This is a genomic window from Jiella soli, from assembly GCF_020615385.1.
GTDB lineage: Bacteria > Pseudomonadota > Alphaproteobacteria > Rhizobiales > Rhizobiaceae > VKMB-3413.
Map to the genome: position 1 here is coordinate 114,132 of NZ_JAJAVB010000027.1, position 113,088 is coordinate 227,219.

The 113,088-nt window shown below is 66.6% G+C and carries 102 protein-coding genes and 5 pseudogenes (1 of these 107 cut by a window edge); 58 read left to right on the forward strand and 49 right to left on the reverse strand.

What is annotated here, in order from left to right; genetic code table 11:
• Positions 1-248: 248 nt before the first annotated feature.
• Positions 249-1,250: a 2-hydroxyacid dehydrogenase gene (locus tag LH400_RS19020; protein WP_229154746.1), complete on the reverse strand. Its 1,002-nt coding sequence runs from the start codon at positions 1,248-1,250 to the stop codon at positions 249-251.
• A 203-nt stretch (positions 1,251-1,453) separates the two neighbouring features.
• Here LH400_RS19020 and LH400_RS19025 point away from each other — a divergent pair, with 203 nt between their 5' ends.
• From LH400_RS19025 to LH400_RS19070, 10 genes are all read left to right on the forward strand, one after another.
• On the forward strand, positions 1,454-2,002 hold the full coding sequence (locus LH400_RS19025; RefSeq protein WP_229154747.1) for an SH3 domain-containing protein: 549 nt from the start codon (positions 1,454-1,456) through the stop codon (positions 2,000-2,002).
• A 347-nt stretch (positions 2,003-2,349) separates the two neighbouring features.
• A complete protein-coding gene (gene egtB / locus LH400_RS19030) occupies positions 2,350-3,630 on the forward strand; it encodes an ergothioneine biosynthesis protein EgtB (RefSeq protein WP_229154748.1) in 1,281 nt (426 codons plus the stop codon).
• Positions 3,630-4,589 carry an L-histidine N(alpha)-methyltransferase gene (egtD, locus tag LH400_RS19035; protein ID WP_229154749.1) on the forward strand — a complete coding sequence of 320 codons (960 nt, stop codon included), beginning with the start codon at positions 3,630-3,632 and terminating at the stop codon, positions 4,587-4,589. The genes egtB and egtD overlap by 1 nt, the downstream gene beginning before the upstream one ends.
• 308 nt (positions 4,590-4,897) lie before the next feature.
• Positions 4,898-6,559: a hypothetical protein gene (locus LH400_RS19040; protein WP_229154750.1), complete on the forward strand. Its 1,662-nt coding sequence runs from the start codon at positions 4,898-4,900 to the stop codon at positions 6,557-6,559.
• Positions 6,560-6,601: 42 nt separating this feature from the next.
• The gene (locus LH400_RS19045; RefSeq protein ID WP_229154751.1) at positions 6,602-9,409 is read left to right on the forward strand and encodes a caspase family protein; all 2,808 of its coding nucleotides are present in this window, start codon (positions 6,602-6,604) and stop codon (positions 9,407-9,409) included.
• Positions 9,379-11,121, forward strand: coding sequence for a polysaccharide deacetylase family protein (locus LH400_RS26185; RefSeq protein WP_304502370.1), 1,743 nt, complete (start codon positions 9,379-9,381; stop codon positions 11,119-11,121). Before LH400_RS19045 ends, LH400_RS26185 begins: the two co-directional genes overlap by 31 nt.
• The gene (locus LH400_RS19055) at positions 11,118-11,645 is read left to right on the forward strand and encodes a GNAT family N-acetyltransferase (RefSeq protein ID WP_229154752.1); all 528 of its coding nucleotides are present in this window, start codon (positions 11,118-11,120) and stop codon (positions 11,643-11,645) included. The genes LH400_RS26185 and LH400_RS19055 overlap by 4 nt, the downstream gene beginning before the upstream one ends.
• A gap of 272 nt (positions 11,646-11,917) precedes the next feature.
• Complete coding sequence (gene exbB / locus LH400_RS19060) at positions 11,918-13,072, forward strand: tonB-system energizer ExbB (RefSeq protein ID WP_229154753.1); 1,155 nt, start codon at positions 11,918-11,920, stop codon at positions 13,070-13,072.
• 4 nt (positions 13,073-13,076) lie between these two features.
• On the forward strand, positions 13,077-13,550 hold the full coding sequence (gene exbD, locus LH400_RS19065; RefSeq protein ID WP_229154754.1) for a TonB system transport protein ExbD: 474 nt from the start codon (positions 13,077-13,079) through the stop codon (positions 13,548-13,550).
• Between the two features lie 29 nt (positions 13,551-13,579).
• A complete protein-coding gene (locus tag LH400_RS19070; protein WP_229154755.1) occupies positions 13,580-14,605 on the forward strand; it encodes an energy transducer TonB family protein in 1,026 nt (341 codons plus the stop codon).
• A 108-nt stretch (positions 14,606-14,713) separates the two neighbouring features.
• Here the strand turns inward: LH400_RS19070 and LH400_RS19075 are convergent, their stop codons facing one another.
• Both LH400_RS19075 and LH400_RS19080 read right to left on the reverse strand, forming a co-directional pair.
• Positions 14,714-15,769, reverse strand: coding sequence for a tetratricopeptide repeat protein (locus tag LH400_RS19075; protein WP_229154756.1), 1,056 nt, complete (start codon positions 15,767-15,769; stop codon positions 14,714-14,716).
• Complete coding sequence (locus LH400_RS19080) at positions 15,766-16,419, reverse strand: thiamine phosphate synthase (RefSeq protein ID WP_255617930.1); 654 nt, start codon at positions 16,417-16,419, stop codon at positions 15,766-15,768. Before LH400_RS19080 ends, LH400_RS19075 begins: the two co-directional genes overlap by 4 nt.
• A gap of 241 nt (positions 16,420-16,660) precedes the next feature.
• On the opposite strand from LH400_RS19080, the gene LH400_RS19085 reads away from it, so the two are divergent.
• Both LH400_RS19085 and LH400_RS19090 read left to right on the forward strand, forming a co-directional pair.
• The gene (locus LH400_RS19085; protein WP_229154758.1) at positions 16,661-17,419 is read left to right on the forward strand and encodes a sulfite exporter TauE/SafE family protein; all 759 of its coding nucleotides are present in this window, start codon (positions 16,661-16,663) and stop codon (positions 17,417-17,419) included.
• A 58-nt stretch (positions 17,420-17,477) separates the two neighbouring features.
• Positions 17,478-19,109 (forward strand): acyl-CoA synthetase, encoded by a 1,632-nt coding sequence (locus LH400_RS19090; RefSeq protein WP_229154759.1) that lies wholly within the window; start codon positions 17,478-17,480, stop codon positions 19,107-19,109.
• A 74-nt stretch (positions 19,110-19,183) separates the two neighbouring features.
• Here LH400_RS19090 and LH400_RS19095 read toward each other — a convergent pair whose 3' ends face one another.
• Entirely contained in the window at positions 19,184-19,360 is a 177-nt protein-coding gene (locus LH400_RS19095; RefSeq protein WP_229154760.1) for a DUF465 domain-containing protein, read from the reverse strand.
• A 209-nt stretch (positions 19,361-19,569) separates the two neighbouring features.
• Here LH400_RS19095 and LH400_RS19100 point away from each other — a divergent pair, with 209 nt between their 5' ends.
• The 6 genes from LH400_RS19100 to LH400_RS19125 all read left to right on the forward strand — a co-directional run bounded on the left by LH400_RS19100 (position 19,570) and on the right by LH400_RS19125 (position 23,504).
• Positions 19,570-19,773 (forward strand): YdcH family protein, encoded by a 204-nt coding sequence (locus LH400_RS19100; protein ID WP_229154761.1) that lies wholly within the window; start codon positions 19,570-19,572, stop codon positions 19,771-19,773.
• A gap of 17 nt (positions 19,774-19,790) precedes the next feature.
• Complete coding sequence (gene purE / locus LH400_RS19105; RefSeq protein ID WP_229154870.1) at positions 19,791-20,273, forward strand: 5-(carboxyamino)imidazole ribonucleotide mutase; 483 nt, start codon at positions 19,791-19,793, stop codon at positions 20,271-20,273.
• Positions 20,270-21,352 (forward strand): 5-(carboxyamino)imidazole ribonucleotide synthase, encoded by a 1,083-nt coding sequence (locus LH400_RS19110; protein WP_229154762.1) that lies wholly within the window; start codon positions 20,270-20,272, stop codon positions 21,350-21,352. Before purE ends, LH400_RS19110 begins: the two co-directional genes overlap by 4 nt.
• Before the next feature lie 183 nt (positions 21,353-21,535).
• Positions 21,536-21,661 carry a type B 50S ribosomal protein L36 gene (gene ykgO / locus LH400_RS19115; protein WP_229154763.1) on the forward strand — a complete coding sequence of 42 codons (126 nt, stop codon included), beginning with the start codon at positions 21,536-21,538 and terminating at the stop codon, positions 21,659-21,661.
• A gap of 265 nt (positions 21,662-21,926) precedes the next feature.
• A complete protein-coding gene (locus LH400_RS19120) occupies positions 21,927-22,721 on the forward strand; it encodes a tetratricopeptide repeat protein (protein ID WP_229154764.1) in 795 nt (264 codons plus the stop codon).
• Positions 22,722-22,862: 141 nt separating this feature from the next.
• The gene (locus LH400_RS19125; protein WP_229154765.1) at positions 22,863-23,504 is read left to right on the forward strand and encodes a DUF1007 family protein; all 642 of its coding nucleotides are present in this window, start codon (positions 22,863-22,865) and stop codon (positions 23,502-23,504) included.
• 33 nt (positions 23,505-23,537) lie between these two features.
• Here the strand turns inward: LH400_RS19125 and pyk are convergent, their stop codons facing one another.
• From pyk to LH400_RS19140, 3 genes are all read right to left on the reverse strand, one after another.
• On the reverse strand, positions 23,538-24,974 hold the full coding sequence (gene pyk / locus LH400_RS19130; RefSeq protein ID WP_229154766.1) for a pyruvate kinase: 1,437 nt from the start codon (positions 24,972-24,974) through the stop codon (positions 23,538-23,540).
• Positions 24,971-25,405, reverse strand: coding sequence for a DUF1036 domain-containing protein (locus tag LH400_RS19135; RefSeq protein WP_229154871.1), 435 nt, complete (start codon positions 25,403-25,405; stop codon positions 24,971-24,973). Before LH400_RS19135 ends, pyk begins: the two co-directional genes overlap by 4 nt.
• A gap of 98 nt (positions 25,406-25,503) precedes the next feature.
• Complete coding sequence (locus LH400_RS19140; protein WP_229154767.1) at positions 25,504-26,412, reverse strand: DMT family transporter; 909 nt, start codon at positions 26,410-26,412, stop codon at positions 25,504-25,506.
• A gap of 285 nt (positions 26,413-26,697) precedes the next feature.
• Here LH400_RS19140 and LH400_RS19145 point away from each other — a divergent pair, with 285 nt between their 5' ends.
• Positions 26,698-27,003 carry a DUF1244 domain-containing protein gene (locus tag LH400_RS19145; RefSeq protein ID WP_229154768.1) on the forward strand — a complete coding sequence of 102 codons (306 nt, stop codon included), beginning with the start codon at positions 26,698-26,700 and terminating at the stop codon, positions 27,001-27,003.
• Positions 27,004-27,178: 175 nt separating this feature from the next.
• Positions 27,179-27,442 (forward strand): DUF2312 domain-containing protein, encoded by a 264-nt coding sequence (locus LH400_RS19150; protein ID WP_229154769.1) that lies wholly within the window; start codon positions 27,179-27,181, stop codon positions 27,440-27,442.
• A 185-nt stretch (positions 27,443-27,627) separates the two neighbouring features.
• On the opposite strand, the gene LH400_RS19155 is transcribed toward LH400_RS19150, so the two are convergent.
• The 3 genes from LH400_RS19155 to LH400_RS19165 all read right to left on the reverse strand — a co-directional run bounded on the left by LH400_RS19155 (position 27,628) and on the right by LH400_RS19165 (position 32,793).
• On the reverse strand, positions 27,628-28,056 hold the full coding sequence (locus LH400_RS19155; protein WP_229154770.1) for a Ros/MucR family transcriptional regulator: 429 nt from the start codon (positions 28,054-28,056) through the stop codon (positions 27,628-27,630).
• 1,076 nt (positions 28,057-29,132) lie between these two features.
• Positions 29,133-30,887 carry a peptidoglycan L,D-endopeptidase MepK gene (gene mepK, locus LH400_RS19160; protein ID WP_229154771.1) on the reverse strand — a complete coding sequence of 585 codons (1,755 nt, stop codon included), beginning with the start codon at positions 30,885-30,887 and terminating at the stop codon, positions 29,133-29,135.
• 433 nt (positions 30,888-31,320) lie between these two features.
• The gene (locus LH400_RS19165; protein WP_229154772.1) at positions 31,321-32,793 is read right to left on the reverse strand and encodes a sigma-54-dependent transcriptional regulator; all 1,473 of its coding nucleotides are present in this window, start codon (positions 32,791-32,793) and stop codon (positions 31,321-31,323) included.
• 169 nt (positions 32,794-32,962) lie between these two features.
• Between LH400_RS19165 and LH400_RS19170 the strand changes: the two genes are divergently transcribed.
• Positions 32,963-34,789 (forward strand): M3 family oligoendopeptidase, encoded by a 1,827-nt coding sequence (locus LH400_RS19170; RefSeq protein WP_229154773.1) that lies wholly within the window; start codon positions 32,963-32,965, stop codon positions 34,787-34,789.
• A 91-nt stretch (positions 34,790-34,880) separates the two neighbouring features.
• On the opposite strand, the pseudogene LH400_RS19175 reads toward LH400_RS19170, so the two are convergent.
• Both LH400_RS19175 and LH400_RS19180 read right to left on the reverse strand, forming a co-directional pair.
• Positions 34,881-35,087: pseudogene (locus LH400_RS19175) on the reverse strand (type II toxin-antitoxin system RelE/ParE family toxin); the annotation flags it as partial.
• A gap of 82 nt (positions 35,088-35,169) precedes the next feature.
• Positions 35,170-35,414: pseudogene (locus LH400_RS19180) on the reverse strand (type II toxin-antitoxin system ParD family antitoxin).
• A 230-nt stretch (positions 35,415-35,644) separates the two neighbouring features.
• Here LH400_RS19180 and LH400_RS19185 point away from each other — a divergent pair.
• From LH400_RS19185 to LH400_RS19215, 7 genes are all read left to right on the forward strand, one after another.
• Positions 35,645-37,090 carry a homospermidine synthase gene (locus LH400_RS19185; protein ID WP_229154774.1) on the forward strand — a complete coding sequence of 482 codons (1,446 nt, stop codon included), beginning with the start codon at positions 35,645-35,647 and terminating at the stop codon, positions 37,088-37,090.
• A 208-nt stretch (positions 37,091-37,298) separates the two neighbouring features.
• On the forward strand, positions 37,299-37,688 hold the full coding sequence (locus LH400_RS19190; protein ID WP_229154775.1) for a nuclear transport factor 2 family protein: 390 nt from the start codon (positions 37,299-37,301) through the stop codon (positions 37,686-37,688).
• Positions 37,689-37,828: 140 nt separating this feature from the next.
• The gene (locus LH400_RS19195; RefSeq protein ID WP_229154776.1) at positions 37,829-38,224 is read left to right on the forward strand and encodes an Omp10 family outer membrane lipoprotein; all 396 of its coding nucleotides are present in this window, start codon (positions 37,829-37,831) and stop codon (positions 38,222-38,224) included.
• A gap of 178 nt (positions 38,225-38,402) precedes the next feature.
• Positions 38,403-39,464, forward strand: a complete 1,062-nt coding sequence (gene hemH / locus LH400_RS19200) for a ferrochelatase (protein ID WP_229154777.1) — start codon at positions 38,403-38,405, stop codon at positions 39,462-39,464.
• Positions 39,465-39,601: 137 nt separating this feature from the next.
• Positions 39,602-40,612: an SPFH domain-containing protein gene (locus LH400_RS19205; protein WP_229154778.1), complete on the forward strand. Its 1,011-nt coding sequence runs from the start codon at positions 39,602-39,604 to the stop codon at positions 40,610-40,612.
• On the forward strand, positions 40,609-41,088 hold the full coding sequence (locus LH400_RS19210) for an NfeD family protein (protein ID WP_229154779.1): 480 nt from the start codon (positions 40,609-40,611) through the stop codon (positions 41,086-41,088). The genes LH400_RS19205 and LH400_RS19210 overlap by 4 nt, the downstream gene beginning before the upstream one ends.
• Before the next feature lie 179 nt (positions 41,089-41,267).
• The gene (locus LH400_RS19215; RefSeq protein ID WP_229154780.1) at positions 41,268-43,091 is read left to right on the forward strand and encodes an outer membrane beta-barrel protein; all 1,824 of its coding nucleotides are present in this window, start codon (positions 41,268-41,270) and stop codon (positions 43,089-43,091) included.
• Positions 43,092-43,121: 30 nt separating this feature from the next.
• Here the strand turns inward: LH400_RS19215 and galU are convergent, their stop codons facing one another.
• Complete coding sequence (gene galU, locus LH400_RS19220; RefSeq protein WP_229154781.1) at positions 43,122-44,015, reverse strand: UTP--glucose-1-phosphate uridylyltransferase GalU; 894 nt, start codon at positions 44,013-44,015, stop codon at positions 43,122-43,124.
• Between the two features lie 235 nt (positions 44,016-44,250).
• On the opposite strand from galU, the gene LH400_RS19225 reads away from it, so the two are divergent.
• Positions 44,251-45,483 carry a lytic murein transglycosylase gene (locus tag LH400_RS19225; protein ID WP_370638432.1) on the forward strand — a complete coding sequence of 411 codons (1,233 nt, stop codon included), beginning with the start codon at positions 44,251-44,253 and terminating at the stop codon, positions 45,481-45,483.
• Positions 45,484-45,546: 63 nt separating this feature from the next.
• Positions 45,547-46,929: an SGNH/GDSL hydrolase family protein gene (locus LH400_RS19230; protein ID WP_229154783.1), complete on the forward strand. Its 1,383-nt coding sequence runs from the start codon at positions 45,547-45,549 to the stop codon at positions 46,927-46,929.
• A gap of 24 nt (positions 46,930-46,953) precedes the next feature.
• On the opposite strand, the gene LH400_RS19235 is transcribed toward LH400_RS19230, so the two are convergent.
• The 4 genes from LH400_RS19235 to gltB all read right to left on the reverse strand — a co-directional run bounded on the left by LH400_RS19235 (position 46,954) and on the right by gltB (position 54,010).
• Positions 46,954-48,408 (reverse strand): glutamate synthase subunit beta, encoded by a 1,455-nt coding sequence (locus tag LH400_RS19235; RefSeq protein WP_229154784.1) that lies wholly within the window; start codon positions 48,406-48,408, stop codon positions 46,954-46,956.
• Positions 48,409-48,551: 143 nt separating this feature from the next.
• Positions 48,552-48,848, reverse strand: a complete 297-nt coding sequence (locus LH400_RS19240) for a DUF5615 family PIN-like protein (protein WP_229154785.1) — start codon at positions 48,846-48,848, stop codon at positions 48,552-48,554.
• Positions 48,793-49,038: a DUF433 domain-containing protein gene (locus LH400_RS19245; protein ID WP_255617933.1), complete on the reverse strand. Its 246-nt coding sequence runs from the start codon at positions 49,036-49,038 to the stop codon at positions 48,793-48,795. Before LH400_RS19245 ends, LH400_RS19240 begins: the two co-directional genes overlap by 56 nt.
• A gap of 250 nt (positions 49,039-49,288) precedes the next feature.
• Positions 49,289-54,010 carry a glutamate synthase large subunit gene (gene gltB / locus LH400_RS19250; protein ID WP_229154786.1) on the reverse strand — a complete coding sequence of 1,574 codons (4,722 nt, stop codon included), beginning with the start codon at positions 54,008-54,010 and terminating at the stop codon, positions 49,289-49,291.
• 47 nt (positions 54,011-54,057) lie between these two features.
• On the opposite strand from gltB, the gene LH400_RS19255 reads away from it, so the two are divergent.
• Positions 54,058-54,840, forward strand: coding sequence for a hypothetical protein (locus LH400_RS19255; protein ID WP_229154787.1), 783 nt, complete (start codon positions 54,058-54,060; stop codon positions 54,838-54,840).
• Between the two features lie 151 nt (positions 54,841-54,991).
• Positions 54,992-56,041, forward strand: coding sequence for a threonine aldolase family protein (locus tag LH400_RS19260; RefSeq protein WP_229154788.1), 1,050 nt, complete (start codon positions 54,992-54,994; stop codon positions 56,039-56,041).
• 49 nt (positions 56,042-56,090) lie between these two features.
• On the opposite strand, the gene LH400_RS19265 is transcribed toward LH400_RS19260, so the two are convergent.
• The 3 genes from LH400_RS19265 to LH400_RS19275 form a co-directional block, all read right to left on the reverse strand.
• On the reverse strand, positions 56,091-57,593 hold the full coding sequence (locus LH400_RS19265) for a sensor histidine kinase (RefSeq protein WP_229154789.1): 1,503 nt from the start codon (positions 57,591-57,593) through the stop codon (positions 56,091-56,093).
• Between the two features lie 67 nt (positions 57,594-57,660).
• On the reverse strand, positions 57,661-59,088 hold the full coding sequence (locus tag LH400_RS19270) for a dihydrolipoyl dehydrogenase family protein (protein WP_229154790.1): 1,428 nt from the start codon (positions 59,086-59,088) through the stop codon (positions 57,661-57,663).
• Positions 59,089-59,090: 2 nt separating this feature from the next.
• Positions 59,091-59,810, reverse strand: coding sequence for a TVP38/TMEM64 family protein (locus LH400_RS19275; protein WP_229154791.1), 720 nt, complete (start codon positions 59,808-59,810; stop codon positions 59,091-59,093).
• Positions 59,811-60,312: 502 nt separating this feature from the next.
• Here LH400_RS19275 and rpmH point away from each other — a divergent pair.
• From rpmH to yihA, 5 genes are all read left to right on the forward strand, one after another.
• Complete coding sequence (gene rpmH / locus LH400_RS19280) at positions 60,313-60,447, forward strand: 50S ribosomal protein L34 (protein ID WP_229154792.1); 135 nt, start codon at positions 60,313-60,315, stop codon at positions 60,445-60,447.
• Positions 60,448-60,476: 29 nt separating this feature from the next.
• Positions 60,477-60,866, forward strand: a complete 390-nt coding sequence (gene rnpA / locus LH400_RS19285) for a ribonuclease P protein component (protein WP_229154793.1) — start codon at positions 60,477-60,479, stop codon at positions 60,864-60,866.
• Positions 60,866-62,695 (forward strand): membrane protein insertase YidC, encoded by a 1,830-nt coding sequence (gene yidC / locus LH400_RS19290; RefSeq protein WP_229154794.1) that lies wholly within the window; start codon positions 60,866-60,868, stop codon positions 62,693-62,695. Before rnpA ends, yidC begins: the two co-directional genes overlap by 1 nt.
• A 69-nt stretch (positions 62,696-62,764) precedes the next feature.
• A complete protein-coding gene (locus LH400_RS19295; RefSeq protein ID WP_229154795.1) occupies positions 62,765-63,403 on the forward strand; it encodes a CatB-related O-acetyltransferase in 639 nt (212 codons plus the stop codon).
• Entirely contained in the window at positions 63,400-64,068 is a 669-nt protein-coding gene (yihA, locus tag LH400_RS19300; protein WP_255617937.1) for a ribosome biogenesis GTP-binding protein YihA/YsxC, read from the forward strand. The genes LH400_RS19295 and yihA overlap by 4 nt, the downstream gene beginning before the upstream one ends.
• On the opposite strand, the gene LH400_RS19305 is transcribed toward yihA, so the two are convergent.
• The 4 genes from LH400_RS19305 to LH400_RS19320 form a co-directional block, all read right to left on the reverse strand.
• Positions 64,052-64,537: an arsenate-mycothiol transferase ArsC gene (locus tag LH400_RS19305; RefSeq protein ID WP_229154796.1), complete on the reverse strand. Its 486-nt coding sequence runs from the start codon at positions 64,535-64,537 to the stop codon at positions 64,052-64,054. The two genes, yihA and LH400_RS19305, sit on opposite strands and share 17 nt — an antisense overlap.
• Positions 64,538-64,629: 92 nt before the next feature.
• Positions 64,630-65,118: a UPF0262 family protein gene (locus LH400_RS19310; RefSeq protein WP_229154797.1), complete on the reverse strand. Its 489-nt coding sequence runs from the start codon at positions 65,116-65,118 to the stop codon at positions 64,630-64,632.
• 14 nt (positions 65,119-65,132) lie between these two features.
• On the reverse strand, positions 65,133-66,425 hold the full coding sequence (hisD, locus tag LH400_RS19315) for a histidinol dehydrogenase (RefSeq protein ID WP_229154798.1): 1,293 nt from the start codon (positions 66,423-66,425) through the stop codon (positions 65,133-65,135).
• A gap of 79 nt (positions 66,426-66,504) precedes the next feature.
• The gene (locus LH400_RS19320) at positions 66,505-66,966 is read right to left on the reverse strand and encodes a DUF2948 family protein (RefSeq protein ID WP_229154799.1); all 462 of its coding nucleotides are present in this window, start codon (positions 66,964-66,966) and stop codon (positions 66,505-66,507) included.
• Positions 66,967-67,197: 231 nt separating this feature from the next.
• On the opposite strand from LH400_RS19320, the gene LH400_RS19325 reads away from it, so the two are divergent.
• Entirely contained in the window at positions 67,198-68,388 is a 1,191-nt protein-coding gene (locus LH400_RS19325) for an acyltransferase family protein (protein ID WP_229154800.1), read from the forward strand.
• A 238-nt stretch (positions 68,389-68,626) separates the two neighbouring features.
• Here the strand turns inward: LH400_RS19325 and LH400_RS19330 are convergent, their stop codons facing one another.
• Entirely contained in the window at positions 68,627-69,943 is a 1,317-nt protein-coding gene (locus LH400_RS19330; RefSeq protein WP_229154801.1) for an O-antigen ligase family protein, read from the reverse strand.
• Positions 69,912-70,892: a glycosyltransferase family 2 protein gene (locus LH400_RS19335; protein ID WP_229154802.1), complete on the reverse strand. Its 981-nt coding sequence runs from the start codon at positions 70,890-70,892 to the stop codon at positions 69,912-69,914. The genes LH400_RS19330 and LH400_RS19335 overlap by 32 nt, the downstream gene beginning before the upstream one ends.
• A gap of 257 nt (positions 70,893-71,149) precedes the next feature.
• Between LH400_RS19335 and LH400_RS19340 the strand changes: the two genes are divergently transcribed.
• From LH400_RS19340 to LH400_RS19350, 3 genes are all read left to right on the forward strand, one after another.
• On the forward strand, positions 71,150-72,403 hold the full coding sequence (locus tag LH400_RS19340; RefSeq protein WP_229154803.1) for a glycosyltransferase family 4 protein: 1,254 nt from the start codon (positions 71,150-71,152) through the stop codon (positions 72,401-72,403).
• Entirely contained in the window at positions 72,403-73,203 is an 801-nt protein-coding gene (locus tag LH400_RS19345; protein ID WP_229154804.1) for a WecB/TagA/CpsF family glycosyltransferase, read from the forward strand. The genes LH400_RS19340 and LH400_RS19345 overlap by 1 nt, the downstream gene beginning before the upstream one ends.
• Positions 73,204-73,324: 121 nt before the next feature.
• Positions 73,325-74,194 (forward strand): DUF6492 family protein, encoded by an 870-nt coding sequence (locus LH400_RS19350; RefSeq protein WP_229154805.1) that lies wholly within the window; start codon positions 73,325-73,327, stop codon positions 74,192-74,194.
• Here the strand turns inward: LH400_RS19350 and LH400_RS19355 are convergent.
• Positions 74,166-75,485, reverse strand: coding sequence for a lipopolysaccharide biosynthesis protein (locus LH400_RS19355; protein WP_229154806.1), 1,320 nt, complete (start codon positions 75,483-75,485; stop codon positions 74,166-74,168). The two genes, LH400_RS19350 and LH400_RS19355, sit on opposite strands and share 29 nt — an antisense overlap.
• 158 nt (positions 75,486-75,643) lie before the next feature.
• Between LH400_RS19355 and LH400_RS19360 the strand changes: the two genes are divergently transcribed.
• Complete coding sequence (locus tag LH400_RS19360; RefSeq protein WP_229154807.1) at positions 75,644-76,681, forward strand: endo-1,4-beta-xylanase; 1,038 nt, start codon at positions 75,644-75,646, stop codon at positions 76,679-76,681.
• Between the two features lie 167 nt (positions 76,682-76,848).
• On the opposite strand, the gene olsB is transcribed toward LH400_RS19360, so the two are convergent.
• The 5 genes and pseudogenes from olsB to LH400_RS19385 all read right to left on the reverse strand — a co-directional run bounded on the left by olsB (position 76,849) and on the right by LH400_RS19385 (position 81,562).
• On the reverse strand, positions 76,849-77,736 hold the full coding sequence (olsB, locus tag LH400_RS19365) for a l-ornithine N(alpha)-acyltransferase (protein ID WP_229154808.1): 888 nt from the start codon (positions 77,734-77,736) through the stop codon (positions 76,849-76,851).
• A 184-nt stretch (positions 77,737-77,920) separates the two neighbouring features.
• The gene (acuI, locus tag LH400_RS19370) at positions 77,921-78,913 is read right to left on the reverse strand and encodes an acrylyl-CoA reductase (NADPH) (RefSeq protein WP_229154809.1); all 993 of its coding nucleotides are present in this window, start codon (positions 78,911-78,913) and stop codon (positions 77,921-77,923) included.
• A 182-nt stretch (positions 78,914-79,095) separates the two neighbouring features.
• Positions 79,096-79,564: pseudogene (gene lspA / locus LH400_RS19375) on the reverse strand (signal peptidase II); the annotation flags it as partial.
• Entirely contained in the window at positions 79,561-80,445 is an 885-nt protein-coding gene (locus LH400_RS19380; protein ID WP_229154811.1) for a TrmH family RNA methyltransferase, read from the reverse strand. The gene LH400_RS19380 and the pseudogene lspA, both read right to left, overlap by 4 nt.
• Positions 80,438-81,562 carry an RsmD family RNA methyltransferase gene (locus LH400_RS19385; protein WP_370638433.1) on the reverse strand — a complete coding sequence of 375 codons (1,125 nt, stop codon included), beginning with the start codon at positions 81,560-81,562 and terminating at the stop codon, positions 80,438-80,440. Before LH400_RS19385 ends, LH400_RS19380 begins: the two co-directional genes overlap by 8 nt.
• A gap of 104 nt (positions 81,563-81,666) precedes the next feature.
• On the opposite strand from LH400_RS19385, the gene LH400_RS19390 reads away from it, so the two are divergent.
• The gene (locus tag LH400_RS19390) at positions 81,667-82,143 is read left to right on the forward strand and encodes an SRPBCC family protein (protein WP_229154813.1); all 477 of its coding nucleotides are present in this window, start codon (positions 81,667-81,669) and stop codon (positions 82,141-82,143) included.
• A 133-nt stretch (positions 82,144-82,276) separates the two neighbouring features.
• On the opposite strand, the gene LH400_RS19395 is transcribed toward LH400_RS19390, so the two are convergent.
• From LH400_RS19395 to sppA, 3 genes and pseudogenes are all read right to left on the reverse strand, one after another.
• Positions 82,277-82,663, reverse strand: a complete 387-nt coding sequence (locus LH400_RS19395) for a lipopolysaccharide assembly protein LapA domain-containing protein (protein ID WP_229154814.1) — start codon at positions 82,661-82,663, stop codon at positions 82,277-82,279.
• Between the two features lie 116 nt (positions 82,664-82,779).
• A pseudogene (locus tag LH400_RS19400) lies at positions 82,780-83,073 on the reverse strand (integration host factor subunit beta); the annotation flags it as partial.
• 89 nt (positions 83,074-83,162) lie between these two features.
• The gene (gene sppA / locus LH400_RS19405; RefSeq protein WP_229154816.1) at positions 83,163-84,149 is read right to left on the reverse strand and encodes a signal peptide peptidase SppA; all 987 of its coding nucleotides are present in this window, start codon (positions 84,147-84,149) and stop codon (positions 83,163-83,165) included.
• Positions 84,150-84,307: 158 nt separating this feature from the next.
• On the opposite strand from sppA, the gene lptC reads away from it, so the two are divergent.
• From lptC to LH400_RS19445, 8 genes are all read left to right on the forward strand, one after another.
• Positions 84,308-85,117, forward strand: a complete 810-nt coding sequence (gene lptC / locus LH400_RS19410) for an LPS export ABC transporter periplasmic protein LptC (protein ID WP_229154817.1) — start codon at positions 84,308-84,310, stop codon at positions 85,115-85,117.
• Complete coding sequence (locus LH400_RS19415; RefSeq protein WP_229154818.1) at positions 85,107-85,751, forward strand: LptA/OstA family protein; 645 nt, start codon at positions 85,107-85,109, stop codon at positions 85,749-85,751. The genes lptC and LH400_RS19415 overlap by 11 nt, the downstream gene beginning before the upstream one ends.
• Positions 85,752-85,864: 113 nt before the next feature.
• A complete protein-coding gene (gene lptB / locus LH400_RS19420) occupies positions 85,865-86,635 on the forward strand; it encodes an LPS export ABC transporter ATP-binding protein (RefSeq protein ID WP_229154879.1) in 771 nt (256 codons plus the stop codon).
• Positions 86,636-86,910: 275 nt separating this feature from the next.
• Complete coding sequence (rpoN, locus tag LH400_RS19425; RefSeq protein ID WP_229154819.1) at positions 86,911-88,383, forward strand: RNA polymerase factor sigma-54; 1,473 nt, start codon at positions 86,911-86,913, stop codon at positions 88,381-88,383.
• Positions 88,384-88,639: 256 nt separating this feature from the next.
• Positions 88,640-89,209 (forward strand): ribosome hibernation-promoting factor, HPF/YfiA family, encoded by a 570-nt coding sequence (gene hpf / locus LH400_RS19430; protein ID WP_229154820.1) that lies wholly within the window; start codon positions 88,640-88,642, stop codon positions 89,207-89,209.
• A gap of 59 nt (positions 89,210-89,268) precedes the next feature.
• Positions 89,269-89,733, forward strand: coding sequence for a PTS IIA-like nitrogen regulatory protein PtsN (ptsN, locus tag LH400_RS19435; protein WP_229154821.1), 465 nt, complete (start codon positions 89,269-89,271; stop codon positions 89,731-89,733).
• 208 nt (positions 89,734-89,941) lie between these two features.
• Positions 89,942-90,232 carry a contractile injection system protein, VgrG/Pvc8 family gene (locus tag LH400_RS19440; protein ID WP_229154822.1) on the forward strand — a complete coding sequence of 97 codons (291 nt, stop codon included), beginning with the start codon at positions 89,942-89,944 and terminating at the stop codon, positions 90,230-90,232.
• Between the two features lie 5 nt (positions 90,233-90,237).
• On the forward strand, positions 90,238-90,447 hold the full coding sequence (locus LH400_RS19445; RefSeq protein WP_370638434.1) for a ClpB D2-like domain containing protein: 210 nt from the start codon (positions 90,238-90,240) through the stop codon (positions 90,445-90,447).
• 21 nt (positions 90,448-90,468) lie between these two features.
• On the opposite strand, the gene trmD is transcribed toward LH400_RS19445, so the two are convergent.
• The 6 genes from trmD to ffh all read right to left on the reverse strand — a co-directional run bounded on the left by trmD (position 90,469) and on the right by ffh (position 96,600).
• Complete coding sequence (trmD, locus tag LH400_RS19450) at positions 90,469-91,152, reverse strand: tRNA (guanosine(37)-N1)-methyltransferase TrmD (protein ID WP_229154823.1); 684 nt, start codon at positions 91,150-91,152, stop codon at positions 90,469-90,471.
• A 7-nt stretch (positions 91,153-91,159) separates the two neighbouring features.
• Positions 91,160-91,462, reverse strand: a complete 303-nt coding sequence (locus LH400_RS19455) for a putative quinol monooxygenase (RefSeq protein WP_229154824.1) — start codon at positions 91,460-91,462, stop codon at positions 91,160-91,162.
• Between the two features lie 135 nt (positions 91,463-91,597).
• The gene (gene rimM / locus LH400_RS19460) at positions 91,598-92,170 is read right to left on the reverse strand and encodes a ribosome maturation factor RimM (protein WP_229154825.1); all 573 of its coding nucleotides are present in this window, start codon (positions 92,168-92,170) and stop codon (positions 91,598-91,600) included.
• A 253-nt stretch (positions 92,171-92,423) separates the two neighbouring features.
• On the reverse strand, positions 92,424-93,857 hold the full coding sequence (locus LH400_RS19465) for a sensor domain-containing diguanylate cyclase (protein ID WP_229154881.1): 1,434 nt from the start codon (positions 93,855-93,857) through the stop codon (positions 92,424-92,426).
• Positions 93,858-94,531: 674 nt separating this feature from the next.
• A complete protein-coding gene (gene rpsP, locus LH400_RS19470; RefSeq protein ID WP_229154826.1) occupies positions 94,532-94,939 on the reverse strand; it encodes a 30S ribosomal protein S16 in 408 nt (135 codons plus the stop codon).
• Positions 94,940-95,037: 98 nt separating this feature from the next.
• Entirely contained in the window at positions 95,038-96,600 is a 1,563-nt protein-coding gene (gene ffh, locus LH400_RS19475; protein WP_229154827.1) for a signal recognition particle protein, read from the reverse strand.
• 640 nt (positions 96,601-97,240) lie between these two features.
• Between ffh and LH400_RS19480 the strand changes: the two are divergent.
• Positions 97,241-98,517: pseudogene (locus LH400_RS19480) on the forward strand (IS3 family transposase).
• A 147-nt stretch (positions 98,518-98,664) separates the two neighbouring features.
• Here LH400_RS19480 and LH400_RS19485 read toward each other — a convergent pair.
• Complete coding sequence (locus tag LH400_RS19485; protein ID WP_229154828.1) at positions 98,665-99,144, reverse strand: DUF4411 family protein; 480 nt, start codon at positions 99,142-99,144, stop codon at positions 98,665-98,667.
• Positions 99,145-99,153: 9 nt separating this feature from the next.
• A complete protein-coding gene (locus LH400_RS19490) occupies positions 99,154-100,401 on the reverse strand; it encodes an ImmA/IrrE family metallo-endopeptidase (RefSeq protein ID WP_229154829.1) in 1,248 nt (415 codons plus the stop codon).
• Between the two features lie 346 nt (positions 100,402-100,747).
• Between LH400_RS19490 and LH400_RS19495 the strand changes: the two genes are divergently transcribed.
• Positions 100,748-101,800: an MBL fold metallo-hydrolase gene (locus LH400_RS19495; protein WP_229154830.1), complete on the forward strand. Its 1,053-nt coding sequence runs from the start codon at positions 100,748-100,750 to the stop codon at positions 101,798-101,800.
• 9 nt (positions 101,801-101,809) lie between these two features.
• Here the strand turns inward: LH400_RS19495 and LH400_RS19500 are convergent, their stop codons facing one another.
• Entirely contained in the window at positions 101,810-103,612 is a 1,803-nt protein-coding gene (locus LH400_RS19500; protein WP_229154831.1) for a chloride channel protein, read from the reverse strand.
• A gap of 242 nt (positions 103,613-103,854) precedes the next feature.
• Between LH400_RS19500 and LH400_RS19505 the strand changes: the two genes are divergently transcribed.
• On the forward strand, positions 103,855-104,961 hold the full coding sequence (locus LH400_RS19505) for a helix-turn-helix transcriptional regulator (RefSeq protein ID WP_229154832.1): 1,107 nt from the start codon (positions 103,855-103,857) through the stop codon (positions 104,959-104,961).
• A 479-nt stretch (positions 104,962-105,440) separates the two neighbouring features.
• Positions 105,441-107,342, forward strand: coding sequence for a GumC family protein (locus LH400_RS19510; protein WP_229154833.1), 1,902 nt, complete (start codon positions 105,441-105,443; stop codon positions 107,340-107,342).
• A 95-nt stretch (positions 107,343-107,437) separates the two neighbouring features.
• Here the strand turns inward: LH400_RS19510 and LH400_RS19515 are convergent, their stop codons facing one another.
• Positions 107,438-108,931: a UdgX family uracil-DNA binding protein gene (locus LH400_RS19515; RefSeq protein WP_229154834.1), complete on the reverse strand. Its 1,494-nt coding sequence runs from the start codon at positions 108,929-108,931 to the stop codon at positions 107,438-107,440.
• Between the two features lie 111 nt (positions 108,932-109,042).
• On the opposite strand from LH400_RS19515, the gene LH400_RS19520 reads away from it, so the two are divergent.
• Complete coding sequence (locus tag LH400_RS19520; RefSeq protein WP_229154835.1) at positions 109,043-109,312, forward strand: hypothetical protein; 270 nt, start codon at positions 109,043-109,045, stop codon at positions 109,310-109,312.
• Positions 109,309-109,725 carry a type II toxin-antitoxin system VapC family toxin gene (locus LH400_RS19525; protein ID WP_229154836.1) on the forward strand — a complete coding sequence of 139 codons (417 nt, stop codon included), beginning with the start codon at positions 109,309-109,311 and terminating at the stop codon, positions 109,723-109,725. The genes LH400_RS19520 and LH400_RS19525 overlap by 4 nt, the downstream gene beginning before the upstream one ends.
• Before the next feature lie 15 nt (positions 109,726-109,740).
• Here LH400_RS19525 and LH400_RS19530 read toward each other — a convergent pair whose 3' ends face one another.
• The 4 genes from LH400_RS19530 to LH400_RS19545 all read right to left on the reverse strand — a co-directional run bounded on the left by LH400_RS19530 (position 109,741) and on the right by LH400_RS19545 (position 112,397).
• Positions 109,741-110,232 carry a nucleoside deaminase gene (locus LH400_RS19530; RefSeq protein WP_229154837.1) on the reverse strand — a complete coding sequence of 164 codons (492 nt, stop codon included), beginning with the start codon at positions 110,230-110,232 and terminating at the stop codon, positions 109,741-109,743.
• A 120-nt stretch (positions 110,233-110,352) separates the two neighbouring features.
• Positions 110,353-110,751 carry a type II toxin-antitoxin system VapC family toxin gene (locus tag LH400_RS19535; RefSeq protein ID WP_229154838.1) on the reverse strand — a complete coding sequence of 133 codons (399 nt, stop codon included), beginning with the start codon at positions 110,749-110,751 and terminating at the stop codon, positions 110,353-110,355.
• On the reverse strand, positions 110,751-111,008 hold the full coding sequence (locus LH400_RS19540) for a type II toxin-antitoxin system VapB family antitoxin (protein WP_229154839.1): 258 nt from the start codon (positions 111,006-111,008) through the stop codon (positions 110,751-110,753). Before LH400_RS19540 ends, LH400_RS19535 begins: the two co-directional genes overlap by 1 nt.
• A gap of 144 nt (positions 111,009-111,152) precedes the next feature.
• Positions 111,153-112,397 carry a putative DNA modification/repair radical SAM protein gene (locus LH400_RS19545; RefSeq protein WP_229154840.1) on the reverse strand — a complete coding sequence of 415 codons (1,245 nt, stop codon included), beginning with the start codon at positions 112,395-112,397 and terminating at the stop codon, positions 111,153-111,155.
• 289 nt (positions 112,398-112,686) lie between these two features.
• Here LH400_RS19545 and LH400_RS19550 point away from each other — a divergent pair, with 289 nt between their 5' ends.
• A protein-coding gene (locus tag LH400_RS19550; protein ID WP_229154841.1) for a BA14K family protein crosses the window boundary here: on the forward strand, positions 112,687-113,088 show its 5' portion. The gene runs 72 nt beyond the window's last position; only the first 402 of its 474 coding nucleotides appear in the window; it begins with the start codon at positions 112,687-112,689; its stop codon lies beyond the right edge, outside the window.

Here is a 113,088-nt window from a genome sequence, read left to right on the forward strand (position 1 = left end):
CCTATCTCAAATGTCGACTTGCGCCGACTTGTTGAAGGCTAAAGGCGCGAAGGCTGTGAGGAGTTCCCGATCGTTCTGATTTTAAAGGAAGAAGGTTCGGGGAGAGTGGCTCGCCGGTGGGTGCGGTACGAACGTCAGGAAGATCGTTCTGGCTGCGTCAACATGCGGCCGGTCGCAAGGCGCGCGAGAGCCACCGCGGCCGTGTGCAGCCGCGGGAAACGGACCCACTGGCGCCGTTGTTCGCGGCGTCAGTTCATGCCGGGCAGGATGCGGTCCGGCGGGCGGTGGCCGTCCATCAGCGTGCGGATATTGATGATGACCTTCTCGCCCATGTCGAGCCGCGCCTCGATCGTCGCCGAGCCCATGTGCGGCAGAAGGACCACGCGGTTCTCCTCGGCGAGGCGCAGGAGCTTGCGGTCGATCGCCGGCTCCTCCTCGAAGACGTCGAGCCCCGCGCCGGCGATGCGGCCCGCCTCGATCGCGGCTACCAGCGCCTTTTCGTCGATCACCTCGCCGCGCGCGGTGTTGACGATGAAGGCGTGCGGCTGAACCAGCGCCAGCCGCCGCGCGGACAGAAGGTGGAAGGTCGCCGGGGTGTAGGGACAGTTGACCGAGATGATGTCCATACGGGCGAGCATCTGGTCGAGGCTCTCCCAATAGGCCGCGCCGAGTTCGGCCTCGGTCTTCGGGCTCACGCGCCGGCGGTTGTGATAGTGGATCTCCAGTCCGAAGGCCTTGGCCCGCCGCGCCACGGCGGTGCCGATCCGGCCCATGCCGAGAATGCCGAGCTTCTTGCCCCAGATCCTGCGGCCGAGCATCCAGGTCGGCGACCAGCCCGGCCAGCCACCGCCCTCGACGAGACGCGTGCCGCCCTCGACGAGGCGCCGAGGCACTGCGAGGATCAGCGCCATGGTCATGTCGGCGGTGTCCTCGTTGAGGACGTTGGGCGTGTTGGTCACGAACAGATTGCGGGCGAAGGCGGCCTCGACGTCGATGTTGTCGGTGCCATTGCCGTAATTGGCGATCAGCTTCAGCCGTTCGCCCGCCTGCTCGATCACCGCCCGGTCGATCCGGTCGGTCACGGTCGGCACGAGGACGTCGGCTTCGCGAACGGCGGCCACGAGTTCCGGCTGGCCCATCGGCCGGTCGTCCGCATTGACCCGGGTCTCGAAGAGCTCGCGCATGCGCGCCTCGACCGGCTCCGGCAGCTTGCGCGTCAGGATCACGAGCGGCTTCTCGCGCTTCGTCATCGACCGCTTCCCCTTGCAACTCAAGACGTTGTTAACCGAGATCGACGATCATGCGTCATCGAGGGCCGGCCCACTCTCCTAACAAGCGGACGCGGTGAAAACAAAGGTTTTCCCGAGTGCCCGCGGGCGCCGGCGGCCGTTGCCGCCGTGCAGGGGTGAGACGGGCAGCCGGCCTGAAGCGATATGTACGGAGTACGCCGACCATGAGTTTCGCTGCCTTCGCTCGCCGATTTGCCGCCGCCGCCGCAATGGTGCTGTGCCCCACTGTCCTGTCGTTCTCGGTCATGCCGACGGCCGGTGCCGTTGAGGTCGGCCCGGTCTCGAAGCTGCCGCTTCCGCGCTATGTGAGCCTGAAGGCCGCGCGGGTGAACGCCCGGATCGGACCGGGGCGCGACTATCCCGTCACCTGGCTCTATCTGAAGCCGGGCCTGCCGGTGGAAGTGGTTCAGGAATACGAGCTCTGGCGACGCATCCGCGACTCGGAGGGCTCCGAGGGCTGGGTCTATCACTCGCTCCTGTCCGGCGACCGCACGGCCATCGCAGCGCCCTGGCTGAAGGGCAAGGCAACGATGATCGACGTTCACGCAAGCCCGGCGGTCGACGCGCCGCTGGTCGCCCGGCTGGAGCCCGGCGTCGTCTCGATGGTCCGGGAATGCGGCTCGCAATGGTGCGAGATCAAGATCTCGGACCGCCAGGGCTATGTCCGCCAGCAGGACATCTGGGGCGTCTATCCGGACGAGAAATTCGACTGATCGGCAAAACGGTGTCGAAGCGGCACCGGCATCCGCGATAGTCGACGGCCGATCCTCCACGGTCCGTCGCAGCCATGGCGGCTGTGACGGGCCGGCTTTTTGTGGACCCGGCTAAGAGTCGATCAGGGGCCGCAGGCTCGTCGCACCGCCCCATTCTCCGGGGTCTGAGCCTACCCCACGCAGCGAGGACGAACCGGGAACGTCGCGCGATCGTGATGCGGCGCATTTCTCACACCGTTGAAAGCTAAGTCCGCCGGTCCAGCTTGGCTTCGGCCGGACCATTGCGCCGGCCTTCGCCCGCCGGCTTGAGGCCGGCACAGAACGTTTCGTGCTGCGAACGGTGACCCATGCCCGCCCTGCCCCTTTCCGATTCTCGCCCGTCCCCCGCGATCGCGGACCTCTTCCGGCGCGTCCGGCAGGACAGCGTCAGCCTCGGCAAGCCGCTGTCGGACGCCGACGCGACGGTCCAGTCGATGCCCGATGCCAGCCCCGCCAAATGGCATCTCGCCCATACGACATGGTTCTTCGAGACGATGGTGCTGGCCCCGAACGTTTCGGACTACCGGCCCTTCGACCAGAGCTTCAACTACCTCTTCAACTCCTATTACGAGACCGTGGGCGAGCGGCATCCGCGGCCGAAGCGCGGGATGATCACGCGGCCGGATCTCGCGACCATCTTCGCCTATCGCGAACATGTCGACGCGGCGGTCGAAGCGCTGCTCGAGCAGGGTGCGGGTGAGGAGATCTCGACGCTCGTCGAACTCGGCTGCCATCACGAGCAGCAGCATCAGGAGCTGCTCCTGACCGACATCCTCCACCTCTTTGCCCAGAACCCGCTGAGGCCCGCCTACAAGGATCCGCAGCCGCTTGCCGTCGGCGCGAGCGAGGCTGATCCCGTGCAGTACAAGTCCTTCGAGGGCGGCATCGTCGAGATCGGTCATGACGGCCAGGGCTTCGCCTTCGACAGCGAAGGCCCGCGCCATCGCACGCTGATCGAGCCGTTCAGGCTCGCCGACCGGCTGGTCACCAATGGCGAGTGGATGGAGTTCATGGCCGACGGCGGCTACCGGGATCCGCTGCTCTGGCTTTCGGCCGGCTGGGCCACAATCCTCACCGAAGGCTGGGACCGGCCGTTCTACTGGGAAGAGCGGGACGGCGAGCACTTCACCATGACGCTGCGCGGCGCCCAGCCCGTCGATCCTGCCGCGCCCGTCACCCATGTCAGCTATTTCGAGGCCGACGCCTTCGCGACCTGGGCCGGTCGCCGTCTGCCGAGCGAGGCGGAATGGGAGCATGTCGCGGCCTCCTGCCCGATGGCCGGAAACTTCGCCGACAGCGGCCATCTGCGTCCGCGGCCGGCGCAGAACGCCGCGGGCGCCGGCGAGATCCGGCAGATGTTCGGCGACGTCTGGGAATGGACGCGCAGCCCGTTCGCGCCCTATCCCCGCTTCAAGCCGGTCGAGGGCGCGGTCGGCGAATACAATGGCAAGTTCATGTGCGGCCAGTTCGTCCTGCGCGGCGGCTCCTGCGCGACGCCCGGCGGTCACATCCGCCCGACCTATCGCAACTTCTTCCCGCCCGACGCGCGCTGGCAGTTCTCGGGCCTGCGCCTGGCGGAGGATGCGTGATGCTGGACAGGGCAGACGCCAAGGCGGTGCAGCGCGAAGCGTTCCGCGCCGACGTGCTTGCAGGCTTGTCGCAGACGCCGAAGCGTCTGCCGGCGCGCTGGCTCTACGACGACCGCGGCTCCGAGCTCTTCGAGGAGATCACCCGGGTCGACGACTATTATCCGACGCGCACGGAAACGGGGATTCTCGAGGGCAATGCCGCCGCCATGGCCGGGTTTTGCGGGACCGGCGCCGTGATCATCGAGTACGGGGCCGGCGCCGGGGTGAAGACCGAGATCCTTCTCGGCGCGCTGGAGGACCCCGCGCTCTACGTGCCGGTCGACATCGCCGGCGACTTCCTCAAGGCCTCCGCCGAGCGGATCGAAAGCCGATTCCCGGACCTCACCGTCCAGCCGGTGGTCGCGGACTTCACCGACGACTTCGACCTGCCGGAGGACCTGCCGCGCGGCGCAAGGCGCGTCGGATTCTTTCCAGGCTCCACGATCGGCAATCTTGATGCGGATGAGGCGGCCGATTTCCTGAAGCGCATGCGCGGACACGTTCAGGCGGGCGGCCGCGCCATCCTCGGCACCGACCTCAAGAAGGACGTGGCGACGCTCGTGCGGGCCTATGACGACAGCGAGGGCGTCACCGCCGAATTCGACCGCAACATCCTCAAAAGGATCAATCGCGAACTCGGCGGAACCTTCCCGGTCGACCGTTTCGTCCATGAGGCCCGCTGGAACGAGACGGCCTCGGCGGTCGAGATGCATCTCAAGAGCCTCGATGCCCAGACGGTCGAGGTCGCCGGGCGGCCGTTCCGCTTTGCGCCCGGCGAGACGATCCATACGGAAAGCTCGCGCAAATATTCTGTCGAGGGCTTTTCGCGACTTGCCTCTGCCTGCGGCTGGGCGGTCGAGGCGGTCTGGACCGACCGCGGGCGGAAATTCGCCGTCCTCGGTCTCGTGGCGCAGGCGTAGAGGCAGCACTTATTCCTGCGGGCGGGTCGGCGACGGCCCGCCGCTCACGGTCCTCACCCCGTCGGGCGCCGCAACCGGCGTGCGGGCGTCAGCCCGTGCCGCATGTGCTCTCTTGCGCGAGGCCAAAGGCCCGATACCCGACCGACTGAGACCTCGAGAATGCTGCGACCGCTCGGATTTCTCTCCGCGTGCGCATAGGCATGACTATCTTGTGTTAGTTGAATTGCCGTAAGGCCACTTGCTGTTCATCTCTATTGGCTGTTCAATGCCGGTAGTGTTTCACAGTTTTGTTGAGCTGCCGATCGATGATGGACGGATCTATTGTCGACGTCATCACTGGCCTGCGTCGCTGGGCTCTTGGCTGCCAGCTGAGAATCGTCGGGGCCAGCCTGATCGCCGCTTGCCTGGCGCTCGCCGCCCCACCTCCGGCTCTGGCGGCCGGGGGCGCTCACGATTGGGCAGACGACGTCGCCACCTGGCTGAAGGATCTGCCTGACGAGGCCGGCGCCGCGGCCTGCCTCGAGAAGATCCGCAACTCCGGCAATCCCTTTACGCTCACCGTCCTCGGCATTCCCGCAACGGACGCGCGGCTGAACGCTGCCGAGCGCGAGACGCTGAACCGCCGGATCGAGAACGCCGTTCCGCCGCGCTACCAGCTGCTCACCGGCAGCGGATCGAACACGCAGGTGACGGCCATCCTGCCGGGCCGGGGTGCGGCGGCGAATGCCGATCGGGCGGCCCGCGAGTTCTACCGCTCGAACCTGTTTCTCCAGGCCGAGATCGACCGCTGGCATGCCGATCGGGTGACGCTGCGGCTCTCGGCGCGCATCCTCGATCCGGACGATGGCAGCATCTGCGCCAATCGCGGCATGTCGGGCGGGCTGGATCTCACCCTCCCCGATCTGCAGTTCGCCGAAGCGCCGGCCGCATGGCGCAGCGGCGAGCCGGTCCTCGATCTCTTCGAGGGGCTGAAATCCCTGATCCGCGACGAGGTGATCGCGGCAAGCGATCTGGAGGGCAAGGTCCCCGAGCGGGCGGGCCTCGCCGTCACCACGGAATGGGCCAATCCCGATTGCGTGCTCGGCCGGCAGATGACCGACGCGGTGGCCTCAGCGGCCAACGCGGCCCGCAAGGACAGCAGCGTCAACGGGCGAATCGGCGGCAAGGTCTGGCCGGTCTTCTATCCGTTGCCTCCCGCCCCGCAGCGCAGTGGCTCATCGCCGGACGGTCAGGGCGAGGACGGCGACCAGCCCGTCCTCCTCGTCACCGCCAAGCTCGCCGATCCCGGCATGCGGCTCTCCTACGGCGAGACGCCGGGGCCGGACCCGTGGCCGATCTCCATCACGCTCTCGCTCGGCACCGGCAACAATCCGGGCTTTCCCCAGCACGCCATCGCCGCCGTTCCCGGCACCTGGCTCGCCGGCTGCGTCGGCAGTGGCGCGGACCAGGGCGACTGGCTGACCGAGATCAAGGGCGAGGCGGAACAGGTCGCCTCGATCCACGACTACCGGATCGTCCCCGCCAAGGCCGCGTTCGAGCCGGGACGCGACAATCTCGAGGTGGACATAAGCCTCGACGATACGCTGTTCCTCTATTGCTGGATGCTGGCCGACGACCGCAGCGGCGTCGCGCTGTTCCCCAATCCGTCGGTCGCCGCCGGGGCCGTCCGCCCGTCACGCCGGCCCTATCGCTTTCCGGAGCGGTTTTTTCCGGTGCCGCTCGGCGCAGAGCCCGCCCGCCTGCCGATCATCGGCGCCGGCCGCTCGCTGTTCGGCTGCTTTTCCAGCCGCAACGACGTCGACCCGGCGCTGCGCCGCCGCTGGCTCGATGCCGCGCGAAGCGTCTCTGCCCTTTCCACTGCCGAGGTGGCCGAATTCCGCAAGGCCTTCCGTGCCGATCCCACGGTGACCGAACGCTATGTCTGGATCGACCATCTGGGGACCCGAAAGGCGGCGAGCCGCGATGAATGATCTTCTCGCCCCATGTCCTCGTCCACAGGGAGGCCGACCGTCATGACGTCTCGCCTCGCAGCCGCATCGCTGCTTGCTCCGCACGGGTTTCGCGCCATGGCGGCGTCACTTTGGCGCCACCGCATCGCTGCCGGCGCCTGGCCGCGGCTTGGCCTCCTGACGGGGCTCCTCCTGGCGCTCGCCGCCGTCCTGCTTACCGCCAGCCTGGTGAAGGCCGACACCGACCCGCGCAAGCGCTACGGCCTGATCGTCTACGCGCAAGACTACAAATATACCGCCCGGCTGGACTACGCGAAGAAGGACGCGAATCTGGCGATGGAGATGTTTCTCAACGCCTTCCAGATCCCGCCGGCCAACATCACCCGGAAGGAGAACCCCAGCGCCGGCGAAATGCGCCGCATTCTCGGCGGCACCGACGCGGTTGGCGAGGCAGCGCGCGCGATCACCGCCGAAGATGCCGAGTTCTACGTCTATGTCATCGCTCACGGCTCCAAGGAGCGCGATCCGGTCAACCAGGCGATGCGGCCCTACCTTCTCGGCATCGAAAGCGATCCGCAGAACCTTGCGGATAGCGGCTACGGGCTCGACGAGCTGATGGCCGGTCTGAAGGCGGCACACGACCAGATCTTTCCACGGGGCAAAGTCCGCATCTTCCTCGAAAGCTGCTTTTCCGGCGGCTTCAGCGAGGGCGAGCTGGTGACGGGCACCTCGTCGCCGGCCCTGTCGGGTCCGATCCAGGAGATCCGCGCCACCTCCGACTGGCTTTCCGTCGTCGGCGCCTCCGGCCCGGACGAAGTCGCCTACTGGGACATCAACCGCAATGACAGCGTGTTCACCTCCATGTTGGCCCAGGGCCTATCCGGACGCGCCGACGGCAGCGTCAACGGCCAGGCGGACGGCCGCATCACCTATGCTGAGCTGAAGAGTTTCCTCCACACCAAGGTGCCGACGCGCGTATCGCAGCTGCGCGAGGGCAAGACGCAGACGCCGAGCGTCGTCGTCGCAGATCTCGGCGAAGTCCTTCTCGACTTCGGCGCAACGCCGCCGGTGCTGCCGACCGTGCGCGCCTGGGAAAAGAGCGACGAGAAGCGGATCACCTACATCACCCGGCAGCCGATCGAGGGGCTCGCGCCGCCGGCTCGACGCACGCTTCTCGACCGCATCAGGCGCGAGCAGCGCAACTGCCTCTATGGCTGCGAGCCGCTTTCGGTGAAGGTCAGCCAGATCGAGGAGAGCCTGGCAGAATGCAAGTCGGAGCTCCTCAACTATCGCGCCGCGCTTGCCGAAAAGGACATCGGCCTCGTCGCCTTCACCAACGATACCTGCGTGTGCTGCGAGTTGAAGGCCGAGGCCAAGGCCTGCACGGACAGCGGCGACATCGGCTCCAGCGCGTGCCAGTGCCTCGGCTCCGACCAGTGCCTGGCGAGCTTCGCCGCGAAGGCGGCGCCCGTCGATGACGGCTGCGACAAGCTGTTCACGGAGGCCGTCGATGCCGCGCGCAAGAGCCAGAAGCTGAAGCCGCTCGAGGACTTCGAACGCGACAATGCCGCCTGCGCCAAGGGACGGCCGGTCGCCGAAGCGCGCCAGCAGCTGTGCAGCAGCGCGGCATCCCAGGCGGACGGAGATCTTGCCGCCATGCGCCGCTTCGTCGAAGGCATGGGCGGCTGCGACGAGGCTGCGGGGCTTCAGCGCAGGATCGCCGCGCTCGATTCGACCAAGACCTGCAGCCAGGCCTGGGCCGCCGTCGGCGAGATCGACGACGATGGGCTCGACCAGTTCCTGCGCGAGCATGGCGACTGCCGGGACGAGATCGCCGCCGCCAAGGCGCGTCTTTCCGACCGGCTGAAGGCGACGATCGCGATCTCCGAACAGAGCCAGGCCCTCTCCGAATACGAACAGTCGGCAACCGTCCTCACCCGGTTCCTCGACCGCTTCAAGAACGCCCTTGCCTATGAGGACCGGCGCGACCTCGAAGACCGGATTACCCGGATCGAGGACAAGCGACAGCTACAGGCCTGCACGCAGGGCTTCACCGCCGCCAGGCTCGGCCGCACGAGTTCCGCCCTCAGGGCTTTCGCGGAGAAGAACTCCGGCTGCGCCGAGGCGGCCGAGGCACGCAGCCTCGCAGCGGAAGCCGAGAAGTCCGAGGTTTGCGCATCGGCCTGGGAGGTGGTCGGGAAGTCGAACAGCGTCCGCAATTTCGTACGATTCCGCAGCGAGCATGGCGACTGCACCCGCGAGATCGCCCTGGCCGAGAGCAAGATGAACGACGTCGCCGCCTCCTGCACGCGATTTGCCGACGAGCAGGCGGCGCGCGGCAACATCATGGGCGCCGCGATCTATGTGCGCGGCTGTCTTGCCGACTTCCAGGACGTCGAGCCTTACTCCGGCACGCTGCGGCAGCGCCTCGCCACCTTCGAGAGCGTCCAGGAACAGCAGTCGGCGTCGGCCCCTCCCGCGCCGGCTCCCGCGCCGGCGACCTACCAGCAGGCCACCGCCGCCTATCCCAACCCTTCGCCGCCGGCCGCGGGCGATCCCTGCGGCGATCAGAGCGCCATCGCCGCGGTCGCCGCCTATTACGACGATCTCGACCATGGGAACGCCAACAGCGCCTATCAGCGCTGGTCCCGGTCCAATCGCTCCAGCCGGCTGCTCCGGGCGATCCGCCAGGTCGGCGACGCGCGGATCAGCAATGTCAGCCAGCCCTACTGCAATGGCGGGTCGGCGACCGTCAATTTCGACGCTCAGGTGCGGGGTGCCGGCAGCCGTCGATGGGAGCCCTATGCCATGGAGGCGCAGCTTGTCCTCGGGGATGGAACATGGTGGATCGAGAAGCTGAAGTCGCGATGATCGACCGGTTCGCTTCCTCGATGCGCGCGTCGCGCTGCCGGACGGCGGTGACTGCCGTCTGCGGCGCTCTCGCCGGCCTGATCTTGGCGTCCGCTCCCGTCTCGGCCGCGGCTCCGGGCGGCGACACGCCGGAGGCCGCCGTGCGCGCCTATTACGAAGCGCTCCAGGCAGGGGCGTGCGAGACCGCCGCGACCCTGCGGCCCGGCTACCCGCAGAAGTCCTGCAAGGAGGTGACCGCGGTCAACCTGCAGAATGTCGAGCCGAAGGACGTCGTCGGAGACAGTGCCGTCGTGCTCCTGTCGGTCGAAGTGGTGAAGGGCGAGAACCGCGACCTGTTCACCGGCTTCGTCGGTCTGAAGAAGGGCGCGTCCGGCTGGACCATCGACGGCAGCACCTATCACAGCAAGATCACGCTCGGGGATTTCCGCGCTTGGCTGAGCAAGAAGCCGGGTTTTGGCAGCCGTGCCGTGCCTGCCGAGCCGGCCGCCGCCCCCGCGCCGGTGCCCTCGCCCGCCCCCGCGGAAGCACTCGCCGCCACGCATCCGCCGATCCCGCAGCCTTCGCCGGAACCGGCAAATCCAGCGATCGACGACGGCCGGCCGGGCGCCCCCGACCAACAGGCAACGCCGGCGCCGCCTCCTTCCGAGCTTGTGCCCGCGCCGAGTTCGCGCCCGCAGGGCGTCCCGCAGCATCTCGCCCTCGCCGCTGCGATCCCCGGACGCGACGAGATGCTCGACCGCCTCTACAGCGTGGCCAGCCGGGAGAGCGGCCCGCTCACCTTCGGCTCGCAACGCATCCTCGACGCCTGCTGGAGCAGGGCCGACCTCGCCTATCGGGGTCCGTCCGAAAAGGCCGTGCACAAGAGCGGACCGGACATAAGGCGCGGCCCCCCCGATCGGCTGCGCCCGCAACTCCAGGCCCCGCAGCTCAGCGCCGCGAACCGGAACTCGATCCGCAGCGTCAACACAGGCGGTCGCAAGCTCGTCGCGCTGACCTTCGACGTCTGCGAGCAGAACAACGAGAAGGCCGGCTATGACGGCGAAATCGTCGATTACCTCAGGAAGCACGGGATCAAGGCGACGTTCTATCTCGGCGGAAAATGGATGGCGACGCATCAGGAGCGGGCCATGCAGATCATCGCCGACCCGCTCTTCGAGGCCGGCAATCACGGCTGGACGCATGGCAATATGCGCGTCCTGAAGGGCCGGGAAATGCAGGACCAGATCGACTTCACCCAGGCCGAATACGAGCTGACGCTCGGCCGGCTCCTGTCGCGGGACTGCGCGAAGACCGCCGGCGATACCGAGAGGTCGCGCATGCCCTGGCGACTGCGCACCTTCCGCTATCCCTATGGCACCTGCAGCCCGGAGGCGATGCAGGCCGTCAACGCCGCCGGCCTCGCCGCCGTGCAATGGGACGTCGTCACCGGCGACCCCTGGCGCGGCGCCTCCGCCGCAGCGATCGCCCGGACGGTCGAGACGCGGGTCAGGCCCGGCTCGATCGTGGTCATGCACGCCAACGGCCGCGGCTGGCACACCGGCGAGGCCGTGCCGACCTTCATCGGCGCGCTGGCAAGGGCAGGTTATGAGTTCGTGACGGTGAGCGAGCTCCTCAGCGCCGGCAGGCCCGTCGCCGTCGCCGCCTGCTACGAGAACAAGCCAGGCGACAATGTGCGCTACGACAAGCTGTTCGGCAAAGGGACCGGCGATTGAGCACGTCCGGCGCCTTCGGCGGGCGGGAGTACGAAAGCCGGGACCATCTCCTTCGCCCGCTGTCGGCCGCCGAGGCGGCGGCGCTCGGTGCCGAGATGGCCGCGACGGATCCGTGGGCGCGCCTCGGCTTCTCGGCCGATGGACTTGCCGGCGCGCTCGCCCCCCGAGAGCGGATTGCGCCGGAATCCCCCGTCACCTTCGGCCTTGAGGGCCTGGGCGGCGCACTGGCCGGCGCCGTCAGCGTTCGCCCCGTCTGGCTGCGCGGACCCTATCTCGCGCTCTTGTTCGTGCGTCCCCAGAGCCAGTCGCGCGGTACCGGCCTTGCCGCGCTCGAATGGATGGAAGCCGAGGCCGGGAGGGCCGGCGCCAACAGCCTGTGGACCGCCGTCTCGGCCTTCAACGACCGCGCCTTTTCCTTCTATCGTCGCTTCGGCTTCGAAGAAGTCGCCCTTCTGCCCGACCTCGTCATGCCCGGCGAAGACGAGCGCCTGTTGCGCAAGCCGCTGCGGGTCGCCGTCCCGTAGAAGGCGGCGACAGGGTGGCAGCCGCTCTCCGGCGGCCGGGGGCGTTTCCGGGGATTGTGCCGCACCAGGCGAGCGGATTTCCGCTCAGTCCCTTCGGCCCCGCCGGCTGGTTCAGCCATCCCACGCGGCCGTTTCGTCTCGTGGGAAAACACGCGGAAAATATTGACTCTTAAAGTCATGTTTCCATAAAGAGCTGCGACGAAGCGCGAATGTCGCCGAACCGGCCCCGCCCGCTTCCCGAACTCAACACTGATCGAAATGATCGGCATCACATGATCTCGTCTCGCAAAATCCGGCGGCTCCCCGCCGCCCTTCCGGTTTTCGCTCTCCTGCTCCTGGTCGGTGGCCTTTCCGACGCCGCGGCACAGGAGGGCGACATTTCGGCCGGGCCGGGAGACCGGGTTGGGCCGCAGGCGGAGCGCACCACGCCGCCACCGCCGGAGGGTTCCGGCATTGCCGTTCCGGACCCCGGTGCGGATGCCGGTGCAGGCGCCGAGACACCGTCCGCTGCGCAACCGGCCCGTGTCGACAGCGGTGCGACGACCCCAACCGCCCCCTCGCCCGAACCGTCTGCGGAGGCAAGCCCAGCGCCGGAATCCCCCGCCGATGAGGCAGGGCCCGGCCCGCAGGGGGCGGGCGGACGCGAAGAGCAGGCGGACCTCTTTCCCCCCGTCGACATGCCGGCGGAGGCCGGCGCGGCACGCGATGCCAACCTGCCGCACGATCTGTCGCCGCTCGGCATGTTCCTCGCCGCCGATTGGGTGGTGAAGGCGGTCATGATCGGCCTCGCCTTCGCCTCGCTCGTCACCTGGACCGTGCTTCTGTCGAAGGGAATGGAGGTCGCCTTTTCCAAGCGCCGGGCGAGGCGCGGCGTCAGGCTGCTCGATCGCGCCGAGACGCTTGACGCGGCGATCGGCGACGAGCGCGCGGCACGGCGCTGGCGCGGTCCGGTCGCGGCCCTCGCCAAGGCGGCCGAGGCCGAAAAAGAGCGCTCGGCCGGCCTGTCGGCAGATGGCGTCAAGGAGCGCGTCGCCGTTGCCCTCGGGCGGATCGAGGCGCGCGCCTCCCGCAACCTCGCCCGCGGCACCGGCGTCCTCGCCACGATCGGCTCGACCGCACCCTTCGTCGGCCTGTTCGGCACCGTCTGGGGCATCATGAACGCCTTCATCGGCATCAGCCAGGCCAACACGACCAATCTCGCCGTCGTCGCGCCGGGCATCGCCGAGGCGCTGCTCGCCACCGCGATCGGCCTCGTCGCGGCAATCCCGGCGGTGATCATCTACAACATGTTCGCCCGGTCGCTCGCCGGCTACAGGGCGCTTCTGGCCGATGCGACGGCGCTCGTGCTCCAGCACGTCTCCCGCGACCTCGACCGTCGCGACCATAGCGCGGCCCGCCCGCGCCATCTGTCCGAGGCGGCGGAGTAGCGCGATGGCCTTCAAGCTCGACAGTGACAGCGGCGGCGATCTCGACGAGCTCTCGGAGATCAACGTCACGCCCTTCATCGACGTCGTCCTCGTGCTCCTGATCATCTTCATGGTGGCCGCCCCGCTGTCCACCGTCGACGTGCCGGTGGACCTGCCGGTCTCCAATGCCGAGCCGCAGAAGCGGCCCGACGAGCCGGTCTACCTGACGGTCAAGGAGGATCTTTCCCTCGTCCTCGGGAGCAAGGCCGTGTCCGATGGAGCACTTGCGGCGGAACTCGACGAGCGAACCGCCGGCGACCGCGAACAGCGGTTATTCCTGCGCGCCGACGGGTCCGTCGCCTATGCCGATCTGATGGCGGTGATGAACCGGCTGCGCTCGGCTGGCTACCTGAAGATCGCTCTCGTCGGGCTCGAAGATCCCGATGCCGCTCCGGCACAGGGGAGCGGAGGCAGCGCCGAGGGCCGGGAGCGTCCCTGATCATGGCGAGCCATGGCACAAGGCACTCGATGCCGGCCGCGGAGGACGGTCGCAGCGCCGCTCTCGCACGCTGGACGGTGGCCGCCGTCCTCGTTCTCGCCGTCCATGCGCTCGGCGCCTTCGCGCTCCTGACCAGCGAACCGGAAGCAGCGCCCGAGGGCGTGCCGCAGGCGCCGATCCTGATCGACCTTGCACCGCCGGCCGCAGCGCCCGAGATCGCCGCGCTGGAGGATGCCCGGCCGGCACAAGAGCCGGTCGACACGCCGGCGGAAAAGGTCGACGACACCACACCCGAAGCCGAGCCCGAGGCTCCGCCACCCGAGCCGGAGACAGCACCGGAGCCCGAGCCCGAGCCCGAGCCCGAGCCCGAGCCCGAACCGGTGGTACCTGATGTCACTCCGGAAGCTCCGACGCCCGAGGAGACGGTCGAAGCGCCAGAGCCGGTCATCGAGGCGAAGCCGAAGGAGGCGGAACAGCCGCCCGAGCCCGAACAGGCACCCGCGCCGCCTGACGTCCCGCTTCCGGTCGCCGCACCCGAGCGGCTCCGCCCGGACGTCGCAGCGATCACCGACATTCCCCTGCCGACGGCGCGGCCGGCCCCACCGCGTCCGGTACGCGAGGCTGCGCGACAGGAGAAAAAGCGCGAGACGCCGAAACGGCAGACGAAGCCGAAGCGCGAGAGGCCCGACAAGAAGGCAGCCAAGCCGCGGCAGCGGCGCTCGCCGGCACCCTCGACGGCCTCGCAGGGCCGCGAGAACCGCAAGGCCTCGCAGGGCGCAACCGTCTCTCGTGCCGCGCTGTCGAACTGGCAGTCGCGCGTCCAGGCGCGGCTCAACCGCTACAAGCGGACACCGCGCGGCGCGGGTCAGGGGACGGTGCGGATCGCCTTCTCGCTGAATGGCGGCGGCCGGGTGGTGTCCGTGCGGGTGGTGGGATCGTCCGGCAACCGGACGCTCGATACGGCCGCAGCTGCCCTGGTGCGGCGGGCGAGCCCCTTCCCGGCGCCTCCGGGCGGCGGTTCCGTGTCCTTGACCGTGCCGGTCCGCTTCCGCTGAACGCCTTACCGGCGGATGCGTCAGCATCATGCCCGCTGGTATTTGAGCCCGCCCCGCTGCGAAGCGCCGCCGAGCATGCCGCTCCGCAGTTGCGCAGAACGGGCCGCTTCAGCCGGAGCGATAGCGGTTGGCCGCCTCCAGCGCCGCCTTCTGCGTCTTCTGGTCGAGGCCGCGGAAGAAGTCGTCGAGCTGCGAATCGCTGTTCTTCACCCGCTTGGCGATCACCGCCCATTTGGCAGCTTCCAGCCGGTCGGGCTCCGTGCCGATACCGTCCTTGTAAAGATGGGCGACGCGGTTGATGGCGATGGGATTGCCGAGTTCGGCGGCTCGCTTGAGAAAGCGGAACCCGTCCTTCATCTTCTGCGGGCCGCCCCGCCCGTTGATCAGCCAGATGCCGTATTCGATCTGGGCGGTGTCCTGGCCATTGATCGCCGCCGCCCTCAGCCAGGCGCGCGCCTTCTCGTCGTCGGCCTGAACGCCGCGGCCATAGGCATAGAGCTGCGACATCGCATATTGCGCATCGGCGACGCCGGCATTGGCCGCCTTTTCGAAATAGGTTTTCGCCTCGGCGAAGCCGCCGGCCGGCGAGGCCTCGATCAGCATCTGGCCGTAATTGTATTCGGCGAGCGGCAGGCCCTTGTCGGCGGCCGCCTTCATGAGGTCGCGCGCCTTCGCCTCGTCGGGCGCCACCACCTTGCCGTCGAGCAGGATCATCGCGAAGCGGAACTGGGCCTCGGGATTGCCGGAACCCGCGGCGGCCTCGTACCAGCGCGCCGCCTCCTTCAAGTCCTGGGCGACGCCGAGACCGCGCGAATAGATCTCGCCGAGCAGCGTCTGCGCCGCGGGGTCGCCAAGATTGGCCAGCGGCGTGGCGATCTGCAGGGCGGTCAGGTAGAATCCGCGCTGGAAGGCACCATAGGCGAGATCGCTCTTCGAGGCGGGCTTGCTGTCCGCGGACCCTTCAGGTCCGTTTCCCTCCGCCGAACGGCCCTGCGAATACGGCAGAAGGAGCGGTGCCTGGTTGCTCCCGCTCGACACCTCGGTCTCCGCTTTGCCCGTCCTGGCCGCGCCATCGCCGCCCGACTGGGCGAGAGCGGGCGCGCCAAGGAGCACGAGCGCGATCGCGGCGATCGAGACAGTGCCTTGGAGAGCCCGCAGCCTCATGCCGCCGCCTGCTCGAACCACGCATCGAAGATGGCGTTCGCCCGGGCGACCTTCGCGCCGGCCTCGCTGAGATCGGCGAATACGGCGGCGGCGGCGGCAACGAATTCCGCCCCGCTGGCCGATGCCGCCTCGGCGCTTTCGATCGAACTCCCCATCATCAGGATGCAGGGGATCTCGACGATTTCCGCCCACCACTCGGCCATCTTCAGGTTCTTCGGATGCAGCTGCGGGTCGGTGTCGCCGCCAAAGCGCCCGAAGAAGAGATAGTCGGGGAGCCGCTCGCCCGCGTCCAGCGCATCGTGGCGGGTCTCGAAACCGGAACAGCCGACGATGAGCTTCGGCGAAAAGCGCGCGACCGCCTCGCCCAGCGCCGGGATGTCGCCAGCCGTCAGATGAATGCCGTCGGCCTTCAGCCGGCCGGCGCATTGGGTGTCGTCGGCGACGATCGCGGCCGCGCCCGCCGCCTGGATCAACGGCACCAGCGGCTCGGCGAACCGCTGGAACGCGTCCGCGTCGCGGCCCGCCGGGTCGAGGATCACCGAGGCGACATCGCCGCCGGATAGCGCGTTCCTCAACCCTGCCTCGGCGTCGGCATCGGTAAGCGGTGTCGTCACCAGGACGAGTCTTGGGCGGATGGGATCGACGATCATCTCGGCATTCTGAAGGTTAAAGGATCTCGCGGGCCCGGAAATGTGCCGAGGCCGCATGGGGGTCATAGCAAATCGGCTGCCCAGCACCAAACGCGTCGGTGCCGCCTCCGCTTCACGACCTGGCGAAGATCGCCTGCGCCGCCTGCGCCGCGCGGGGCCGCAGGGCCCGATCGTTGCGCCCTCGGCCTCAGCCGCCTAAGAAGGCGGTTCCTCCTGCCGCCTGCCGGGTATCCCTCGCGCAATGATCACCGATCCGCTGTTCTATCTCTTCGCCGTGCCCGCGGTCTTCCTGGTCGGGCTGTCCAAGGGTGGTTTCGGCGGCACGATCGCGCTGATCGGCGTTCCGCTGATGGCCTTCGCCGTCTCGCCGGTGACCGCTGCGGGCATCCTCCTGCCGATCATGATCATCATGGACCTCGTCGGGCTATTCGCCTGGCGCGGGCGCTTCGACCGGGGCGTCCTCGCCTCGATGCTTCCGGCCGCCCTCCTCGGCGTCGCGCTCGGCTATTTCACCGCGCAGATGGTGTCGGCGGACGGCATCCGCCTCATCCTCGGCCTGCTCTCGCTCTGGTTCGTCGCCGACTGGCTGCTCAAGGCGCGCCGCGACAAGGAGCCGAAGCCGCGCAATCCGCTCAAGGCGGGCTTCTGGGGCACGGTGTCGGGATTTGCGAGCTTCGTCTCCCATGCCGGCGGGCCGCCCTACCAGATCTATGTCGTGCCCCTGAAGCTCTCCCCGTCCGATTTTGCCGGCACGGCCGTCGTCTTCTTCGCCGTCGTCAATGCCGTAAAGCTCCTTCCCTATTTCCTGCTCGGTCAGTTCAGTCTCGGCAATCTGGAGACATCAGCGGTGCTTGCTCCCCTGGCGCCGCTGGCGACCGTCACCGGCGTCTGGCTGGTACGCCGCATCGAGCCAAAGGTCTTCTACCGCCTCGTCTACACGCTGCTTGTCCCAGTCGGGCTGAAGCTAGCCTTCGACGGCGCCAGCGGACTTCTCTCCTGATACGGAAGATGTCATCTCTGCGGGGAGGATCGGCAGACGACCGAACGGGAGGAACATCATGGGAATCTACGACGAGCATCTGGACCGAAACGCGGCGAACTACCAGCCGCTGACGCCGCTGACCTTCCTCGCCCGGGCGGCCGAGACCCATCCGGACCGCACTGCGATCATCCATGGCGCGCTCAGGCGAAGCTATCGCGATTTCTATCGCCGCTCGCGGCAGCTTGCCTCGGCGCTCGCAGCCCGCGGGATCGGGCGCGGCGACACCGTCGCGGCGATGCTCTCCAACACGCCTGCGATGCTGGAGGCCCATCACGGCGTGCCGATGGCCGGCGCCGTGCTCCTGTCGATCAACACGCGGCTCGACGCCGACATCATTGCCTTCCAGCTGGATCATTCCGAAGCGAAGGTGGTGATCGTCGACCGCGAGTTCGCCGCCGTCATGGGCGAAGCGCTGGCGAAGGCCGAGGTGACGCCGCTGGTCGTCGACTACGACGATCCGGACTTTCCGCAGAACGCGCCCACCGAAAAGGGCGACCCCATCGGCTCGATCGAATACGAGGCGCTCCTCGCCGAGGGCGACCCCGCTTTCGAGTGGCTGATGCCGCGGGACGAATGGGATGCGATCTCGCTCAACTACACCTCGGGCACCACGGGCAATCCGAAGGGCGTCGTCTACCACCATCGCGGCGCCGCGCTGATGGGCTACGCCAATGTCGTCGCGGCCGGCATGGGCCGGCATCCGGTCTATCTGTGGACGCTGCCGATGTTCCACTGCAATGGCTGGTGCTTCCCCTGGACGCTGGCGGTCCAGGCCGGAACCCATGTCTGCCTCAGATGGGTGCGGGCGAAGGCGATGTACGATGCGATCGCCGACCACCGCGTCACCCATCTGTGCGGCGCGCCGATCGTGATGGCGACGCTGATCAATGCCGAGGAGGCCGACAAGCGCGGCTTCGACCAGACGGTCACCTTCAACACCGCCGCCGCGCCGCCGCCGCAGGCGGTGCTTGCCGGCATGCGCGAGGCCGGCTTCGAGGTAACGCATCTCTACGGCCTGACCGAGACCTACGGCCCGGCCGTGGTCAACGAATGGAAGGAAGAGTGGAACGCTCTCGACGGGCCGGCGCGGGCCGCGCAGACCGCCCGGCAGGGCGTGCGCTATCCGGCGCTCGAAGCCTTGTCGGTGCGCGATCCCGAGACGATGGAAGAGGTGCCGACCGACGGCGAGACCATCGGCGAGGTCATGTTCCGCGGCAATATCGTCATGCGCGGCTATCTGAAGAACCCGGAAGCCTCAGCCGAAGCGTTTCGCGGCGGCTGGTTCCATTCCGGCGATCTCGGCGTATGCCACGAGGACGGCTACATCGAACTGAAGGATCGGGCGAAGGACATCATCATCTCGGGCGGCGAGAACATCTCCTCGATCGAGGTGGAGAACGCCCTCTACCAGCACCCGGCGGTCCAGACCGCGGCGGTCGTCGCCAAGCCGGACGACAAATGGGGCGAGACGCCGCTCGCCTTCGTGGAACTGAAGCCCGGACGCAGTGCCAGCGCGGAGGAACTTCTCGAGCACTGCCGGGCGCGGCTCGCCAGGTTCAAATGTCCGAGGGAAATCCGGTTCTCGGAGGTGCCGAAGACCTCGACCGGAAAGATCCAGAAATATGTCCTGCGAAAGATGGTGGGCTGAGGACGAGGTGAAGGCTATTCGTCAGCGGGCGGGGGAAGGCCGGACGCGGCAAAGGCCGCGCCCGGACGGCTTTCTTAGTGGCCGGAATCTCGCAAGCGCTCGATCTCCTCTTTGAGCTTGAGCTTCTTGCGCTTCATCTCCTTGATCGCCTCATCGCTCATGGCCGGCTTCGACGCCATGGCCTCGGAAATCTCGTGATCCAGGGCCGAGTGTCGCTGTTCCAGCGTCGAGATATGGGTATTCAAGGACATGGGCTTCTCCCTTCCTGATTGGTGTCCCGGCACGCCCGACGAAGCCGTGACTAGGCGGATCGAGCGTGTCATAAATCTAAAGCACTGTCGAATGACGAAAGTTCGATCCAGAGACGCCGAATTGCTTGGCGTTTACAATTCGTGAAACTGCCGTGAACGAGGATGGCAGGCTTTCGCGACAGCGGCCGGGAAGTGTCGAAAGGAGCAGGATGGGCGAACAGGAACAGGCGGCGCTACGGCTGGAAGTGGCACGGCTCAGGCAGGAGCACGCGGACTTCGATACCGCTGTCAAGGCAATGGAGACGGTCGGCGCCGAACGTCTCAGGATCCAGAGGATGAAGAAGAAGAAGTTGGCGATCAAGGACCGCCTGCAGGACCTGGAGGACCAGATCATTCCGGACATCAGCGCGTGAGCCCGGTTCAAGCCGCCATGCCCGTCGCCATCATCATGGGCAGCCAGTCCGACTGGGAGGTGATGAAGAACGCCGCCCAGACGCTGGACGAGCTGAACATCGGCTATTCGGCCCGGATCGTTTCGGCGCACCGGACGCCGGAGCGCATGTTCGACTTCGCCAAGGGGGCCAAGGAAGAAGGCTTCAAGGTGATCATCGCCGGCGCTGGCGGCGCGGCGCATCTGCCGGGCATGGTGGCCGCCCTCACGCCGTTGCCGGTCTTCGGCGTGCCGGTCGAGGGCCGGGTCCTGTCCGGCCAGGACAGCCTGCTGTCGATCGTCCAGATGCCGGCTGGCGTGCCGGTGGGAACGCTGGCGATCGGGCGGGCCGGCGCGATCAACGCCGCCCTCCTCTCCGCAAGCGTTCTTGCCTTGATGGACGACGCGATCGCCGACCGGCTCGACGCCTGGCGCCAGGCGCGCTCCGATGCCGTCGCCGATGCTCCAAGCGAGGCGCCATGACATCGCTTCCCCCAGGCTCCGTCATCGGCATCGTCGGCGGCGGCCAGCTCGGCCGCATGCTGGCTCTCGCGGCGGCCCGCTTCGGTTATGGCGTCGTCGTGCTCGATCCCGATACGTCCTGCCCCGCTGCGCAGGTCGCGAACGAGGTGATCTCAGGCGCCTATGACGACGAGGCGCTCCTGAGGCGACTCGCCGAGCGGGCCGACGTCATCACCTATGAGTTCGAGAACGTCGCCGTCGCGCCCTTGCGCGCGGGAATCGGAAACACGCCCGTTCATCCGCCGGCCGAGGCGCTCGAAGTGTCCCAGGACCGGGTGGTGGAGAAGGCCTTTCTCAACGGCATCGGCGTCGCTACCGCCGAATGGCGCGCGATCGATTCGGTCGACGAGATCGAGCATGCACTGCTCGAACTGAAGAGCGACTGCATCCTGAAGACCCGCCGCTTCGGCTATGACGGCAAGGGACAGGCGATCATCAGGGCCGAGGGCCCGTATGCCAGCGCCTTCGAGCAGATCGGCAACGCCCCGGCGATCCTGGAGCGCAAGGTGCCCTTCGCCTACGAATGCTCGGTGATCGCGGCGCGCGGACAGGACGGCGCGGTCGCCGTCTACGACCCGGCCCAGAACGTCCACAGCCTCGGCATCCTCAACACCTCGACCGTGCCAGGCCGGGTGACGCCCGACGTCGCGGCCGCCGCCAAGGCTATCGCAGCGACGATCCTTCAGCATCTCGACTATGTCGGGGTGATCGGCGTCGAGTTCTTCGTGGGCAAGGATGGCGCCATCCTCGTCAACGAGATCGCGCCGCGGGTCCACAACAGCGGCCACTGGACGGAAGCCGCCTGCGTCGTGTCCCAGTTCGAGCAGCACATCAGGGCCATTGCCGGCCTGCCGCTCGGCGGCACCGAGAGGCATTTCGACTGCGTGATGGATAACCTCATCGGCGAGGACGTGTCACGCTTCGCCAGCCTCGTCGCCGAGCCGGGCACGGTCGTGCATCTCTACGGCAAGGAGGAGGTCCGGCGCGGCCGCAAGATGGGCCACGTCACCCGTCTCAAGCCTCTCTCGCAGCCGGCCTGAGGCCCGCGGGAGGACGGGATCGCAGCGTCGCCGGAATGCCGGCAAGCCCTCCGTCGACGTTGACAAGACCGGCCCGCCCGGCTATCTCACGGCCATCTTACGGCGCGCCCGCAATGGCGCGCTTTTCCCTGTGCGGCGGAGCGGAAAGGATCCGATCGTCGCGACGATCGATCCGGTGGTGTCATGAAGATCAAGAACTCGCTGAAGGCCCTGAAGTCCCGTCACCGCGCGAACCGCATGGTTCGCCGCAAGGGCCGCATCTACATCATCAACAAGCAGGCTCCGCGCTTCAAGGCCCGCCAGGGCTGAGTCGGCCGCGGGAACGCCTGTCGTTCCCGCCCCGCGCGGACCGATCGCCCGGCAGACGTTGTCGCCGGGCGCTTGTCCTGTATGCCGTAAGCTGTTGCTCTCCGATGGAGAGCTTTGTGGTGCCGGACGGCGGCCTCCCGTGGATCGCTGCCGCACCGGCTCTTCCACGACCGGTCCCCGTGCGAACCGCGCGATGTCGGCGGCCTGCCAGCGCTCACCGCATTGTCAATTTGACACGGTTCCGGCGAGGCGTACCCTCCTCGCCATGAGCAAGCTCGTCCTTTCGATCTCCGTCTGCCTCTCGATCGCGCTCGGCCTGCCGTCGGCGGTCCGGGCGGCGGAACCCGACGCGGTTCCCCTCCCCGGCAATCCTGCGACACCTCTCCCCGGCAACCCGCCGGCAGCTGGGCCAGACGTCGTTCCGGTGCCCGGCGAGAACTCGCCGATGATCATTCCGGCGCCCGACGAGGATCCCGAGGACGCGCCGGAGGCCTTCGGCAGCGCACCTCTGCCGGACGAGGACACCGCCGACACGCCGACCGATTCGGAAGCCGCCGCCGCCCCGCAGGACGAGACCCGCGAGGAGAAGATCGACCGCCTGTTCGCCGAGTTGAAGCGCGAACCGGATGCCGGCAAGGCGGCGCGTCTTGCAGCCCGCATCGAGCGCGAATGGCGCCGCAGCGGCAGCGCCACCGTCGACCTTCTCATGCAGCGCGCCGCAAAGGCGATGTCGGAAAAGAACACCGCCGCCGCACGCGACATCCTCGACCAGACGATCGTCTTGGCGCCCGACTACGCCGAGGCCTGGAACCGCAGGGCAACGCTCGACTTCACCACCGACCAGTGGGGCAAGTCGATCGCCGATATCGAGCAGACGCTCTCCCGCGAACCGCGACATTGGGGGGCGTTGATGGGTCTTGCGATGATCCTCGAACGGATGGATCGCAAGAAGGACGCGCTCGAGACCTATCGGCGGGTGCTGGTCGTCTATCCCGCGCTAAAGTCGGCGCAGGATGCGGTCGGCCGTCTGTCCGACGATCTCCTCGGTCCCGCGATCTGATAGGGGGCCGGACTTCCCGGCCTCTCGCCTCACTTGCGCCGAGCGGGCGCGCTTTCTGGTGGAATGAACGATCTTTTGACGGTGAAGATGCGTGGTAGGCGCCGGCGACGGACTTGGGCTGCAGCGCTTCTATGCGCCTCGGTGACCTGCGGAGCCGCACCGGCCTTTGCCCATCCGCATGTCTTCGCCAATGCCGAGATGGAGCTTGTCGGTGACGGCCATGGCCGGCTGATGGTCCTGCGCAACATCTGGCACATGGACGAACTCTTCGCCGCGACCGTCCTTGCCGAGTTCGACGCCAACAAGAACGGCGCGTTCGACGAGGACGAGCTTGCCGCCGTCGCCCGCAAGGTCGGCCAGTCGGTCGCGGACTATTCCTTCTTCACCTTCCTGCGGACCGGCGACCAGGAAGTCGCCCTCGATCCGCCCGCAAGCATGGGCGCGGCCGTTCGCGACGGCCAACTCCTGATCTATTTCGAGATGCCGCTCGTCACCCCGTTCGACGTGACGACCCAGCCGCTCGCCGCCTCGAATTTCGACGAGACCTTCTACGTCGCCTTCGACTATGCGGGCGAGGACAGCTTCGTCCTCAGTGGCTTGCCGGACGCCTGCCGCAAGACGCTCGTCGTGCCGGATGAGGAGGAAGCCGCGCAGAAATGGGCGCAGGACCTTTACCCGGATGCGGAATCGGCGCCGGCCGACGGCGTCGACTACGCCAAGCTTCTGGCCGGGCGGCTGGAGCTCGACTGCACTGCCGCGCCCATGGCAACCGCGAAGCGCTGAGCCGCCACCTCCGGCCGCGATGCGGCGAGGTGGTCAGACCGCGCTGAGACCGTCCGAGCCGATATAGGCGATGCGCAGCATGTTGGTCGCGCCGGGCGTGCGCAGGGGCACGCCGGCGGTGACGATCAGCCGCTCGCCGGCCTTGGCGTAGCCCTGCTCCACTGCGATCCGGCAGGCCCGGTCGACCATGTCGTCGAGATCCTGCGCGTCCTCCGTCACCACGCATTGGAGGCCCCAGACGAGCGACAGGCGGCGGGCCGTCGCCGGCACCGGCGAGAGCGCCAGGATCGGGATCTGCGGCCGCTCCCGCGCGGTGCGCAGCCCGGTGGTGCCGGTCGCCGTATAGGTCACGATCACGGAGACGCCGAGCGTCTCGGCCATCTGGCGGGCGGCCAGCGAGACCGCGTCAGCCCCGGTCGGCTCGGGCGCCGGACGCTGTGCGAAGATGATGCCCGGATAGAGCGGGTCCTTCTCGACCTGCTGGGCAATTCGATCCATCATCGAGACCGCCTCGACCGGATATTGGCCGGCGGCCGATTCGGCCGAGAGCATCACTGCGTCGGCGCCTTCGTAGACGGCGATCGACACGTCCGAGACCTCAGCGCGGGTCGGCACCGGCGCGGTGATCATCGATTCCAGCATCTGTGTGGCGACGACAACCGGCTTGCCGGCCCGGCGGGCGGCGCGGGTGATGCGCTTCTGAATGCCGGGAACCGCCTCCAGCGGCATTTCGACGCCGAGATCGCCGCGCGCCACCATGATGGCGTCGGAAAGCTCGATGATCTCGTCGAGACGCTCGACCGCCTGCGGCTTTTCGATCTTCGACAGGAGCCAGGCCCGGCCCCGCGCGATCTTGCGCGCCTCGGCAAGGTCGTCCGGCCGCTGGATGAAGGACAGCGCCACCCAGTCGACGTTCTCGGCGAGCACCGCGTCGAGGTCGCGGCGGTCCTTCTCGGTGAGCGCGCCGGTGGCGAGCGTCGTGTCCGGCAGGCTGACGCCCTTGCGGTCGGAAATCTTGTCGCCGGCGACGACGCGGCAGGCGATGTGGTGCTTGTCCGTCGAGGTGCAGACGAGCTGCAGCCTTCCGTCGTCGATCAGCAGGCGGTGGCCGACCTCGACCGCTTCGAGGATCTCGGGATGCGGCAGCTGGACGCGCGTGTTGTCGCCCGGCTCGGAACTGTCGTCGAGCGTGAAGGTCTGGCCGATCTCGAGCGAGACCTTGCCCTCGGCGAACTTGCCGACCCGCAGCTTCGGTCCCTGCAGATCCGCCAGGATGCCGATCGGGCGCCCGACCGCGGCCTCGACATTGCGGATGCGCTGGACGAGCTCGCGCATGAGGTCGTGGTCGGCATGGCTCATATTGATGCGGAACACGTCCGCGCCCGCCTCGTGCAGGTGTTTGATCATCTCCTCGGAGGACGAGGCCGGTCCGAGCGTTGCGAGGATCTTGACCCTGCGATTGCGTTTCATTGTGCCCCCGTGGCGTCGCTGCGCGGCGCTTCCGTCAGTTGAACCATCCAGCTCGCCTGCTCGCCCGTGTCGTACTCCCGGAAGCCCATCTTCTGATAGCCCCGCTTGAAGCAGTCCTTGACGCCGACGATCTTGAACTCGTTTTCCGCGATGCAGAGGTTGACCTGCCCGGCCCAGCGGCCCTTGCCGTCCGCATCCTCGGCGTAGAGGTAGTAGTATCGCGAGGAGAGCGGGCCTTCGATGATCGACTTGCAGGTGGTCGCCGGTATGCGCCACCAGCCTTCCGTCGTCCACCCCGCCTCGGCCCGATAGCCGATCGCGACGCCGACCAGCGACTGGGTGCCGTTGCAGACGCGAAAGTCGGCTTTGGCCGCATGAGCCACGAACGGTGCGGCGAAGATCGTCGCGCCGCCGGCAAGCATCACGGCCATGGCCGCCTGTCGGAGCCCTCGCATGGATAGCGATATCATGATGTCGTCCTCGATAGGCGGGTTTAGAGCCCTTCAATTTTACACAGGCCGTCCGGCTGTCAACGATCGGGCGACATTTCTCGCGCCGCGCCGCCCGGTTCGACTGCGGCGCGTCTCGGACGGGCCAGGAATATCCCGGCGAGAATGAGGCAGCCGCCGGCGACTTCGGTCCAGCCTGGGCGCTCGCCGGCGAAAATCCAGCCGAAGATCGCGGCGGCGACGGCCTCGACGAAGATGACCAGCGAGGAGAAAGAGGCGGAGAGAACGCCGAGGGCGATCGACAGGAGTCCCTGCCCGCCGGCATGGCTGACGAGCCCGAGCGCGGCGAGATTGATCGCGCCGGAGGGGCTGCGCGGCAGGAAGCTTTCGCCGGAGATCACGGCCACGACGAGGAGCACGGCCGCCGTCACCACGGTGAGGCTGAGCGTCGTCGCGCCGGCTCCAAGGCCGCGCCGCGCCTCGCGCACCGCCAGGAAATAGAGCCCGAAGAAGAGCGAGGTGACGATGCCGTAGAGATCGCCGAGCGGCGTGCCGGCTCCTGTGCCGCCCGACGACAAGATCAGGAGGGCGGCACCGCACAGACAGACGCCGAGTCCGGCGAAGGTGCGCGGTGCCACGCTCTCGCCGATCGTGAAGCGCGACAGGAGCGCCACCCAGATCGGCGCGAGGCAGGCGAAGAAGGTCGCGTTGGCGATCGTCGTGTGGACGATGGCGAGATGCCAGAAGGTAAGGTCCCCGGCGAAGAAGAGCCCGGCGAGCGCGACCGCCTTCGGACTGGCCCTCTGCGGGCGCCGGCCGGCGCTGCGGCCCTCCAAGAGCATCCAGAGATAAAGCAGAGGCAGCGAGGTGAAGGCGCGCCAGAAGGCGCTGGCGAAGGGGCCGACCTCGGCATTGCGCACGAAGACGGGGGAGATCGCCATCGCCATCGCCCCGAGCACGAGGACGACGAGCGCTGCGCCAGCGCTCATTGCCAGAGCGCCATCATTCGACGGGGGTCTCAATGAGGAACGCAATGGCGGCAGAACCCAGAGACAGGCGCGAATCAGCTCGGCCCGTTACCGCAAGGCCTACCGTATCGGCCGGAGAATCAGAATCGCTTTCCGGTCACGGCGCTCTGGGATTCCAGCGAACAGGTGCGCCAGGACCTCCCTGCGCCAGACGCCGGCTTGATGGAACCCGCCTCCGAGCCGATATCGGGGAGACGCCGGCAGACCGTTTTGGCCGGCACTCAGGAAATCGGGAAGGAGAGCGTCATGGCGCCCATGTCAGACCAGCAACGCCTGGAATTCGAAGCGGCGGCGTTCCGGCGGCTGCGCGACCATCTGCGCGAACGCACGGATGTCCAGAATATCGACCTGATGAACCTTGCCGGCTTTTGCCGCAACTGCCTGTCGAACTGGTATCGCGAGGCGGCGGAAACGAATGGCGTCGAGATCGGAAAGGACGAGGCTCGCGAGATCGTCTACGGCATGCCCTACGAGGAGTGGCGCGCGAAGCACCAGCGCGAAGCCTCGAAGGAAAGCCAGGCGGCTTTCTCGGCATCGCGTCCAGACCACTGAGCGGCTGAACTATATCCGCGGCGCCGTGGTTTTGCCTCGATCCGTCCCGCCGGACGGCTCCCGGACCACACCAACTCGCCGGCAGATCGTGCCGATCGGGAAATTGTTCAACGAATCACCCGGGTCTGCTAGGTCGCCCCATCTGCCCGAATGTTTCAAATGATGGAGACCGGACATGTCCGATGTGGATGGTGTTGCCCAAGACCAGTTGCGCTCCTTTGTCGAGCGCATCGAGCGGCTGGAGGAAGAGAAGAAGACGATCGCGGACGACATCAAGGACGTCTACGCTGAAGCCAAGGGCAATGGCTTCGACACCAAGGTGCTGCGCCGGGTCATCTCCCTGCGCAAGCAGGACCAGAACGAGCGGCAGGAGCAGGAGGCGATCCTCGACCTCTATCTGCAAGCGCTCGGGATGATGGCCGACCTGCCCAGGGACTGACCCTGCGGCCGGAAAACAGGCTGTCCTGGCTCGGAGAACGACAGGCGGGTATGCAGGACGTTGCGGACGGCCCAGCCCGAACGCCTTCTTGTGGCAAAAAAGCCCGGCGGGATTTCCCGACGGGCTTTTTCTGTTAGTGGCCGGCATACCTCATCCGGGGCGCGGCCGCAGATGTGACGGTCCGCTTAGCGGCCGCCGCGACGGCGCTTGTGGCCGAGGCCCATCTGCTTGGCGAGACGCGAACGCGCAGCCGCGTAGTTCGGCGCGACCATCGGATAGTCCGGCGCCAGATCCCACTTCTCCCGGTACTCTTCCGGCGTGAGGTTATAGTGGGTCATCAGGTGCCGCTTCAGCGACTTGAACTTCTTGCCGTCCTCGAGACAGATGATGTAGTCATCCGTCACCGACTTCTTGACCGGCACGGCCGGCTTCGGCTTTTCGGCCTGCGGCGCCTGCGGAACGCTGGTCGTACGGCCGAGAGCGCCGTATACATCCGCGATCAGGCCCGGCAGCTCGGAAACCGGCAGCGAATTGTTGCTGACATAGGCCGCGACCACTTCAGCGGTCAGCTCCATCAGCATTTCATTGTTATCAATGGTTTCGATCTGATCCATCTTTCACCCCAACACAAAGCGTCAGCAGCAGGCGAAGGTTGTCCCGCAGGATGATCCGCCATCAATGGACTGACGCTGCTTCGAGAACGGCCGAGCGACAAACTTTCAGTCGAGGCCCTCGTTCACCCTGTATTTAGACCGATATACTTGTTGTCAAGGCTTTTGTTGTGAATTCCAAGCAATCTTTGCCCAACCGACAGCCGGAATGTAATCACTTCTATCCATCAACCAGCCGTATTAGCCGGCCGTCCAACTCGTCAAGTGTTGGCGTAAACCTTTGCGCGCATAGCTAAGTTGCAACTTGAGCGGGCTCGGACGGAACGCGGGTGAACAGTTTGTTCGAAGTTCCGCGCCTGAAATCACAGTGCGTTTATCAACAGGTATAACGTTTCCTCTTGTTACAGATCACTCGGGAGACAAGGATCCGCGCTCCCTTTCGCCACGATTGAAGCATTGATTTCGAACGAAGTTTTCGCATGGGCGAAACCCGGCGGGAGTCGCAAGCACCCATCGACGGCCGGTCGTCTCGGACAGGCGGGCGGACCATGCGTCAGGACGTGGCGGCAGAGAGGCGACCACTCGCCAAAGGCGATCTCGGACTCTCCGCTTGGCTGTGTCGGCCGAACGAGACTCGCAGGGGATATCGGCCGCCCGACGGCCGGTGCGGCGCGTCATCGGTGCCGTTTCTGCAACCGATGGTGATGTCAAATCGCGCGCCGTCTCAGCCGGACATGGCACGCCGAGCGGACGTCGAGGCTGGACGCGAAATCGTATCGCCCAGTCTTTTCCATAGGGTCGGGGCTGTTCGGCAAACCGTCCGTCCGACCCTGCGGCGATTCGCCAGGGCCATCGACGAACCTTCCAGGACAGCCTGCCCGATCGCGGAATGCCGGCGCGGCAAGGGTAGCGCCTCACGGCTAGAGGCAGAGACCTTAGTCCGCCTGCTTGGCGCCACCGCAGCTTGCCTGCTTGTCGGCCACCGCAGACCGCCGCTTGGAAAGAGCCCGCCCCCGAAACGAAGTCGGCCCCGGATCACTTGAGACCCGGGGCCGATCAAGACATGCGTTAGTGTTCGGTCAGGGCCGCAGCTTCACCACCGGCGCGAAGCTGACGGCCGAGCCGGAGAAGCGGCCGGTCTTGCCGGTATCGTGATCCGCCGCGAAGCCGCGCGCGAGAAGCTCCCGCGGCATCCGGCCGACGAGCGCCGATGCGCTCCGCTCCGGTGTGGTGATCGACTCCGCGCGATCGCCGGGATCGGTGATGAGGACGGCAACCTCGATCCGCGAGGCGATCGCCTCCTGCGCGTCGATGACGACCGGCTGGGCCGGTGCCTGCGGCCCGACGGTGAGAACGCGGCCGCCCTTCGTCGCCACGACGACCTTCCGTTCGGCCGCGCCCTTTGCGGCAGCGGCCCTCGGGGCAGGCTTTGTGCGCTCGAAGGAGGCCGGCGACATCACGGAGGCGACGGCGGCGCGGGACACGGCCGATGCGGCGAGTTCTCGTTTCGGTCCGGCGATCTCGCGCTCGACCGGGCTCTTCACGGCCGGGCGAGGCTGCGGGATGGCGTCCGCGACGAGTATCTTGGTGCCAGACGTCTGCGACTGCCGGGCCGCGTCCTTCAGGACGCTGTCGAAGGGCGGGCGGTCGGTCGGCGTCGGGACGGCGTAGGCCAGCTGCGAGCCGCTGGCGACCTCCGACCGCTGGTCTTCCAGCGCGGCGACCAGTCTGCCCAGTTCGTCCGACGCTGCGGAGTCCGAGTCTGCCGGCTCGCTCGCGGTGGCCACTGCCACAGAGGCGGTCGTCTCGCGGCTGGGTGCGAAGGTCGGAACCGGGACTCGGGCGATCTCGAGCGCCGCGACCTCGGTCTCGCGCCCGGCGGCTGCCGGAGCGCCCGTGTCGAACTCGTCGCGGAGCGGCACGGCGACCGGCGTTGTTTCCTGCCGTGTCGGGCGGGACTGCGGAATGGCGGCGTCCGCAACGGCCACGGGCGCAGGCACCGCCCGCGCCGGAGCCGACGGCGCGCTGTCGTCGGCTGCCTCGGCCGCGTCGTCGGCCTCGTCCGCCGTGTCGTTTCCGCCGCCGAAGAGCATGGCGATCAGTGACTTGCCGCCGCCGGAGGACGACGAGCCGGCATTGGCGACCTGGATTTCGGACTGCGAACGCCGCGACTTGTAGTCGGCGAGAGCCTGCTGGTAGCCGGGCAGCGGACGCCCATCCGAGGGCACGTGAACCGTGTGGCCGTTCGGGAAGACGGCGAGCAGTTCCTTGCGGCTCATGCGCGGCCAATGGCGGGCATTGCCGATGTCGAAATGCACGAAGGGTGAGCCGGAGCGCGGATAATAGCCGACGCCGCCGACCTGCATCTTCAGGCCGATCTCGCGCATCCTCTTGAGCGGCACGCCGGGAATGTAGAAGTCGAGAGCGCGGCCCAGCGTGTGCTGGCTCTTCTTGGCGACGCCCGAAGAGCGCGAACGCAGCATGGAGTTGGTGCTGGGCGAACGATAGCCGCAGATGACCTGAATGTAGCCGTTCGAGCCGGACTGCTGATAGGCCTCCCAGATCAGGTCGAGCAGGCGCGGGTCCATTGTCACCGACTGGTTCTTCCGCCAGTCGCGCAGGATCCAGTTGATCTTCTTCAGCTGATCGGAATCGTATCGACCGCCCGCCTTGTAGGTGAAGGATCCCTTCTCGTGCGTGTGAAGGTTATAGAACTTCAGGACGCGGGTCTCGGCCCGCGCAGCCGAGGCGACGCCCAGCGCGAACAAGGACAGGATGATTATCGCGGCGGCGCGCCAGCCGGAGCTGCCGGCACGGGCGGTGAGTCCGTACATGCGGTTCTATCCCCCTTCGATCCCATCGCCCGCCCCCGTCTTCCCTCGGGGCTGCGACGCTCAATCGACGATTAGTATGTCATCACTTTTCCCCAAACTGCGGCATCACGATGACACCAGGGGCACATTCTTGCCGATTGTCGAGAAAAACCGTTAACGGTGCATTAAGGCTACTGCCGGAAAGACGAGGCTTGGTCCTGAGGAAGGCCGCTTACCTACCGGATGGAATCCCAAGTCTTTCAATTGCGACGCGCGGCACGATGCTCGCCCGGGAGCGGGCTCAACCCGGGGCGGTGACCAGAGTGGTGGGTTGAATGGCGGAGCGTCGGCCGACAAACCGATGTAGCTTCTCGAACGCCTCTCTTTGTGAGCATATCGGGTTCGTCGTATCGGGGTTTATCGAGAATCGGTTCCGGCCTTCCGGTCCGACGCCCTAATCGTCACCGATCTTGTATTCGCGCATCTTTCTGTAGAGCGTCGAACGGCCGATCCCGAGCCGCCGCGCGATCTCGCTCATGCGACCGTTATACTGCGTCACCGCAAGGCGGATGAGATCGGCCTCGATGTCGACGATTCGGCGGATCTGGCCGTTCTCGTCGCGCAGCGGAACCCTGCCGCCTTCGCCGCCCTCGGTCCGACCGTCGTCCTGGTGGGGCTCGTGGATCTGCCGCTCGACCGCCGGAGACGGGGCGGCGACCGCGTTCGGGCCGACCCGCTCACCTCCCGCCTCGATCAGGGCGAGGATCTGCGGGAAATCCGCCACGTCGAGCAGCTCGCTCTCGCCGAGGACCACGGCGCGGTGGATGACGTTCTCCAGCTGACGGATATTTCCCGGCCAGTCGTATCGCTCGATGAGGTCGAGCGCCCCCTCGCCGAGCCGGCGCACCGGCGTCTGCTTCTCCACGCGGATCCAGCGATCGAGGAAGCACTCGGCCAGGCGGCGGATCTCCTCGCGCCGCTCGCGCAGCGGCGGCACCGTGAGGTCGAACGCGTTCAGGCGATAGTAGAGGTCCTCGCGAAAGCGGCCGGCCGCGACGGCGGCGGCGAGGTCGCGATTGGTGGCCGAGATGACGCGGGCATCGGTCTTGACCGGCGTCCTGCCCCCGACCGGATCGATCTCGCCCTCCTGCAGCACCCGCAACAGCTTGACCTGAGCGCTCGGCGCGAGTTCCCCGACCTCGTCGAGGAACAGCGTTCCGCCGTCGGCTTCCAGGAACTTCCCCTCATGGCTCTGCGTGGCGTCGGTGAAGGCGCCCTTGGCGTGGCCGAAGAGGATGCTCTCGACGAGCTCGCCCGGCAGGGCGCCGCAATTGACCGCGACGAAGGGCTTGGACGAGCGGTCGCTGGCGGCCTGGATTGCCCGCGCCAGCCACTCCTTGCCGACCCCGGTTTCGCCCTCGATCAGGATCGGGATGTTCGAGAGCGCCGCCTTGGCCGCCTTGGCAAGGACCGACCGCATGGAGGGCGACGCCCTGACGTCGCCGAGGGCCGAGCCCCGCGACGAACCGGCCCCGGCGGCGGGCCGTGCCGCGGAGCGCATCCGCACCGCGTTGCTGAGCGTCAGCCGCAGCCGGTCCGGCGCGACGGGCTTGACCACGAAATCGAAGGCGCCCGCCCGCATTGCCTCGACGACCGTGTCGATCGATCCCTTCGCCGTCTGCACCACGATCGGAATGTCGAGGCGATTGCGCCGCATCTCGGCCATCACCTCCATCCCGCTCTTGTCAGGCATCATCAGGTCGAGCACCACTGCGGCGATCTGACCGGCATCGCGGCCGGACAGCGCGTCGAGCGCCGCGCGGCCGCCGTCGCAATGCAAAGGCCTCAGCCCCATCCTGGCGACATGGGCATCGAGCAGACGTCGTTGTATAGGATCGTCGTCGACGATCAGAACGATCTGGGTCATTTACGCCTCCAGTCTCGTCTTGGTGCGAGAATGACCCACTTTGGCACGGCCGGATAAAGTTGGACTGAACGAGCAGGGACAATGACTTGCGATAAATTTCAGTCACATTTGAATTGAATTGGACGTCTTCGAAGAGACGTGCCCGCCCATTGAAGAAGAGACCGATCCCATGCAGCTTCCCCCTCCGTCGCCCCGCTCCGCCGCCGAAGCCGCAGCCGCGGACTCCGGCCCGCTGCCGGAGTGGAACCTTGCCGATCTCTATCCGGCAATGGACAGTCCGGAACTCTCCGCCGATCTCGACGAGGCGCGGCGCAAGGCTGCGGCCTTCCAGGACGGCTGGCGTGGCCGCCTGACTGAGACGGCGCGCTCGGCGCCGGGCGACCTTGCCGCGGCGATCGGTGAATATGAGGGGTTGGAGGAGCTTCTCGGCCGGATCATCTCCTATGCGGGCCTCGTCTATTCCGGCGACACCTCCGATCCGGTCCGGGCGAAGTTCTACGGCGACATCCAGTCCGTGGTGACAGACATTTCTTCGCGGCTCCTGTTCTTCACGCTGGAGCTCAACCGCATCGACGACGCCGACATGGATGCGGCCATGGCCGCCGAGCCGAAGCTCGCCCATTACCGCCCGTGGATCGTCGACCTCAGGATGGACAAGCCGTTCCAGCTCGAGGACCGGGTCGAGGAGCTGTTCCATGAAAAGGCCGTCACCGGCCGGGGCGCCTGGAACCGGCTGTTCGACGAGACGCTGACCTCGCTGCGCTTCACCGTCGACGGCGACGACATGACGCTGGAAGCGGCGCTGAACGTCCTGCAGGACCCTGAGCGGGAGAAGCGGCGCAAGGCCGCGAGTGCGCTTGCCAACACCTTCAGCCAGAACCTTCGGGTCTTCACGCTGATTACCAACACGCTCGCCAAGGACAAGGAGATCTCCGACCGCTGGCGCGGCTTTTCCGATGTCGCCGATTCGCGCCACCTCGCCAACCGGGTCGAGCGGCAGGTGGTCGACGCTCTGGCGAGCGCGGTCAACGAAGCCTATCCGCGCATCTCCCACCGCTATTACGCCATGAAGGCGAAGTGGCTCGGCCTCGACAAGCTGGAATACTGGGACCGCAACGCCCCGCTGCCGGATGCGCGCCGGCGCGACATCGGCTGGGACGAGGCGCGCCGCACGGTGCTCTCGGCCTATTCGGGCTTTGCGCCGGAAATGGCGGAGATCGCCGAGCGCTTCTTCGTCAACGACTGGATCGACGCGGCCATCCGGCCGGGCAAGTCGCCGGGCGCCTTCGCCCATCCGACCGTGCCGAGCGTCCATCCCTATGTGCTGCTCAACTATATGGGCAAGCCGCGCGACGTGATGACGCTCGCCCACGAGCTCGGCCACGGCGTCCATCAGGTGCTGGCCGGACGGCAGGGCGCGCTGATGGCGGCGACCCCGCTGACGCTCGCCGAGACCGCCTCGGTCTTCGGTGAGATGCTGACCTTCCGTTCGCTGCTCGACCAGGCCAAGACCGACGCCGAGCGCAAGACCCTCCTCGCCTCCAAGGTCGAGGACATGATCAACACGGTGGTCCGGCAGATCGCCTTCTACGAATTCGAGCGGGCGCTCCACACCGAACGGCGCAAGGGCGAACTGACGACCGAACAGATCGGCGAGATCTGGCTGGAGGTCCAAAGGGCGAGCCTTGGACCGGCGATCCGGCTCGGTGACGGCTACGAGACATACTGGACCTATGTCCCGCACTTCATCCACTCGCCGTTCTACGTCTATGCCTATGCCTTCGGCGACTGCCTGGTGAACTCGCTCTATGCCGTCTACCGGAATTCCGAGACGGGCTTCCAGGAGAAGTATTTCGAGATGCTGAAGGCCGGCGGCACCAAGCACCATACCGAACTCTTGAAACCGTTCGGCCTCGACGCGTCCGATCCGGCCTTCTGGTCGAAGGGCCTCGCGATGATCTCCGGCTTCATCGACGAGTTGGAGGCGATGGGCTGAGGCGACAGCGGTCGCCGAAACCTCTGTCTTCCTGCACTCTCGCCAAACGATGGGCCGAGTGCAGGGAGCGAGGCGACGGTCTTCGCGGCGCCTACAAGTGAAGGTCGACGTCCATCCGCTCGTGCAGAATGCGGATGACGTCGATCCAGGCGCCGTCTTGTCGATAGAAGATGATGTGCGAACCCACGCCGAGTTTCAGATAACCCTGCCTTTCGGGCACGCGCCGCCCTCTCGCGCGCCCAGCCGAAAAGCTTTCACAAGCGGCCGTGATCGAACGATAGTATCTACCCGCCTGGGCTTCAGACCATTGCTACAGCGTATAAAGCCAGATGGCTTCGAGATCCGATCGAGCTGGCGGCGAAAGGCGATAACCGCCCGATTCAGCCACCGTGTCTGGCTTTCACCTCGACGAGAAAGGCCTCACCGTCGAAGTGGGTGGGCTCGCCGGAGCTTTCGCCCGCGATGAGCGCGTCTTGCAACGCCGCAACTCTCGCCTCGTGCTCTTGAAGAAGCAGCAGGCCGGCTCGGACCACGTCACCCGGAGTGCCGTGACGTCCAGTCGTGACCTGACACCCACGAAATCCGAGAGCCGATCGTCGAGGACGACGGAAATGTCCTTCTCCACTATTCCTCGCTCCCCTTCCACGAATGCGTCATGAACAGGATATAAGTCCCTCGTCCAAAGGGCCATACCGTCTCGCGGCCATGATGCCCGTGCGCGGGGGAGATAGGGCTCGCCGGACAAGATCGCGCGCCCTCCCCCTTTCAAAGGGGCGCGAAACCGTCTAGCGCCACGCGGGAAGTTCGGCGCCCGACGGCGCCATAGGACGCCAAGCCTTCCGAAGGAGTGGGACCATGGCCACTGACAACCATCCGATCCACGGCAAGATCACCGGCCCGATCGTCATGATCGGCTTCGGCTCGATCGGACGCGGCACGCTGCCGCTGATCGAGCGGCATTTCGAATACGACAAGGACCGCTTCACCGTGGTCGATCCCGACGACAGCCACCGCCAGATGCTCGACGAGCGCGGCATCAAATTCGTCAAGGAAGCGGTGACGCGCAAGAACTACGAGACGCTGCTGAAGCCGCTCCTCACCGAGGGCGGCGGCCAGGGTTTCTGCGTGAACCTCTCCGTCGACACGTCCTCGCTCGACCTGATGAAGCTCTGCCGCGAGCTCGGCGTGCTCTACATCGACACAGTGGTCGAGCCCTGGCTGGGCTTCTACTTCGACAAGAACATGTCGAATGCCGAGCGCACGAATTATGCCCTGCGCGAGACCGTCCGCAAGGAGAAGCGCAAGAATCCCGGCGGCACCACGGCCGTCTCCTGCTGCGGCGCCAATCCCGGCATGGTCTCCTGGTTCGTCAAAAAGGCGCTCGTCGACATCGCCCGCGACACCGGCCTCGATTTCGAGGAGCCGACGCAGGACGATCGCGAAGGCTGGGCCAAGCTGATGAAGAAGGTCGGCGTCAAGGGCATCCACATCGCCGAGCGCGATACCCAGCGCGCCAAGAACCCCAAGCCGATGAACGTATTCTGGAACACCTGGTCGGTTGAGGGTTTCCTGTCGGAAGGCATGCAGCCGGCCGAACTCGGCTGGGGAACGCACGAGAAGTGGATGCCGAAGAACGGCAAGACCCACAAGAAGGGCCACCAGTCGGCGATCTATCTGGAGCAGCCGGGCGCCAACACCCGCGTTCGCACCTGGTGCCCGACGCCGGGCCCGCAATACGGCTTCCTGGTGACGCACAACGAGTCGATCTCGATCGCCGACTACTTCACCCATCGCAACAAGGACGACGAGGTCACCTACCGTCCGACCTGCCACTACGCCTACCATCCGGCGAATGATGCGGTCCTGTCGCTGCACGAACTCTTCGGCGCGGCCGGCAAGATCCAGCCGGAGCAGCACGTTCTCGACGAGAACGAGATCGTCGACGGCATCGACGAACTCGGCGTCCTTCTCTACGGCCACGAAAAGAACGCCTATTGGTACGGCTCGCAGCTCTCGATCGAGGAGACGCGCCAGATCGCGCCCTATCAGAACGCCACCGGCCTGCAGGTGACCTCCGCCGTCCTCGCCGGCATGGTCTGGGCAATCGAGAACCCGGAGGCCGGCATCGTCGAGTCCGACGAGATGGACTACAAGCGCTGCCTGGAAGTGCAAACGCCCTATCTCGGCCCGGTCAAGGGCTACTATACCGACTGGACGCCGCTGCGTGACCGGCCGGGACTGTTCCCGGAGGACATCGACGAGAAGGACCCCTGGCAGTTCAAGAACATCCTGGTTCGCTGACGCAGCCAAAGGTCCGGTCCGAGCGGCCGGACCGCCCGCGGCCGCTGGATGCGCCGGACCGGCGGCGCGCCTCCAAAAGGTTGCAACGACTTCGCACGTTCCCAGTTAAAGCTGTGCAAGGCCGGCATCGAGCCGGCTCTGCGAGGAGCGTTACGTCGTGAACTTGGATCGAAAGCGGGCCGTCGTAGAAGACGTGATGGAAGCCGTGATGTCCGGAACCGTCGGCTCCATCGCCCGCCACTTCCTACCGGGCGCCGTGATCTCTCAGCGAAGCAACGCGGCGCTGTCTGACGAACCGTGGTTCGGGCGAATGGAGGGCGAGTTCCGGCTTGCTGGCGAGGCGGAGGCGCGCGCCTTCTTCGAGGAACTTCTCAAGCGCACATCCTATATCTCGTACGAGCTGCGCGGCATCGTCTGCGAGTTCGACGAGGCCGCCAGCCGCTGCGACTGGACGCGGCGCGACGAGGAGAGCGGAACGCTGATTACCGGCACGACGATGTACTGGTTCGGCTTCTCTTCCGACGACAGGATCCGGACGATTGAATCGATCGGCTCGATCCACTCCGTCATTCCCTCCCGGCGGGCTGAAACGGTGTGACTGCGCCGCTTGATTAATCGCCGGTTCACGATAACCGTGGATAACTCTCCTTCCTTCAAGTTCGTCGGACTGTCGCGTTTTGAGACTGATGTGGCAGAGTTCCCGACGACAAATTGCCACTTCTGCGCGGATCGGTCGCAATGCCGCACGCGCGACCTTACTGGGATCTCAGGATGCGCCGGATCGCCGCCCTTCTCCTTCCGCTCGCCCTTTTCGCCGCATGCCAGAGCGGCGGACCCCGCGCCAGCCTCGAACCTGTCCGCCCTCGCGGGATCGAAGGGGCGTGGTCCTCAGTCGGCGGGCCAGTCGCCTATAGGGCGACGTTCAACAACGGCCGTTTCGCTTCCATCGAGACGGCAACCAACGGTCTTCTCGCGAGCGGCACCTATACGGATCTGGGTCCGGGGCAGGTGAACATCCTCTACACCTCGGAGACCACGAAGCAGCAGGTCGCGGCTAACTGCAATCAGGTCGAGCCGAACCGTCTGTCCTGCGCGACCTCCAGCGGCAACCGCTTCGAATTGTCGCGCGCCTGAGCGGCAAGGCGACGCTGCGGGCGCCGGCTGCATTCCATCGGCCGAGAAGGATGCCTATATCGGCGCTTGAGCGCCGGCGCGGCACTGGCCGATGTCGCCCCGCTCGCGCCGTGGCGACGTCTCGCCGCGGCGGATCGGCGGGTCTGTCATCCGCCAAACTCTGATCCGGGATGATGCGATGAATGCCCTCACCAAAACGGTCGCCCAGCGCGCGACCGGCCCCCTCCCCGCCGGTCATCCGACGGTCAGGCAACCGAAGGTGGGCGTGCTCCTGGTCAATCTCGGCACGCCGGACGGCACCGACTTCAAGCCGATGCGCCGCTACCTGAAGGAATTCCTGTCCGACAAGCGCGTCATCGAATGGCCGCGCGCGGCCTGGTATCCGATCCTCTACGGCATCGTCCTCAACACACGGCCGAAGAAATCCGGGGCCGCCTATGCGCAGATCTGGAACACCGAAAAGAACGAGTCGCCGCTGCGGACCTTCACCCGCGCGCAAGGCGAGAAACTCGCCCTTCGCCTCGCCGGCCACGGCGAAATCGTCGTCGACTGGGCGATGCGCTACGGCCAGCCCTCGATCGCCGAGCGTGCCGATTTCCTGATGAACGAGGGCTGCGAGCGGATCCTCGTCTTCCCGCTCTATCCGCAGTATTCGGCGTCCACCACGGCGACCGTGAACGACAAGTTCTTCGAGCACATGATGAGCAAGCGGTGGATGCCGGCGGTGCGCACGGTGCCGCCCTATCACGACGAGCCGGTCTATATCGACGCGCTCGCCCGCTCGATCGAGACCCATCTCGAAACGCTGGATTTCGAGCCGGAGCGGGTGATCTGCTCATACCACGGCATCCCGCAGAGCTATTTCCGGAAGGGCGATCCCTATCACTGCCATTGCCAGAAGACCTCGCGTCTTCTGGAGGAGCGGCTCGGCTGGGAAAAGGGCCGGCTGATGACGACCTTCCAGTCGCGCTTCGGACCGGAAGAATGGCTGCAGCCTTATACCGACAAGACCGTCGAGGCGCTGCCGAAGGAAGGCGTCAAGAAGATCGCGATCCTCAATCCCGGCTTCGTCTCCGACTGTCTGGAGACGCTGGAGGAGATCGCGGGCGAGGCCGGCGAGATCTTCCACGAGGCGGGCGGCGAGAAGTTCAGCCACATTCCGTGCCTCAACGATTCCGAGCCGGGGATGGACGTCATCGAGGCAATGGTCCGGCGGGAGCTGCGGGGCTGGATCGAGTGAGTCTGCGCCCAGCGCATTCCGCCGCAGGCCGGCGAATTCCCCGTCCGGCGGCTTGCGTGAGCATCACCCCGCCGCAATAGTTCCTGCGCTTTCCACTGAGCCAGTGTCGCAATGTCTGCGGACGAAGAGGAAGAGATATGCTGTCGGCTACCGGTATCCTGATCCTTGTCGTCCTGTTCTTCGCGATCGTCACGCTGTTTTCGACGATCAAGATCGTCCCGCAGGGATACAACTACACCGTCGAGAATTTCGGCAGATACACACGCACCCTCACCCCCGGGCTCAACATCCTGTTCCCGTTCGTCGAGCGCGTCGGACGCAAGATCAACATGATGGAGCAGGTGCTCGATGTGCCGACGCAGGAGGTGATCACCCGCGACAACGCCTCGGTCGCCGCCGACGGTGTCGCATTCTACCAGATCCTCGACGCAGCGGCGGCGGCCTACGAGGTCTCCGGCCTCGACAACGCCATCCTCAACCTCGTCATGACCAATCTGAGGTCGGTGATGGGATCGATGGATCTCGACGACCTCCTGTCCAACCGCGACACGATCTCGGAGCGGATCCTCAGGGTCGTCGACCAGGCCTCGCACTCCTGGGGCATCAAGATCACCCGGATCGAGATCAAGGACATCAACCCGCCGAAGAACCTCGTCGACGCCATGGCCCGGCAGATGATGGCCGAGCGCGAGAAGCGCGCCGACATTCTCGAGGCCGAGGGCTCGCGCAATGCCGCGATCCTACGGGCCGAGGGCGAGAAGCAGAGCCAGATCCTGCAGGCCGAGGGCAAGCGCGAGGCCGCCTATCGGGAGGCCGAGGCGCGCGAGCGGCTGGCCGAGGCCGAGGCGACCGCGACGCGACTCGTCTCTGAGGCGATCGCCGCTGGCGACGTCCAGGCGATCAACTATTTCGTGGCCCAGAAGTACACAGAGGCGCTGTCGAAGCTAGCCTCCGCACCGAACCAGCGTGTCATCCTGATGCCGCTCGAGGCAACGTCGCTGGTCGGCTCGATCGCCGGCATCGCCGAACTCGCCAGAGGCGCCTTCGGGCCGGAAGCCGGCGCGCCCAAGCCGTCCGCCCCGCAGCCTTCCGGCACGCGGACGCGCTTCAGCGTGCCGCCGGTGCCGACGGCAGGCGAGGGAAAATGACCGATCTCATCGCGAGTCTCGGCGTTTATGGCTGGTGGATCGCCGGCCTCCTGCTTCTCGTCCTCGAAGCGATCCTGCCCGGCGTCTACCTCCTGTTCTTCGGCATCGCAGCCCTGATCGTCGGCACCAACGTGTTCCTGGTCGGATCCTCCGGCTGGTTCGGCTGGGAGCAGCAGACGATCGCCTTCGTGGTCGTCTCCGCGGTCTGCGTCTTTCTCGGCCGGCACTGGTACGGCTCGAAGAGCGAAACCAATCCCGATGCGCCCTTGAACCGCCGGACGAAGCGGCTCATCGGCAGGGAGGCAAGGCTCTCCGAGGCGATCACCGCCGGACGCGGGCGCATCGCCATCGAGGACGGCTGGTGGAGCGTCGAAGGGCCGGAACTGCCGGTTGGCACCATGGTTCGAATCGTTGGCGCCAACGGCGCCATCCTACGCGTCGAGCCGACCGGCACGACGACGCCCCCGGCCGCCTGACACCCCTCGCCGTGAAGGCCGGCTGACGGCAGTAGGGACGGCCGCCACACGGCTTCGGATCTATCAGACCCGCCGCCGAAACAGCTTCACGCAATTCCCCCGCCTTACCTTCCGCCTCGGAATGTGACGACCCGGCATCGGCCGTGTCGCACGGCTGGAGAAAGTGGAAGCGCCCGATCATGACCCTCTCGCGCCGCGAGCGTCTTTCGGCCGGCGTCGTCGCGGCGCTTCTCGCGCTCGGCCCGGCGGCTGCCACGGGCGCCGGCGCGCAGACGCTGCGCCTGCCGGATCTGCGCACCGAGCGGGACATCACCGATTCGCGCACGCTGACGCAGCAGCGGCGTGAGCCGATGGACAGCAACACGCGGATCCAGGCTCCCCGCCCCCAAGGCGAGCCGAACGCTCCCGATGCCGCAGGCAATGATCTGGCGAATGGTCCCGACGCCCGCGACATGTCTGCGGCGGGACAGGATGACGGTGCCGCGCCGGGCGATGCGCGGTCCGCGCCCAAGCCGCGCAGCTTCGACCTCTTCGCGGGCCCCGAAACCAACCAGCCGGCCGTCCTCGGAGGCAGCGCAACCCCCTCGCCCAATACGCCCTTTCCCGCGACCGGGCGCAGGCAGGGCGCGGATGGCGAGGCGCGGGACGGCAAACCGAAGGATCAGGGATCGAGCCCGTCCCGGCCCGCCAAGCCCGTGCGGCCCGCGGGACCCGCCGGCGGACCGGCCCGGCAGCGGGTAACCGCCAACGGCCTGCCGGCGCAGCCCAACCCGCCGCTTGCCGGCGGCGTCGCCGACGAGACGTCCTCGGCCGACAGCCCGCTTCGCAACGTCCGGCCCACCCAGGCGATCGACCGGATTCTCCGTCCCAGACGCAAGGCCGAGGACCCATTCGGACCGGTCGGCATGCGGGCCGGCAGCTTCATCCTCTATCCGCAGCTCATCCAGACGCTCGGCATCTCGAGCAATCTTGAGGCGAAGGCGCATGGCAAGAGCGGCGTCTTCAGCGAGACGACGGTCTCCGCCCGCCTGATCTCGGACTGGTCCCTCCACCAGGCGGAGATCAACAGCAGCCTCTCCTACCGGCGCAACTTCGCGGGCACCGTCAAGGAAGATCCGTCCGCCGCCATCGACGGCCGGCTGCGGCTCGACCTGTCGCACGACACCGTCGCCACGCTGCGGGGCGCGATCGACTATCAGCGGGAGGACGCGGACGACATCGACGACGGCCTGTCCAGCACGACGCGGGCCGACGTGTTCAGCGGCTCGGCCTCGGCGCAGCTGACCCACACATTCGAGCCCCTGATCCTGTCGGGCACGATCACGGCGGCCCGCAAGAGCTATTCCGGGCTTCCGGGGCAGCGCGCGAGCGACGACTACACCACGCTAACGACGGCCCTGCGGACCGGCTACGATCTCTCGCCGGCGTTGAAGCCCTTCGTCGAGGCGAGCATCGGACGCCGGCTCTTCGACGAGGACTACCGCCTGCCGGACGGCAGTCTCGATCGCGACTCCTGGATCCCGGCCCTGCGCACCGGCGTCGAGCTCTCGCTCACCGAGAAGCTTACCGGCGAGATCGCCGTGGGTTACGCCTGGAACCGACCGGACGACGCCCGCAGCGCGCGGGCCGCGGCTCCGACCATCGACGCCAGCCTGGTCTGGTCGGCGCAGCGGGGGACCGACGTAACGCTGTCGGCCAAGACCACCTTCGAGCCGGAGACGTCCGGACAGTCGACGACGACCACTTATGTCGGTGCGCTCGGCCTGCGCCACGCGCTGACCGCTCGCACCGACCTGACCGCAGCGTTCCGGGCGGAATACAAGGATTCCTCCCTCGCATCGAACGACGAGACGCTGCTGACCGGAGAGGCCGGCTTCACCTATTGGATCAACCGCACCATGGCCGTCACCGGCCTCTACAGCCACCAAGAGGATCTGTCGCAGGTGAAGGACGCGGACTACCGGGTCGACACGATCAGCCTCGGGATCAAACTGCAGCGCTGACGGGCCTCGAGCCGAAGAGCCCGCCTGCGGTCAGTTCCCGTTTGCCGGCTCGACGGTCTTCATCAGCTTTTCGATGTTGCCGATGACCTTCTCGCGGATGTCCGGGCGCCACAGCGCGAAGGCGACGTTCGCCTCGATGAAGCCCTCCTTGGAGCCGCAGTCGAAGGTGCGGCCATGGAAGGGATAGGCCGCGAATTCCTGCTGCTGCATCAGCTTGTACATGCCGTCGGTGAGCTGAATCTCGTTGCCGGCGCCCTTCTCCTGGGTCGACAGGATGTCGAAGATCTCCGGCTGCAGGATGTAGCGGCCTGAGATGTAGTAGTTCGACGGCGCGTCCGCCGGCTTCGGCTTCTCCACCATGCCGGTGACCTTGAAGCCGTTGGCGACGTCCTCGCCCTTGCCGACGATGCCGTATTTGTGGGTCTCGTTCGGATCGCAGGTCTCGACCGAGATGACGTTGCCGCCGGCGTTCTCGTAGAGCCTGACCATTTCGGCGAGGCAGCCACGCTCGGCCTGCATGATCATGTCCGGCAGGAGCAGCGCGAAGGGCTCGTTGCCGACGAGGTCTCTCGCGCACCAGACCGCATGGCCGAGGCCGAGCGGCGCCTGCTGGCGGGTGAAGCTCGCCGTGCCGGCCTTGGGCTGGAGATCGTCGAGAAGCGTGAGCTCGGCTGTCTTGCCGCGCTCGGCGAGCGTATTGGACAATTCGACCTGGATGTCGAAATAGTCCTCGATGACGCCCTTGTTGCGGCCGGTGACGAAGATCAGGTGCTCGATCCCCGCCTCTTTCGCCTCGTCGACCACATACTGGATCACCGGCCGGTCGACGACGGTGAGCATCTCCTTCGGGATCGACTTGGTGGCGGGCAGGAACCGCGTGCCGAGACCGGCGACGGGAAAGACGGCTTTTCTGACTTTTTTCATCGTTCGATATTCCTCGTCACGGCGGGGGAAAACAAGAGGGCAGGAAGAACGGGTATCGCCGATAGGCGACGCCGCATGTGCCGATGCCGCGTTTTCGCCGCGAAATAGCGAAACAACGCGGAATGGCCAGATCGGCACCTAAGCCACCGAGCGTGGTCATGCTGAAGAAAGCTTTAACGTCCTCGCCGTAATATGCCGATTTCGGCAATGCAAGACGACATCCAAGGGGGATGACATGATGCAACGGACGAGTGGATCGCGCGTGGCTCGGTTCGGCGCGGCGGTGTTCGCGGCCTGGATTAGCCTTGCCAGCGCGGCTCCGGCCTTCGCGGATGCGGGCTTCCAGCGCTGGATCCAGAATTTCGAGAGCGTCGCGGCCAAGAGCGGTGTCAGCCGCAACGTCTATCGTGCCGCCTTTTCCGGCATCACCGATCCCGATCCGGAGGTGATCGAGAAGGCCCGCTATCAGCCCGAATTCCGCGACAAGGTGTGGGACTATATCGACAATCGCGTCAACGAGGAGCAGATCGCCAAGGGCCAGGCCTATCGCTCGCAGCTCTCCGGCTGGCTCGACCGCATCGAACAGCGCTTCGGCGTCGACCGCGACGTCCTGCTCGCGATCTGGTCGATGGAAACCAATTACGGCCAGATCCTCACGCGCCAGGACGTGATGCGGAGCCTGCCGCGCTCCCTGGCGACGCTCGCCTATCTCGACAAGTCGCGGGCCCGCTTCGCGCGCCAGCAGCTGATCGCCGCCCTGAAGATCGCCCAATCCGGCGACATCAAGGTGAACGAGCTGATCAGTTCCTGGGCCGGCGCCATGGGCCATACCCAGTTCATTCCCACCAGCTACCTGGCCTATAAGGTGGACATGGACGGAGACGGTCACGCCAACATCTGGGAATCGGTCCCGGACGCGCTGGCGACCGCGGCCAACCTCCTGCACCGCAATGGCTGGGAAACCGGCAAGACCTGGGGCTACGAGGTCATCGTACCGGCCAAGTATCGCGGCAAGCTCGAGCGCGACAACCGCACGCTCGCACAGTGGGAGGCGCTCGGCTTCCGGCGGCCGAACGGCAAGCCCTTTCCCTATCCCTCGGACCGGGCGAACCTCATCCGCTTGGCCGGCGACAACGGGCCGGCCTTCCTGATGACCAAGAACTTCTTCGTCATCAAGAAATACAACAATGCCGACAAATACGCGCTCGCCGTCGGAATGCTCGGCGATCGGATCGGCGGTTACGAGGGCCTGTATGTCGACTGGCCGCGCGGATATACGCCGCTGACGATGGCCGAGCGCTACGAACTGCAGCAGCACCTTCAGCGCCAGGGCCTTTATGACGGCAAGATCGATGGTAAGATCGGGTCGGGTTCGAAGGCAGCGATTATGAGCCTGCAGGGCCAGGCAGGGATCCCGCAGGACGGGAACGCTTCCAAGGCGCTCCTCGAATTTCTGCGAAGGAAGTGACGGCAAGGCTTGGAACGCGACGTGACGACAGCACGGTCAAGGGTGAGCGGCAGCGCGGCGAAGATGGCTCGAACGGGCCTCGTCGCCGTGCTCGTCGTCTTCGCCATGCTCGTGGGAGATCTTGCCTCTCCTGACATCGCCGCGGCTCAGCAGCGGCCGCGCACCGTCCTGGAGATGCTGTTTGGCGGCGGCACCCAATCCGCCCAGCCGGATCCGCGCCGCATCCAGCGCCGCGTCATCCGGCGCGAACCCAAGCGCTCCGTCACCCGCCCCTCGCGCTCCAGCACGCGGTCCTCCAGCCGCCCGGAGCGGCGCAAGCGCGCGCCGACCGCGGCCGCCGACAGCAACGCATCGGATGCCGGCCCGGCGGCCAAGAGCGAAGACGCCAAGACCGTCCTCGTCGTCGGCGACTTCCTCGCCGCATCGCTGGCGAGCGGCCTGGAGGACGTCTACGCCGACAATGACATGGTCGACATCGAGGCCCGGACCGACGGGTCCTCCGGCCTCGTGCGGGACGATCACTACGACTGGCCCGAGAAGCTCGGCCCGATCATGGACGAGGAGAAGCCGGACGTCCTCGTCGTCATGCTCGGCTCGAACGACCGCCAGACCATCTCCGAGGGATCGCAGTCGATGACCCTGCGCTCCGACGGCTGGACGAAGGAATACGAGAAGCGGATCGCCGAGATCGCGAAGATCGCGCAGACGAAGAAGGTCCCGCTCGTCTGGGTCGGGCTGCCGTCCTTCAAGTTCGATCGGATGAGCGAGGACATGATCTTCTTCAACGATCTGTACCGGAAGGCGGCGACCGAGGTTTCGGGACAGTTCGTCGATATCTGGGATGGCTTCGTCGATGCCGAGGGCGGCTTCATCTACACCGGCCCCGGCGTGAACGGGCAGACGGTGCAGCTGCGCAATTCCGACGGCATCACCATGACGGACGCCGGTGACGAGAAGCTCGCGTTCTTCGCCCAGAAGGCGATCGACCGCGTTCTCGGCGATACCACGGCGGCGCCGGCCGGCCCCCTGGCGGCCGATCAGCCGAACCTGCAGCTGCCGCCGCTCGGCAACGCGGCCAATGCCGTCACCACCCGCCCGGTGGCGCTCGACGATCCCAAGCTCGACGGCGCGGAGGCGCTGCTCGGTGGCGGCAGCGTCCAGGGCTTTTCGCTGGAGCCCTCTCCGCGCGACAGGCTGGTCCTCAACGGCGCCGGCACCGGCAATGTGGAAGGCCGGGCCGACGATTTCGGCTGGCGGGAAAAGACCGACGCCGTCGCTCCGGGGAGCGCCGTCGCCTATCGCGGCTCGCTCGACCTCGAGGCGGTGCGAGCCAAGGAAGGCATCAAGCCGCCCAAGGAAATGCCCTCCATCGTCGATGCCATCATCGCCGACTGGACGGAGCAGAACCAAGAGGCCCAGAAAGGCGTCGACACGCCCGCCGAGTGACGGGCCGCACGACGCGCCGCCTGATCAGCGCGGCAGCGTCGTCGTACCCATCAGGTCGAGGTCGATCGCCCGCGCAGCCTGCCGGCCCTCCCGGATAGCCCAGACCACCAGGGACTGGCCTCGCCTTGCGTCTCCGGCCGCGTAGACCTTGTCGAGCGAGGTGAGATAGCCGACGTCGTCCGCCTCGATTGAGACATTGCCGCGGCGGTCGCTGCGCGTCTTCAGGGCGTCGCCGGCATCGGCGAGGAAGCCCGTCGGCGACGGCCCGGCGAAGCCGATCGCGATGAAGGCGAGATCCGCCTTGATGACGAATTCCGTGCCCGGAAGCGGCTTGCGGCTCGCGTCGACCTCGGCGCATTTGACGCCGGTCAGAACGCCGTCCTCGCCGACGAATTCGAGCGTCGCGATCTGGAATTCGCGGATCGCGCCCTCGGCCTGGCTGGACGAGGTCCGCATCTTGGTCGCCCAATAGGGCCAGACCTCGAGCTTGTTCTCGGTCTTCGGCGGCTGCGGGCGGATGTCGAGCTGGGTGACCTTCACTGCACCCTGCCGGAACGCCGTGCCGACGCAGTCGGACGCCGTATCGCCGCCGCCGACGACGACCACATGCTTGCCCCCGGCCCAGATCTCCTCCGACGGCCAGCCGACGCTCTCGACCTTCTCGCCGCCGACGCGCCGGTTCTGCTGCACGAGATAGGGCATGGCATCGTAGACGCCCGAAAGCCCCTCATGCGGGATTCCGGCGTCGCGCGGGCGCTCGGAGCCACCGCAGAACAGGACGGCATCGTATTCGGCGGCAAGATCCGCGATCGGCTTGTCGACGCCGACATTGACCCCGCAGAAGAAGGTGACGCCCTCGCCCGACATCTGCTCGACGCGCTTGTCGATCCAGTGCTTCTCCATCTTGAAGTCGGGAATACCGTAGCGAAGGAGGCCGCCTGGGCGCGACTCGCGCTCATAGACATGGACGTCGTGGCCGGCGCGGCCGAGCTGCTGGGCCGCAGCCAGGCCGGCCGGGCCGGACCCGATCACCGCGACGCGCTTGCCGGTCTTCGTGTCGGACGGCTGCGGACGGATGAAGCCGAGCTTGTAGGCCTTGTCGGCGATCGCCTGTTCGACCGTCTTGATCGCGACCGGCGTGTCCTCGAGATTGAGGGTGCAGGCCTCCTCGCACGGCGCCGGGCAGATGCGTCCGGTGAATTCCGGAAAGTTGTTGGTCGAGTGAAGATTGCGGGCGGCCGTCTCCCAGTCGCCGGAATAGACGAGATCGTTCCAGTCGGGGATCTGGTTGTGTATCGGGCAGCCCGTCGGGCCATGGCAATAGGGAATGCCGCAATCCATGCAGCGCGCCGCCTGCTTGCCGACCTCCTCGTCGGACATCGGCAGGGTGAACTCGCGGAAATGGCGAATGCGGTCGGAAGCCGGCTGATACTTGTGCGTCTGCCGATCGATCTCGAGAAAACCCGTAACCTTGCCCATGTCAGTCCTTGTGGTCCAGCCGAACAGGCAGGGCGCGTCGCCTCAGCCGCTTCGGCTCCATCGTCGTATAATTTCCACTCAGGCCGCCCGCGATCTCTACGATCTGCGAAACCACCTTCTTAGCCACTTCTTCCTTCTCGCCCTCATGCTGCGACAGCCTGATACGCAGCACGCCATAAAGCGGGAAGGTCCTGCCGAAAGACCAGCTCTCCGAAATCGCCGTCCTCGGTTACGAGGATCCGTCTCCTCGATACCGACAGCGCCAACACGTCACGATCGGCGATGCTTGGCACCAAGTCGGGGATCCATTCGCAGACGAAGCCGGCTTCGCGCAAGGCGACGACCAGCGACCGCCAGACACATTCGTCGGCGAGGAAACCGAACTCACTCAGCCGCATCAGCCGCGGCGGGGAAAGCGTCGTGAAGATGATCTGCCGCAATAGCACTCGCTGCCATCACGTCTTCCCGCGTCAGCCGCGGATGTTCATGAAGCAGATCCTCCACGCTCCATCCAGCCGCAAGCCGGCGCAGGACGTGCTCCACCGTCAGCCGCGTTCCCTTTATCGTCGGCTTCCCGAACATGACCTCAGGATCCGTGACAATCCGGTCCCGATAGCTATCCGCTGGCATAATCTTCCTCCCAATCGGCGAACGGACCGAACCACTCCAGCGCCTTCATGCCTTCCGGCACGCGGAAATGGATCGCCATCTCCCGACTCGCCCTCAATGATCGTGATGTCGTCCTCCTCAGAACGAAATCCCTGGGCGTAGAGGATCCGATCTTCGCCATTCCGCAGGATCTTCATATTCCGTTGGGCGGTGACAAGAGCCGTCGATTGCTCTCCTAAAACTCTACCACCGCACCACAGACGCGCCTCGCCTATTCCGCTGCCACCCCCATACGCATGCGCTCCATCTCCTGCAGCGCGCGCCGGTACTCGACCGGCATCACCTTGACGAATTTCGGCCGGAACGACTCCCAATTGTCCAGCATCTCCTTCGCCCGGCCGGAGCCGGTATAGTGGAGATGGTTGGAGATCAGCTGGAAGAGCCGCTCGTCGTCATGGCCGGTCATGTCGGAGGAGACGTCGACACGGCCCTTGTGCTGCAGGTCACCGCCATGGTGATGCAGCTTCTCCAGCAGGTCGTCCTCTTCCGGCACCGGCTCGAGGTCGACCATCGCCATGTTGCAGCGCTCGGCGAAATCGCCCTTCTCGTCATAGACATAGGCGACGCCGCCGGACATGCCGGCCGCGAAGTTGCGGCCGGTCTCGCCGAGGATCACCACGACGCCGCCGGTCATGTATTCGCAGCCATGGTCACCGACGCCCTCGACGACTGCGATCGCACCGGAGTTGCGGACGGCGAAGCGTTCGCCCGCGACGCCGCGGAAGTAGCACTCGCCGGAGATCGCGCCGTAGAGCACGGTATTACCGACGATGATCGACTCCTCCGGCACGACCCGCGAATTGTCGCGCGGCTTCACCACGAGCCGGCCACCCGACAGGCCCTTGCCGACATAGTCGTTGCCGTCGCCGGTGAGTTCGAAGGTGATTCCCCGGGCCAGGAACGCACCGAAGCTCTGGCCGGCCGTGCCGGTCAGCTTCACCGTGATCGTATCGTCGCGCAGGCCCTTCAGCCCGAAGCGCTTGACGAGCTCACCGGAAAGCATCGCTCCCGCCGAGCGATCGACGTTCGAGATCGGCGTTTCGATCGTCACCTTCTGGCGGGCGGTCAAGGCCGGCTCAGCCTCGGCAATAAGCCTGCGGTCGAGCACCTCCTCGATCGGATGGTGCTGGCGCTTCGTCCAGCGCAGTTCCTCTTCCGGCGCCTTAGGCTTGTAGAAGACATTGGTGAAGTCGAGGCCGCGCGCCTTCCAGTGGTCGATCATCTCGCGCTTGTCGAGGAGTTGGGACTGACCGATCAGCTCCGAGAGATGGCGAACGCCCATCGCGGCCATCAGCGTGCGCACCTCTTCCGCTACGTAGAAGAAGTAGTTGATGACATGCTCGGGCGCGCCCTTGAAGCGCTTACGCAGCACCGGATCCTGCGTCGCGACGCCGACGGGGCAGGTGTTGAGGTGGCACTTGCGCATCATGATGCAGCCGGCCGCGATCAGCGGTGCGGTCGAGAAGCCGAATTCGTCGGCGCCGAGAAGGGCCCCGACGATAACGTCGCGGCCGGTCTTCAGGCCACCGTCCACCTGCAGACACACCCTCGAGCGCAGGCCGTTCATCACCAGCGTCTGCTGGGTCTCGGCAAGCCCCATCTCCCAAGGCGAGCCGGCGTGCTTGATCGAGGTCAGCGGCGAGGCACCGGTGCCGCCGTCATAGCCGGCGACGATGATGTGGTCGGCGCGCGCCTTGGCGACACCCGCCGCAACCGTGCCGACGCCGACCTCGGAGACGAGCTTGACGGAGATGTCGGCCGCCGGGTTGACGTTCTTCAGGTCGTAGATGAGCTGCGCCAGATCCTCGATCGAGTAGATGTCATGATGCGGCGGCGGCGAGATCAGGCCGACGCCAGGGGTCGAGTGCCGGGTCTTGGCGATGGTCGCGTCGACCTTGTGGCCGGGCAGCTGACCGCCCTCGCCGGGCTTCGCCCCCTGCGCCACCTTGATCTGCAGCATGTCGGCATTGACGAGATATTCCGTCGTCACGCCGAACCGGCCGGAGGCGATCTGCTTGATCGCCGAGCGTTCGGGATTGGGCTGTCCGCCGGCCAGCGGCAGGAAGCGGTCAGGCTCCTCCCCGCCCTCGCCGGTGTTCGACTTGCCGCCGATCTGGTTCATCGCGCGGGCGAGCGTCGTATGAGCCTCGCGGCTGATCGAGCCGAAGGACATCGCGCCGGTGCAGAAGCGCTTGACGATCTCCTTGGCCGGTTCGACCTCGTCGAGAGGCACGGCGGCTCGGCCCGCCTCCTCGGCGTTCTTGATGCGGAACAGGCCCCTGATGGTGGAGGTCTCGACCGAGGCCTCGTTCACCATCTTCGCGTAGTCCTGATACTTCTCGAAGGACCCGGTGCGCACCGCATGCTGGAGCGTCGCCACGGCGTCCGGCGACCACATGTGGCTCTCGCCGCGCATGCGGTAGACATATTCGCCGCCGATATCGAGCGAACGCTGCAGGATCGGGTCGTTGGAGAAGGCGCGGTCGTGGCGCGTCGCGCTCTCGCGCGCGACCTCGTCGAGGCCGACGCCCTCGATCGTCGTCGCCGTGCCGGTGAAGTAGCGTTTCACGAACTCGGACTTCATCCCGACGATGTCGAAGATCTGCGCGCCGCAATAGGACTGGTAGGTCGAGATGCCCATCTTGGACATGACCTTCAGGATCCCCTTGCCGATCGACTTGATGTAGCGCGTCACCACCTCGGTCGGATCGACCTCCGGCGGGAAGTCGCCGCGCCGGTGCATTTCCAAAAGCGTGTCGAAGGCGAGATAGGGGTTGATCGCCTCGGCGCCGTAGCCGGCCAGGCATGCGAAGTGATGCACCTCGCGGGGCTCGCCGCTCTCGATGACGAGGCCAGCCGCGGTCCTGAGGCCCTTGCGGATCAGATGGTGGTGAACGGCGGCGCAGGCGAGCAGCGCCGGGATCGGGATGCGATCCGGGCCCACCTGCCGGTCCGACAGGATGATGATGTTGTAGCCGCCGACGACCGCCGCCTCGGCCCGCTCGCACAGCCGGTCGAGCGCGCCCGCCATGCCGGCCGCACCGCTTTCGGCGGCATAGGTCATGTCGATGGTCTTGGTGTCGAACCGGTCCTCGGTGTGGCCGATATTGCGGATCTTCTCGAGGTCGCCATTGGTCAGGATCGGCTGGCGCACCTCCAGCCGCTTGCGGCGCGAGGAGCCCTCGAGGTCGAAGATGTTCGGCCGCGGTCCGATGAAGGAGACGAGCGACATGACGAGTTCCTCGCGGATCGGATCGATCGGCGGGTTCGTCACCTGGGCGAAGTTCTGCTTGAAATAGGTGTAGAGGAGCTTGGGCTTCTCCGACATCGCCGAGATCGGCGTGTCGGTGCCCATGGAGCCGATCGCCTCCTGGCCGGTGGTCGCCATCGGCGCCATCAGCGTGCGGGTGTCCTCGATCGTGTAGCCGAAGGCCTGCTGGCGGTCGAGCAGCGTGACGTCCGAGCGCGAGGCGCGCGGTGCCACGGGCTTCAGGTCCTCCAGGATGATCTGGGTGTTCTTCAGCCAGTCGCGATAGGGGTTGGCGCCCGCCATCTCGTGCTTGATCTCCTCGTCGGAGACGATCCGGCCCTTTTCGAGGTCGATCAAGAGCATGCGGCCGGGCTGCAGGCGCCACTTGGTGACGATGCGCTCTTCCTCGATCTCCAGCGTGCCGGCTTCGGACGCCATGATGACGAGGTCGTCGTCGGTGACGACGTAGCGGGCCGGCCGCAGCCCGTTACGGTCGAGCGTCGCGCCGATCTGGCGGCCGTCGGTGAAGGCGACCGCCGCGGGCCCGTCCCAGGGCTCCATCAGTGCGGCGTGATACTCGTAGAAGGCCTGGGTGTCCTTGGCCATCTGCTTGTTGCCGGCCCACGCCTCCGGGATCAGCATCATCATCGCATGGACGAGCGGATAGCCTCCCTGGACGAGGAATTCCAAGGCATTGTCGAAGCAGGCGGTGTCCGACTGGCCCTCGTAGGAGATCGGCCAGAGCTTGGAGATGTCGTTGCCGAAGAGCTCCGAATCGACCGAGGCCTGGCGGGCCGCCATCCAGTTGACGTTGCCGCGCAGCGTGTTGATCTCGCCGTTATGGGCGACCATCCGGTACGGGTGGGCGAGCTTCCAGGACGGGAAGGTGTTGGTCGAGAACCGCTGGTGGACGAGGGCCAGCGCGGATTCGAAGCGCGGATCCTTGAGGTCGTGGTAATAGGCGCCCAGCTGGTAGGCCAGGAACATGCCCTTGTAGACGATCGTGCGCGAGGACAGCGAGACGATGTAGAAGCCGATGTCCTCGCCGCCCGTCTCCGCCTGGATCCGGTTCGAGACGACCTTGCGCAGGATGAACAGCTTGCGCTCGAAATCGTCGTCGCTCGCGATCGACGGCGCCCGACCGATGAAGATCTGGCGGTGCACAGGCTCGGTGGCGACGATCTCCGGCGCCTTCGACAGTGAGGTGTTGGTCACCGGCACGTCGCGCCAGCCGAGCACGGTCTGGCCTTCCTCGCGCGCAACGTCCTCGAAGATCGCCTCGACATGCGCGCGCTTTTCGGCATCGCGCGGCATGAACACATGGCCGACGCCGTAACGACCGGGCTCGGGAAGATCGATGCCCTGCTTGCCCATATCCTCGGCGAACAGCGTGTGCGGGATCTGCAGGAGCATGCCGGCCCCGTCGCCCATCAGCGGGTCGGCGCCGACGGCACCGCGATGGGTGAGGTTCTCCAGGATCTGCAGGCCCTTCTCCAGGATGGAGTGGGACTTCACGTTCTTCATGTGAGCGATGAAGCCGACGCCGCAGGCGTCATGCTCGTTGCGGGGATCATAGAGTCCTGCGCGTTCGCCGCGCTTGATCGTCCCGGCAGCAGCGTCGATCGGCGTCGCGGCGCTCTTGCCCGCAAGAGTTCCGGCGTTGGATGGCGTCATCTCGGTCATCGCGTCATCTCCCGTCGTGACGCCGCCCTTTTTCGCGGCCGCGCCAGTTGGCCCGGTCGGTCGCCTGCCGCTCAGCGTGGCGCGAAGCGAGACAGCACGACGTCCGGACATCGTCGTTTGCAGCCGCCTTTTGGCATGGCCGTTCCTGTCAGGATAGAACCCGTCCGCCGCTTTTCGGCGCGCCGTACCGCGCCAGCCGGATCGTCCGCCTTGTTTTATGGCAGTATTACTGTCCTATCCGCGGCAATATGGCAGAAGTCCGGCAGCTCGGCAAGACCCGCCCGGTGTCGCATCCGGGCGGCGCCCGAAGTGAGGGTCGCACCGGCAGATCGTCCGCGGAATGCGGAGCCGAAGGCCTGCCAAGTGGTAACATTCCTTCGGACGCCGGCGAACCTTCGACCATACGCCTCGTCGAGGCGGTTCAAACGGAGGTACTGACCATGCGCATGTCTCGGTTGATCGTCGCGTCCGCAATCATCGCAGCGTTCGCCGTACCCGCCTTCGCGGAAGACACGATGAAGTCCGATGCGATGCAGTCGGATACCATGAAGTCCGATGCGATGTCGTCCGACGGCATGAAGTCCGACGCAACGCCGATGGAGGGCGGCGCGATGATGACGATGATGAAGGGCGGCGAAGTCCTCGCCATCATGCCGGATAGCCATATGGGCACCAGCATGATGTCCGACGAAGACATGGCCGGCATGATGAAGATGGCCTCGCCCATGGACCACTGCATGTTGTTCATGACCGGCTCGGACGGCAAGACGATGATGGTCGACACCTCGTCCGACGCCGCCATGCAGTCCTGCGAGAAGATCGCGAAGTAGCGAGGATGCGGCGGGATCGCTGCCCTGGAGGCGGTCCCGTCCGCTGTTACCATGGACGCTTTGCGGCGAGGCATCAGCCAGCGCGAGGCGGGCGGGACGAAGCGTTGGGCCAGCTTGCCCTTTCCCGCATCGCGGTATAGGCCTCTTGCCCATGATCTTCGCGTCCGACAACTGGTCCGGGGCCCATCCGGCGATCAACGAAGCCCTTGGCAAGCATGGCGCCGGCATGGCCACCGCCTATGGCGCCAGCGATCTCGACAAGGCCGTTGAAAGGCGCTTCGACGAGATCTTCGAGCGCGAGGTCGCCGTCTTCTTCGTCGGCACCGGCACGGCTGCCAATTCGCTGGCGCTCGCTTCGGTCAACCGGCCGGGCGGCGTGGTGCTCTGCCACCGCGAGGCGCATATCGTCGAGGACGAGTGCGGCGCGCCGGAATTCTTCACCCATGGCGCACGCCTCGCACCCGTGGACGGGCCGAACGGCCTGATCGACGCGGCGAACCTCAAGCGCGAGATCGCCCGCTTCAAGCCGGACCATGTCCATGCCGGGCAGCCCATGGCGGTCTCGATCAGCCAGCCCGGGGAAGCCGGTACGCTTTACGACGCCGAGGCGATCGAGGCGATCGCCGCGATAGCCCATGGCCGTGGCCTGACGCTGCACATGGACGGCGCGCGCTTTGCCAACGGTCTCGTCGCGTCCGGCCTGACGCCGGCCGAGATGACATGGAAGCGCGGCGTCGACATCCTCTCCTTCGGCGCCACCAAGAACGGCTGCTGGTGCGCCGAGGCGATCGTCGTATTCGACCCCGCCAAGGCCTCGCAGTTCCCCTATATCCGCAAGCGCAGCGCCCAGCTCTTTTCAAAGACGCGTTTCGTCGCGGCCCAGTTCATGGCCTATTTCGAGGACGGGCTGTGGCTGGAGATGGCCGCCCATTCGAATGCCATGGCCGATCGCCTGCGGGCGGGCCTCGCCGCAAGCGGCAACGCCCGCCAGGGCTGGCCGACGCGGTCGAACGAGATCTTCGCCGTTCTGAAGCAGCCGGTCGCCGCCGCACTGAGACAGGCAGGCGCGGTGTTCTACGACTGGAATGCGCCGCACGGCATGCCCGACCTTGTGGGGGAGGACGAGACGCTCGTCCGCCTCGTCACCAGCTGGTCGACGACCCCGGAGGATGTCGACCGCTTCTGCGAACGGCTCGGCTGACGCCAGCTCCGCCGCCAGCGGGCCTCCGCTCGAACAGGCCGCGCGATGATCAGCCGGCCTCGACGGCGTGCCGCGAACCGAGCGGCGTCGGCGAACGCGTCGGCAGGGTGATCTCGAAGCGCGCGCCGGGACCGTCGCGTTCGGCGAGCCGGATGCGGCCGCCATGCGCCTCGACGATCTCGGCGGCGATCGCAAGTCCCAGCCCCGTGCCGCCCGTGCGGACCGAGCCGCGAAACGCCTTGAAGAGGTTTTCACGCGCCCGCTCGGGAAGCCCCGGCCCGGTGTCCTCGACGGCGATCACCGTTTCCCCCGGCTCCAGAGCTTCCATGCAGACTGCGATCCGCTTGATCACCGAAGCCTGGTCCGACCCCTCGCCCTGAAGAGCCTCGGCCGCATTGCGGCAGAGATTGAGGAGGACGCGGTGGAACTGGTCCGGGTCGACCGCGATCTCGGCCTCTTCGGCAACGTGGTTCACGAGAACGATCCCCGCCTCGGGCGACACCGTCAACGAGGCGAAGACATCGTCGACGAGCCGCCGCATCTGCACCTTGCGCCGCACCGGCGTGCTCTCCACCGCCCGGCCATAAGCCAGCACCGACTGGGTGTAGTGAAGCGCCCGGTCGAGGCTCTTCAGGAGAAGTGGGGTGAAGCGCTGCACGCGCGGATCGGGCACGCTCGCCAGGCGGTCGGAGATCATCTGCGCGGAGGCGAGGATGTTGCGCAGGTCGTGATTGATCTTGGAGACGGCGAGGCCGAGATCGGCGAGATGGCGCTGCTCGCGCAGCGTGTCGGCAAGCCTCCTCTGCATGCTCGCCAGTTCCGCCTCGGCCACGCCGATCTCGTCTTCGCGCTCGCTCGGCACGATGATCCGCCCGGAATCGGCCGGGTTCTCCCCGAACCGGATCATCGATGCGGTCATCGCCTGGATCGGGCGGATCAGATAACGGCTGATCGCGCCGAAGACGAGCAGGGCTGCAAACAGCGCGATCGACAGGGACAGGATCAGGATGTTGCGCGAATAGATCAGCATGGCGCGCTTCAAGGGGCGCTCCGACATCACCACCTCGGCGCCGATCGTCCCGTCGCCGACCGGACCGGTGATTCGCATGGTGCGATCGCCGCCAAACAGCAGCGTGTCGAAGGCGCCGGCGACCAGCATCAGCGGCCCGGCCTCGGCGAGGTCGACCCGGATCTGTGGAACGTCGACGGTTTCGGCCCGGGCCAGAAGCCGGGACGCGTCGCCCTCGTTGATCGCCACCAGATCGGCATTCAACGAGCTCAGAAGGCTCGCCTCCTGGTTCGGCCCGAGGACCGTGCTGCCTTCCGCGCTTAGTTGTTCGGACGCAAAGCCGGCGACGGCCGCCGTCTCGATCTTGGCCTCCAGCCAGTCGTGCCGGAACTTGGCGATCGAGGGCACGAAGATCAGCACTTCGGCCAGCATCACGGCGAGCATGGTGATGACGAGCAGGCGGGTCGACAGGCGGCGGCGGACGACCGCTCCCGGCAGTTCCTCCCCCGCCGGCCGACGATCCTCCCCTCGTGGCCTATCCACCTTTTCAAGCAAGCTGATGTCAGTCCCCGAAGGCTTTACGGCGCTCTCCTCTCCGGCCGGACTGGCGTCATCCAAACCGGCTCAAAAGCGCGACGGCACGGCGAACGAATTTGCGCCGCGTATAGGGCTGGAAGTAGGAAGTCGCGGCGCGTTTGCCAATTTCAGAGAAGGTCGGATAAGGCGAGACGAAGTCGCGGAGATCGGACAGCTTCAGCCCCTTGGCGACGGCCAGCGAGAACAGATTGGTCATCTCCCCCGCCGCGGCGCCCACAACGCCGGCGCCGATCAGCCGGCCCCGCTTTCCGATCAACAGCTTGACCATGCCCTCGGTCGTCCGTTCCGCCTGGGCGCGGTCGTTCTCGGCATAGGGCCAGCGCACGACGTCGACGGCCGTTCCCGCCGCCTTGGCCTCCGCCTCGGTCGGCCCGACCTGCCCGAGTTCGGGCTCGGTGAAGGTCACATGCGGCAATTGATCGCGGCGCTCGCGCACCGGCAGGCGGAACAGGAGCGCACGGATCACGAGCCCCGCCTGGTAATTGGCGGCATGGGTGAATTGCGGGCCACCGGTGATGTCGCCGACCGCATAGACCCGCTTGTTGCTGGTCCTCAGATTCGGCCCAACGTCGATGCCGCGCCGGTTACGGGAGATGCCGGCGGCCTCGAGCCCCAGGCCGGCAAGATTGGGGACCCGGCCGACCGCGACGAGGAGATGGCTGCCGGACAGCGTCTCGCGGGTTCCGGCCGCGTCCTCGACCACGATCTCCACGGCGCCGTCCTTCCCGGACACGTGGACCACATTGGCGCGTTCGCGGATCGCCACGCCTTCGCCGCGCAGCCGCGCGATCACCACCTCGGCGAGTTCCGGGTCGTCGCGGCCGAGCGCCCGCTCCGCCTCGACCACGGTGACGGCGCAGCCGAGCCGGCGGTGCGCCTGCGCGAGCTCGAGGCCGATCGGCCCGCCGCCGATGACGAGGAGATGATCCGGCGCCTCACGCAGGTCGAAGATCGTCTCGTTGGTCAGATGCGGCGTCTCGGCGAGCCCCTCGATCGGCGGGACGAAGGGCGAGGATCCCGCGGCCACCACGAAGCGGCGCGCCCTGACCAGTCGCTCGCCGGCGGCGACGGTCCGCTCGTCGACGAAATGCGCGGCCGCCTTGATCACCGTCACGCCGAGACCCTCGAAGCGCTCGACCGAATCATTCGGCGCGATCGCGGCGATCACGCCCTGGACGTGATCCTTCACCGCCGGAAAGTCGACGTCGGGCTGTCCCGCGCGGATTCCGAACCGCTCCGCCTCGCGGATCGCCGCAGCGTGCTTGCCGGCCGCAATCAGCGCCTTCGACGGCACGCAGCCATAGTTCAGGCAGTCGCCGCCCATCCGGCCCCGCTCGATCAGCACCACGTCGACGCCGAAGGCCGCCGCCGCGGCCGCCGTCGTCAGTCCGCCCGAACCGGCGCCGATCACGCAGATGTCCGGCGTCAATATCTTCGGCATTATCAATGTCCCCCGATGTCGGCCGGGACGGCCCCCCGGCGGCGTCCGCGCAAGGCGGTCTTCTTCAGGATGAGGCCCAGAACGGCAAGGGCGGCGAGGCCGAGAAGCGCGATCGTCATCTGCGGGGTGACGAGATCGGAAAGGGCGGGTTCCCCCTCGCCGATCTGCGCAAGCGTCTCGTCGAGGCCGCTTCCGAGAAAGGCGTAGACCATCGAGCCGGGAATGATGCCGAGAAAGGTCGTCACGACATAGGTCCCGATCCGGATGTCGAAGAAGGCCGGGGCGATGTTGACGACGAAGAAGGGCAGGACCGGCGTCAGTCTCAGGACCAGAAGGTAAGCGAAGGCGTCGTTGCGGAAGCCGGCCGCGAATCGTTCGAGCGCGCCGCCCGTCCGCCTGCGCAGAAGATCGGCGAAGGCGGAGCGCGCCGCCACGAACAGCGCCGTTGCGCCGATCGTCGCGCCGATGACGGTAAGGATCCCGCCGAGCCACCAGCCGAACAGGAACCCGCCGGCGACCGTGACCAGCGACGCCGCCGGGAACGAGACCGCGACGAGCACGGCATAGAGAATGACGAAGGCAAACGGCGCGGAGAGCCTATGCTCCGCGACGAAGGCCTTCAGCATCTCGCGGCTGTCCAGGAAGAGATCGAGGGAGAGATATTTCTGCAGGCCGGCCCCATAGGCGAGCGCGAGCGCGCCCAACAGGACGGCGATCGGCATGTAGCGGCGCCATCGCACAGAAGGCGCCGACGAAGCAGGCAAATCCATCTCGTTTCCCTCCGCCGAATCCGATCCCCGCGCAGCTGCCAAGGCGCGGGCGGGCGCCGTCGGTGCGGCCGGATCGGAGGGGTATACGCCCTCCGCGTCAAGTCCTTCACACCCAGTTGAGGGCAGTGCGAGGTCGTTCATGTCGCCATTGCCTGTCCCTGAGATAGCGAGGCGGTATTCGGCGCGGGCGCCTTCGGTGTTACAAAGAGCCGGACTTGGCGGAACAACGCGGAAGACGGCTGGCCGCCGCACCTGCCCACTTGGATGGCAGGCGCGGTCACGAATGGCGAACGAACGGCCCCCGGTGATTGACTTTTGCCACTTCCCTTTCCTATAAGCGCCGCAGACGAGCGGGCGGCGTTCCGCGCGACGGTTGGCCGCGCGCAAGTGTTCGCGTCCGTTTTCCGATTTCGAAAGCATTGAAGGGTCCGTGCTCGCGCACGGAATGATCACGATGAAGCGTACCTATCAGCCGTCGCGGCTCGTCCGCAAACGTCGTCATGGTTTCCGCGCCCGCATGGCGACCAAGGGCGGCCGCAAGGTCATCCAGGCTCGCCGCTCGCGCGGCCGCAAGCGCCTGTCGGCCTGATCGGAATCGGGGTCCGACGATCGCCTGCGATGGCCGTCGGAAGACTCAGGAAGCGCGCGGAGTTTCTCGCTGCGCGGAAGGGCCGTCGCTTGAACGGCCCGTTTTTCTTTATCGAGGCGCTCGAACGGGGCGACGACGGGCCGCCGCGGGTCGGCCTGACCGTCACCCGCAAGGTCGGCAATGCCGTGGTGCGCAACCGCATCCGGCGACGGCTTCGTGAAGCCATTCGCCTCCACGCGGAGGCTGACATGGCGCCCGGCCTCGACTATGTGATCGTCGCACGCCGCGATGTGTTCGACATGCCGTTCGAAACGCTGATAGCCGAGTTGTCGCGCCGGGTGTCGCGCGCTCGTCGGCCGGCGGGCGATCAGGATGGCAGAAAGCGGCGCCCGCAGGAGCGCCGATCGGGGTCTGACTGATGGAAAATAACCGCAACTTCTTGATCGCCATGGTGCTGTCCGTCGCGGTCCTGGTTGGCTGGCAGTTCCTCGTCGTCAATCCCCGCATGGAGGCACAGCGGCAGCAGGAACAGGCGCGGACCGAGGCGAATCAGCCCGCCGGTTCGCTGCAGACGCCGCAGACCCCGGCCGGCACGCCGCAGACGGACGTGCCCGCGCCCGCCGGCCGCGAGAGCGTCGTTCCCGAATCCGCAGGCCAGGTGAAGCCGGCCGAAAGCCGCGACCAGGCAGTCGCCGCCTCCGCGCGCGTCCCCATCGATACGCCCGCTCTGTCCGGATCGATCAATCTGAAGGGCGCAAGGCTCGACGACCTGCGGCTGAAGAACTACCATGAGACGGTCGACAAGTCCTCGCCGACGATCGTGCTGTTGTCGCCCGAGGCCGTGCCGAATGCCTATTTCGCCGAGTTCGGCTATCTCGGACAGGACGCCGGCACCCTCCCCGGCCCGACGACCGAATGGCAGGTCGAGGGCAATCCGACCCTCACCCCGCAGTCGCCGGTCACGCTGACCTACACGAACGATGCCGGCCTGACCTTCGAACGCAAAGTCTCCGTCGACGACAAGTTCATGTTCACCGTCGACGACACGATCCGCAATGCCGGGTCTCAGCCGGTGACACTGTCCTCCTATGGCCGCGTCGCGCGCTATTCCAAGCCCGAGGTGGCTGCGAGCTACGTCCTCTTCGAGGGCCTGCTCGGCGTCTTCGGCGAAGCCGGCCTCACCGAGGAAAAGTATTCCGCGATCGAGAGCGACCTCAATCTCTCGCCGCCGAAGGCCTCCAGCGGCTGGCTGGGCATCACCGACAAATACTGGGCGACGACCCTGATCCCAGAGGGCGGCCAGGCCTTCCAGTCGCGCTTCCGCTACTTTGCCAATGCCGCGCGGCCGCACTACCAGACCGAATATCTGAAGGACCCGATGACGATTGCGCCGGGCGCGACGGCGACGACGACGTCCCGCAGCTTCGCCGGCGCCAAGGTGGTCGACGTCATCGACAACTACGAATCGACGCTGAACATTCGCCAGTTCGGCCAGCTGATCGACTGGGGCTGGTTCTATTTCATCACCCGGCCGATGTTCCACGGCCTCGACTGGCTCTACCGGCTGTTCGGCAATTTCGGCCTGGCGATCATCTCGATGACCGTCATTCTGAAAATCCTGTTCTTCCCACTCGCCTCCAAGTCCTACAAATCGATGGCGCGGATGAAGAACCTGCAGCCGAAAATCATCGAGATGCGCGAGCGCTTCAAGGACGACAAGCAGAAGCAGCAGCAGGAGATGATGCGCCTCTACAAGGAGGAGAAGGTCAATCCGGCGGCCGGCTGCTGGCCCATGCTGATCCAGATTCCTGTCTTCTTCGCGCTCTACAAGAACCTCTACATCACCATCGAGATGCGGCATGCGCCGTTCTTCGGCTGGATCCAGGATCTCGCGGCACCCGATCCGACCTCGATCTTCAACCTGTTCGGCCTGATCCCGATCACCCTGCCGCACATGCTGATGATCGGCGTCTGGCCGCTGCTGATGGGCATCACGATGTTCATCCAGATGCGGCTCAACCCGACGCCGCCGGACCCGACCCAGCAGATGATCTTCACCTGGATGCCGGTGGTCTTCACCTTCATGCTGTCGTCCTTCCCGGCGGGCCTCGTGATCTACTGGACCTGCAACAACTTCCTATCGATCATCCAGCAGTCGGTGATCATGAAGCGCAACGGCGCCAAGATCGAGCTGTTCGACAATCTGAGGGCGGCCTTCCGACGACGGGAAAAGACGTCCGAGGGCTGAGCGGTCCGAACCGCTTCTGCGATCGATCGGGCCGGCATGATGCCGGCCCTTTCTTTGTGAAAGGCTGCCATGCACGGACCCTCGCCCGACACGCTCTATCCCCTCCCCGGCTTTCCGAGGGCGGTGTTCCTGAAGAACGTCGTCACCCGGCCGAACATCGTCGTTGGCGACTACAGCTATTATGACGATCCAGAGGGGGCCGAGCGCTTCGAAGAGCGCAACGTGCTCCACCATTTCGACTTCTACGGCGACCGGCTGGTGATCGGCCGCTTCGTCGCGATCGCGGCGGGAACGCGCTTCGTCATGAACGGCGCCAACCACGCCATGGGCGGCTTTTCGACCTATCCGTTCAACATCTTTCAGCAAGGCTGGGAGGAAGGCTTCGATCCCGCGTCCTGGACGAACCAGAGCCGCGGCGACACCGTCGTCGGCAACGACGTCTGGCTCGGCATGGAGAGCCTCGTCATGCCCGGCGTGACGATCGGCGACGGCGCGATCGTGGCGGCCCGGTCGACAATCATCTCTGACGTGCCGCCCTATGCCGTCGTCGGCGGCAATCCGGCACGCCTGATCCGCATGCGGTTCGACGCGGAGACCGTGGCAAGGCTTCTGGCGGTCGCCTGGTGGGACTGGACGGCCGAAAAGATCACACGCAATCTGGGCGCCATTCGTGGCGCCGAAATCGACCGGCTGGAGGCGGCGAAATGACGGGCGAACCCTCTTCGACCAACGAGACCGGCGAGGCCGAACGGCGCTTCTTCGCCAAGCCCTGGATCTTCGTGCGCGGCGTGCCGTCGATGAAGTTCCTGCCACCCGAGGGCCCGCCGGAGATCGCCTTCGCGGGCCGCTCCAATGTCGGCAAGTCCTCGCTGATCAATGCCCTGCTCGGCCAGAAGGGTCTTGCCCGCACCTCCAACACGCCGGGGCGGACGCAGGAGCTGAACTTCTTCGTGCCGGACGGCTTTGGCGATCCGGCCGCCGGCCTGCCGCCGATCGCGCTCGTCGACATGCCGGGCTACGGCTACGCCAAGGCGCCGAAGGACCAGGTGGACTCCTGGACGGCCCTCGTCTTCGACTATCTGCGGGGCCGTCCAAGCCTGAAGCGCGTCTTCCTGCTGATCGACGCCCGGCACGGGCTGAAGGCCAATGACGGCGAGGTGATGGACCTCCTCGACAAGGCTGCGATGTCCTACCAGATCGTTCTGACCAAGATCGACAAGATCAAGCCGCCGGCCGTCCCAAAGCTGACCGAGGCGACGCTTCTCGCCATCAAGCGCCGGCCCGCCGCCTATCCGAGCCTGATCGCGACCTCGTCGGAAAAGGGCGTCGGCCTCGACGATCTGAAGGCGGAGATCCTCAGCTTCGCCGTGTGACGTCGGCGCGGCCGCCGGCCGGCAGAAGCCGCTCACGGATGCGCGCCTCGATCCGCCGGAAGACGTCGCGATAGGCATCGAGGATCTGCTCGCGCGAACCGGTTGCGGCAGAGGGGTCCGGCATCGGCCAGAACTCGACGTCCACGGAGCTGGTGCCGGTCGCGTCCAGCGCCGCGTGATGGGCCTCGGGTGCCATGGTGACGATCAGGTCGAAATAGCTGTCCTCGAGGTCCTCGTAGCGCTGTGGCCGTCGCTCGCCGAGGTCGAGGCCCTGCTCGGCAAGCACGATGTCTACGAAAGGATCGCGCTGGCCGGAGCGGACACCTGCCGAGGCGATGTAGACCGAGGACGGCAGGACCTTCCGCGCGATCGCCTCGGCAATGGGCGAGCGGATCGAGTTCATCCCACACAGAAACAGCACCGAGGTGACGCGGACGGGCGGCTCCGCGGGATCTTTCGGCCCGCTCATCGCAAGATTCCCACTGTCCGATCGCCGCGCACGGGCCTCAGGCTGGCCGGCAGTGCCGAACCGCGAGGGTCCGCAGCGCGCGCCATGGCCGCTCAGCTCCGCCGGTGAAGGACGCAGATCAGCGTGAACAGGCGCCGGGCGGTGTCGAGGTCGACGCCGATCTTGCCCTCGAGCCGTTCCATCAGCGTCTGCGAACCGTCGTTGTGGATGCCCCGCCGGCCCATGTCGATCGCCTCGATCTGCTGCGGCGTCGCCGAGCGGATCGCCTCGTAGTAGCTGTCGCAGATCATGAAATAGTCCTTGATCACCCGCCGGAACGGCGTCAGCGACAGGATGTGCGTCACCAGCGTCTCATCGGCCTCGTTGCGGATGTCGAAGACCAGCCGCTTGTCGGCGAGCGAGAGCTTCAGCTTGAACCGCGCACCCTCCGGCGCGCCCACCGGATTGAAGACGTTCTCCTCGATGAGGTCGAAGATCGCCACGGCCCGCTCGTGCTCGATGTCTGGCGTGGTGCGGCCGATGGTTTCGTCGAGTTCGACGTCGACGAGGCGGCCGCCGGGCTGTTCGCGCTTGTCGGCCATCACGCCACCCGCCGTCAGAGATTGAGCCGGATCGACACCGACCGGCCATGCGCATCGAGGCCTTCGACCCGCGCGAGTTCGATCGCCGCCGGACCGAGCGCGCGAAGCTGCTCCGCCCCGAGCTTCAGGATCGAGGTTCGCTTGACGAAATCGAGGACCGACAGGCCGGAGGAAAAGCGCGCCGAACGCGCCGTCGGTAGGACATGGTTGGAGCCGCCGACATAGTCGCCGATCACCTCGGGCGTGTAGCGGCCGAGGAAGACGGCACCGGCATTGCGGATCATGCCGAGGAGGCTCTCGGGATCCTCGACCGCAAGTTCCAGATGTTCCGGCGCGATGCGGTCGCAGAGGGCCGGCGCGTCGGCGAGCGATTCCACGGTGATGATTGCCCCGAAGTCGCGCCAGCTGGCGCGGGCGGTGTCGGACCGCGACAGGGTGGCAAGCTGGCGCTCCACCGCCTCGGCGACTCGGGTTCCGAAGTCGGCGTCGTCGCTGATGAGGATCGACTGTGCGGCCGTATCGTGTTCGGCCTGGCTGAGCAGGTCGGCGGCGATCCAGTCCGGGTCGTTCTGTCCGTCGGCGATGACGAGAATCTCCGAAGGCCCGGCGATCATGTCGATGCCGACGGTGCCGAAGACCTGGCGCTTGGCCGCCGCGACATAGGCATTGCCGGGCCCGACGATCTTGGCGACGGGCGCGATCGTCTTGGTGCCATAGGCGAGCGCTGCGACCGCCTGGGCGCCGCCGATCCGGTAGATCTCGGTGACGCCGCAGAGCTTTGCCGCCGCGAGCACCAGCGGGTTCAGTTGCCCCCGCATGGCAGGAACGGCCATGACGATCCGCTCGACGCCGGCGACCGTCGCCGGCACGGCGTTCATCAACACCGAGGAGGGGTAGCTCGCCGTGCCGCCCGGCACATAGAGGCCGACCGATTCGACCGGCGTCCAGCGACTGCCGAGTTCGACGCCGAGGGCGTCGACATAGCGATCATCCTCGGGCTTCTGGCGGGCGTGATGCGACCGGATCCGGTCATGTGCGATGGTGAGTGCGTCAAGTGTTTCGGGCGAGGTCGCCGCAAAGGCGGCGTCGACCTCGTCCTGGGACACGCGCAGGCTGGCAGGCGTCAGCTCGAGCCGGTCGAACTTCGCGGTCAGCTCGATGAGAGCGGCATCGCCCTCCTCGCGCACCCTCGCGACGATCTCGCGCACCACCTGATCGACGTCGGCCGCAGCTTCCCGTTTGGCCGAGAGAAGCGCCGCGAACTCCCGTTCGAACGTTGCGTCCGCTGTTGTGAGCCGCCTGGGCACGTCGCCTGATCCTCTCCTGTCGCCAGCCCTGTAGGGGTCGCGGAAACCGACAAAAGCCACCCGCGCCGAACGATCGCGGCTAGCGCTCCGGTCCCTCGTGGTCCGGCCGCGATTCGGTGCTCCAGGCGCCACCGACATCGGCGAGTTGCGCCTCGACCACTTCAACGTCGAGCCTTATCGCGGAGCCGCCGGCAAAAACAAGCTCGATGACGCCGGAGGGCTCTTCCTTGGGGGTGAAGCGGATCGCCAGGAGCACGAGCACCTGATCCTCGCTCGCCGCCGCAAGGCCCAGCCGCCGAGCCCCGAGCACGCGGTCGAAATGCAGCACCGCGCGGCGCCGCTCGTATTCGCGCCGCCGCAGCCGCGACCAGAGCGATCCGCCGACCGCCCCCTCCCAGACGAAGCGGTTCATCTCCAGGACAAACTGCTTTTCACGCGGCAGGAAGCGCAGGTCCGACATCTTGACCACCGCATCCTGGCAATGAGCCGACAGGATCGCGAGATCGTCGGAGTCGACGGCGAGGAGGCGCAGGCGGTCCATTGGGGCGGGGTCACTCTCTGGCTCGGTTTCTTGCCGCGATGCAACTAGGTTCCGGATGCGCCGCCGCAAGCGCAAAGGCGGACGGCGGAGGCAGCAAGATGCGCCAAACGGGTCGGAACGGACGCGCGTGTCGGCGTTCAGCGCTCCTTTACCCTGGCGCGGGATAGTGTTGGCGGCGAGCGCGGCCGCGAACCAACGCTCATCGCTTAGAACCGCGCAGGAGGAGGCTCGATGTCCGCCTTGAAGGCCGATGACGGAGCGCTGCCGCGGCAGACGCCGACCCGCTTTGCCGCCCTCGACGGCTGGCGGGGGATCTGCGCCCTTCTCGTCGTCTGCTTCCATGCACCGGTCGCCGGCTTCATCCATGAGGGCGCCTTCTTCCGGCACGCCTTTCTCTTCGTCGACTTCTTCTTCGTCCTCTCCGGCTTCGTGATCACGCATGCCTTCTATGGCCGATTGCGCGCGGAACAGAGCTTCGGACGGTTCTTCGGCGCAAGGCTGTTTCGCGTCTATCCCCTGCACCTCTTCATGCTCGCCCTGTTCGTCGGCTTCGAGGTCTTCCTCGCCGTGACGCGGGGGCCGGGCGAGGCGTTCCAGGAGGGCAGTTCACTCCCCGCCCTTGCCCACAATCTCTTGATGACCCACTCCTTCGGCTTCCTGTCCGGCCTCAGCTGGAACTATCCGAGCTGGAGCATTTCGGCCGAGCTTCTCGCCTATGGGCTGTTCGCACTGGTGGTGATCCGGGCGCCGCGCGCACTGATCCCGCTCGCACTCGCGACCATGGCCGTCGGAGTAGTGGTGATCGCGCGGCTGGACGGGACCATCGACACGACCTTCCATCTCGGCTGGCTGCGCTGCCTCGTGGGCTTCTCGCTCGGCACGGTGATCCGCCGGGTTCTTTGGACGGACGGGCAGGAGGCGTCCGCGGGAGAGAATTCGGCCGCCTGGACCATCGCAGAACTTGCCATCGTCGCCATGGTCGTCGTCTTCGTCGACAGGCTCGGCGGCACCATCCTCTCGCTCGCCGCCCCCTTCGTCTTCGGCTTCGCCCTCTATGTCTTCGCGCATGAGGGCGGCCTCGTCAGCCGGGTCCTGAAATCGGCGCCGATCGCCTTTCTCGGCGCCATCTCCTATTCGATCTACATGACCCATGCCTTCGTGATCTCGCGCGCCGAAAACGTCGCGACGGTCCTCGGCAACAAGATCCATTGGCCGATCTTCTCCGCCGCCCTCGACGGCAAGCGGCTGATGGGGGCGAACGAGGCCGAGGCGCTTCTCGCCCTCGGACTGATCGTCGGAGCGACGCTCCTCGCGAGCGCCCTCACCTACCGCTTCGTCGAGCTTCCAGGTATCGCGCTCGGCCGGACGTTCCTGACTCGCGGAGACCGGCGCCCCACGGCCTCCCGGCGCGCGGCCGCCTGATCCCCAACGAGGCCCGGACGTCCGCCTTCAGCGCCGCGGAGTCGGGTCAACTCCTATTTGCAAAGTGAGCGATCGCGAGCGTGTGGACTTCGGTCGAAGCTCGCCCGAGCGGGATCCCTCGTAAACCAGTGAAGCTTCGTGCCGACACGTCAGCTGCGCCTCGGCAGGCCGGTTCAGGGTCTCGGGACGGCCTGCATCTTTCAGCGCATGCGCAGACCTTGCCGATAGCGTCCCGCGCTCAGCGCCGCGCCGCGCGCACCTCGTTGCAGGCCAGCAGGCGGAGCCCGGCCACCGAGAACCAGACCAGCATCCAGATCGGGTTGGCGCGCTCGAAGAGGAAGGACTCCAGGAAGGAGCCGAGCAGGAGATAGGTCAGGATCATCAGGAAGAGATCGCCGAGGCGTCGGCTCTCCGGATCGCGCCCCACCCGTTGATAGTCGAGGAGCGGCAGGATCGCGAGCATCAGGACGGCAAGGCAGAGGCCCGGCCAGCCCATGGAGATCAGGATGTCGATATAGCCGTTATGGGCGTTCGGGCTGCCGCGCGGATCCCAGGAAAGCTCGAAATTGCGTTCTGTGCCCTCGACCACCGGCGTCTGCCAGAAGCTGTTGAGGCCGAAGCCGGTCCATTCGTGGCCGTGGAACACTTCGAAGGCAAAACGCCAGATGTCCATGCGGCCGGTGTAGGTGGTGCCAGGCGCGATCGCCTGCACGATGTGGTTCAGGGCCGGCGAGAGCACCGTGCCGACGGTGAACAGCGCCATCACGACCAGCATCCCCGCGATCGCGACGGAGAGGAGCTTGCGCCCTCCGAACAGCCGAAGAAAGATGATGCTCGCAGCGACGACCGGCAGGAGCAGCGTCGAGGTCTTCGATCCCGTCTTCAGGACGAAAAGCGCCGACAGGAGCGCGATGGCGAAGCCGATCAGCCGGTTTCCGGTCCGAAACAGATAGACGCCGCAGAAGAAGAACGAGCCGATCACCGCGCCGGCGATGTTCTTGTGCGAATAGACGCCGCGCCATAGGCCGGCATGCACCCCGCCCTCGTCCGACCCGTCGTCGATCGCAAGATGCGGAAGCGCGATGACACCGAGATAGCAGAGTCCGAGAGCCGCGAGAACGGCAAGGATCAGCGCGATCCGGAAGGCTTTCGGATCGCGCGGAAAGCACAGGACGCCGGTGACCGCGACCATCGCGACGACCGTGAACAGCGCCGATCGGAAGGCATTTTCCGCATACGGCGCCCAGAGCGCGCTGGCGCCGAGCCAGGCGACCATCAGCATCCAGGTCGGCCGCAGCAGCGAGCCGATCACGAAGCGGTCGCTGAAGACGACATGGCCGGCCAGAACGATCGCGGCCAGGCTCGAATAACCGAGCTGGTTGATCGCATTGCCGGCGTCCAGCTTGCCGCTGAAGGTGACGGCGAAGGGCGTGAAGGTGACGAGGAGTGCCGTCAGAACCCCGGCCGCGACCAGCAGCCGCGCGAAATCGGTCCACGCCTCCTCGCGCCCGATCGCCGCCGCGTCAGTTCTGCTCGGGACGTCGATACTGTTCATTGACATGTCCGAATTCGCCGAAGAGGCGGCCGACCGCGACCTGCAGATGGTAGAGCCCGATCGTCGGCGACCCGGTTCTGAGGCCGAGCGCAAGGGAGCGGAACGGCGAGGCGGCGAGCAGCGCCGCGCTCTTGGCAAGGCGCTTCGCCTTCGCGTTCGGACCGACGCGCCGCCTGGCCTCGATCATGGTCGAGAGCGCGCCGTTGCGCAGGCTGCGCGCGTTCAGCCAGGAAAACTCCGTCCGCCGCGCCGGCACCGTCTCGAACACAGGCGCCTCGGCGCACCAGCCGAAGGTGAAGCCGCGCTCGCGGCAGCGCGAGTAGAAGTCGGCGTCGCCGCCGCCGACGAAGTTGAAGGCGGTGTCGAGGAAGGGCGCGCCCATCGCTTCGAGAACCGTGCGGCGGATGACCACGTTGCCGGACGAGAAGAGGATCGGCACGCGGCCGGTCTCACGGTAGTGCGGCGTGAAGACCGGATGGCGCAGGAAGGCGGCTCGGGCTCCAGGCTCGAAACGCGGCATCTGCGGGCCGCCCACCATATCGGCGGAAAGCGTCTCGGCAGCCGTCACGAGCCGCTCCAGCCACTCCTCGCAGGCGATCTCGTCGTCATCGATGACGAGGAGATGGCGCATTGCCGGAAAGCGTTCCAGCGCCGTCGCCCAGCCGGCATTGTAGGCCGAGCAGTTTCCGCGCTCATGGGCGATGATGACGAGGCCTTCGATCCGGCCGCTCTCGAAGAGCGGCGTCGCCGCGGCGAGCCCCGCCCGCCCCTCGTCGTCGTTCTCCATCACGATCACCGCGAAGGGCCGGTCGGTCTTCTGCGCGGCGAGCGATTCCAGCGTCGCCACGAGATGGTCCGGTCGGCGGAACGTCGGCAACGTCACGACAGCCTCGAAGCGGCTTGCATCGAGGCTGGGAGACACGCAGGCGATGGTGATCTGGTCGGTCATGACCTTCCTTGAGCGGCCGAAGCGGCGTCCGCGGCACGAAATCAGAAGAAGGTGAAGATTTCGTCGCTTCGGCGGGCCGGCCCTTCCGGCAGCTTGTCCTGCCAAGGCTCGAAAGATCAATGGATTGGGGCCGTCGGGCGGCAGGATCGCGAGGCTCTCACCATCACGGTTTCGAAACAGTTTACGCAAAGCCATTAGCCTGACGTCAACGGGTCGGGTGGCAGGATGCAGCATGATGGAAAGGCCCTGACCGTCCCATGGACCCGCACTTCCTGTTCGTTTCGTCCCTCTTGCCGGACAAAGATCCGACCACCGGCTACGAGATCGCCAACCAGGCGATCGTCGCGGCCTATCGGCGTCAGGGTGTCCGGCTGACGCTGGCCGGATTCCGGCGTCCGGGCGCCGCGATACCCGAGGGCGCGATCTCGCTCGGCGATCTCGCGATCGAGAATGCCGGCGCCTCGCGTTGGCAGAAGATGCGCTGGGTCGCCGAGGCGATGATGTCCAACCGCCCGATCGCGGCGGCGAAGGTGGCGAGTTACGGTCGCCGGCGGCTGCTCGAGCGGCTGGCCGAAGCCGGGCCGATCGACGGCCTCATCCTCAACTCGATCCAGATGCCGGCCGCCTATCCCTTTCTTGCCCGCGCGCATCCCTCGATCTTCATCGCCCACAATGTCGAACACAAATCGGCTTCGGGAAACGCCGAGAGCGCCGCCGGCCGTCTCTCCCGCCTGCTCTATCGGCGCGAGGCGTCGCTCTTGAAACAGGCCGAGGCCCGGATCTGCCGCGATGCGGTGGTCGTCCATACTCTGAGCGCGGAGGATGCGACCGGCCTTGGGCTCGCGGGTGCCGAAAAATGCCTTCCGCTTGCGCTGTCGGTCGGACGCTCCGCCCTCCCCGACACTGGCGAGCGGCGACATGATGTCGGGCTGATCGGCACCTGGAGCTGGGCGCCGAACCGCATCGGTCTGGACTGGTTCGTCAGCGAAGTCGCGCCGCGCCTCCCCGCGGGCATCACCGTGGCGATCGCCGGCCGGTTCGACGGTCCGCCGCCGTCCGCGCCGGAGAATGTGCGCTTCGTCGGGCGCGTTCCGGATGCACAGGCCTTCGTCAACGCCTCCCGCGTCGTCGCCCTGGCGACCAAGGGCGGCACCGGTGTCCAGCTGAAGACGCTGGAAACCTTCGAGGAGGGCATGCCGGCGGTCGCGACACCGCAGGCGCTGCGTGGCATCGATTCGCTGCCGGCGAATGTCCGTATCGCCGAGGCGGCGGACGATTTCGCGTCGGCGCTCGTCGAACTGGTTGAGGCGGAGCGGACCGGACGCCTCGCCCGGCTCGACGGCGGCGCATTCGCCCGCTCGCAGACGGAGGCGCTCGACCGGGCGGTTGCGGCGGGGCTCCACCGCTTCGCCCGAGAGAGCGACCGAAGGAGTGCCGCAGCGATGTCCTCCCCCGAACCAGCACGACGCGCCGAGGTCACGAGGCCGGCCCGGCAGATCGGAGGCCTTTGATGCGACCGGAGATCCTGAGCAATCTGGCCGTCGTGCCGCGCCTCCGGCAGTCCGAGAGGACCCAGGCCATTGCTGGCATCGAGGTGACGGACGCGGCCGGAACGACGGTGATCGCCGACCTCGCTGCGGCGCTCGCCGCCGGCCGGACGACGCGCCTCGCATTCCTCAACGCCCATTGCGTCAACGTCGCCCGCAACGACCCGGCCTATCACGCTGCGCTGCGCCGATTTCTCGTCCTGCCCGACGGAATCGGGGTCGATCTCGCCGGCCGAATTCTCCACGGACGCCCCTTTACCGAGAACCTCAACGGCACCGATTTCGTGCCGCGGCTCCTGGCGGCGCTCGCGCCGTATCGCCTGCGCGTCGCGCTGATCGGCGCTGCCCCCGGCGTCGCCGAACGGGCGGCCGAGCGGCTTGCCGTGGACATTCCCGGGCACACCTTCCTCGCCGTTTCGGACGGCTATTTCGGGGCCGACCATCGGCCCGAGGTTCTCAAGAAGCTGGCGGCGGCCAAGGCGGACATCGTGATCGTCGCCCTCGGCGTGCCGGGCCAGGAGCGGTTCATCGCTGAACACCTCACGCCGGAGCACGGCCGGCTCTTCATCGGCGTCGGCGCCCTGCTCGACTTTCTGGCCGGCGAGGTCCAGCGGGCGCCCCGGCTGGTCCGCGCCGTCAGGGCGGAGTGGGTCTGGCGCCTGTCGCTCGAGCCTGCCCGGCTGTGGCGCCGCTACATTCTCGGCAATCCCATCTTCCTCGCCGCAATCCTGAGAGATCGCTATGTCCGGAGCCATAACCACTAGGTCGCTCCGTGACGCTCGTCCGGTGGCAAGGCGCAGTGCAGAGCGGGCCGCGAAGGCTACGCTCGGCCCGTCCGCGTGGGCGAGCACCGGCGAATCCGGGTGGGCGCTGGAGCCGACATCGGTGATCGTTACGGCAAGCTATGCCGGCGACTTCGAGCGCTGCCGCCTGCTCTGCGAAAGCATCGACCGGCGGGTTTCGGGCCATGAACGCCATCTGATCCTGGTCGAAGCGGCCGACGTCCCGCTGTTTCGCCAACTCGCCGGACCGCGGCGCGAGATCGTCGACGAGCGCGACCTCCTGCCGTTCTGGCTGCGGCCGTTTCCCGATCCCCTGACCGCGGGCCGCCGCCGGATCTGGCTGTCGCCGAAAGGCCTGCCGCTCCGTGGCTGGCATGTCCAGCAGCTCAGGCGCATCGCGATCGGAGCCGCAATCGACGAGGCGATGATGATCTCGGTCGATTCCGACGTCGTCTTCCTGCGCGACTTCGATCTCGGCTGGTTCTGGAACGACGGGCGGGTCAAGTTCTACCGCAGGCCCGGCGCCCTGAGCAACGTCCTCCCCGACCGCCTGGACGAACACCGGCGATGGTCGCTCAAGGCCGCCGAACTCCTCGGGATCGACGCGCCCGCGACGACCGATACCGGCTATATCGCCACCCTCATCGCCTGGCGCAGCGACACGGTCCGCGAGATGGTCGCGCGGATCGAGGCGACGACGGGCCGCAGCTGGATGGCCGCCCTCGCCGCGACGCGAAGCCTGTCGGAATGCACGATCTACGGCCGGTTCGTCGACGAGGTCGAAGGCCGGCCCGACCGCCACCAGGAGAGCCAATTGTCGCTCTGCCAGATGTATTGGGCGGGCGAGGCGCTCGATGCCGGCGAACTCGCGGATTTCACGGCCCACCTCGCGCCGCATCAGGTGGCGGCGGGGATCCAGTCCTTCACCGCCACCGATCCGTCGCTCATTCGCCGGGCTGCGGGACTGGATTGATCAGCATCTCCGAGCGCTGCCGGGGAAGCCGCGACCGCGACCAGTCGAGCGCGGCATAGGTCGAGGCGGCCGAGACGATCCAGAGCGTCAGGAACAGGCCGTTGAGGCCGAGGATCCAGTCGGTCCGATCCGGCATCGCCCGGAACAGGACGACCATCAGGCCGGCCTTCATCAGACCGACGATCGCCAGGATCAGGGCGCGCAGCGTGGTGCGGCCCCGCGCATAGAGAAGCTCGCTCTCATATTCGACCAGATTGCGGAAGGCCGGAACGAACAGCGGCACCAGGACGAGCGGCGCGGCGCTGGCGACATTGTCGCCGAGCGCGCGCGGGAAGAAGTGCAGGAAGCCGCCAAGAAAGGCGAGTCCGGCGATCGAGACCAGCGCTACCCCCGCCTCAATGCCCCAGCGCACGCGCCAGGCCGTCAGCCAGTGCGGCGTCCTCATCAGCTTCTGCACGATCATGGTGTTGAACGAACGGATCGGCAGCGCCGTCAGGTCGATCAGCCGCATCAGGATGGCGTAGATGCCGGCGATCTCGGCGCCCCCCAGCGACAGGACCAGAAGCTTGTCGAGTTCCGACTGCAGATAGAAGACGATCTCGGCACCGGCGACCGAGACGCTGTCGCGCCAGCGCGCCATGTAGAGCGTCGGCTCGAAGCGCAGGCGCTGGCGGGGATAGAACACGCAGACGGCGACGACCGCCGCGACCGCATTGGCGGCGAGATAGGCGAAGGCCCAGGTCGTCAGGTCCCCGTCGCTGAAGACGAAGAAGGCGCCAGCGGCCACCGCGCGGATCGCGCTGCCGCCGATGACGATGATCGCGCCCTGCAGGAACCGGCCGAGCCCGTTGTTGACGATGACGACGACCTCGAGCATCCGCCAGCACAGGACCTCCGCGAGCACGACCGCGACGAAGGCCGGGACCGGCATGTCGGAGGAGAAGAAGGCGACGTAGAAGCCGGCGGCGGCGACCGCGACCACCGGCAGCGAGACCACGAGCGCGGCGAGGAAGCCGGCCGTATAGGCGCCGACGAGCCTCTTGCGAACGGTTGCGACGCGGTAGAGCGGCGAGACGAAACCGAAGCCGGCGATCCGCGAGAGCACGATGCCGGTCGCCGATGCGGTCGCGAACAGGCCGAAGTCGGCGACCGAGAGCCCGTTGGCGACACAGACGAAATAGGCGAGCGACAGGACCAGCCGGCCGGCCGAGCCGCCGAGCAGGGAGGCGTAGTCGCGGACAAGGTTTAGGTTGCCCTTAAGGCTTTCGATCCAGGATGCGATCTGTGGCATGGCCATTGTCCCGAGGAGCAAGACGGCTGATGACGACCCTCACCCGAGATCGGGCCGGCAGGCAATCCCCAGACCACCTGCATCCGCGATCCGAAGCGGCGGAGCCACGCTCGAACACCTCTGATAGCTCCAGAACCTTAACGCGGCGTTCCGTCCTCATGGCCGGCGCCGGGCTCGCCCTGTCGCCTGTCGCGGGTCACGCGAGGGCGCAGCCGCCGGCCGAGACCGGGGTACCGTTCGGCAGCGCTATCCAGGCCGAGTATATCGAGAGTGACCCCGCCTATCGACAGGCATTTCTCGACTATTGCGACCTGATCATGCCGATGAACGAGCTGAAGTTCGGGCAGATCCGGCCAACCCGCGAGACGTGGAACTTCGAGCCGGCCGACAAGCTCGTCGACTTCGCCCTTAGCCACGGCCGCAAGAGCCGCGGCACCTGCCATGTCTGGTGGAACTCGACGCCGGACTGGGTCGAAGCGCTGGAAACCCCTGCCGAAGCGGAAAAGGCGCTGGTCGAGCACATCGAACGGGTGACCGACCGCTATCGGGGCCGGCTCCAGAGCTGGGACGTCGTCAACGAAGTGGTCGCCAACGATCCGATCTATGACGGCCGTTCGCTGCGCGACACGGTCTGGCTGCGCAAGCTCGGGCCGCGGCACATCCCGATCGCCTTCGAGGCGACGGCGCGGGCCGATCCGGCGGCGCGCCTCGTGATCAACGACTACAATCTCGAATTTGCCGGCGCCGAATACGACGCCCGCCGGCGCGTCATGCTGGGGATCGTCCAGCAGCTTCACGACCGCAATATCAGGGTCGACACGGTGGGAATCCAAGGTCACCTCTACACCGACCACACGATCGACACCGAGGCTCTCCTCACCTTCCAGGCCGAGCTTCGAAAGCTCGGCGTCGGGCTGATGGTAACCGAGCTCGACGTCATCGACTGGCAGAAGCCGGCGGATGCGGAGGCGCAGGACGCGCGCGCCGAGGCCATTCTTTCCGACTTCCTCGACGCCATCCTCGCGGACGGGCCGCCGGAGGCCGTGATCGCCTGGGGCATGACCGATCGCTACAGCTGGATCCCCGACGTCCTGCCGCGGCCGGACGGCGCCACGATGCGGCCGCTGCCACTCGATCGCGAGATGCGGGAAAAGAGCTGGATGGCGCTTTTGAGAAAACGGCTTCGCACTGCGTGAGATGAACGGGCAGCCACAGCCCGGAGACATGTCAGTTCAGCCACGCGGAATGCGTCCGACGACCGCCGGCGATTATCGCAGCTTCGGTCCGCACTTCTGGAAGCGAGCCGCCGGTCGTGACCGGCGGCGCTCGGAAAACCTAGGCGCGATGCGAGCGCGGCGACCGGTCAGGCCGCGAAGCGGCTCGCATCGGCGCCATAATAGCCGATATAGCGGGGATTGATGTTCGCCCGCGGCAGGACGACAAGGACGTCAGTCGTGCCGAACTGATGGTCGACCACCGCCCCCTCGCCGATATAGCCGCCGAGGCGCAGATAGCCCTTGAGCAGCGGCGGCATGGCGGCAAAGGCCTGGCGGGCGTCAGTACCCTCCACCCCATCGGCGAGGAAGGTGCCGCGATGGTCGTGCGCCCGCACCTTCCATTCCGGCGGGCAGGCGACATTCGTCTTCAGGAAGGCCAGGGGCACGGCCAGCGCCTCCGGATCGGTGCCCGAAAGCGAGGCGCAGCCGAACAACACGTCGATGTCGTGGGCGAGGACATAGGACCAGATGCCCTGCCAGAGCAGTTCGACCGTGCGCTTGCCGCGATAGTCCTTGAGAACGCAGGAGCGGCCGAGTTCAAGGAAGCGCTTGCCGCGATGCCGGGCCAGCATGGGCGCGATGTTGAACTCCTGCGCTGTATAGAAGCCGCCGGCGAGCGCCGCCGATTCCTGGCGCATCAGCCGGTATGTCCCGACGATCCGCTGGGCGATCGGTCCGCCCCGCGCATGATCGATCACGAGGAGATGGTCGCAATAACGATCGAAGCCGTCGCGGTCGCGTCGGGTCATCTTCTGCAGCTTGGACGGCTGCGCGCTCATCTCCTGATAGAAGATGCGGTAGCGCAGCTGCTGCGCGGCCTTCACCTCGGCGGCGGAGCGTGCGAGACGCACTTCGAGCTGCCCCATGCGGCCGAGCGATGGAGCGGCGGGATCGAAGCGGCGGGCCATGTGGCGCATCTTGGCCGGAACGAAGCGCAGAACGACGCCGCCGAAATCGCGAGTCAATGGCGTCATCCGCGCTGGCATCATACGCATCGGTCCGGCTTGCTCAACGCCGTCTGCACCCATCGTTTCCTCCATCGGCTTCAACCGTTCGACAGCCATCGATTACGAAAATTCGGCGACGGTTTCGTGACTGGACGCGGCATAGTATGGTCGCATTTGTGGCAAACCGCCAATGGTGAAAGTGTGGAACCGGTCACGGCATGGCGACCACGACCCGCCCGCGGATGCGCCCATCGACGATGTCATGGGCGGCCTGCAGAATCCCGTCGAAGCCGATCCTCGTCCCGATCGACCCCAGGGTCTCGTCCGTCAGATCCTCGGCGAGGCGTGCCCAGGCCTCCAGCCGCGATGGCCGTTCCGCCATCACGGAATCGATTCCGAGGAGCGAGACGCCGCGCAGGATGAAGGGCGCGACGGTCACCGGCAGGTCCATGCCCTGGGCAAGACCGCAGGCGGCGACGGCACCATGATAGCGCGTGGAGGCGAGGACATTGGCGAGGGTGTGGCTGCCGACCGCGTCGATGCCGGCGGCCCAGCGCTCCTTGCCGAGCGGCTTGCCGGGCTCGGAAAGCTCCGAGCGGTCGATCACCTCGGCGGCGCCGAGCGATTTCAGATAGTCCGCCTCCACAGTGCGTCCGGTCGAGGCGATCACATGCCAGCCGCGCCTCGCAAGCAACGCCACCGCGAACGAGCCGACACCGCCCGAGGCCCCGGTCACGATCGCCGGCCCCCGCTCGGGGCTGAGACCGGCACGCTCCAGCGCCAGCACCGACAGCATCGCGGTGTAGCCGGCCGTGCCGATCGCCATCGCGTCCTCGGCCGAAAAGCGCTCGGGCAGCGGCACCAGCCATTCGCCCCTCAGCCGGGCGAGGCCTGCAAAGGCGCCGTAATGCGTCTCGCCGACGCCCCAGCCGTTGAGGACGACCTTGTCGCCCTCCTTCCATTCAGGATTGGTCGAGCGCATCACGGTGCCGGCGAGATCAACGCCGGGGATCATCGGCCAGCGGCGCACGATCGGCGCCTTCCCGGTGATGGCGAGGCCGTCCTTGTAGTTGACGGTGGTCGCCTCGACGCGCACGTCGACATCGCCCTCCATCAGATCGTCGGGTGACATGTCCACGATGTCGACCGACTGCTTCTTGGCCTCGTCGCGCGAAATCAGGATCGCCTTGAAGGTGTCGCTCATCGTCCCTTCTCCCATCGTCCGCCGCTCGGCAGCCTCTTATCCGACATAACGCAAAGAGCGCGCCACGCGGTCTTGTCAATCCGGCAAGGCTCGCGGTGGCCCCAAGCTGGCCCCAAGCGCATCGCGGCGGCGGACCCGGCCGGACAAGTCCGCAGGCGACATCGCTCAGTGCGGCGAGGCCTTCGCCCGCGGCGCCAGGATGAACTCGTCGATAAGGATCAGCACGGCGCCGATCGTGATCAGCGCGTCGGCGAAGTTGAAGATGGCGAAGGCCCAGACCGGCGTGTGGAAGTAGACATAATCAACCACATAGCCGAGCCTGATGCGGTCGATCAGATTGCCGATCGCGCCGCCGACGATGATCGCCAGGCCGAAATGCGTCAGCCTGCGGCCCGCTGGCGTCTTCCACCAGAGAACGAGAACGACCGCAAGCACGGCGAGGGCGAGCAGCGAGAGGCCGACATCGCCGAGCCCGGCGAACATCGAGAAGGCGATGCCGGTGTTGCGGGCGTGAAAGAGCGCGAGGAATGGCAGGATCTCTATCGCATCGCCGAGCCCCATCGTGGCGACGACCAGCGCCTTGATGGCCTGGTCGATCACCACCGACAGGACGACGACGAGGAGATTGAACGCGACGAGGCGCCGGCTCATAGCGAAAGAGCCTTCCTGCGAACTTCGAACAGCATGATCCCGGTGGCGACGGCGAGGTTGAGACTGTCGGCACGCCCCGCCTGCGGAATGCGCACGAGGAGGTCGCAGGCGTCCGCCATCGGGTCGGAGAGGCCCGCCTGCTCATTGCCCATGACGAGGAGGACGGGCTGGCCGGCGTAGTCGGGTGTCCGATAGTCGGTCACGCCGCGCATATGCGTGCCGACGACGAGGCCGCGGAAGTCCTTGCGCCAGGCGAGGAATTCGGCCTCCCTGGCGCGGGCGATCGGTACGGCGAAGATCGAGCCCATGGTGGCGCGCACGGTCTCCAGCGAGAACGGGTCCACCGTGTCGCCGACGAGGACGAGGCCGGCCGCGCCCGCCGCATCCGCCGTGCGCAGCACCGTGCCGAGATTGCCGGGGTCGCGGACACGGTCGAGCACCACGGTGACGTTGCCGGCGGCGGGGACGAGCGAGGCAAGCGGTGCCAGCCTGCGGCGGAAGACGCCGGCGGCATTCTGCGGATTGTCGCGGCGGGTGATCGCTTCGAGAACCTTGGCGCTCGCCTCGATGACGTCGGCGCCCGAAGCCACCGCCCGCGCGGCGGTCTTTTCGAGCATCTGGTTTCCGGCGGCGGCCTTGGCGATCACCAGGGTGGACAGCTCCCACCCAGCATCGAGCCCGTCGACGACGAGCTTCAGGCCCTCTACCAGGAAGAGGCCGGTCTCCTCGCGGTGCTTCTTCTGGGCGAGAGCGCGGATGTCCTTGACCAGCGGATTGGCGGCGCTGGTCACCTCCTTCACGCGGCCGGGCGCACGCAGCGGGGACCTGGCCGACGCCCCGGGTTGGGTTCCGCCCGGCTTCGGCGACTTCTGATCAGGCATTGTCGGCTATCCAGCGGGAGAAAAGCGAAGTGGACAGGAGCCGCGGCTCTTCGCCCTGCTCCTCGATGATGAGTTCGCCGGCCTCGATCCGCCCGCCGAGGCCGCGGAACGCCTCGCCCATCAGCGCCGACAGCGCATAGAAGGAGGCGCGGATCGAATAGGCGGTGAGTATCACGAAGAGCGGACGATCGGACAGAAGTTCGCGGGCGAGCCCGACGAGATAGGGCAGATCGTCGAAGAGTTGCCAGACCTCGCCCTTCGGGCCGCGGCCGAATTTCGGCGGATCGAGCAGGATCGCGTCGTAGCGGCTGCCCCGCTTCACCTCGCGCTCGGCGTAGCGCACCGCGTCCTCGCAGATCCAGCGGATCGGCCGATCGGTCAGCCCGGCCGCCTCCTGGTTCTCCCGAGCCCAGGCGATCGCCTTCTTGGAGGCGTCGACATGCGTCACCTCGGCCCCCGCCCGGGCCGCCAGCAGCGAGGCGAGACCGGTATAGCCGAAGAGGTTCAGGAGCCGGACCGGCCGTCCCGCCCGGGCGATCGCCTCGCAGGCGAAGGACCAGTGCGCCGACTGCTCGGGAAACACCCCGACATGGCGGAAGGAGGTGAAGCGGCCGAGATAGGAAAGGCCCTCATGGGACAGCGGCCAGGTCTCGCCGAGCGGCTCGATGGGAAAGCGCCAGCGCCCGGTGCCCTCCTCGTCGGTGTCGCCGGTGAAGACGGCGTCCGCCCGGTTCCAGTCGGAGGCTCCGAGCCGCGGCGACCAGATCGCCTGGTTCTCCGGGCGCCGCACACGGAGCGGGCCGTAGCGCTCAAGCTTTTCGCCGGCGCCGGAATCGATGAGGGCATAGTCCTCGGATTCGCGGACGGTGAGGACTCTCGGCGCGTCGAGAGGAGGCCGGGCGCCTTCGCGCTTCGGCAGATCGAGTCGCTGGGCGGCGGCTGCGGGCGCGCCGGCAGCGCCCACAGGAAGTCCTGCTCCGCCCTCCGGCTTCGGCCCGGCGCCGCGGGCAGGCCGCCGCGGCCGCTCTTCGCCCTCCACGGGACCCTTCCGGTTCGGCCGCCGGCTTCGCGCCAAGGCTCTTCTCCATTCGTGCTTCTTTGGTGCAATCGGCTCCATAACCTGATGTTCCGGCCTTGGCAAAAGACGCGGAAGCGTGAAGGTAGGAGCCTCACTTATCGATGGCGGGCCGGCACCCCGGTCCGCAAGCAGGGAGGAAGACCATGGATCTGAAGGGCGAATACCGACTGCCGGCACCGCGCGAAACCGTTTGGGCGGCTTTGAACGACCCGGAGGTGCTCAAGAACTGCATTCCCGGCTGCGAGAGCCTCGAAAAGACCGGCGACAACGAGATGAAGGCGACGGTGACGACGAAGGTCGGGCCGGTCAAGGCCAAGTTCAACGGCGAGGTCCGGCTCGAGAACATCAACGCGCCGGAGAGCTATTCCATCGTCGGCGAGGGCAAGGGCGGGATCGCCGGCTTCGCCAAGGGCGGCGCAGACGTTCACCTTGCCGAGGACGGGGCCGAGACGATCCTGACCTATTCCGTCAGCGCTCAGGTCGGGGGCAAGCTGGCCCAGCTCGGCGGGCGGCTGATCGACTCGACCGCCAAAAAGCTCGCCGGCCAGTTCTTCGACTGCTTTGCCGAGAAGGTCTCCGGCGGAGAAGCGAAAGCCGCGGGCGAAACGACCTCCGCCTGAGGATGACCTAAAGATGTTCAGCCGGCCTTGGTCGGGCCGGCTGTCATCGTAGAATGGAACGGGCGCGTTACCTTCCGCACGGAGATCGGGGCGGAGGTAATCGTCGCCCGGCCCGCCTCGGCGCTCCGTGAGATCAGGCGGCGCGCGAGGTGACGATAGCGGTGGATCCGGCACCGGTCGGCGGAGCGAGCGCGGCGCGGTCCCTCTCTTCCTGAAGCTGCCGGGCCCGCGCCTTGTGCTCCTCGGCCTCCCGGCGCAGCCGCTCGACCTCGTACTTCCGCTTCCAGGACTTGCGGCGGTAATGCGCCTGGGTGAACCAGGTGCCGAGACCGCCGAGGACGATGCCAAGGATCACCGAGCCCATCAAAAGGATGAACAGCGGCGCCTGGAAGGCGAATTGCGGCATGGTGCCGATCGGATCGAGGGAGACCGGGACGAGTTCGCGATTGGCCACGCAGAAAACGACGAGGATGATCGCGATCGGCACGAGGATGATGAAGGAAAGGATCTTCGCGATCATGGACATCCGCCTGTCAGCGTTGCGATAAGGCTGCGACCGGCCGGGCCGGCGACGAGGCCATCAGGAGACGGAAGATAACCGACTGCGTCGCCGGGTCAACGCGGCCGGGCCTGCGATCATTCCTTGTTGAGCCGCTCGCGCAGTTCCTTGCCGGCCTTGAAGAACGGCACCCATTTCTCGTCGACCTCGACGGCCTCGCCCGTGCGCGGGTTGCGCCCGGAGCGCGGCGGGCGATGCTTCACCGAGAAAGCCCCGAACCCGCGCAATTCGACGCGGTTCGACTCGCACAACGCCTCGGTGATCTCGTCGAAGATCGCATTGACGATGGTCTCGATGTCGCGCTGGTACAAATGGGGATTGCGACTGGCGATGGCCTGGACCAGCTCCGACTTGATCATTTCGTTGCATCTCCTGGCTGCGGCAGCACTCTTGCGTCCGGCCTCCTATCTACTCACCGAACGTCAGCGGGCAGAACGAAATACCAGACAAATCCGTGGCTTCACTGAAGTCCTACACGGCCTTGTGAAGGCTGCCAGAGCGATACCAGCCCGTCAAGGTGACCGGCCTTGCGAAACAGGGCCTCGTCGAGCGAGCCCGCTTCCGGGTCGAGCCCAAGGGCGCTGAAAATCAACGACTTGGCGCTGGTGAAAAAAGGCCAGCCATATCCGTCGGCCTCCGGCTTGCGGTCGACGAATTTCAGGCCTTTCGGCACGCCCCGCTCCTCTTCCAGCCAGCGGCGGACCTCTTCCTCGCCGCCGATCGCATCGACGAGCTTGCGCTCGAGCCCCTGGCGGCCGCTGAACACTGAGCCGTCGGCAAGCGCCCGCGCATCCTGGATCGACAGGCCACGGCGCTCTGCGACGAGAGAGACGAACCAGTCGAACGTGTCCATGACCAGGCGGCGGATCATCTCCTTGGCCTCTTCGGGCGCGGGGCCGAAGGGCGAGGGCTCGGCCTTCATCGGGGCCGACTTGATCGCATTGACCTCGACGCCGATCGTGTCCAGCAGCTTGGAGGCGTCGACATATTGGAAGATCACGCCGATCGAGCCGACGATCGAGGTGCGGCGGGCGACGATGTGGTCGGTTCCGGCGGCGATCATGTAGGCCGCCGAAGCTGCGAGCGTGCCGACCTCCGCCGCGACGGGCTTGACCGCGGCGATCGCGCGGACGGCTTCGAAAGTCGCCTCTCCGCCCGTCGTGGTGCCGCCGGGCGAGTCGATCCTCAGCACCACCGCCTTCACCGCGTCGTCGCGTCGCAGCCTGTCCAGAAGATCGAGGAGCTTCTTGTCTTCCAGGATCATTCCGTCGATCGAGACGCGGGCGATCTCGTCGGACAATCCCGCCGCGCCCCGGTCCCTGAACGCGAAAGCGAGAGCCAGGGCGACGACAGCCAGAGCGGCGATGGTGAAGGCGAAAATCCGCCAGAAGCTGAGCTTTCGGCGCAGCCTCCGGCGGTCGATGATGTCCTCGGCGAGGGCGGCCATGGTCGGCTCCGATTGGCAAGAGAGGGTGGAGGGTTAGCGCGAAGCCGGGAGGCGGGGAAGCCGGCTCCGGCCAGGAAACTCAGCCGGCGATCATCATAGAGGGGCGCAATACGGGAAAGTTTTCTGGAATTGACGCAAAAAGCCCGTATTGATGTTAGATGCGGGACCGTGGGGGGAGCGGACGCCGCGCGCCGACAAGGTGTGGACGACCGCAGAGAGGGGTTTCACATGGTTGTGGAATCCGCGTGATTGTGGACATTGACGAGGCCGACATGGATGCTGCCGTCGCCAGCCATCATCTTGCCGTCGACGCAGGACGCAATACCCCGGCCCGGGTCGCAGCCGAATTTGCGCGCGCTCGCCGCCATTCCCGCTACGTCCGGCTCCTGAAGATCGGCCTGCCGGTCGTCGCGACGCTGATCTTCATCGGCGGCGGAATTGCGGTCTGGCTCGCGCGCAGCCTGCCGGACGACGTGTCGGTGTCCGCGGCCTCGATCGACAAAGGCCGGGTGGTCATGCAGGATCCGCGCATGTCGGGCGTCGACGGCAACGACCGTCCGTACGAACTGGTCGCCCAGCGGGCCATCCAGTCCCTGACCGGCGGCCGGATCGACCTCGAACGGGTGAAGGCGCGCGTGGCGATCGGGGACGACGCCCAGGCCGACATCTCGGCAAAGGCCGGCTCTTACGACGCGACGACGGGGACGCTGGCTCTGACCGACGGCATCGGCGTCGAGACGACCAACGGCATCACCATTCATCTGACCGATGCCGACATCGATCTGTCGTCCGGAAAGCTGCTGGGCACCGGACCCGTGATGATCAAGACTGCGAGCCAGACGATCCGTTCGCAGACGGTTACCGTTGCGGACGGCGGCAAAATGCTGTCCTTCGGCGGCAGGGTACGGATGTTGCTGGAACCGGCCGCAACGGCGGGCAGCGATCAGGAGCGGACGGTTGGCGAATAAATCCATGCGGGACTTCTTCCATATCAATAGTTCGGCCGTATCGGCCGGGCTCGCGCTTTGCGTGATCCTGACCGGCGTCGCTGCCGCCCAGGAGGGGCAGAGCGCGGGCCTCGGCAAGAGCTTCACCGGGCTGCAGATCCAGGGCGACCAGCCGATCTCGATCGAATCCAACCAGCTCGACGTCGACGATCGCAACGCCGTCGCGACCTTTTCCGGCAATGTGGCGGTCGCCCAGGGCGAGACCGTGCTGCGCACCGGCAAGCTGAAGGTCCACTACAAGAAGCCGGAAGGCGGTACCGACGAGGCCCCCAAGGCCGGCGCGCTGCCCGGCGGATCGAGCCAGATCGAGCGGCTCGACGCCAGCGGGAAGGTCTATGTGAAGTCCGCCGACCAGGTCGCGACCGCCGACAACGCCTCCTTCGACATGGGGAGCCAGGTCGTCGTGATGACCGGCGACGTGGTTCTGACGCAGGGCGAGAACGTCGCGCAGGGATGCCGCCTGACGATCAAGATGGACACCGGCGTCGCCAGGCTCGAAAGCCAGGATTGCGGACAGAGCGCCAGCGGTCGCAGCGGCCGCGTCCATCTGATGCTGACACCCGGCCAGCAGGGCGCCGGCCAAAGCGGACAGTGAGCCAGAACGCTTTGAATTTCGGACTGCAAGAGACGGCGCGGGAACAGGGCCGCCCGGCGGACCCGCAGCCTGCCCGTGAGGGGGGCTCCGCCGCCGGTCCGGCGCTCGCCGACGTGCCGGAGGGATCCGGGGACGAGGCCGAACAGCGGCGCCAGCGTCTGCGCGGAACGCTGATCGCCGTCGGGCTGACCAAGACCTATCGCGGCCGCCGGGTGGTCGATGATGTCGGCCTTCTCGTCCGTCGCGGCGAGGCGGTGGGGCTGCTCGGCCCCAATGGCGCCGGCAAGACCACCTGCTTCTACATGATCACCGGCCTCGTGCCGGTCGATTCCGGACGCATCCTCCTCGACGGCGAGGAGATCACCCAGGTGCCGATGTATCGGCGTGCCCGGCTCGGAATCGGCTACCTGCCGCAGGAAGCCTCCATCTTCCGCGGCCTGTCGGTCGAGGACAATATTCGGGCCGTCCTCGAAGTGGTCGAGCGCGACCGGGCGGTGCGCGAGCGCGAGCTCGACGCACTTCTGGAGGAGTTCCACATCTCGCATCTGCGCAAGCAGCCCTCGACCTCGCTTTCGGGCGGCGAACGGCGGCGCTGCGAGATCGCACGGGCGCTCGCCTCCAAGCCCTCCTTCATGCTGCTGGACGAGCCCTTTGCCGGTGTCGACCCCATCGCGGTCTCCGACATCCAGGGGCTCGTGCGGCATCTGACCGCGCGCGGCATCGGCGTTCTGATCACCGACCACAACGTCCGCGAGACGCTGGGGCTGATCGACCGCGCCTACATCATGCATGCCGGTGCGGTGCTGACCCATGGCAGTCCGCAGGAGATCGTCGACAACCCCGATGTGCGGCGCCTCTATCTCGGCGACCGCTTCAGCTTCTGACGCCGCAAGGGCTGGAAGGCTATTTCTCCGCTCGTGCTGAACGCATGGGACCGCGCCGGTTCGGCACGGCCTCTCGGCCGCGGCATGGCCTGGGAATGTGCACCATCTTCGATGTCATTCGATTGACAACCATCTTCCCGACCCGCTTTCATGCAGATGACGGGTCCACTCGTCGGGAGGATGCTCGGGAGCAAGGCTTCCGGAGAGTGGATGTCTTTCGCCGAAAGAGGCTGGTTCGGCCGCCTCCTGCCTCAAGCGAGTAACTTCGACGTTCCATGGCTCTATCCGCGAAGCTGCAGTTCCGACAGACGCAGTCGCTGGTGATGACACCCCAGCTGCTCCAGTCGATCCGTCTTCTCCAGTACAGTCATCTGGAGCTACAGGCTTTCGTCGACACGGAGATGGAGCGCAATCCGCTGCTGGCCTATTCCTCCGGCGACCGGGCTGCGGGATCGGAGGCCGGCGCCGAGATCGGCGCGAAACCGTCCGTCGCTGCTCTTTCCGACTGCGGCCGTCCCGAACAGCCGGCCAAGTCCGGAGCGGGCGGGTCCGAGCCGGCCGCCATCAGGACGCGCACCGCCTCCGGCGGCGGTTCGGGGCGGGCTCACTCGGGCGATGGCGAGTTCCGGATCGAGGAGATTGCCGAGCGGCGCCCGTCGCTTCACGCTCATGCCTTGGCGGAGGTCGCCGACGCGATCCCCCCCGGTCCGCGGCGCAAGATCGCCGAGGCGATGGTCGAGCATCTCGACGAGAGCGGCTATCTGAGGCTCACGCTTCCCCAGATCGCCTCCGACCTTTCCATCAAGCCCGAGCTGGCCGAGCGGGTTCTCGCGCATCTTCAGGCGGAAGCGACGCCGGCGGGTCTCTTCGCCCGCGATCTTTCCGAGTGCCTCGCGATCCAGCTCAAGCGGCAGGATCGTTATGACCCGGTGGTGGCGATGGTTCTCGACCATCTCGATCTTCTCGCCCGGCGCGACTTCGCCGAACTGCGCCGGCTGACCGGCGAAGACGATAGCGGGCTGATGGACATCCTGACGGAGATCCGCGGACTCGATCCCAAACCCGGCCACGCCTTCGATCATGACGGGTTCGAGGCGATCGTGCCAGACGTCATCGTCACCGAATCAGCCGAAGGCGGCTGGCGGGTCGAGCTGAACCCCGACGCCCTGCCCCGCGTGCTCGTCGACAACGACTATCTGCGGATTGTGCGCGAAGGGGTGCGGACCGACGACGATCGCGCCTTTCTCGGCGAATGCCAGCAGTCGGCGAACTGGCTGGTGCGCTCGCTCGATCAGCGCGCGAAGACGATCCTGAAGGTCGCCAGCGAGATCGTCCGCCGCCAGGACGGCTTCCTGACCCGGGGCGTCGGCGGGCTGAAGCCGATGACGCTGATGTCCGTGGCCGAGGCGATCGGCATGCACGAATCCACCGTCAGCCGCGTCACCTCGACGAAATACATCGCGACCCCGCGCGGCACGTTCGAGATGCGCTTCTTCTTCACCGTCGCCATCGCCTCCGCCGACGGCGGCGACGCCCATTCGGCCGAGAGCGTGAAGCACCGGATCAAGATTCTGATCGACGCCGAGAGCGCCGGCAAGGTGATGTCGGACGACGACATCGCCGCGGTCCTGAAGAAGGAGGGCGTCGATCTCGCCCGGCGCACGGTCGCCAAGTACCGGGAGGCGCTCGGCATTCCCTCCTCCATCCAGCGGCGGCGCGAGATGAATGCGCGCCGGCTCGCCTCCTGAATCGGCACCGTGGCCCCGCCCGGATATGGACAGCGCCGCGCCAGCTGCGGGCGCGCGCTCTTCGGCATTTCGTTGACAGACCCTATGTACGTTTCTAGAAGGCGCCACTTCTCGCCCTCGGTGGTGGCAAAGGCCGGGCAGGATCGACGCGTACGCGATATCGACCCGCATGTGGACCTTGTGGCGATGCGGCGCGTTGACGACGACCGACGGGAATGATCACGCGTCATCGCGTGAAGAAAAGGAGCAGACGGGCATGAGCCTCCGTGTTTCGGGCAAGCATATGGACGTGGGCGAGGCGTTTCGCACGCGGATCGAGGAGCGGCTGGGAGAAGCGGTCGACAAATATTTCGACGGCAATTTCTCCGGCACTGTCGTCGTGTCGAAAGACGGTCCGCGCTACGCTACCGACTGCACGGTGCATCTCGACACCGGCGTCGTGTTCCAGGCTGCCGGCGAGGCGCACGACCCGGAAGCCAGCTTCGGAGACGCTGCGGAACGCATCGAGAAGCGCCTGCGCCGCTACAAGCGCCGCCTGAAGAATCACCAGTCCGATGCCCGCCGGGACATGGCCTATTCGATCATGGCCGCGATTCCGGAAGAAGCGGAGGAAGTGCCGGAGGACTACGCTCCGGCGATCATCGCCGAGACCACGCTGAAGGTCGGCACGCTTTCCGTGGCCGGTGCGGTCATGGAGCTCGACCGCCAGGACAGCCCATTCGTGCTGTTCAAGAACGCCACGTCCGGCACGCTCAATATCGTCTTCCGCCGTCACGACGGGAACTACGGCTGGGTCGATCCGTCGAACTATTCGAGCGACGCTTGAGCGCAGCACAAGGTTCGAGCGTCAGGTTGGCGCGCCAAGAAGCAGAAGGCAGGCCTGCGATGGATCTCGAGATGCTGATCGAACCCGCCGCTATCCTGCCCGCCTTGCGGGCCAGCTCCAAGAAACAAGTGCTGCAGGCACTGTCGGAAAAGGCGTCCGGGATCACCGGGCGCCCCGAGCGCGAGATCTTCGAAACCGTCCTCGGGCGCGAGAAGCTCGGCTCGACGGCCGTCGGCAACGGCATCGCGATTCCTCACGGCAAGCTTCCCGACCTCGAACGGATCGTCGGCGTCTTCGCCCGGCTGGCCCGGCCGATCGACTTCGACGCGCTCGACGACCAGCCGGTCGACATCGTCTTCCTGCTGCTCGCCCCGGAGGGCTCCGGCGCCGATCACCTCAAGGCGCTCTCCAAGGTCGCGCGGCTCTTGCGCAACGGCAACACCGTCGAGCAGATCCGCCACTCCCATGACGCCGGCGCGATCTACGCGCTGATGACCAACGGCCTGTCGCAGAACGCTGCATAGGCCATGTCTCCGGCGCCCGCCGGAGCGTCGACTCCCCCGATCATCTGTCGCCATCCAAGCCGCGCGGGTTCACCCGGCCGCGGAGCGGCGGCGAACGCGCTAATCGTCCTGGCCGGCGACGAAGGTGCATGGGTCCTTTGCCGGACGTCGAAGCACGCTCCCGGGCGCAGATGCAAGGTCCCCTCTTGGCCGACCGCCCCCGCAGCTCTTGGCGCAGGAAGCCCATTTCTTCGAGCAGGGCGAGGGCGAGCACCGGCTGATCCTGGCCGTCGGGGTCTCCAGCTGGGGCCATGCGCCGGGCGGCAGCCGCAGCTATAATCCGCCGGACAGGCAATACCGCCGAAGCGAGGAGCATCTCAGCCGCTTCATGCCGGAGCGGCGCTTCACCAGCGGGCTGACCGCGCTCAACGACTATAACTTCAGGCCCCCCCCCGCCGACATGAAGGCGGATCGACCCGGTGACGCGGCGCACGCCCATGCCGATCTCGAAGTCTATTGAAGGCGATGCTCACCTTTGATGAGGCGGTCGTCGACCATATCGTGTCGCGTTGCAGCGACCCCGATTCCGGCGGCAGGATGATCGACAATATCGTCACCAACGCGCTGCTGCCGGACCTGTCGCGCCGGTTCCTGACGAAGCTTCTCGCCGGCGAGGCGGTCGTCTCGGCGCATGTCCGCATCGATGGCGGAGACTTCGCGTACGAAATCGTATGAAGCGCCTCCTTCGCCTCGGGTTCAGCGGGCGATGAGATCCGGCCGCCTTTCGCGGGTGATTCGCTCGGCCTCCGCGCGGCGCCAGCGTTCGACGGCGCCGTGGTCGCCGGAGGTGAGCACGTCGGGGATCCGCCGCCCCTCCCATTCGGCCGGCCGGGTATAGTGGGGATGTTCGAGGAGCCCCGTCTCGAAGCTCTCGGTCTCGCCCGACAGCGCGTTGCCCATGACGCCCGGCAGGAGCCGGATCACCGCGTCGAGAAGAACGAGCGCCCCGAGCTCGCCACCGGACAGGACATAGTCGCCGATCGACACCTCTTCGAGCCCGCGCGCCTCGATCACCCGCTCGTCGATGCCCTCGAAACGCCCGCAGAGGATCACCGCGCCCGGTCCATCCGCCAGTTCGCGCACGCGCGCCTGCGTCAAAGGCCTGCCGCGCGGGCTCATGAGGATGCGCGGGCGCGCGTCGCCCTCGAGACTGGCCGCGTCGATCGCATTGGCCAGGACGTCGGCCCGCATCACCATGCCGGCGCCGCCGCCGGCCGGCGTGTCGTCGACGACGCGATGCTTGCCGACGCCGAATTTCCTCAGGAAGACCGTCTCGATGATCGCGTCGCCGCGTTCGAGCGCCCTGCCCGCCAGGGAATGGCCGAGCGGGCCGGGAAACATCTCCGGAAAGAGCGTCAGGATCGTCGCGCGGAAAGCCATGGCGGCGTCAGGCGAGCGGTTCGGTGGACGCCACCTCGACGATCTTCAGGTCCCGGCCGAGGACCGTGACGCGCTTCAGCGCCTGATGCCAGGCCTTGACGTGGTCCGACTGGCCGTGGCGGGCAAGATCCTCGCGGCTCTCCCACTCCTCGTAGATCCTGACGAGGCCCGGCTCGAGGAGATCCTCGGCGAAGGCGTAGACAAGGCAGCCGGTCTCGGCGCGCGTCGCGGTCAGGACGACCTCGGCGTCCTTCCGGACGGCGGCGAGATCGTCCGCGGAAAGGCGAAGCGTGCCGGCTACGATGATCATGGTGGTGTCTCCCTGAAGGCCGCGTCGTGGGGATACACTGGATGGCTGCAACGCGCGAGACCGCGGTGCATCCACGTGACGGCCGGCAGATGCTGCGCGATGGGCAGGCCCGCAATCGTGCTGCCGGAGCCTTCGCTACCGTTTGAAGCCATCCTCATTCTCCTCCCCCGGCTCCGGCACGGCCTCGGTCAGCCCCGCCGCTCCGGGTTCGACGATCATCAGGCCCCGCTCGCCATCGATTTCGGGGACGGCGGCTTCGGAGAATGGGATCATGACGGTGCGGCCGCCCGCGGGCGCGATCTCGACGATGTCGCCGGCGCCGAAATTATGGACGGCGACGACGGTGCCGACCGGCTCGCCCGCGACCGTCTCGACGGAAAGGCCGATCAGGTCGTCGAGATAGAATTCACCGTCGCCCTCCGGGTCCGGCAGCAGGGCGCGCTCGACGAAGAGCTCGGTGCCGTTCAGCCGCTCGGCATGATTGCGGTCGGCCACCTCCACGAAGCGGACGAGCACCATGGTCTTCTGAGGCCGCGCGCTCTTCACGGTGTAGCGATTGCCTTTCGCGTCGAAGAGCGGACCATAGGCGCCGAGCGCCGCAGGATCTTCCGTGAACGACTTAACGCGGCATTCGCCTCTTATGCCGTGGGCGCCGCCGATCACTGCGAGGAGGACGGGATGGTCGAGCGGGGCTTTATCGATCGGCATGGCTTTCCGTATGACACTAGAGCATCGGGCGACAAATCGGCATCGCTCGACGCTCTCGATCTACTTGGTAACGCGCCGAGTGGCCGAAAAACCGGTTTCCACTTTTCGCCCGGCGCCCTAAGCGGACGGCCCTTCGCCGGTCGCCAGAACCGGACCTATCAGATGCGGCAACGACCGCAAGCGCCGAAGGAAGGAGAGGACGCGGCCCGGGACCGGATCAGATCAGCGACGTCATTTCAAAGGCCTCCCGGTTTCAGTCCTTGGCCGACTTGCGGCGCTCCTCGCCGCGCTTCTCGTAATAGGCGCGCTTCGCCTCATACATCCGCTTGTCCGCGCGCTTGACCGTTTCCTCCAGACGCTCGGTCTGGAGGGACGTGGCGAGCCCGAGCGAGAAGGAGAGCGCCGGGCCCGAATAGAACTGGTTGTTGACCTCGACCAGTTCCTCGATGTCGGCGATCATCTGCATCGCCTCGGCCTCGCCCGTCGCGGGCATCAGGATGACGAACTCGTCGCCGCCGATCCTCGCCGCGCAATGCGGCTTCTGCACTCCCTCGCGCAACACCTCACCGGCGCGGCGCAGAAGCGCGTCGCCGGCGGCGTGGCCGAGCGCATCGTTCATCGCCTTCAGCCCGTTGAGATCGGCGACGATGACCGTCACGGGCGCCGGGCCCTTGCGCTCCAGCCGGTTGAGCTCGTCGACGAAGAAGCTGCGGTTGTAGAGCTTGGTCAGGATGTCGTGCTTGCCGAGGAATTCCAGATAGGCCTCGGCCTTCTTGCGCGCCGTAATGTCGGTCAGCGCCACCTGAACCAGCGACCAGTCGGCCTCGCGGCCCGGAAACACCGAGAACTGCATGTGGACATGCAGTTCTTCGCCGTCGAGCGAATAGTTGACCACCTCCCGCTGCTGGAAAAGCTGTCCCTGCCACAGATCGATCAGCTGCTCGCGGAAATGCTGTTCCATGTCGTCGCGGAAGACCTCGCCGAGACGGCCCATGAGATCGGACTTGTCGGCGGCCTTGAAGAGTTCGAGCGTGTGCCAGTTGACGTCGATCACGCGGATTTCGCTCATGCAGCGCACGACGAATTCGGGGTGGACGTCGAGGAAGGTGCGGAAGTCGGTCACGCCGCGCTCGCGCACCTCGTCCATCAGGTCCTTGACGACCGAGAAATCCTCCACCCAGAGCGAGATCGGCGAATGCTCGAACAGGCCGCGGGAGAAGGCCTCGCTCGATGCCAGAAGGCGGCGGCCCTCCTCGCGCTCGGTGACGTCCTCGGTCGACAGGAGCACGCGGCTCCAGTCGCGTTCGTGGCCAGGCAGGATCCGTGCCTTGAGCTGAACGTCGAGACGCCGTCCCGAAAGCGTGTAGTTGACGGCGAGGCTGGTGAACTCCTCGGCGCCGTCCCACAGCTGGTTCAGCTCGTCGATATGCGTCGACATCATCTCGCCGGAGAAGACGACGTCGATATTGGCGACGAGCTCTTCGAAGGACGCCGCCTCGAACAGCATCAGCGTGCGCTGGTTGACCGCAAGGATCTTGATCTGCCGGGCCGCCGCCGCCACAAGGTCGGGATTGTCGCGCAAATGCTCGCGGATCGCGATGACCCCCGCCCCGCGCCAGCTCTCGAACAACGCCTTGACGCCGCTGAAGTCCTCGATCCAAAGGGGCACGGGCGCGAGGGCAAACATGTCCGTCGCCCATTTCTCGTCGGCGCCCAGGCGGCCGGTGAACGAAGAGGCAGGCGCTGAGCGCGGCATGACGGGCATATCCTTCGGCAAGCTGGTACCGGAGCCCATAAACCCCGGTACGCGCAGCGCCGCAAGACGCGGCAACCGAGCCTATCGGTTGCAAGCGGAGCTTACCTTAGGCTTTCCTGCCGAACGGCCCGTCCGATCGCGCGGCAGCGCCCCAACCGATTCCTCCAGCCGGCAACATAACCGCGGCCCGGCGGCGCGACCCGCTGCCTGGCGGACGGCGGACCCGCATCGAGTGACGCACCTCGACGATCCCGCTCCGACCCCGGGCGATGCCGAAGGCGTTGTCCGTTGGTCATTAAAAGTGTCTTTTGGCCCATCCCTGCCACGCCCCGGCTCTTATCGGGCCTATCCGTCAGGTCGCTGCTGTCGAGGATCAGCGTCTTCTTCAGCAGCAAGACCGGTGGCCATGCGCATCGGAACCCGCTTCCGGATCGACGAGAACGTCGGCTGCGCCAGACCCTACCGATGAGGCATCGATAACGGAAAAGTGATATTTCGCTGCGGAGCATTTGCCAAAAAGCCACCCGCTACGCCGCAAGCTCTTGTAACGCAAAGCGGCGCCCCGAAGGGCGCCGCCGCATGAAAACCGGTAGAGTTGATGGCGCTCAGGCGCTGGCTTCCTCGGAGGCCTCGCCGCCGGCCGCCTCGGCTGCGGCCGCTTCGGCCGCGGCGCGGGCATCCTCCTCGCGCTGCTTGCGCTCGGCCTCGCGCTCCTGCGCCTTCTTGCCCGGCAGGCCCTTCTTCTCGTTCTTGCGCTCGGGGCGGTTGGCGATGCCGGCCTGGTCGAGGAAGCGCAGCACGCGGTCGGTCGGCTGGGCGCCCTCGCCGAGCCAGTGCTTGATGCGGTCCTCGTTCAACGTGACGCGCTGGGCGTCCTTCGGCAGCATCGGGTTCCACGATCCGATCTGCTCGACGAAGCGGCCGTCGCGGGGCGAGCGGGCGTCGGCGACGACGATGTGGTAATAGGGACGCTTCTTGGAGCCAGCACGGGCAAGGCGCATCTTCAGGGGCATTTCGATCTTCCTTCTTGGTGTTCTACGGTGCCGGCCTTCTGTCGCCGGCATCCGGTTCATGCGTTGAATGTCTGCTGCGGGCCGTGGCGGCCCTCGCGTTACTTCTTCTTGCCGGGCATGCCCGGAAATCCGGGAAGCCCGCCGGAGCCGGGAAGACCCGGCATCCCGCCCGGCCCGCCGAGACCTGGCGGCAGGCCCTTCGGCATGCCGGGCATGCCGCCGGCCTGCGCCGCCTTGGCGAGCTGTTCGAGCTCCTTCGGGTCCATCTTGGACAGGTCCGGCATGCCCCCGGGCATGCCGCCGCCCATGCCCATCTTGCCGGCGAGGCCGCCCATCATCTTCTGCATCATGCCGCCGCGGCCGCCCTTGCCCATGGCCTTCATCATGTCGGCCATCTGCCGGTGCATCTTCAGGAGCTTGTTGATGTCGGCCGACGAGGTGCCGGAGCCGGCCGCGATGCGCTTCTTGCGGGAATGCTTGAGGAGGTCGGGATTGGCGCGCTCCTCGCGCGTCATCGAGGAGATGATCGCGAGCTGGCGCTTCAGCATCTTGTCGTCGAGGCCGGCGGCGGCGATCTGGTCCTTCATCTTGCCCATGCCGGGCATCAGGCCCATCATCCCGCCCATGCCGCCCATCTTCTGCATCTGGCCGATCTGGTCGGCGAGGTCGTTCAGGTCGAACTTGCCCGACTGCATCTTCTTGGCCATCGCCGCGGCTTTTTCCGCGTCGATGTTTTCGGCGGCCTTCTCGACCAGGGAGACGATGTCGCCCATGCCGAGGATGCGGTCGGCGATGCGCGAGGGGTGGAAGTCCTCCAGCGCATCCATCTTTTCGCCGACGCCGATCAGCTTGATCGGCTTGCCGGTGACCGCGCGCATCGAGAGCGCCGCGCCGCCGCGCCCGTCGCCGTCGACGCGGGTGAGAACGATGCCGGTGATGCCGACGCGCTCGTCGAAGGAGCGGGCGAGATTCACCGCGTCCTGGCCGGTCAGCGAGTCGGCGACGAGCAGGATCTCGTGCGGGGTGGCCCGCCGCTTGATCTCGGCCATCTCGACCATCAGCGGCTCGTCGATATGGGTGCGGCCGGCGGTGTCGAGGATGACGACGTCGTAGCCGCCGAGCCGGCCCGCCTGCTGCGCGCGGCTCGCGATGTCGACGGGGCCCTGCCCCGGAATGATCGGCAGCGTGGCGACGCCGGTCTGCTCGCCGAGGACCTTCAGCTGCTCCTGCGCGGCCGGGCGCCGCGTGTCGAGCGAGGCCATCAGGACCTTCTTCTTCTGGCGCTCGGTCAGCCGCTTGGCGATCTTGCCGGTCGTGGTGGTCTTGCCCGACCCTTGCAGACCCACCATCATCACGACGACCGGGGCCGGCGCGTTGAGGTCGATCGGCACCTGCGTCTCGCCCAGCGTCGCGACCAGCTCGTCATGAACGATCTTGACGACCATCTGGCCGGGCTTGATCGACTTCAGGATCTCGGCGCCGACCGCCTTCTCGCGCACCCGGTCGGTGAAGCCGCGCACCACCTCCAGCGCGACGTCGGCCTCCAGCAGCGCACGGCGCACCTCGCGCAGCGCCGCCGAGACATCCTTCTCGGAGAGCGCGCCGCGGCCGGTGAGGCCGTTCAGGATGGACCCGAGCCGGTCCTGGAGCGAATCGAACATCACACTTCCTTCCGTCCTTCCGGGAGAAACCCGAGAAGGTTGGGCCGTCCTTCCGGGAAAGACCCGGGAAGGCTGTGGCCATCCTTCCGGGGCGAACCGAAGGGGCAGCCGACCTTCCGGTGTCACCCGCAAGGTGGGGCGAACACGCCCGTCCCGCAAACCCTGATGCGCGCCAAGGGCATGGCACAAAGCATCATCGCATCCCCGGGCGAACACTCGCTGGGGGATGTGGACCTCCGGGCGGCTCCCGTCACAAGACGGTCAAGGGGCCCGGTCGGCGGCTCGCGGACGACATGTCGCGGATTTGCGAAGGGTTGAAACAGGAAGGGGGGAGGATGTCAAGGGTGGGGTGGCGGTGCGGGTGGGGATCGTCCGGTTGGGCCCCGCTCCGATCATTCAGGTGGCACGACGAATGGCTTCTATGCGAACGCTCCGCTGGTGATCGACCAGTATCAGCAGCGTTTCATGCTAATCGCAGTCGAACGGCTAGCCACGCGTTTTCGAAGCAAGCCTGACTTGCAGCCACGCCAACGAGTGCGCAACATAAATCACGATTTGACTACGCCAAGAAAGTATTCCTCCGGTGTAGAGTTCTCTGAGACAAGATTTTGGGCTTGAGTGGCTCCGTTGAGGAGGAGCCATGACAGACGAGAAGAGCGCCAGTGCGGGCGAGACGGAACGCGCCCATCACGCAGGAGACGGCTCGCCCGCCACGCCGCGCCAGCGGCGTATGTCGGCAGGTCGCAAGCAGGAGGCGGTGTTGCGTGTGCTGCGCGGCGAACCGCTCGAGACGGTGGCGCGTGAGTTCGCCGTCACCGCGGGCGATCTGAGCGGTTGGCGGGATGGTTTCCTGGAGGCCGGTACAGCGTCGCTGAAGTCTCGCCCCGAAGACGACCGGGATCGTGAGCTCAAGGCGATGCGGGAGAAGATCGGCGAGATGACCATGGCCAACGAACTCCTCGAAGCGAAGATCGACAAGCTGGAGGCCGGAACCCCTTTTGCGCGACGGAGGTCGAAGCGATGAGCTGGGCGTTCTCGATCTCCGCCCGCCGCCCCTACGGTCTGGTCCGTGTCTGCGCCGCCTGGCGCGTCAGCCGGGCGACGCTCGCCCGTCACCTGAAGTGCGAGAACACGCCCCAGGCGCCGCGCCGCCGACCCGGTCCGCAAGGGGCGATGCCCGACGGCGATCTGGCGGCGCGCATCCGTGCTTTGCTGGCCGACAGCCCGTTCCACGGCGAGGGGTATCGCAAGGTCTGGGCCCGGCTACGCCATGCAGGCATCCGGATCAGCCCCAAGCGCGTGCTCCGCATCATGCGCCAATACACTCTCCTCGCCCATCAGCGAAGCGGTTCAGCCCGGGGCCCGCGCGCCCATGACGGCAGGATCACAACGGACCGCGTCGACGAAATGTGGGGAACCGACATGACGAGCGTGGCCACCGGCGAGGGTCAGGCCGCCGTCTTCATCGCCGTCGATCACTGCTCCGCCGAATGCGTCGGCATCCACGCCAGCGCCTCGGCCACCCGTTTCGAGGCCCTGGAGCCGATCCGCCAGGGTGTGCGTGCATCCTTCGGCGCTTTCGCCAGAAACACCGCCAATGGCCTGAAAATCCGCCACGACCACGGCAGTCAGTACATGAGCCGCGACTTTCAGAACGAGATCAGGTTCCTCGGCGCTGAAAGCTCTCCCGCCTTCGTACGCGCGCCGGAAGGAAACGGCTGCGCCGAGCGGTTCATCAGGACGCTCAAGGAGAACCTACTTTGGGTCCGATGGTTCGAGACCCTTGAGGATTTGCGACAGGCCCTGCTCCAATTCCAGAGAACCTACAACGAGCAGTGGCTCATCGAGCGCCATGGGCACAGACCACCGGCGGCGATCAGACAAGAGCAAAACATGAACATCAAGCAAGCCGCTTAAGCGCAGAATATTGTCTCACATCCTTGCCCCGGTACAGTATCCCGGATCTCTGATCCGTGAAGATCGCGGTTCCATTATCGCCTGACGACGCCTAAAAAGCGTAGCAAGAGAGATGCGAACAATGCACTTAAGTCCCATTGAGAGCTTTCAGATGCGGAAATCGGCTTCCTCGTAGAACCCGAACGCAGTCAGCCACCGCACGCCCATCGTCTCGCACACATCAGGGACCTTCCGATTGTGGCGTTGTTTCGCTGGAGCACGGTTCTCGTTGGTGACGACGGTCCGTCCATCGCCCGCCATCGCGTAGGCAATGAGAAAAGGGTCGCGGCCTATCTTAGCGAACTCGGCATCGTTCAGATTCGGCGCGTAGCCCTCCGAAACCACACGCCGGACAAGCAAAACGTCGGCAGATTCGTCCAGACGCATTGCGTCACGAGCGTCCTTTTCCTTCAGCCAGGTGGACACAGCATCGCGGCCCACCGTTATTTCGTCGGCAATCTCGTTCGGGATCTTAGCCACCCCCGCGCGGCCCTGAAGTATGAGCCAATCCCAGAACTGAGGGATGCGGGCGATCGGGTAATACTGCGCATTAGCTCGGATTAGAGTGTTCGCATCGAGAAGGTACATCAGGTCCGATCAACGCTCACGAGTGGGGCGAGGGGAGCCAAGACCAGGCACACCAGCAAGGAGATCCTCAACGGCACCGGGGCGAACGCCAAACACCCTCGCGGCCGTCGTGTGGGTAATCGTATCGGATCGGAGGTTGCGGCCGACAACCTGAAGAAGCGCATCTCCAAGGCGGTGGCGCCGGACCACGTAGTAGTTCGGCCCACCATCGTTGTCCTTAGCCTTGTCCTTCTCGCGCTGACGATGAAGGCGCCAACGCTCCGCGAGCATCCGAACGGCTTCGCCATAAGCGGCTGTGTTGGTTTTTCCCGCACTCCAGAGGCGGTAGGCAGCCATGGCCGTGCTGACTTTCCATGTGTCGGCGAGCACCTCCGCCAGCTCGATCACGCTTTTTGCGGTATCGACGTGAGCGATGCGAGCGAGCGCATGGTCGGGCAGCAGAAACTCGCCCGCAACATCGTTACAGAACCGTTCGACGCGCGCCGTAGGGGTGTGCGGCTCGACGGTCGTTGGAGCACCGCTGACGCCGGTACTGCCGATGAACAGGTGAACGAGCTCGTGCACGAGCGTGAAAGTCCAAGCGGTTTTGGCGTCCTGATCGTTGATGACGATGACTGGAGCGAGGTCATCGGCGAGCGCAAACCCTCGAAACACGCTCGAGGAAACCGCCGTTTTGTAGTTCCCAAGATCGCCAAGCAGGAGGACGAACACACCCAGCGCCTCGACCCTCCGACGGACCTCAACGAAAAGCTGGTCCGGTCGAGCCGCCGCTCGCCGCAGCTCGTCTTCATCGAGTACGCCTAGTGCATCGCGGATCTTCGAGGCGGCCTGTTTGACCGACGTTGTGATGGGAAGAGAACCGACAAATGTGCGCGGCGCCACGTCTTCGTCGTCGCTCATCAAGTCCCGCAGAATCGCGTGGCGAGCGCGAATATCTCGAACGAGCGCATCCAGCCTAGCTGCTTCGTCGGGCGCTACAAATGCCACCATCGTGCGGAAATCTTCGCCGCGGTCGGCGGGCCGCGGCGGCTCGCTCATATAAAGGGATAGGAGCGGACGATGGTAAGCCGCAGCCATCTTGATAAGTTGCGCCGGCGTTAGGCTACGGTCGCCGCGCTCGATCGCGTCGAGCTTTTCGGCAGCGCTCTCCTTCTGACCTGTAGACAAACCGATTCTCTGCGCGGCGTCCTCAATGGACAACCCCGCCGTCTTGCGTGCCCATTCAAGGACCGCTGGATTGATGCCGTCTACCTGCATTTGAATGCCTGACCGCCGAACTCTTACCGGCACCGCACATATAGCCCGGTTTCGGGGCACTTTCGAGTAAGGGATTGATCTCCGATCCGTAGCCTTCAGCCGTAGCGGCACTGGCAATGCAAACATCGGTCTTCCAATGCCCGTCTCACCCTATGCAGCATGGAACGACTAGAAAGGGTCAACTATCGAAGTGGAGATTCACGCGGAAGCGCGCCGTTAGCGGCCGTTCTGCTTCCGCCCAAGCAGCTCGCCGCGAGTGTCGGCCACAGACCGCAGGGTCGCACTGCCCCTCCCTCCGTTCCGCCCTAGCTTCCGCGCACCCGCAGCATCCTTGCAGTCAGCGCCCTTGTCCCTCCCCCGCCTCACCTCCTCCCGCCACCCCGTCTCCGACCACTGCGACGGCCGGCGCTTCTTCAACCCGTCCGGCCTCCCGCCCGCCGGCCTCAAGGCCATCTGGGACTGGCGGCGCAATGCCGATCCCGCGGCTTGGCCGGAGCGGTTCGAGAGCCCGTACCCGCTGGACACGCCGCCCGAGCGGGTCACCGGGGAGCGGTTGCGGCTGACGCATATCGGGCATGCCGGCAATCTCCTGCAGACGGCGGGGGTGAACGTCCTCGTCGACCCGCACTTTTCCGAGCGCTGCAGCCCGTCGCAGCGGTTCGGGCCGATGCGGCATGCCGCGCCCGGAATCGCCTTCGAGGCGCTGCCGCCGATCGACGTCGTCTTGGTCAGCCATTCGCATTACGACCACATGGACCGGGCGACGCTGAAGCAGCTTCACGATGCGCATGCGCCGCGCTTCGTCGTGCCGCTAGGGGTCGACCGGATCGTGAGGGGCTGGCGGCGCAAGGCTCGCGTCGAGGCCCATGACTGGCACGATCAGGTGGCGCTCGGCGACGGCCTGTCGGTGACGCTCTGGCCGGCGCATCACTGGAGCGCGCGCGGCGTGCTTGATCGGAGGAAGACGCTCTGGGCCTCCTTCGCCCTTCAGACGCCGGCCGGCTTCGTCTTTCATGCCGGCGACACCGGCTTCAACGCCGGGCGCGACTATGCGGCGGCGCGGGAAGCGTTCGGGCCGGCGGCGCTCGCGATCCTGCCGATCGGCGCCTACGAGCCGCGCGCGATCATGAAGCCGCAGCACCAGGAGCCGGACGAGGCGGTGCGCGGCGCGCGGCTCCTGGAGGCCGCGCTCTCCGTCGGCGTCCATTGGGGCTACTGGCAGCTGACCGACGAGGCGATCGACGATCCGCTGCGGCGGCTGGACGCGGCGCTCTCGCGGTGGTCGCATCCGCCGGAGCGGTTCCGCGCGGCGCGGCCGGGGATGGTGGTGGACCTGCCGGCGGCGATCGATGCGCCGGCGACGGAGCGGCTGGCACGGGAGGCGGCAGAGGCCCGATAGACCCGCGCCTCAGCTTCCCTGCCGCTCGCCGAACAGGTCGCGCTGGTTCTTCTCGATCTCTTCCGCATATCTCTTGCGCACATAGGTCTCCGACAGGAGCCCGAGCACCTTGCTGTCCGCCGAGACGACGGCGAGCTCGTCGGCCGTCGCCGCGTCGAACACCGCCATCACCTTGACGATGTCCATCTCCGGCCGAAGCGCCGTGTCGGAGAGGACCGCGAGATCGGAGATCGGCGCCGCCGTGTCGACGCTGTCGGCATAGGCGGTGGGGGTGACGACGATGCCCTGGTAGCGGTCGAAATCGTCGACGAGGACGACGCGGGAGGTCGAGCCCAGCGGAAAGCGGCGGCGGAACTCGGCGACGGTGAGCTTAGCGGGCGTCGCCCGCGTCTCGCGGCGCATCATGCGGCCAGCGGTCAGCGTGCGCACCCAGCCGACATCGCGCGCCGAGCGGATCGTCTCGCCTCTCAGATGCAGCCGCCAGGTCGAGAAGGAATAGCCGAAGAAGACCCGCACCAGCGTGCTCGCGACCAGCGAGCCGACGATGACGACGCCGGTGAGCGCGAGGTTCTGGGTGGATTCCAGGACCAGCATCGCCATGGTCAGCGGCCCGCCGATGACCGCCACCGCAAGGCCGGCCATGCCGACGAGCGCGGCGTGCGGCGTCGAGACGACGACCTGGCCGAAGACGAGGAACAGCGTGTCGGCATAGAGCTGGCCGAACAGCGACCCGACGAAGAGCGAGGCGAAAAACAGCCCGCCACGGAAGCCGAAGCCGAGCGAGACGATCGAGGCCGCGCATTTGGCGAGGATGACGGTGATCACAAGCTTCGTCGGCGCGCCGCCGGAAATGTCGAGATAGAGCGCCGCATGGCCGGACGAGAGCACCTGCGGCGTCACGAAGGCGAGCGGCATCAGGAGGGCGCCGCCGATGGCGGGCTTCGCCCAGGCCGGCAGTCTCGCCCGCTTGGTCAGGGTTTCGACGATCGAGATCGTGCGCATCAGGACGATGCCGAGCCCGGCGCAGAGCGCGGCGAGCCCGACATAGAGGAGGTAGTGCGAGACGTCGATCGGGCCGGAGCCGCCGGAGGCGATCAGATAGGGGTGGTGGCCGAGGCCGCGGGCGGTGAGGACCGCGGCGACGCAGGCCGCCGCGACCGGCGCGATTGCCGAGGGCGTATAGGCGCCCATGACGATCTCGAAGGCGTAGAAGGCGCCGGCCAGCGGCGCGCCGAAGGCGGCAGCAATCCCCGCTCCCGCCCCGGCCCCGACCAGGGTGCGCAGGTCCGGCCGTCGCACCGTCATCGTGCGGCCAACGAAGGAGGCGACGCCTGAACCCATCTGCGCATAGGCCGCCTCGAGCCCGACCGAGGCGCCGAAGCCGTTGGAGATCAGCGTCTGGCCGGAGATGATCAGGCTGTCCTTCATCGACATCTGGCCGCCGTGCAGCGCGTTCGCCTCGACGGAGTCGACGAGGGCGCGCCGACGCGCCCTGACGACATAGGTGAACAGCGCGAGGGCGATGCCGCCGGCCGGCAGCACCAGGAGCTGGACCGGCTTAAGCGACAGCTGCGTCGACAGGCGCTCCGACATGGACAGTCCGTAGAGCAGCGCCTGGATGCCGTGCGCGGCGTCCTGCAGCCCGACCGTCATGGCGCCGGCAATAATGCCGATCAGCGTCGCCAGCGCGATGAACCAGAGCTCGCTCGACCTCAGCTTCTGGCGCAGCAGCTCCATGAACCGATCGACGAGACCGGTCGCGTCGTCGGATTGTGCGCCGGCTGCGGCGTCGGCGGATTTGACGGATGACATGATGGTGTCGGCTCGCTTGGCACGGACGTTCGGCGCGCGCGGGTTCTCTGCCACAGAGATGCAGCCCATGCCACCCGAAAGGCCCCGCCGCCACGCCGTTCCCGCGGGGGGACGCGGCCGTCAGCCGCCACCGGCCCGGGCGGTGCGCCAAGCGGATTGCCGTCCTCGCAAGTTGACGCGCCGGTCAACTCCTTGCGAAACTTGCGTTTCCCGGCAACAGGCCCGCGGACGAGGACCTCGTGATGACCGCTCCACAGTCACGGCTGGCGAATGCTCTGAAGCGCCTCTACGGCAGCCTCGACACCAGTCGGGACTGGCAGCAGGCGCTGGGCGCCTGCGCGGCCGCGGTGGGCGCCGAGCGGTTCAATCTCCTGACGCTTGGTCATGACGGCGTATTCCGGCAGGAGACCTTTCCGTTCGATCCGGACGGCGTGCTCGACTATGCGGCCAATTATGCCCACAAGGATCTTCGCGTCTCGCGCGCGATCACCCGGCCGAGCGGCTTCCTGACGACACCCGACCTGATGACCGCGGACGAAATCGCCGCCTGTCCCGTCCATCAGGAGTTCTACAGGCGCTATCCGGAATGCTGGGTGACGTCGATGGTCGTGCATCGCTGCGCGGAGGGCCTCGTCGTTCCGGTCGCGCATCGCGGCGCGCGCCATGGCGAGTTGTCGGAGAGGGAGCGCCGGGTCCTGATCGCGCTCGCCGGCCACGTCGTCCGCGTCGCGCATATGCGCCAGCGGCTTCCCGAGGGCATGATCGCCCGGGACGGCGTCCTCGCCGCCTTCGACAGCCTCGACGAAGCCCTCGCGCTGTTCGACCATGACGGGCTCGTCGTGCATGCGAATGCCAGGCTGGAAGCCCTGATCGCACGGGGCGACGCGCTCAGCCTGCAGGGCAGGACGCTGCAGGCCGTCGATCCGCGGACGACCAGCCGGCTGATCCGGGCCATGGCACAGACCATCCGCTTTCTGTCGGGCGATGGCTTCGTCATGCCGGAACCGCTCGCAATCCCCCGGCCGGGCCGGCGCAGCCCGCTCCTCATCCGCTTCTTCGCAGCCCCTAACCCTTCCGGGCGCAGCGGGATCGGCGTTCTCAAGATCGTCGATCCGGACGAGGCGCGTGGCCCCTCCCCCACCGCCATCCGTGCCGCATTGGGTCTGACGCCGGCCGAGAGCGCTCTGGCGCTGGCGATCTATCGCGGGCTGACGATCAAGGAATTCGCCGACACGTCCGGGCTCAGCGAGCAGACGATCCGCACCCGAGTCAAACAGGTGAGCGAAAAGCTCGGGGTACGCCGTCAGGTCGAGATCGCCACCCGGATCGCCGCCCTCGCCAGGCTTTGACGCAGCACTCGGCCATCGGTGCCGAGGCCCTGTCTGTAAGCCGCCACCAGATGCCGCCGCGCAATTCGCTCTGGCGTTTCCACTCGGTGTGACACGCAGGGAGCAAAGCGAATGCCCCCATTTGGGGGCTGGCCGCTAGCCTCAGTGAGTGCTTACAGAATGCGCTATGCCCGCATTGCGGGCAAGCCGGGAACTCTTTCGCTCGTCACAACGCCCCAATGGCGAGCTGAAAGGTGGGAGCAGCGCGGCCTTCGGGCCGCGCTGTCTCTTCCGTTCGGGCTCGGCGCTCCAGCGCCGCCCCCACGCCCGCGTCACGTCGGCCGGAATGCACGCTTAACCGTTTGTTCACTATAACTTGGCAACTTCCGCAAAGGCCATCCGGCCCATACGGATCTCAATGCCAGGTGAGGCGCATGTTCTCGAATCCGAGCGCGGGCCATAGCGGCGGCTTTCCGTCCGCGGCTTCGACGCCGCCGTCGATGGTCGATCCCCTGTATCTCGCCGGCGCGATCTGGGCCCGGCGGCGAACGGTCCTGCTCTGCACGTTGCTGGGTCTCGTCATCGCCGTCGTCCTCGCGCTCTCGACGGCGAAGAAATACACCGCGGGAACGCAGGTCCTGATCGATCCGCGCGACATCAAGATCGTGCAGAACGAGGTCACGCCGAACGGTCTTCCGAGCGACGCGACGCTGGCGCTCATCGAGAGCCAGATGTCGGTTGTCACCTCCGACAGCGTCCTCGGCCGCGTGATGAGCGAAGCCAAGCTCGGCGAGGATCCCGAGTTCAACGGCGAGATGAAGGGCCCGCTCGCGCCGCTGCTCAAGCCGTTCGAAAATCTCTTCTCCAGCGATCCGGTCAAGGCGAGTGAGGAGCGCAAGCTCAAGACGCTGCGGAACCTGCGCGAGGCGATGACCGTCACGCGCGACGCCAAGAGCTTCGTGATCAACATCATCGTCACGACGCGCGATGCGGACAAGTCGGCCGAGCTCGCCAATCTCATCGCCGGCTCCTTCATCAGCGAACTCGCCAATGTCCAGGGCCAGACCGCCCGGCGGGCGAGCGACGCGCTTTCCGGCCGGCTGACCGAGCTGCGTCAGAGCGTGGTCAAAGCCGAGCGCGCCGTCGAGGACTACAAGAGCAAGAACCGGCTGGTCGGGGTCGGCGGACGGCTCGTCGACGACGACTACATCACGCGCATCAACGACCAGCTCGCCCGCTCCAAGGGCGACATGACGACGCTGAAGGTCAAGGCCGACCAGATGCGCAAGGCGAGCGTCGACGACGTGGTGAAGGGCTCGCTGCCCGAAGAACTGACGTCCGAAGCGCTGACAAGGCTGCGCAACACCTATTCCGACCTCGCCCAGCAGGCGGCCTCCGTGCAGTCGTCGCTCGGCCCCAAGCACCCGAAGCGGATCGCGATCGAACAGTCGCTCGCCTCGGTGCGCTCGGCCATCAGCCAGGAGCTCAACCGCATCGTCGGTGCAGCCCAGACCGAACTCGCCCGCGCCGAAGAGACCAATCGCCAGCTCACCCAGCAGCTGAACGATTTGAAGACCAAGCAGATCGCGACCAGCGAGTCCTTCGTGAAGCTGCGCGAGCTGGAGCGCGAAGTAGACGCCTCGCGCGCCGTCTACGAGGCCTTCCTTCTCAGGGCGCGGGAGACCGGCGAGCAGGAAAGCATCAACACCGCCAATGTCCGTGTGATTTCGCAGGCGACGCCGCCGCTCGATCCCTCCAGCCTCTCGCGCCGCGTGGTCGTCCTCGCCGGGGCCTTTCTCGGCTTCTTGGCCGGTGTGGCGGTGGCCGCCGTCTCCGGAATCGTGGAACTCGTGCGTGCCGGAACAGGTCCCGTCATGCCGGTCTCGGCGGGGACCTACCGCACGGGACGGCCTGGAAGCGACTACGCCCCGGCGCCGCACCTGACGGAGATCCGTCCTACGATCCACGCCCGCGCGTCGGATCTCAGGCGGCCGGCCGATGACGAATGGGACGACGAAGAGGTTCTCGACTACGAGCGCCCGGCCCCGGATCGCTTCCACGAAGAGGAGAGGGAGCCGGCGATCCGGTTCGCACAGTCCGAGCAACCCTCCGAATTCGAAGGAGAAGCCGACGCGTCGAGGGTACCGGCGGACGACAACACGGACGCGCACGAGACAGGCGCCGACGCCGAAGTGCAAACGGATCAGAGACGGATGAGGCTATCGCGCGGCGAGCTGCGCGACCGCCTTCGGGCGATCGCCGAAAGGGCGTCGGATCGATCCGCCTCTGAGGCCGGCACCGCTCCGGACGACACGGAAGTCTCGCAGCTTCAGAATGATCTCCTCGCCGTCAAGGAGCAGATCGCGAGCATCCGCAGCCGCCGGCAGACCCTCGCCGGCTGACCGCCTGTCCCGTAGGTGCGTCCCGTTCGCAGGTGCGGCATTGCAGGCTCCACAGGTTTACCGCCTCTGCAACGAGCTGCCGCCCGATCTGTCTCTCAGGCAGCAGCGGCCAGCTCGGGAACCGTCTCCAGGACAAGGGCCATGTCGGCCTCGAAAGCCCGGGTCTCCCGTTCCTTGGAGACCGCGTCCGGCAGGCGCAGGATGTAGGACGGATGCACCGTGACGAGAAGCTTCGTTCGCTCGTCCAGGTCGATCAGCCTCGACCGCGTGTCGCGGATCGTCACGGTCTTGCCTAGGACGGCCTGCGCCGCCGTGGCTCCCAGCGCCACGATCAGCTTCGGCCTGACGAGGTCACGCTCGAGATCCAGCCACCAGCGACAGACCTTGATCTCGCCCATGTTCGGCTTGGCGTGGATGCGCCGCTTGCCGCGCGGTTCGAACTTGAAGTGCTTCACCGCATTGGTGACATAGGCCTGGGCGCGGTCGACGCCGGCGGCCGCCAGCGCCTGGTCGAACACCTTGCCGGCCGGGCCGATGAAGGGCTCGCCGGCGATATCCTCCTGGTCGCCCGGCTGCTCGCCCACGAAGATCACCGGTGCATCGTCCGGACCCTTGCCGAACACGGTCTGCGTCGCCGGCTCCCAGAGCGGGCAGGCCCGACAATGCGCGGCCTGCTCCCTGGCCTCAGCGATCGAGGACGGCCGCTCTTCGGCCGCGCCGGCACCCGCGAGGTCCGGCGTCTTCTCCATGCGGGGAAGGTTCATGACACGACGCTCCTCCTGCTTGTCGTGACGCAAACTCGGAAGGGTCGGACCGGTTTCCAGCATGCGGCGCGTCGCCGCCTCGGCGCCGGCCACGAGCGGCTTGATCAGCGCGGTCTCCGGCATGTTGGCCCAGTACTTCTTCGGCATCTCGGCCTGCATCGCCTTTACCTTCAGCCGCGCCGGATTGAAGATCGACGCGTAATAGGTGAGCCACAGCGCCTCCATATCGTCCCCGACGGGCGCCATGTCGCGGGTCGCGCCGGGCAAGAAGGCCAGTTCCTCGCCGTTCCAGTGCACCGAGCGCTCCGGCGTCAGGATGGTCCAGACCATGCCGGCGAAGCGCCGCGCGAAGAACGGCGCGGTGAGTTCGACCACATGGTGGAACGGTTCGAACCAGGCGACGAAGTGCCGGCCGATCTCCGCGTCCTCGACCTCGCGGAACCTGACGAAGGCCTTCATCTTGTGGCTGTCGCGGCGGACCGCCTTCTCCATCTCGCCGGCCCGGATCACGTCCGGGTCGGACGCAATCTCCAGAAGAGTCTTCTCTGTCTGCAGCCGGAAGAGCAGGCGATAGGCGAAGACGAAGCGGTCGGCGTCGGCGTGGCAGACGATGCGGCGGGCAAGGTCGGGGAACGCCTTCGGCACCGTGGGCTGCCGCGCGCCGGGCGGAGCCGCGTCCGGCAGCGGCTCCGCAAAGAGGCCCGGCGCCTCCTCGCCGGCGGTAAAGCCGATACCCTCAGGCTCGACGCCGAGTTCCAGCGCCAGCCGGGCCGCCTTCCGCCAGCCGTCGAAATCGGCGGGATAAGCAAGCGGGGCGTTGTACATCACCATATTTCGGAAGGTGTGCTACATTGGACGACGTCGCTCATTGAGTGATCGGCCATTTTGTCGTCCCTGAAGATCCAAGACAGGTCCGCCCTTCCTGGAGATCGATTGATGTCGAACACTGCTAAAGAGATTTTGATCCCGGATATCGAACAAGACGTGGCTGAACTTTCTCGCCAGTCCGTCATCCGACCGATTTTCGCAACGAATCGACGCGGCCGCGATTATCTCATCCTTTCTCAGGAGAGTTACCGCCTCTTGGAACCCAAGCGATCAATTCTGGACATCGTCGCGGACAACCGTCCTGAAGCAAATTTCGACTTCGACGCACCGCGTTTGACGTCGCAACTGCGAGCGACGGAAGTCGATCTCGGTACTTGAGCTATCTCCTCGACACGAACGTCGTTTCAGCAATGCGGCGCAAAGATCGGCTTGCAGTGACCACGAGAGCGACGATCGAACGACTACCGGAATATGCGTCTTACATTTCAGTCGTGGCGCTCATGGAAATTCATTATGGCATCGCATTGAAGGCCCGGACGGATCCGGGCCAGGCTGCGCTCCTGCAAAACTGGCTCGACAATGTGAGAGCCGCCTTTCTTCCGGGTCGAACGCTAGATGTGAATGCTCCCGTAGCGCTGATCTGCGCGGCGCTTCACGTACCTGACCGGCGCCCGGCAAACGACGCTCTCATCGCCGCAACAGCCCTCGTCCACGATCTGACGCTGGTCACCCGCAACGTCGGGGACTTCCAGGGAATCGAAGGTCTGCGCCTGCTCGATCCCTGGACCTGAGGATACTGCCTGACGTCAGTGCCGATGCACCCGCTCGTGCAGCGCCTTAATCTCGTCGGTAAACTCTCCGAACGGACCGACGACCTCGAGATCCGGCAGGAGCTCGCGCAGCGTGATCGGCTTGTAGGGCAAGGCCGGCGCGCCGAATTCGGCCAGCCACGCCACGAGCTGCGGCGTCGAGGTGGCGAAGACCGCCCTTCCGATCCCGCACCAGCCATGCGCGGCGGCGCACATCGGGCAGTGCTCGCCGGAGGTGTAGATCGTCGCTGCCGCGCGCGCTTCCCTGGAAAGGTTCAGCGCGGCCCAGCGGGCGAGCGCCAGTTCGGGATGGGCGGTCGGATCGCCGGAGCCGGTGCGGTTGTGGTCTTCCTTCAGGACCGTGCCGTCCGCGCCGACCAGCACCGAGCCGAACGGCCGATTGCCGGTTTCCACGGCCTCCCGCGCGAGTTCGACGCAACGCGAAAGATGGCGGCGGTCGGCATCAGTGAGCTGATCGTCAGGGCGCATCGGCGTCTTTCATCCGGCAAAGAGGAGCGAATGGTGAAAGTAAAGCCGTCCTGGCGATCGACAATGTCGTAGGGAGCTCGTGCGGCGATCGCCGCCGCTCGGGGGCGTCATCCACCAGCCTTAGGATTTGCTGTCGGCCGGCAGGAGGTCTGTTCTCGAGAAATCGTCGCCCTTGAAAAGCAGGGGCTCGCCGGTCGCCTTCGCCAGCGCATAGGAAAAGCAGTCACCGAAATTGAGGGCCGCTGCATGACGGCCCTTGCCGAAGCGGCGGAAGGCATCCACCGCCATTGCCACCTGGTCTTCCGTTACGGGTATCTTCTCGATCTGAAGCCCGCCAAACAGGCCGTCGAGAATGCGAAGGCCCTCCTCCCCACTGCGCGAGAGGACCACCATCGACGTTTCGACGGCCGATGCGGTCGAGATCAGACGTCGGCTCGCCATCGCCATTGCGGCCAAAAACCCCTCTCGCTCCGGCTCGCGCTGCAGAATGGCGAGAAGGGCCGATGTATCCACGACCATCAGGAAGGCAGACCGTTCTCGTCATAGCCGATGATCTCATGCGCGTCTCGATCGTCGAGCACAGGCAGCGCGTCGAAGCGAGCGAGCAACACCTTGACGGCTTCACGGTCGATTGCCGGCTGCCCGCGCCGGATCCGTTCGGACTTGAGCCGCTCTTCGAGCGACCGCCGAACCGCTTCGGTCAGCGTCTCTCCCGTCAACGCAGCAACCTGACGCGCAAGACGATCCGTTTCCGGGTCCTTGAGGCTCAACGCCACGATCTATGCTCCGTATAGAAACCTTGCGAGTTTCTATAATCTCTCGAAGCTTCTGTCGATACGATCCGGCGGGCGGGGATGGACAACCGGAAGGACCGAGCGGCGATCGACCCTCTGCCGACCTCCGACCTCGCCGCCTGACGGTCAGAACAGTTCCAGCTGCGCCGGCATTCGCGCCTTCGGGACGAGGATCTCGCGCAACCCCGCCCGGTCCGTCAGCCGGCCCGGCGACCAGCCGAGGGCCGTAATGAAGGGCCGGACCTTGTCGATCGACTGGCAGAGCCGGGCGACGTCGTCCAGCCGCAGCGTCCGGTGCCGGCGCGTCGACAGGATGCGCTTGACGGCGCGCGTGCCGAGGCCGGGCACCCGCAGAAGCATCTCCCGATCGGCGCGGTTGACGTCGACGGGGAAGCTCTGGCGGTTCTTCAACGCCCAGGCGAGTTTCGGGTCGATGGAGAGGTCGAGCATGCCGCCCTCCCCGGCGGCGACGATCTCCTGCCGGTCGAAGCCGTAGAAGCGCATCAGCCAGTCGGCCTGGTAGAGCCGGTGCTCGCGCATCAGCGGCGGCTTTGCCAGCGGCAGCTTCGCCGAGGCGTCCGGGATCGGCGAGAAGGCAGAGTAGTACACGCGCTTGAGGCGATAATTGCCATAGAGGTTTTCCGAGCGGCCGAGGATGGCGTCGTCGTCCGTCCCGTCGGCGCCAACGATCATCTGCGTCGACTGGCCGCCGGGCGCGAAGCGCTTCGGCCGGTGGCGATCGCGCGCCTCGCCCCGGTGTTCCTCGATCTTCGCCCTGAGGTGTCCCATGGACCGGCGGATGTCGCGCGGCTTCTTTTCCGGCGCGAAGACTTCGAGCGTCGCATCGGTCGGCAATTCAATATTCACCGACAGGCGATCGGCAAAAAGGCCCGCTTCCTCGATCAGCGCGGAAGACGCGTCCGGGATCGTCTTCAGGTGGATGTAGCCGGAGAAGTTCTCCTCCAGCCGCAGCTTCCGGGCGATCCGGACCATCTCCTCCATCGTATAGTCGGAGCTCCGGATGATCCCGGAGGAGAGGAACAGCCCCTCGATGTAGTTGCGACGATAGAAGTTCATGGTCAGCGCGACGACGTCCTCGACGCTGAAGCGCGCCCGCGCGACGTTGGACGACGAGCGGTTGACGCAATAGGCGCAGTCATAGACGCAGAAGTTCGTCATCAGGATCTTCAAGAGCGAGATGCATCGCCCGTCCGGAGCGTAGGCGTGACAGATGCCGGAACCTTCGGTCGACCCTATCCCCTTCGACTTCACGGAATCCCTCCCCGGCGCCCCGCTGGAGGCACAGGACGCATCGTATTTCGCCGCATCAGACAGGATCGCGAGCTTTTCGCGCAGGGTCATCTTGGCCATGCGGCGGATATAATGTTCCGGAAATGTTCGCACCACAGAACAGCGCGATTCGGCCCTGCTACGCATCGTCGCGGCTGGACAATCGCGTCTTTAGGTTGCATCGGCCGAAGGCTCGGCCGAAAGTGGAGCCAACAGGCCAAGCACCTCACTGTGAATGGCTTTTTCGCTCGGCACCGCGCAACTTATAAGCATCGCGAACCGTTCCATCGGTGCGATATCGGTCCTTCCTCCGGCGCGATTCAAGGCGGGCAAGCGACGGAGCTGCGGGACGTTCTTACGGAGAGCATCCATGCGCAAGCTTTTGATCATGTCGACACTGGCGGCCTTTACCGCCACCGCTGCGCTCGGCGCCGGGACCGTGACGGCTTCGGCCGATCCCTGGAATCACGGTTGGCATCACCGGGGAGGGCATCACGATGGCTGGAACCGCGGCTATCACCGCGGGTACCGGGGCGATCGCGGATGGCGTCACCACAATGACGGCGCGGCCCTGGCCGCCGGTATCGGGGGGCTGGCACTGGGCGCGCTGATCGGCGGGGCGGTCGCCTCGCCCAGATATTACGGTCCGGGCTATGCGCCGGATTACTATTACGGACGTCCGGTCCCCGTAGAGCGCGTCTATCCCCTGCATCGGGTGAGGCCGGGCGTTCGCTCCGTCTCGGCCGAGCATGTCGCGGCCTGCGCCCGGCAT

What these genes read in the sequence shown, in the direction of transcription:
- LH400_RS19155 (WP_229154770.1), bottom strand. Translation starts at nt 28,056, where the DNA reads ATGGATCAGATCGAAACCATTGATAACAATGAAATGCTGATGGAGCTG.
- ptsN (WP_229154821.1), top strand. Translation starts at nt 89,269, where the DNA reads ATGGATCTCGAGATGCTGATCGAACCCGCCGCTATCCTGCCCGCCTTG.
- LH400_RS19020 (WP_229154746.1), bottom strand. Translation starts at nt 1,250, where the DNA reads ATGACGAAGCGCGAGAAGCCGCTCGTGATCCTGACGCGCAAGCTGCCG.
- LH400_RS19465 (WP_229154881.1), bottom strand. Translation starts at nt 93,857, where the DNA reads ATGTTTGCCCTCGCGCCCGTGCCCCTTTGGATCGAGGACTTCAGCGGC.
- LH400_RS19320 (WP_229154799.1), bottom strand. Translation starts at nt 66,966, where the DNA reads ATGGACCGCCTGCGCCTCCTCGCCGTCGACTCCGACGATCTCGCGATC.
- LH400_RS19530 (WP_229154837.1), bottom strand. Translation starts at nt 110,232, where the DNA reads ATGCGCCCTGACGATCAGCTCACTGATGCCGACCGCCGCCATCTTTCG.
- LH400_RS19325 (WP_229154800.1), top strand. Translation starts at nt 67,198, where the DNA reads ATGTCCGCCTTGAAGGCCGATGACGGAGCGCTGCCGCGGCAGACGCCG.
- LH400_RS19235 (WP_229154784.1), bottom strand. Translation starts at nt 48,408, where the DNA reads ATGGGCAAGGTTACGGGTTTTCTCGAGATCGATCGGCAGACGCACAAG.
- gltB (WP_229154786.1), bottom strand. Translation starts at nt 54,010, where the DNA reads ATGACCGAGATGACGCCATCCAACGCCGGAACTCTTGCGGGCAAGAGC.
- LH400_RS19090 (WP_229154759.1), top strand. Translation starts at nt 17,478, where the DNA reads ATGGGAATCTACGACGAGCATCTGGACCGAAACGCGGCGAACTACCAG.
- LH400_RS19185 (WP_229154774.1), top strand. Translation starts at nt 35,645, where the DNA reads ATGGCCACTGACAACCATCCGATCCACGGCAAGATCACCGGCCCGATC.
- LH400_RS19210 (WP_229154779.1), top strand. Translation starts at nt 40,609, where the DNA reads ATGACCGATCTCATCGCGAGTCTCGGCGTTTATGGCTGGTGGATCGCC.
- LH400_RS19500 (WP_229154831.1), bottom strand. Translation starts at nt 103,612, where the DNA reads ATGTCATCCGTCAAATCCGCCGACGCCGCAGCCGGCGCACAATCCGAC.
- rimM (WP_229154825.1), bottom strand. Translation starts at nt 92,170, where the DNA reads ATGCCGATCGATAAAGCCCCGCTCGACCATCCCGTCCTCCTCGCAGTG.
- LH400_RS19045 (WP_229154751.1), top strand. Translation starts at nt 6,602, where the DNA reads ATGACGTCTCGCCTCGCAGCCGCATCGCTGCTTGCTCCGCACGGGTTT.
- ykgO (WP_229154763.1), top strand. Translation starts at nt 21,536, where the DNA reads ATGAAGATCAAGAACTCGCTGAAGGCCCTGAAGTCCCGTCACCGCGCG.
- LH400_RS19520 (WP_229154835.1), top strand. Translation starts at nt 109,043, where the DNA reads ATGTCGAACACTGCTAAAGAGATTTTGATCCCGGATATCGAACAAGAC.
- LH400_RS19195 (WP_229154776.1), top strand. Translation starts at nt 37,829, where the DNA reads ATGCCGCACGCGCGACCTTACTGGGATCTCAGGATGCGCCGGATCGCC.
- LH400_RS19310 (WP_229154797.1), bottom strand. Translation starts at nt 65,118, where the DNA reads ATGGCCGACAAGCGCGAACAGCCCGGCGGCCGCCTCGTCGACGTCGAA.
- LH400_RS19110 (WP_229154762.1), top strand. Translation starts at nt 20,270, where the DNA reads ATGACATCGCTTCCCCCAGGCTCCGTCATCGGCATCGTCGGCGGCGGC.
- yidC (WP_229154794.1), top strand. Translation starts at nt 60,866, where the DNA reads ATGGAAAATAACCGCAACTTCTTGATCGCCATGGTGCTGTCCGTCGCG.
- LH400_RS19455 (WP_229154824.1), bottom strand. Translation starts at nt 91,462, where the DNA reads ATGATCATCGTAGCCGGCACGCTTCGCCTTTCCGCGGACGATCTCGCC.
- rpmH (WP_229154792.1), top strand. Translation starts at nt 60,313, where the DNA reads ATGAAGCGTACCTATCAGCCGTCGCGGCTCGTCCGCAAACGTCGTCAT.
- LH400_RS19095 (WP_229154760.1), bottom strand. Translation starts at nt 19,360, where the DNA reads ATGTCCTTGAATACCCATATCTCGACGCTGGAACAGCGACACTCGGCC.
- egtD (WP_229154749.1), top strand. Translation starts at nt 3,630, where the DNA reads ATGCTGGACAGGGCAGACGCCAAGGCGGTGCAGCGCGAAGCGTTCCGC.
- LH400_RS19225 (WP_370638432.1), top strand. Translation starts at nt 44,251, where the DNA reads ATGATGCAACGGACGAGTGGATCGCGCGTGGCTCGGTTCGGCGCGGCG.
- LH400_RS19025 (WP_229154747.1), top strand. Translation starts at nt 1,454, where the DNA reads ATGAGTTTCGCTGCCTTCGCTCGCCGATTTGCCGCCGCCGCCGCAATG.
- LH400_RS19190 (WP_229154775.1), top strand. Translation starts at nt 37,299, where the DNA reads ATGTCCGGAACCGTCGGCTCCATCGCCCGCCACTTCCTACCGGGCGCC.
- exbD (WP_229154754.1), top strand. Translation starts at nt 13,077, where the DNA reads ATGGCCTTCAAGCTCGACAGTGACAGCGGCGGCGATCTCGACGAGCTC.
- trmD (WP_229154823.1), bottom strand. Translation starts at nt 91,152, where the DNA reads ATGGCTTTCCGCGCGACGATCCTGACGCTCTTTCCGGAGATGTTTCCC.
- acuI (WP_229154809.1), bottom strand. Translation starts at nt 78,913, where the DNA reads ATGAGCGACACCTTCAAGGCGATCCTGATTTCGCGCGACGAGGCCAAG.
- rnpA (WP_229154793.1), top strand. Translation starts at nt 60,477, where the DNA reads ATGGCCGTCGGAAGACTCAGGAAGCGCGCGGAGTTTCTCGCTGCGCGG.
- LH400_RS19330 (WP_229154801.1), bottom strand. Translation starts at nt 69,943, where the DNA reads ATGAACAGTATCGACGTCCCGAGCAGAACTGACGCGGCGGCGATCGGG.
- LH400_RS19150 (WP_229154769.1), top strand. Translation starts at nt 27,179, where the DNA reads ATGTCCGATGTGGATGGTGTTGCCCAAGACCAGTTGCGCTCCTTTGTC.
- LH400_RS19040 (WP_229154750.1), top strand. Translation starts at nt 4,898, where the DNA reads ATGGACGGATCTATTGTCGACGTCATCACTGGCCTGCGTCGCTGGGCT.
- LH400_RS19510 (WP_229154833.1), top strand. Translation starts at nt 105,441, where the DNA reads ATGGTCGATCCCCTGTATCTCGCCGGCGCGATCTGGGCCCGGCGGCGA.
- LH400_RS19335 (WP_229154802.1), bottom strand. Translation starts at nt 70,892, where the DNA reads ATGACCGACCAGATCACCATCGCCTGCGTGTCTCCCAGCCTCGATGCA.
- LH400_RS19545 (WP_229154840.1), bottom strand. Translation starts at nt 112,397, where the DNA reads ATGGCCAAGATGACCCTGCGCGAAAAGCTCGCGATCCTGTCTGATGCG.
- LH400_RS19490 (WP_229154829.1), bottom strand. Translation starts at nt 100,401, where the DNA reads ATGCAGGTAGACGGCATCAATCCAGCGGTCCTTGAATGGGCACGCAAG.
- LH400_RS19360 (WP_229154807.1), top strand. Translation starts at nt 75,644, where the DNA reads ATGGCCGGCGCCGGGCTCGCCCTGTCGCCTGTCGCGGGTCACGCGAGG.
- LH400_RS19145 (WP_229154768.1), top strand. Translation starts at nt 26,698, where the DNA reads ATGGCGCCCATGTCAGACCAGCAACGCCTGGAATTCGAAGCGGCGGCG.
- pyk (WP_229154766.1), bottom strand. Translation starts at nt 24,974, where the DNA reads ATGAAACGCAATCGCAGGGTCAAGATCCTCGCAACGCTCGGACCGGCC.
- LH400_RS19395 (WP_229154814.1), bottom strand. Translation starts at nt 82,663, where the DNA reads ATGATCGCGAAGATCCTTTCCTTCATCATCCTCGTGCCGATCGCGATC.
- LH400_RS19535 (WP_229154838.1), bottom strand. Translation starts at nt 110,751, where the DNA reads ATGGTCGTGGATACATCGGCCCTTCTCGCCATTCTGCAGCGCGAGCCG.
- LH400_RS26185 (WP_304502370.1), top strand. Translation starts at nt 9,379, where the DNA reads ATGGTGGATCGAGAAGCTGAAGTCGCGATGATCGACCGGTTCGCTTCC.
- LH400_RS19135 (WP_229154871.1), bottom strand. Translation starts at nt 25,405, where the DNA reads ATGGCCGTGATGCTTGCCGGCGGCGCGACGATCTTCGCCGCACCGTTC.
- LH400_RS19345 (WP_229154804.1), top strand. Translation starts at nt 72,403, where the DNA reads ATGCGACCGGAGATCCTGAGCAATCTGGCCGTCGTGCCGCGCCTCCGG.
- mepK (WP_229154771.1), bottom strand. Translation starts at nt 30,887, where the DNA reads ATGTACGGACTCACCGCCCGTGCCGGCAGCTCCGGCTGGCGCGCCGCC.
- LH400_RS19505 (WP_229154832.1), top strand. Translation starts at nt 103,855, where the DNA reads ATGACCGCTCCACAGTCACGGCTGGCGAATGCTCTGAAGCGCCTCTAC.
- LH400_RS19390 (WP_229154813.1), top strand. Translation starts at nt 81,667, where the DNA reads ATGGATCTGAAGGGCGAATACCGACTGCCGGCACCGCGCGAAACCGTT.
- hemH (WP_229154777.1), top strand. Translation starts at nt 38,403, where the DNA reads ATGAATGCCCTCACCAAAACGGTCGCCCAGCGCGCGACCGGCCCCCTC.
- LH400_RS19120 (WP_229154764.1), top strand. Translation starts at nt 21,927, where the DNA reads ATGAGCAAGCTCGTCCTTTCGATCTCCGTCTGCCTCTCGATCGCGCTC.
- yihA (WP_255617937.1), top strand. Translation starts at nt 63,400, where the DNA reads ATGACGGGCGAACCCTCTTCGACCAACGAGACCGGCGAGGCCGAACGG.
- LH400_RS19080 (WP_255617930.1), bottom strand. Translation starts at nt 16,419, where the DNA reads ATGATCGTCGATCCCATCCGCCCAAGACTCGTCCTGGTGACGACACCG.
- LH400_RS19085 (WP_229154758.1), top strand. Translation starts at nt 16,661, where the DNA reads ATGATCACCGATCCGCTGTTCTATCTCTTCGCCGTGCCCGCGGTCTTC.
- LH400_RS19385 (WP_370638433.1), bottom strand. Translation starts at nt 81,562, where the DNA reads ATGGAGCCGATTGCACCAAAGAAGCACGAATGGAGAAGAGCCTTGGCG.
- galU (WP_229154781.1), bottom strand. Translation starts at nt 44,015, where the DNA reads ATGAAAAAAGTCAGAAAAGCCGTCTTTCCCGTCGCCGGTCTCGGCACG.
- LH400_RS19355 (WP_229154806.1), bottom strand. Translation starts at nt 75,485, where the DNA reads ATGCCACAGATCGCATCCTGGATCGAAAGCCTTAAGGGCAACCTAAAC.
- purE (WP_229154870.1), top strand. Translation starts at nt 19,791, where the DNA reads ATGCCCGTCGCCATCATCATGGGCAGCCAGTCCGACTGGGAGGTGATG.
- exbB (WP_229154753.1), top strand. Translation starts at nt 11,918, where the DNA reads ATGATCTCGTCTCGCAAAATCCGGCGGCTCCCCGCCGCCCTTCCGGTT.
- LH400_RS19070 (WP_229154755.1), top strand. Translation starts at nt 13,580, where the DNA reads ATGCCGGCCGCGGAGGACGGTCGCAGCGCCGCTCTCGCACGCTGGACG.
- LH400_RS19270 (WP_229154790.1), bottom strand. Translation starts at nt 59,088, where the DNA reads ATGCCGAAGATATTGACGCCGGACATCTGCGTGATCGGCGCCGGTTCG.
- sppA (WP_229154816.1), bottom strand. Translation starts at nt 84,149, where the DNA reads ATGGCCGCCCTCGCCGAGGACATCATCGACCGCCGGAGGCTGCGCCGA.
- rpoN (WP_229154819.1), top strand. Translation starts at nt 86,911, where the DNA reads ATGGCTCTATCCGCGAAGCTGCAGTTCCGACAGACGCAGTCGCTGGTG.
- LH400_RS19075 (WP_229154756.1), bottom strand. Translation starts at nt 15,769, where the DNA reads ATGAGGCTGCGGGCTCTCCAAGGCACTGTCTCGATCGCCGCGATCGCG.
- LH400_RS19305 (WP_229154796.1), bottom strand. Translation starts at nt 64,537, where the DNA reads ATGAGCGGGCCGAAAGATCCCGCGGAGCCGCCCGTCCGCGTCACCTCG.
- LH400_RS19165 (WP_229154772.1), bottom strand. Translation starts at nt 32,793, where the DNA reads ATGACCCAGATCGTTCTGATCGTCGACGACGATCCTATACAACGACGT.
- LH400_RS19515 (WP_229154834.1), bottom strand. Translation starts at nt 108,931, where the DNA reads ATGTACAACGCCCCGCTTGCTTATCCCGCCGATTTCGACGGCTGGCGG.
- hpf (WP_229154820.1), top strand. Translation starts at nt 88,640, where the DNA reads ATGAGCCTCCGTGTTTCGGGCAAGCATATGGACGTGGGCGAGGCGTTT.
- LH400_RS19245 (WP_255617933.1), bottom strand. Translation starts at nt 49,038, where the DNA reads ATGCCAGCGGATAGCTATCGGGACCGGATTGTCACGGATCCTGAGGTC.
- egtB (WP_229154748.1), top strand. Translation starts at nt 2,350, where the DNA reads ATGCCCGCCCTGCCCCTTTCCGATTCTCGCCCGTCCCCCGCGATCGCG.
- lptC (WP_229154817.1), top strand. Translation starts at nt 84,308, where the DNA reads ATGCGGGACCGTGGGGGGAGCGGACGCCGCGCGCCGACAAGGTGTGGA.
- LH400_RS19100 (WP_229154761.1), top strand. Translation starts at nt 19,570, where the DNA reads ATGGGCGAACAGGAACAGGCGGCGCTACGGCTGGAAGTGGCACGGCTC.
- LH400_RS19485 (WP_229154828.1), bottom strand. Translation starts at nt 99,144, where the DNA reads ATGTACCTTCTCGATGCGAACACTCTAATCCGAGCTAATGCGCAGTAT.
- rpsP (WP_229154826.1), bottom strand. Translation starts at nt 94,939, where the DNA reads ATGCCCCTGAAGATGCGCCTTGCCCGTGCTGGCTCCAAGAAGCGTCCC.
- LH400_RS19340 (WP_229154803.1), top strand. Translation starts at nt 71,150, where the DNA reads ATGGACCCGCACTTCCTGTTCGTTTCGTCCCTCTTGCCGGACAAAGAT.
- LH400_RS19275 (WP_229154791.1), bottom strand. Translation starts at nt 59,810, where the DNA reads ATGCCGATCGCCGTCCTGTTGGGCGCGCTCGCGCTCGCCTATGGGGCC.
- LH400_RS19140 (WP_229154767.1), bottom strand. Translation starts at nt 26,412, where the DNA reads ATGAGCGCTGGCGCAGCGCTCGTCGTCCTCGTGCTCGGGGCGATGGCG.
- LH400_RS19260 (WP_229154788.1), top strand. Translation starts at nt 54,992, where the DNA reads ATGATCTTCGCGTCCGACAACTGGTCCGGGGCCCATCCGGCGATCAAC.
- LH400_RS19380 (WP_229154811.1), bottom strand. Translation starts at nt 80,445, where the DNA reads ATGCCTGATCAGAAGTCGCCGAAGCCGGGCGGAACCCAACCCGGGGCG.
- LH400_RS19230 (WP_229154783.1), top strand. Translation starts at nt 45,547, where the DNA reads ATGGCTCGAACGGGCCTCGTCGCCGTGCTCGTCGTCTTCGCCATGCTC.
- olsB (WP_229154808.1), bottom strand. Translation starts at nt 77,736, where the DNA reads ATGACGCCATTGACTCGCGATTTCGGCGGCGTCGTTCTGCGCTTCGTT.
- LH400_RS19445 (WP_370638434.1), top strand. Translation starts at nt 90,238, where the DNA reads ATGCTCACCTTTGATGAGGCGGTCGTCGACCATATCGTGTCGCGTTGC.
- LH400_RS19170 (WP_229154773.1), top strand. Translation starts at nt 32,963, where the DNA reads ATGCAGCTTCCCCCTCCGTCGCCCCGCTCCGCCGCCGAAGCCGCAGCC.
- LH400_RS19205 (WP_229154778.1), top strand. Translation starts at nt 39,602, where the DNA reads ATGCTGTCGGCTACCGGTATCCTGATCCTTGTCGTCCTGTTCTTCGCG.
- ffh (WP_229154827.1), bottom strand. Translation starts at nt 96,600, where the DNA reads ATGTTCGATTCGCTCCAGGACCGGCTCGGGTCCATCCTGAACGGCCTC.
- LH400_RS19215 (WP_229154780.1), top strand. Translation starts at nt 41,268, where the DNA reads ATGACCCTCTCGCGCCGCGAGCGTCTTTCGGCCGGCGTCGTCGCGGCG.
- LH400_RS19295 (WP_229154795.1), top strand. Translation starts at nt 62,765, where the DNA reads ATGCACGGACCCTCGCCCGACACGCTCTATCCCCTCCCCGGCTTTCCG.